A 115343-nucleotide genomic window follows, 5' to 3' on the forward strand; every position below is an offset into this window, starting at 1 on the left:
ATATTTGGAACACCATCGAAGACCTGATGATGGTAATGGAGCAAATTTCATAATTGAGAAATAGCTATTCAGGTGACTTTAAGTCACCAGCCCAAACCTATGGACTTTAAGTCCATAGTGGTTTAGTTGCCAAATCCAACAACACAGATGGGGTGGAAAATTTAGCAAAATCTAACCCTTCTTGAATACCAGAACCTGCAGCTAATGGAGCAGCCATACTTCGAGTTGCTGAAGGTATCTTGTCTAAGTTTGAAGCTAACATATTTTGCATAGCTTTTTGCATGATACCATAAACAGGTCGTTGCTCTGCTATATGGTTTAATACTTCTGGCTCTAGATCATCATCAATTTGATCTGCTGGTATGACATTTAATAATTTTTCTGCTGATTCAAAATGCGAACGGGCTGCATCAATTGTCTCTTGCGGCCAATAAGCCATTTCTTTTTCAGTTGGTCTTGGACACCATGCGCTCCACATAATACTACGTCCTCCAAAAAAAGGAACCATACCATGTTGGAATTGGATATTTCCTGGAGGTTGATTAGCGGTTTTTGAAGATAGTGTCCATGGAAAAGTTTCTGAAAGCCCTCCTAAGGTATGTTGATAAGGCAGCGGTAGATTTTGAAAATGTTCAGGTAAGAAAAAAGGACCTCTTTCCAGAATTAGTATTTTAGAAAAAGGCTCCTTACTCAATATTCTTTCAGCAAAAGCTAATGAGCAAAAACCGCTACCAATAACAATATAATCAAACGTATCCTGCTCTCTTGTATTTTTCCATTCTGTTTCAGAAAGGAAATAGATATGGTCCATCACTTTTTGAGGTGTAGGTGTTTGCGGGCCTGGTGTTGGATAACCATTTGCAAAATTCGGACTCGAAGAAAAGGTTTTACTCATGTTTTTAATTTTTAATTTCCTACTCGTATGGCTTTTCAGTGACGCCTCGTTTATTTAGTGGTTTCTGGTCTCCACGATTTTATCATTTAATTTTTTGATTGCTATTGTGTAGTTTTTAGTTTCAATTATGAGCAAGTTGTATTGGGTATCACCATAAATCTGCAAGTGCATACCAAGCTAAAAATTTCGAGAGCGTATTATAATAGGGATTATGCCAATTCTCATTTGAAATAACCGTAATAAAACACCCTTTTTCGCCTTCTACTTCAATAGAAAAAGAAACCGTAACTTAGGCTATGCTTTATTTTTATATTTTATATAAAGCAAAAAATCATTATTTTATTTTACAGTAATTCCAAACAAGAAATGGTATTAGAAACGATTACTTTATACTATCATTTTCTTATGAGATTGTGGGTTCTCATTGAAAACCAAAAGTCAAAGTCTAATGAAGTAAAGTTCTTTTCATAAGTAAATTTTAATTGTATCAAAAATGTATAAAGAACGTACGATTTAATTTTTGTATATTTTTACTTACGAATGTAGGAAATTTAAACTTAAGTTTAAAATTATATTTTTATGAGGAACAACCAATGACTTCCTAAAATAACCATTCTTTATCCTTTTAAAATAGTAAATTCTTTAAAAGCCTGTTCTTTTTTGTTTAAAAAGCATCTTAAGAAATCCCGACGGAGTAAACAGCATTATCCCTTAAGGTTTAATGACATTCAATGGCACTAGAAACATTATCTATAACGGGGGCTGGTGATATATAAGGTATACCAAGGCCTAAGCCTCGAATAATAAAAAGTAGTCCTATAAAAATGACAAAAACAGGAATTGCTTTTTGTATTTTTTGTCTAGCGGTTCCTTTTAAAAAGTTACTAAAATAAATAGCAGTGGTCATTAGGGGGATTGTGCCTAAACCAAAAACAGCCATATATAGGCTACCTTTAAATGTATCTCCTCCAGCAATAGCTCCAAATAATGCCATATAAACTAGTCCGCAAGGTAAAAAACCATTTAAGAAACCAATGGTTAAAAAGGTATCTGCAGTTTTCTTTTTTAAAGCACTCCCCAAAGCAGATTTTACTTTAGATATTAGTTTATATATAGGTTTTGAAACATTGTACTTGTTAAATATTTTTTGTGGAATCAAGACAATTAATATCATTAAAAGACCAGTTATAATGGAGAGTTGTTGTTGGAATCCAAAAATATACAAACTCTTTCCAATAAGTCCAAAGACCAACCCAATCATACTATAGGCTAGTAGTCTGCCAACATGATAAACAGTAATCTGAGATACTTTTTTATAAGCATTTGTTCGGTCTAAAGGAAGCATAAAGGCAATGGGACCACACATCCCCAGACAGTGGAAACTCCCTAAAAGCCCTAATACAAATGCAGAAATTAACATGTTTAATAATTGATAGATTCTTTAAATAAATAAGATTTTCCGTTATATTGCCAATCTATTTTAATGTTCCAACGACCATCTACCAAACGATTGTCAGGTATGAGCAAAGTGGGTTTAGATAATGAAATAGTAGTTTCAAAATCTAAGTGTTTGTTAGATGGTCTATATAGGAACACATTTCCAGTAATTTTTTTAAAATCAATATTATTTGGGAAACTAATTATAAGTCCCTCAACTGATTTTTTATATGTAATATTTTCGTTTAAATGTTTGGCATTTTTTAATTTATCAATGTCTTTTTGATATTCTAATTCTTCTGCATAATAATCTTCTGTCACTAAATCATAATCGTAAGCATCGTCCACATTCATTGTAATAATGAAATACATAATAAAACTTATAAAGCCTATGAATGCTATAACTATTCCTGTTCCCCAGTTTATTTTCATGATTTCTTATTTTTATCATTCTGAATCTGTTTCAGAATTTCATTTTTTTTAGTGTTAAAGCTTTTTCCATTACTTTATCATATCTTGAATCCATACAAACACTAATGTCTGTAGTTATAAATTTACCATTATAAAACAGACTAAAAATTGTCGCTGGACTTGGTGCATTTTGTGCCTCTTCTAAAGATTCTAACTTAATTAGTTTAAGTGGTAAATTTCTGTTTTTTGTCGTTTCTACTAAAGAATTTTTTGAATGAAACTCAGCAAAAGGACATCGATTTGAATAATAAACAACAACCCCATTTTTTTCAGAACATTCTCCACTTTTAACAGATTCATTAAAAGCAGGAGATGTTGCTTTTTGGTTTAATTTTTTTGCCAAAAGGCTAAAACCACTTGAAATTCTTTCCACTTCTTTAAAATCTTGATTAAGAAACCATTTTGTGTCACTCATAAAGTGAAATTTTTTAGTTCCAACAACGGTTACTAAACCATCTATACCTTGACTCTTTGCATCTTCAATAGCAGTTTCCAATAATACTTTCCCATAGCCATTACGCTTATATTTTCCGGACACCCAAAAGCAATTAATGTTTATATAGTTTTCAGCTTTAATAGGAATCCATGCATTTTCTGCTGGTCCATATTCTATAAATACTTTTGCTCTTTCATCAATTCTACGAAAAACATATCCGTTATTAAATTCTTTAGTTAACCAATCTTTTTTAGCCTGATAGCTGTCAATACATTTCTTATCGGATATGGCACAACAAATGTGTTCTTCTGAAATATTATCCGAATTTAGATTGATTAACTGTTTCATTTTAATATTAACTTACTTATAACTCCTTGGTCCTAAAAAATTGGCTGTTGTCGTCTCAATTAGTTTATCATTAGTGTATACGCCTATCTTTATTTTGTTTCTGTCGCCTGTTAAAGCAGCGTTATTAATTTCTATAAACAATGTGCCTTCTGTCATGCCCTGACTTGGTACAACAAAGCTATCATGTGTTGCGACTAGTTTTAATTCACCTTTGTGAGACATTAGTTTGAAGTAGACACTTTCAATATCTTTAGTCGTCTTATTAACTAACTTATAAGTGAAAACATTACTTATAATATTATTCTCTTTATGTTCGTATAATTGTCCTGGTAGTCTTAAAACATTGGCTTCAACATCATTTCTTAAAAAAAGCATACCAATTAGCAATCCAATCATTATGGAAAGAACAGCTATGTAGCCTTTCATTCTGACTGTTAATTTAAAAGGAGCCTTCTTTTCTATATTTTCTTCACTGGCATATCTAATTAACCCTTTTGGCAGATTAATATTCTCCATAATATGATCACATTCGTCAATACATGCAGTACAGTTTACACATTCCAGTTGCGTTCCATTTCTAATATCAATTCCTGTAGGACATACATTAACACATTGAAAACAATCAATACAATCACCATGTCCTAAAGCCTGTCTGTCTTCATTTTTTCTAAATTTCTTTCTACCGTTTTTAGCTTCGCCACGTTTGTGATCGTAAGCAACAACAATAGATTTTGTATCTAAAAGCGCACCTTGCAATCTTCCGTAAGGGCAAGCTATAATACACACTTGTTCTCTGAACCATGCAAAAACAAAATAAAATACTGCCGTAAAAATGATTAATGAAATAAGCGTACTTACATGACTAAAAGGACCTTCTGTTATATATTGAATGAGTTTATCACTTCCAATTAAATAGGCTAAAAACACATTAGCAATAATGAAAGAGATGATAAGAAATATGAATAATTTTAATCCCTTTTTTCTAATTTTTTCTGCGCTCCAAGGTTGTTTTGACAAACGAATTTGTTTTCCTCTATCGCCCTCAATCCAATATTCAATTCTACGAAAAACCATTTCCATGAAAATGGTTTGTGGACAAATCCATCCACAGAATATACGACCAAAAGCTACGGTAAAGAGTGTGATGAAAATAACACCAATAATCATTGAAACGACAAACAAATGAAAGTCTTGTGGCCAAAACGGGAATCCAAAAATATTAAAACGACGCTCTAATACATTGAACATTAAAAACTGGTTCCCATCTATTTTTATAAAAGGAGAAAGTAATAAAAAAGCAAGTAACCCATAACTTACCCATTTACGGTATTTATAAAATTTTCCGCTGGGTTTTTTTGGAAATACCCAGGCACGTTTACCTTCTTCGGTAATAGTGCCAATAGAATCTCTGAATATTTCGTTATCTGGGGTTTCCACTTTTGCTGCTTTTGTCTTAATTAACTAGTTTTATTTTAATCATTTTCAATATATTTTCGAGATCATTCTTAGTTTGTACCTCTAGCTGAATGGTTCTACCTTCCATATATTTTTTTGCGTCATACAAATTTTTCTTTATCGAATCTGGTAAGTCACTATTAAATATCAAATCAGTGGCTTTATCTCCAAATGTAAATGCTATTCGAAAATATTTATCACATGGAACAACAAATAGTACATTGCGATTTTTGGTAAACATTTTTAGAATCCAACCAGATTTCTTGTTATAAAATTTCCATTCAGGTCTAAAATTCCCGTAATTATTCTCTATGAAAGCACTTATTTTATCTAAATATATCTTTGTGCTAGCCAAATCATAAATTAGCATTTTATCATTAGGTTCAACCAACTTGTCATTGTAAATACTAGCAGACATATTTCTATACTTTAAAACAAGAGTTATATTTCTTTTTTTTATTGAGATTCTATTCAGTAGTTGCTTCAGGATTTTCATCTACTCATATATCATCTTCTGGTGCTTTTGGGTTTGTCGGCGTAGTGGGTTTTTAGACCTGTCAGGTTTTTAAAACCTGACAGGTCTTCCAACTTAGTTTAGTTTAGTTTAGTTTGTGTTGAATCTGTTATAATTTCCTGAATCGTTTCCGTTGATACTTCTACATTTTCATCCACCCAAATGTCGCCTTCTGGAGCTTTTGGGTTTGCTGGTGTTGTGCCTTGTAATGTTAAAACATAACTTGATACTTGTGCAATTTGTAAAGGCTTTAATTGTTGTTTCCATGCAATCATACCTTTACCAGAACGCCCACCTTCAGAAACGGTTTTAAAAACATTTTTAATACCACCACCTAAAATCCAGTTCGGATCTGTTAAGTTTGGACCAATACCACCGCCACCATCTGCCATATGACAAGCAACACAGGTGGTTTCAAAAATGTCTTTACCAGCTTTTAAATCGGCAGCTTCAGTAAGAACTGTAACAGTATTTATATCTACTAAATCTTTAGCAGTTTTTTTGTAAGCTTCAATAGCAGTTCTTGCTTCGGCTAATTCTGTTTCTAATTCATCAATTTGAGTATCTCCATTAAAAACGTGATATTTCAATAGATAAACGGCTGCAAAAACAATAGAGATATAAAAACCATATAGCCACCAAGGCGGAAGATTGTTATCCAGCTCTTTGATACCATCGTAATTGTGGTCTAAAATAATTTCACCTTCTTCTTCAAGAGGTTTTTGCCCAAGAAGTTTTGTGTAGGTGTTTTTTAACCAAGTAAATTGATATTGCTTTTCTTTTTCTTCTAAAAACCTTGCTTTGGCTTCTTCGTCTAATCTATGAAGCATCACATTTTCTAAAGCACCAACTATGGCTTCAATAGCGATTAAGATAAGAAGTACTAGCAATAAGAATAATGAAACGGTAGGGTATTCTATAAATGCAGGTTTATCTCCTGAATCTATAAAGAACTCAACAGCTCCGAAAATAATAAAGAATACTACAGGAACTCGTATCCAAGATGGGATTAATTTTTTCATTTGATGGTTTTTTTATTGTTTTTTAATGGACAAATGTAACCTCCGGTTCTATTCAGTTGTAAATTCATATTTTGAATAGCCGGTTTCATGATATATCATCGTTTTGGTTGTCTAATGGAATATTACTTACGGTTTTTATATAGTCTTTTTTAGCGGTAACGACCCACCAAAAAAGGGCTACGAAAAAGATGAAAAAGATGAGCAAAGAAATCATCGGATAAATCTCGATGCCTATAATACTCTCCATATGGTTTTTTACAAATTTTAACATGCTTGTTAGTTTTTGATGGTTATTGTTGTGCTGTTTCTACTTTAATATCGGTTCCTAAACGTTGTAGATAGGCTATAAGAGCTACAATTTCTCTATTTTTCATTTCGATAAAGTCTTCGCCATTATCGGAAGCATATTTCTTATCGGCTTCATAAGTTTTGGCAAAATCAGGATCTGTATAAAGATTTTGTTCTATTTGTGCACCCTGTGCTAGCATATCTTTCTGAGCATTGGTGATGTCTTCTTCTGTATAAGGAACTCCTAATGATACCATAGCTTCCATTTTAGCTTCTGTCATCGATTTATCCAATTTACTGCTGCTACCAGTTATCAACCAAGGATAACGAGGCATAATGGAGCCAGATGATGTACTTTGCGGATCGTACATATGGTTAAAGTGCCAATTATCTGAATATTTACCACCTATTCTATGTAAGTCTGGCCCAGTACGTTTACTTCCCCAAAGGAAAGGATGATCGTAAACAAATTCCCCTGCTTTTGAGTATTCGCCATAGCGTTCTACTTCACTTCTAAAAGGTCGAATCATTTGTGAATGACAACCCACACAACCCTCACGGATATAAATATCACGTCCTTCTAATTCTAAAGGTGTATATGGTTTTACACTGGCTATGGTTGGAATATTAGATTTTACCATAATGGTTGGTACAATTTGAATAATACCACCAATTAGAATAGCAACAGTCGCTAAAAGTGTTAATTGGACAGGTCTGCGTTCTAACCAAGTGTGCCATCCTTCATTAGCAGTACGTCTTTTAGTAACACGTTCTAGAGCTGGTGCTTCAGCTAACTCATTTTCAACTTTGCTACCTTGTCTAATAGTTACAATAACATTGTAAACCATAATTAACATACCTGTAAGGAATAGTGCTCCTCCAATAGCACGCATCCAATACATAGGCATTATTTCTGTTACGGTTTCTAAGAAGTTACCATAAACTAAAGTACCGTCTGGATTGAATTGTTTCCACATACTTGCTTGTGTAAATCCAGCAACATATAATGGTAAAGCATACATGATGATACCAAGTGTACCAATCCAAAAATGTAGATTGGCTAATCCGATTGAGAATAGTTTTGTTTTAAAAAGCCTAGGCACTAACCAGTATATCATACCAAAGGTTAGGAAACCGTTCCATGCTAGAGCACCTACGTGTACGTGTGCAATAATCCAATCCGTAAAGTGGGCAATCGCATTAACGTTTTTAAGTGATAGGGTAGGTCCTTCAAAGGTTGCCATACCATAACCAGTAATGGCTATTACCATAAATTTTAAAACAGGGTCTGTACGTACTTTGTCCCAAGCACCTCTAAGCGTTAAAAGCCCATTTATCATACCACCCCAAGATGGCATTAATAACATGACTGAAAATGCCACACCTAAGTTTTGTGCCCATTCTGGTAACGCTGTATATAATAGGTGATGAGGCCCTGCCCAGATGTATATAAAGATTAATGACCAAAAATGAACAATAGATAATCTATATGAATATACAGGTCGGTTAGCCGCTTTAGGTATAAAATAATACATGAGTCCTAAAAATGGTGTGGTTAAAAAGAATGCTACAGCATTATGTCCATACCACCATTGTACCAAGGCATCTTGTACACCTGCATACACCGAGTAACTTTTTAAAGCACTAACCGGTAATTCTAAACTATTAAAAATGTGAAGTACAGCTACAGTAACAAAAGTTGCTATATAGAACCAGATAGCAACATATAAATGGCGCTGTCTTCTTTTTAGAATTGTACCAATTAAATTCCATCCAAAAACAACCCAAATAAGTGCAATGGCAATATCAAACGGCCATTCCAATTCGGCATATTCTTTAGATGTTGTGTAACCTAAAGGCAATGTGATTGCTGCACCTACTATAATAAGTTGCCAACCCCAAAAGTTGATTTTACTTAAGGTGTCATTAAACATTCTAGCTTTTAACAGACGTTGTGTAGAATAATAAACTCCTGCAAAAATAGCATTACCAACAAAAGCAAAAATTACGGCATTGGTATGCAAAGGTCTTAATCTACCAAAACTAAGCCATGAAATACCATCGGTAAGATTAGGAAATAAAAACATAAATGCCAGTAGTAAGCCTACCAACATGCCCACAACGCCCCAAAGCATCGTGGCGTATATGAAATTTTTAACGATCTTATTATCGTAATGAAATTGCTGCATTTTCATAAGTTATTGTTTAATTGATTTTCATATATCTTATGCAATCGCCAAGTTGAGATAGTTTTTTTACCAGTTTTTGTGGTAGCGATTTCATAACTATAGTTTAATCCTTTTTGGTTAGTATTGTTTTATTGGAATTGTCTTTAACGAGTTCGTCTTCAAATAACATTCTTACAGAAGGTGTATAACTATCATCATACTGTCCTTTTTTTACAGCTACAATAAAGGCTATAAAGAAACCAACAGCTACAATAATGCTTATAGCTAATAAAATATAAATAACACTCATACCTACTTGAAGTTATGGTTCAAAATTACTGTCATACTTATTGTTAAAAAATGACATTTGTCATGTTTCATGTTCTTTATTATGTGTTTTGGAACCCTCTGAGTTTTTCTTTTGAAAAACTCACATCCCTTTTTAAAGGGAGAAACAAGTCCCATTTATATTTCTCAACACATCTCTTTTTATTTTTCAGTACATCTCCGCGAAAACTCAGTGAGCCTCTGCGTAACAATTTTTTTAATTCATTATTCTGAAAACATAACTATTTGTGTATTCTCTGCTAATTTTTATTTCAATTTCCTACCCACCATATTCGTTGCAACAGTTGTAAACACGACAATGCTAATGGAACTAAGTGGCATTAGTATAGCGGCTACAACAGGTGCTAACTGACCGGTTACGGCAAAATAAAGTCCAATACTATTGTATATGAATGAGAGTAAAAAACTCCATTTAATAATGTTTATAGCAGATTTGGATATTTTTATATAATTAAATAATTGGTTGAATTTTGAGGCATCTAAAATAGCATCACAGGCTGGAGAAAAGACATTCACATTTTCTGAAATAGCTATACCAACATTACTTTGTGCTAATGCGCCAGCATCGTTTAATCCATCACCGACCATGAGTACATTAGCGCCTTCATTTTGATGGTATTTGATGTATTCTAATTTGTCTTCTGGTTTCTGATTGAAAAGTAACTTCGTTTTAGTAGGAAGTAGCTTTGTTAGATTATCTCTTTCGCCGGCATTATCACCAGAAAGAATCACCAGATCATATTCTTTTTTAAGGGTATTAAATAATTGAGAAATTCCTTTTCTGTAGGCATTGTAGAATGTAAACTTACCCTTGTATTTATTATTTGTGCTTACGTGAACTGTGGTGTTCAATGTTGAAGTATCACTTCTATGACCAACAAAAGAGGCAGACCCTAATTTTATATTATGATTTTTGTGTTTTGCCTCGATCCCTTTTCCTGAAAATTCTTCATAGGTGTCTAAAGTGAGAATATCATGCTTGTTTAAGATGTTATATAAGGATCTGCTTAATGGATGGTTAGATCCTCGTAATGTGCTCTTTAATAGGGTTTCTTCATCTAAAGAAAGTTTAGAACCTTCATAATTTATAGCCGTTTCTTTATTAGCAGTTATAGTACCAGTTTTATCAAAAATGATAGTGTTTATTTTTGCCAATTGCTCAATGACACTGGCATTTTTTAAATAGAATTTTTTCTTTCCTAGAATTCGTAATATGTTTCCAAAAGTGAAAGGAGCCGATAGGGCAATGGCACACGGACATGCAATGATTAATACCGAAGTAAACACATTTAACGCTTTACTGGAGTCTGTCAATAACCAAAATGAAGTGGCTATTAATGCGATTAATAAAATGACAATTGTGAAGCGTTTACTAATACTATTGGTAATATTTGTAAACGATAGTTCTTTATCTTTTTTAAATACATCGTTACTCCAAAGCTGTGTTAGATAACTTTGCTCAACGGATTTTAATACATCAACTTCAATACTACCGTCTAACTGTTTGCCTCCTGCAAATAATTTATCGCCTGATTGTTTTGATACTGTTTTAGATTCACCTGTTACAAAGCTATAATCTATACGTGCGGTTCCTTTTATTAAAATACAGTCTACAGGAATGAGTTCCTCGTTTCTAATGAGTAATCGGTCACCTTTTTCGATATCATAGACTTGTATAGATTCTTCAGTACCTTCAGAGGTTATTTTTGTAATTCCGATAGGAAAGTACGATTTGTAATCGCGTTCAAAAGATAAAAAAGCATATGTTTTTTGTTGGAAAAACTTACCTAGCAATAAAAAAAAGATGAGCCCTGTTAAACTATCAAAAAAGCCAGAACCTGTATCGAAAATGATTTCAGCAGAACTTCTCACAAACAATACTAAAACGCCTAAGGCAATAGGAACATCAATATTTAAAATTTTAGATCGAAGCCCCTTAAATGCAGAAATAAAATAATCTTGAGCTGAATAAAAAACAACAGGAAGCGAAAAGAAAAACATGAGCCATCTAAATAGCTGCTTGTATTTTTCTATCCAAAAACCGTCTACTTGAAAATATTCAGGAAACGATAAAAACATGACATTTCCAAAAGCAAAGCCAGCAATTCCTAATTTATATATTAAGGATCTATCCACATGTTTTTTACCAACACTATAATCGTCTAAACTTATAAAGGGTTCGTAACCAATGCTACTTAATAATATTACGAGGTTTTTTAATGTAAGTGATTTGCTATTAAAAGTGACTCGTACATTTTTTTTACCAAAATTGACAATGGAGGTACTTATAGATAAATTTAGTTTGTTTAAGTTTTCTAAAATCCAAATACAGGAGCTACAATGAATATGTGGAATATATAGCGTAACTATTTGGGTGTTGTCGTTATTAAACTCCAGTAATTGTTCTACAATTTTTACATTATCTAAAAAATTGTATTTGCCTTCAACATCTTTGGGAGTTGCTCCAGGAGCTTGTTGTAAATCGTAGTAACAGGTTAAATCGTTTACAGAAAAAATTTCATAAACAGTTTTACAACCATTACAACAAAATGACTTATCGTCGAATACAATTGTAGAGGATGTAGCATCTAACCCACAATGAAAACATGTGTCGTTGCCCATTTTTATTTGCTCATTTATACCTAATGCAAAGGTTGTGACTTAATGATTATTTTAATATGATAATTGTCATGTTTTCTTTACTTTTACATACTTAGTTATTAATTATTATGGGCAAGTGCGAACAATGTATCATTAAACAGTTTAATTCTCTTAAGTCTTTGACTAAAGATGAGTTAGTGCGTATTTCTAATTGTAAAACCTCTCACACTATAAAAAAGGGGACTGTCATTTTTGAAGAAGGGGATGCTATAAATGGCGTTTATTGTATTAAAGATGGCATTTGTAAACTTTCTAAATTAAGTGAAAACGGTAAAGATCAAATAGTGAAAATGGTTGTTAAAGGCCAATTATTGGGGCAGCGTTCTCTTGTAAGTGACGAGAATTCAAATTTACAGGCAACAGCTTTAAATGATATGGAGGTTTGTTTTATTCCTAAAAGTGAAATCATTGCAGATCTTCAAAAGAACCCAAAATTTTCATTTGATATATTGAAAGATATGGCACATGATTTAAAGGAAGCCGATGATATTATAGTTAATATGGCTCAAAAATCAGTGAGGCAACGATTAGCAGAAGCTTTAATATATATCCACAATAGTTTTGGTGTTAATCCGGATGGTACACTTAGTGTTTTGTTATCTCGTGAAGATTTTGCCAATATAGTTGGTACTGCCACTGAATCGGCGATACGGGTTTTATCTCAATTTAAAAAAGAAGGTCTTATTTCTACTATTGGTAAGCAGATAAAGATTGAAAGTATAGAAGGTTTAAAACGTATTGAATAATTATTTATAAAGTTATACAAAAGAAGCTGTCTCAAAAGGTAAATAAAAATTTAATGCCTGGGAGCGCAATCGAAACCTCCTTATTTAACGAAGTATTTTAGTTCTCGACTGCGCTCGAACGGACAAAATTAGACTTTTCAGAGCGTTTTTATTTAACGTCAGTTCGATTTAATTTTTTTTATAAAAAATAATATTAAATCAATGATTTTCAAGTGTTTGTCATTTCGACAGAGCGAAGCATGAGTGACGAGAAATCTCATAAGGATGGGGTTCCTCCTCAATAGCTGCTACGCTATATACGTTCAAGTAAAATATATTTTACCCTCCGTAACGTTCGGAATGACATAGTTTCTTTATTAAAACAATTAAACAACTGATTGTTAAGTTTTAATATATCGAGCTCACGTTATTTAGCTTGCGTTTTCTACTTCTATTTCTTTTGCAGGAATTTCACCATCTATAGGAGCATTTTCTTTTTTAAGATAAGTGTCTAAAAATTTGAGAATGCTACTGTAAGCTTCAATTTGATTTTCTTTTTTCACAAAGCCATGACCTTCATCTTCGAATAAAACGTATTCTACAGGAATACCATTTTTACGAACACCAGCTACAATTTCATCAGATTCTACTTGTAAAACTCTAGGGTCTTTAGCACCTTGTAAAACAATCAAAGGTTTGGTTACTTTATCGGTATGGAATAGGGGAGATATTTTACGCAATCTTACTGAGTCTGCTGTATGCGGATTTCCCAATTCTTTGTAAAGAGCCTCTTTAAAAGATTCCCACCATGGCGGAATGCTTTTAAGTGTGCGTAGCCAGTTTGTAACCCCAAATATATTAACTCCTACAGCAAATTCCTCTGGCGTATAAGTCAATGCAGCCATCGTCATATATCCGCCATAAGACCCACCCATAATACCAATTTTACTAGTATCAATTTGTGGCTGTGAGGCTAACCAATTTTTACCTTCTACACAATCTTGTAAATCTTTTTCTCCATGATTGAGATCATCCATTTGGAAAAACGTTTTACCGTACCCACTACTTCCACGATTATTTACCGCTAGAACGGCATAACCATGATTAACAAGGTATTGTGTTAAAGAATTAAAATTTTGTCTGCTTTGCCCTCCAGGTCCACCATGCACTAAAACTAGGGCAGGAACTTTCTCTTCAGCCGATGCCTGATGTGGTAAATAATAAATCGCAGGAATTTCTACACCATCAAAAGACTTATATCTGATTACTTTAGCTGTTACTAAATGGTTGGCGTCAATGTCTTTATTGAGGACATCTGTAAGTTGATGTAGTTCTTTAGAGGCAAGGTTGTATGTGAATAAATTTGATGGACTATTGGAACCTCCAACATACATACGCATCATGGTTTCGTCTCTAGATATTCCCACACTGGTTATACTACCGTTTTGAAAATCGGGAAGCTCTAGGTTTTTGCCTGAAGCCATATCCATTATTTCTATGACGTTTTTAGCATCTTCGTTTATAAAGCTTACCATGTATTTTTCATTATGAGTAAAATAAATACCGCTTACATCCCAAGATTTTTCTAAAACTTTTTCCCTCTCACCTGTAGCAATATTATATTTCATAACATATGAAAACTCGGCGCCATCATCTGTCGTATAATAAAGTGTTTTGCTGTCTAAAGAGAAATCTTCAGCAGAATTACTACTTTGATTTTCGTTAACTTTAGTAAGCGATTTATCTGTTCTATTATAGATAAAAATATCACTATCGTTTGTGTTAATGGTTTTGCTTAGAGCCAAGAGATTTTTATCACTAGAAATAACATTAAAGCTATAGCCTTCATCATTTTGATAAATGAGTTCAGAAGACATGTTCTCAACGTTCATTTCATAAACATCCATATAACGCTTGTCTCTTTTATTAGAACCGTAAGTAAAGCTTTTTCCATCGTGAGACCACCCATAAAAAGAAGCTCTAGCGCCTTCATCTGGTGTTAGTTCTGTAATAGTGCCGTCAATGTCTCGTAAATATATATGATAAATTTCATCGCCATTACCATCGGCTCTATACAACATGCGCTCATCATTTGGAAAATAAGAAATGCCAAAAACAGATGAAGAATCTGATGCCGTTATAGGCGTAAAGTCACCACCACTAGATGGAACTGTGTACATGTTATAAATTCCAGATCGATTACTGGAAACTAATAATTTTGATTTGTCTGGAGAAAAACTTCCTCCACTTACAGCTTCATTATCCATGAACTGTTCAATCGTGTACTCTTTTAAATTAAGAGCGACTTCTTTTGTTTGTTTTTCTTTTTTACAAGAGATAAACAAAACCAAAAGGACTAAGGTTACCAGTTTATTCATAATTTAATTGATTTTAAATGATTTCACATCTTTGAAAGGAGAGAGTTTTATGTTTTCAATCGAATTTTTGTAGGTTTTCCAGTCTTCAATAAAAAAAGCATTTGTTTTATTAAGCCCAATTTTTAAAGCGTCTTTTGCATGTTTTATAAGTGTGGTTTCTGTTGTAGTTAATCCATTTTGTCTGGATCGAACATAACTATTTGCTGAATTAATACGCTGATTAATATTAACTTCCGGATTACGCGTTATACCTTGTCTTTTATCTTCTTTTCCTAAAAACAGATCAATAATATCGTCAATTTTTTTAGTAATATCTTTTGAAGCTTTTATTTGATCTTTATATAATTTTTCATCTAATTTTTTCAATTCAGATTGATATTTTTTAGCAATTTGTTTACTTTCTACTAGTTGTTTTACAGCATCAGCCATAGTTTGTATCATGCTTTCAATATCTTTTGAAGCATGATAGACCTCATTGATTGCGTTATCAGATTTATTTAAACGCGGATCACTCTTTACTGTAATCATTTCTTCTGAGGTTTGGTCTCCAAAAGTTAATACTATTTTATAAGTCCCAGGTTTTACTCTGGTGCCTCCTGGTTCATTTTTATTTTTATTAATTTTTCGAGAGGCCCTTTGTGGCCCTTTTTCATCCATGTACCAGGTCCATTTATGCAGCCCTGTTTCTTTAGGTGCTTTTCGTTTTAATGTTCTTATTAAACGCTCTCCATCATAAATTTTCATAGTTAGAGAATCCCACTTGACCTGAACTTGATTCAGGTTCTCATCAATTGTCTCATCCTCTTTTTCGCCATCTTCAACCTCGTTCTTCTTTTCATCAGACGACTCTTTTTTATCAATGGTTACGTAATAGGAAATTAATGCACCAGATTTTCTGTTTTTGCCATGATATATGGCATCTCCACCAAAGCGAGTTCCTGTTGGTTGTTGATAGGCTGCCAAGTATGCTGTAGAAGGTTGAAATAATTCTAGTTTTTGATCAAGGATTTTCTGGTTTTCAGCAATGGCCCGCAATGGACGTATATCGTCTAAAACCCATGCCGCACGACCAAAAGTTCCAATAATTAAATCATGTTCGCGAGGGTGGATAATTAAATCTTTTATAGGAACAGTAGGAAAGCCTTCCGTCCATTTTGTCCATATATTACCAGCATCAAGTGATATGTATAAACCATCATCTGTTCCTAAAAATAAAAGGTTTGGGTTTTCAATATCTTCTACAATTGATAATGTATAGCTTTTTACATCTTTATCATCTACAATGCGTTGCCACGTTTTTCCGTAGTTTTTAGTTCTGTAAGCGTAAGGGGTGTAGTTAAAGCGCCTGTAATCATTTGCTATTAAAAGCGCTTCACCTTTATTTTTATTGGATGCTTTTATTTGAGGAATCCAACTTCCAGAAGGTAAGTCCTTAATGTTTTTTGTAACATCTGTATACGTTTGTCCGCCATTTTGAGTAATATGCACACGACCATCATCTGTACCAATCCAAAGCATATCTTTTTCTAAAGGAGAAGGTTCAATAACTAAAATAGTACAGTGATTTTCTGCTCCAGTGGCATCTAAAGTTAGACCACCACTTTCGCTTTGTTTTTGTTTTTCGGGATCATTTGTTGTTAAATCTTCAGAGATAACGGTCCATGTTAAGCCTTTGTCGGTAGATTTATGAACAAATTGACTTCCAAAATACAAGGTACTGGAATCAAATTAAACCTAAGTTTTATTTCGGCATCAGGATGTGTCGGTTTTACAGTATAATTATTTCCGGTTTCAGAATCATATCTGCTTACATAACCTTGTTGACTCATAGACCAGCCAAAACGGGAATCCTCTTTGTCGGGAACTACATCAAAACCATCGCCAAAACTTATTTCCTGCCAGTAAGAATTTCTAATACCTTGCGAGCGCCATACATAAGCAGGACCTTTCCAGGATCCATTGTCTTGCATACCTCCATACACGTTATATGGTATGTCATTATCTACGTTAATATGATAAAATTGTGCTACAGGTAAGTTTCCAATGAATCGCCAGGTCTTACCACCATCTTTAGTGATATTTAATCCGCCATCATTACCATCTATCATAAAATTACCATTGGTAGGGTGTATCCACCAAGCATGATGATCTGGATGAATACCATTGTCTGCACCATAAGCAGGCATAAGCTGCGAGAAATTTTTTCCGCCGTCCTGACTAACGTTTACGTAAGTGTATATACTGAAAACACGATTTTCATTTTGAGGGTCTACGTAGATTTCAGAATAATAAAAAGGACGATTACCAATACCGCTTTTATCATTTACTTTTTTCCATTTAAATCCGCCGTCTTCACTTTTATATAACGCATTTTTTTTAGCTTCAACCAGCGCATAAATAATATTAGGTTTATTTGCAGCAATGGCAACACCTATACGCCCTAAGTTTCCTTTTGGTAAACCATCTTCATCAGTTAGTTTTTTCCAGGTTTCACCACCATCGTGCGTTATATGTAAACCAGAACCTTCACCACCAGAGTTGAAAAACCAAGGGTCACGTTTATGTTCCCACATCGCAGCAATGAGTTTATTAGGATTTGTAGGATCCATAACTAAATCTGCAGCTCCAGTTTTATTGTTAACAAACAATATTTTATTCCAGGTTTTGCCACCATCTGTTGTTTTATAAACCCCGCGTTCTGGATGCACGCCCCATGGCGAACCAATTGCAGCAACATAGACAGTATTAGGGCTCGTTGGATCTATAACGATACGATGTATATGGCGTGTCTCCTCTAAACCCATTGATTTCCAGTTTTTTCCGCCATCCAATGATTTGTATATACCATAGCCACCATTTAAACTATTTCTCGGATTACCTTCACCAGTTCCAGCCCAAATAACACTTGGATTAGATTGTTGAATGGCAATGGCTCCAATTGAAGCAGTAACTTCTTTATCGAAAATAGGTTGCCATTTAATGCCTCCCGACGTAGATTTCCATAAGCCACCCGAAGCGGTTCCTACATATATAATATCTGGATTAGAATTTACAACATCAATGGCTGTAACACGACCAGACATACCGCCAGGACCAATATTACGAGGTTGCATGCTTTTTAATAAATCCATTGATAATTCTTGGCTAAATAGAGGCGTTATTACTAGAAAAAGTAACAACAGAGGAAGTTTCTTCATTGTTTAAATTTTATTCGCTCTAAAATAGTGAAAACTTATCATAGCATTAATTAAATAAATGTTAATGCTTTTAACATATAACTTAATTGTAGTATTTTTATAAAGCTATGACAAATGATAAAAAATCAAGAAAAGGATTTGTATTTAAACGATATGAAACGCCTTATCGATCTCCTTTTGATAAAATTTTTGAAATCTTCAAAGAGCTTATTACATACACTTCGGGCGATTTTGATGAAGCTATTGACTGGTTAAGAGAATTAGATAAGGAGTATAAACTTACTACTAACGACTATTCTATCGATGATTTTATAGAAGACTTAAAAAAGAAAGGCTATATAAGAGAAGAAATAGATCCCGATGGTAATAACGGTGGTATGGCAATTACAGCAAAAACAGAACGTGCTATTCGTCAGCAAGCATTAGATCATATCTTTGGGAAGATTAAGCGTAGTGGACAAGGAAATCACAAAAGTAAGGGGATAGGAGCTGGAGATGAGCATACAGGAGATTTTAGAAATTATCAATTTGGTGATGCTTTAGATAAAGTATCTATGACCGAAAGTCTAAAAAATGCTCAGATTAATCATGGTATCGGAGATTTTAATTTATCTGAAGAAGATTTAGTAGTTGAAGAAACACTTCATAAATCACAAATGAGTACTGTGCTAATGATTGATATTAGCCACAGTATGATTCTTTATGGAGAAGATCGAATTACGCCTGCTAAAAGAGTCGCTATGGCATTGGCTGAATTGATTACGACACGTTATCCAAAAGACACTTTGGATATTTTAGTTTTTGGAAATGATGCGTGGCAGATAGAAATTAAAGATTTACCTTATTTAAATGTAGGACCATATCATACCAATACCGTTGCAGGTTTAGAACTCGCAATGGATTTACTCCGAAGAAAAAGAAATACTAATAAGCAAATTTTTATGATCACCGATGGAAAGCCAAGTTGCTTGCGTTTGCCAGATGGTGAGTATTACAAGAACAGTAATGGTTTAGATAAACATATTGTAAATAAATGTTATGCCATGGCACAACAAGCTAGACGTTTGCATATTCCTATTACAACATTTATGATTGCCCAAGACAATTATTTAATGCAATTTGTAAGAGAGTTTACTTATGCGAACCAAGGGAAAGCATTTTATACAGGATTGAAAGGATTGGGTGAAATGATTTTTGAAGATTACGAAACGAATAGAAAAAAACGTATTAAGGGGTAGTTAAAAATACAAATTGAACTTGTTCCTCACTTATTTTTTAAGGGAGGTGGATTCCGATTATTATCGGAATTCGGAGGGTTTAAAAGATATAATAATGAAACAAAAGATACATTCATTAAAACATTTAAAAGAAAAAAGATCAGAATTAAGGCAGTCTTTAACTCCAGCCGAAGCTTTTTTATGGAAACATTTAAAAGCAAGACAATTTGAGGGGAGAAGGTTTAATAGACAGCACAGCATAAAAAATTATATAGTTGATTTTTATTGTGCTAAAGAAAAATTAATAATAGAACTAGACGGTGAAGTTCATAATAATGAAATCGCTCAAGAAAAAGATAGAAAACGAACAAAAACTTTGGAAGAACTAGGGTATAATGTAATTAGGTTTGAAAATAAAATGGTGTTTGAAAATTTAGCATCTGTTTTTATGGAGATAAAAGCTAATTTTAAATAAAACTCCTCCTTCTTCCGATTTAAAAAATCGAAATTCATCTCCTCTTTAATTAAAGAGGAGAGTATTATAATTGAACTATAGAGTTGATAGGAAAAGCATATTAGATAGAGGCAGTTAAAAATACAAATTGAACTTCTTCCTCCCTTTCAAAAAGGGAGGTGGATTTTTCAAAGAAAATTAGGAAGGTTAAAAAACATGATACTAAAAACACACATATAAGTTTTAGTATTAAATAATAAGGATTGGAATAGAAATTAGATAAAATAATATAAAGGAAGTTAGAATATAGAACATAGAAAGTGGATATAGTAATTTAAGTCTATTTTCTATAATCTAAGATCTCATTTCTAAAAAAGAATGTATGAAAATAGAAAACATAAAAACACTAGGCGATTTAAAAAAAGCGGGGTATCAATCTAAATCTATTAAAGATGAATTGAGAGATAATCTAATTCAGAAAATAAAAAATAAAGAAACAACTTTTGAAGGAGTTCATGGTTATGAAAACACGGTAATTCCTGAGTTAGAACGTGCCATTTTATCACGTCATAATATTAATCTTTTAGGCTTAAGAGGACAGGCAAAAACACGTTTGGCTCGTTTAATGTTGAATTTATTGGACGAGTATATACCTTATGTTACAGGCTCTGAAATTAACGACGATCCGTTGCAACCAATTTCAAGATTTGCAATAGAATTGATAAAAGAAAAAGGAGATGATACACCGATTTCCTGGTTGCATAGAAGTGAACGTTTTGCAGAAAAATTGGCAACCCCAGATGTTACAGTAGCAGATATTATTGGTGATGTAGACCCTATTAAAGCTGCTAATTTAAAATTAAGTTATGCAGACGATAGAGTGATTCATTATGGGATGATACCTAGAGCAAATCGTTGTATTTTCGTAATTAACGAATTACCCGATTTACAGGCAAGAATTCAGGTAGCCCTATTCAATATTTTGCAAGAAGGAGATATTCAAATCAGAGGCTTTAAGCTACGTCTACCACTGGACATGCAATTTGTATTCACAGCTAACCCTGAAGATTATACTAACAGAGGAAGCATTGTAACGCCTTTAAAAGATAGAATAGGTTCTCAAATATTAACACATTACCCCGTAAATATTGAAACGGCTAGATTAATAACAGAACAAGAAGCTAAATTAGTGGAAGGGCAAAAACAAACCGTTTTAGTCCCAGATTTGGCCAGAGATTTATTAGAGCAAATTGTATTTGAAGCTCGCGAAAATGACTTTATTGATGCTAAAAGTGGCGTTAGTGCGCGATTGAGTATTACAGCCTTAGAGAACTTGCTAAGTACTGCCGAACGTAGAGCCCTGATATCGGGTGATAAAATCACGATGCTGCGCTTATCCGATTTTGTTGGTATTATTCCATCTATTACAGGAAAAGTGGAATTGGTTTACGAAGGTGAGCAGGAGGGAGCAGCTGTTGTTGCTTATAATTTAATAGGAGAAGCGGTTAAAAGTTTATTCAGCGAATTTTTTCCGAAGATTGAAAAGTTGAAAAAACAAGAAGATGAAAGCCCTTATGATGATATTGTATCTTGGTTTTTTAATCAGAAAAATGGTTTTGAGTTGTTAGATGATTTACGTGATAAAGAATATAGGAATTTATTAGATTCTATTATACCTTTAGATGATTTGTTAGGAGAATATCAACCTAATGTATCTAAACAAGACTGTTATTTTGTGAAAGAGTTTGTGCTTTGGGCATTAGTAGAATTTAAGCAGTTAAGTAAACAAAGATTTACTGAAGGCATTCAATTTAAAGACCCTTATGGGAGTTTTATAAGTGGGATTTAAAATAGAATTTATGACTCTATAAATCTATTTTATGGTTTAGTAACGTATATTCTAAACAAATACCTACTTATGAATAAACGTTATCCTACAATCGTTTACCTGTTACTTTTATTGATCAACTTTTCCAATGCTCAAATTTCCGAAGTGAATTTTTTGAATAGAGATTATGACTATGGCATACAGCCATCAAATATTCAAGCTAATGATTTATATGATGCCTATGTAGCATGGCGAAATGCTTTTGCAGTGCCATGTTCTAATGGAAGATATAGAATAAAATTTAGCACACCCACTGAAACAGTCTCAGAAGGAGTTGCATATGGTATGTTATTATCAGTTTATGCAAATGATAAAGAACTTTTTGATGGTCTATGGCTTTATTATCAAGATTTTTCAAATACCAATGGCGTTATGAATTGGAAAATTAATGGTTGTTCTAACGTTATTGGACAAAATGGTGCTACCGATGCAGAACTAGATGCAGCCATAGCCTTAATTGTTGCAGATAAACGTTGGGGGAACTCTGGTACTATAAATTATCAAGGTGATGCCCGGACTTTAATAAGTGCTATCAAAAATCATGAAGTAGAGGCTAACACGAATGTGTTAAAACCAGGGGATGCCTGGGGTGGAAGTGCTAATACAAATCCATCATACTTTGCAACAGGTTATTTTAGAGTATTTGGAGAATATACAAACGATATAATGTTTTGGAATGCCGTTGCCGATAAGTGTTATGATATTATTAATGCGAATTTGTCTAAAAATAATGCGATCCATAATTTAGTGTCAGATTGGTGCGAGGCAGATGGTGATTATTCTTCTATAGTCCCTTCGGCTCACGATCAAGGGAAATCATATTATTATGATGCAGCCAGAACACCATGGAGAATAGCGATAGATTATGTTTGGTATGGTAATTCTAAAGCATTAGATTATTCAGTATTATGTAATAATTTTGTTAACGCCATAGGTGGTTTTGATCAAATATATCCAGGGTATAATCAAGCTGGTGTAGCGATTAATATCAATTATAAAGATCCAGTGTTTACTGGTTCTTATGCTGTGGCAGGGATGTCTTCAAATACTCAAAGTTTTGTGAATAGTGGTTATACTGAATTAAAAGATCAATCTAAAAGTGATTATTTTAGTGCAACATTGAGGGCTATTTATATGTTCGCACTTTCGGGTAACACATACAATCCATTAGAAGAACCTGCTTTAGGTATTATTGAATTGGATGATATGCCTTTTGAAATATATCCTAACCCTGTTTCAGATCACTTATTTGTAAGTTTTAGAGTTCCAGAGCAGAGAACAATTAATCTGTTTTCAGTTAACGGAATTAAGTTGCTTGGTAAAACAGCTAATACTTCTGAAATAGAATTAGACATTTCTCACTTAAGTAGTGGCATTTATTTTTTAAATATAAATAAAGAAAGTTTTAAGATTGTTAAATTATAAATTTTCTAAATTAAGAACTCGTTTAAACTTTTTCTATTTCCTAAAAAATGGCCGAAATTTACCCATATTTTGTTACTTTTCTTATGCGTAGCTCTGCTATGCCTTGCAAAAAGTGCCTCATCTGAATAAATTTCATCTCATTTTCGGTTAAAAACAAAAAGTTTAAACGAGTTCTAATTCAACTTTTAATATTTTTAGCACATAGTTCAATAATTTGATCTATGCGTTTTTGTTTCTTCTCTTTTAGGTTTTATAAGTCTCCAAGCGCTTCTTGGTTGAATATTAAATTAACTCGACGTAAACTTTATTAAAAACTCTTATATAATCCAATGAAATACAACTGTTTGTCATGTCGACGGAGCAAAGCATGAGTGACGAGATGAGGCTGTCTAAAAAGTGTCATTCTGAATGGAATGAAGAATCTCTTTAAAATATATGACTCTGATTATGAGTGAAATAAGATTCTTCGCGTTGCTCTGACAAGATTAACCACTTTTCAGACAGCCTCTCCTCCTCGTTCCTCGTCCTGAATGATATGATTTCTTCTTTAAAATCTTTTAAATATTTGATTATCAATTTATAATATACCGAACTGACGTAAAATTATAATGTAACTAAACCAAATAGTGTTTTATAAAAGGGTTTATACTTTGAGCCTTAGTAGTGTTTAAGCAGTTAAGTATACAAAAGCTTACTAAGAGTATTCTGTTTAAAGATCCTTATAGAAATTCTATAAATGGCATATAAAACCAGGTTTATTACGAATTAAGATCTGATTAGTAGATCAATGACGTATATAAGATAACGAAAATAGCTCCACTATGAAAAAACGTTATCCTACTACCGTTTGTTTGTTACTATTACTTGTGAGTTTTTCCAGTGCTCAAATTTCAGAAGTAAACTTTTTAAACAGAGATTCAACATTTACAGGTGCTTATTCTACTATGGGTACGACTTCAAATACTAAAAGTTTTGTAGATAATAGTAATACTTATAATCCATTAAAAAAATCTTCTTTAAGTGTTACTGAATTGGAAGATGTCTCTTTTGAAACAGGTATTAATTCAGTTCAATATTACTTATTTATAAGTTTTAGAGTTAGCGAACAGAGAACAATTAATTTATTTTCAATAAACGGTAATAAGGTGCTAAGTAAAACAGTAAATACTTCTGAAATAGAATTAGATATTAGCCACTTAAGTAATGGTCTTTACTTTTTGAATATAGACAAGGAGAATTTTAAGATTATAAAACTATAGTTTTACCAATTCCCTCTATCTTTTATATTAGCTTCACATAGTCTAATAATTTCAACAATTCGTTTTTGCCTAGTTTCTTCTCTTTTGGCTTGATTTAACCAATACAAATAGTGTTTTTTGTAAGAAGGAGCAAAGTTGTTATAATTATTAAAGGCTGTTGGGTGTTTGTTAAATGCTAATTGTAGAGCTTCTGGAATAATACCTTTTTCAACAGCATCTAAAGCTGTCCAGCTACCATTTTTCTTTCCGATTTCAATAATTTTAAAACCACTTTCATGCATTAAATTATTGGCAGTTAGCTCTTTTACGTATCTTTTGTTTAATGCACTCCATATACTTTTTGGATTTCTTGGAGAAAAGCGTTGTCGACGTTTTCCATTACCCAAACTTTTTACAGTGGAATCAATCCAACCGTAGCAAAGAGCAACTTTTACAGCTTCTTCCCATCGCATGGAAGGTTCTTTATTCTCTACTTTATAAAAAATAAGATAAATACCTTTAGAAGTATCATGATTTTCGTGTAACCAATCCCGCCATTCGGTATCGGTTTTAAAATATAACTCGGCAACTTCCACTCTTATAGTTTTTTTACTTCAACATAAAAATCTTTATCCACTTCAAAAGATATGATTTTTAAATCGGATGATATCGTTTTCCAATCAGATTTCGGAAATAACCATTGGTTATTTCCATTAACGTTCACCTGAACAGGCATATCAAATTTATCAACAATATTTGCCCAACGATATTTTAATTCATTTTTTTCGATTGTATACTCAAGTGTTGGGACTTTTGTGGTTCTTAGATATTGATTGAAAAACGCCGTTAGATCAATCTCAGTTTTTTCACTCAAATAATCTTCAATTTGTTGTGTAGTAACCGTCTGATGAAAGAAATCTCTATTTAATCCGCGTAAAATTTGCCGCCATTTTTCATCATCTTCAATAAGTTGTCTAAGCGTGTGTAACATGTTTGCACCTTTAAAATACATGTCACCAGAACCTTTTTTATTAACATTATAATGTCCTATTAAAGGTCTATCATTTTGTATGTTTTTTCGCGTACCGATCACATACTCGGCTGATGCTTCTTTGCCATAATAGTAATCTAAAAACAAATTTTCAGAATAGCTTGTAAAGCTTTCATGTATCCACATGTCTGCTATGTCTTTATTGGTAATGTTATTTGCAAACCATTCATGTCCAGATTCATGCACAATAATAAAATCGAATTTTAGACCCCAACCTGTATCAGATAAATCACTACCTAAATACCCTTTTTTATAGCCATTTCCGTATGTAACAGAACTTTGATGCTCCATGCCTAAATAAGGTACTTCAACTAGCTTATAACTATCTGCATAAAACGGATACTGACCAAACCAATGCTCGAAGGCTTTCATCATTTTGGGAACATCTTTAAAATGTTCTTTGGCTTTTTCTAAATTATCTTTTAAAACATAATAGTTCAAGTCTAAATGACCTCCTTGTCCATTATAAACTTCAGAGAAATTAGTATAGTCACCAATATTTATATTGATTCCGTAATTATTTATTGGGCTTTTAACAAACCAACTATATGTTTTTGAATCGGTATATTGTTCAACACGCCTTAACCTACCATTAGAAACATTCATTAAGTTTTTAGGAACATTCACACTAATAAGCATACTGTCTACTTCATCGTACATATGATCTTTACAAGGCCACCACACACTAGCACCTAACCCCTGACAAGACGATGCAACAAAATGATTGCCATTTGGATCTCTTTTCCATGAAATACCGCCATCCCAAGGTGCTCTAACTGCCTCTCTTGGATAACCTTCATAATGAACTTCAATGAAATTTACGTTTCCTATTTCTTGTTTTTCAATAAGATTTATAAAATGCGCATTGCCGTCATGGGTTATTTTTAATTCTGTACCGTTCTGAATGGCTTTAGTAAGGTTTAGAGGTGTTTGCAAATCAATTTGCATAACAGAAAAATCCTTTAAAACGGTATATTGAATCGTATTTTTTCCCGAAATAAATTTTTTATCTGGGTCAACTTTAATATCTAAATGGTAATAGTTTAAATCCCACCAAGAACGTTCAGGAGTTATAGAACCTCGTAGAGTGTCTTGTCTGGTGAAATTATTTTTCTCTGAAAGTAATCCCTGAGCGTTTATGGAAACACATGAAATTACTAAGAGAATACATAATAAATATAAACGATAGGTCATAGTTTTATCTTTCTTCAAAATTAAATAAAAAGGTTCTTAAGGATTTGTTAATATTTATATGCAGCTTAATCTCTAAAGACTTTATTAGGAAATACAACAACGCTTTCAAAACCGTTTTCACCAACTGAAGCTATTCCGAAAAAATAATTATCAATAACAATACCATCTAATGTGAATTCCGAGACATCTCCAACATATCTACTATAATCCCAGGTAGGTGAGGTGGTATTTCTCCAGTAAATTTTGTAGCCTATAGCCCCATCAACTTTATCCCATTTAAATTTTACCGATGGTTCTACAATACCTCCAATAGCTACATTTTTTGGTGCTGGGGGAGCAGTAGCTAAACTGGCCATATTGATGGCATTCACTGCGGTGAGTTTTTTTGCATAACCAAAATTTACATACTCAATAACATCACCATATTTTATACCATTTTCTTCACGAATATCTTGATGTTGCTGTGTGTAGTTTTCATGAGCTTCCATAATACGAATACCTGCATATCCCAAATCATTAAAAGGACGGTGATGTCCACCACGACCAAACCTATCAAGCCTATAAACCATCATAGGATTCATCTCTGGCATATATATTTTTGTGGTTTTATAGACATAGCGTGCTAATTGACGAGAAATACCATCAACTTCTCCACCATAAAACCGACGTAGTGTTCTTTGACGTTCTGTTTCATTAGGAGGGACAGGTTCTGAAAATATTCTAAACGTTCTATTATCAATAACACCATCCACCCCTTTAATATTTCCGATCATATCATTATTAAAAACGCCGATAATATCCCAGGCTTTTTCCTGAGCATGTTTTGCTAATCCAGCACCACCAAAGAGTCCTTGTTCTTCACCAGATAGGCCTACGTAAATAATACTGCTCTCAAATTGATATTTAGATAAAACCCTAGCTGCTTCAATAGTTCCTGCCATACCCGAAGCATTATCATTAGCTCCAGGAGCATCGGTGGTAAAATCCATAGTATTGCTGGCTCGAGAATCAATATCACCACTCATAATGATATATCGATTGGAATATTTAGTCCCTTTTTGAATAGCGACTACATTAACCACCCATGCATCGTGTGGTACGCGATTGTTTCCCTTTTTAGTAACAAAGTCTTTTTGGTAAAAGACTTCTAGACAATTATTACAATCTTTTGAAATGGCTTCAAATTCTGATTTTATCCATCGCCTGGCAGCACCTATGCCTCTGGTGTTTGAAATAGTGTCGCTAAAGGTATTTCTTGTTCCAAAATTTACAAGTGTTTGAATGTCTCTCTCAATTCGTTTTTCAGATATACCGTCAATGATATCGTATAACTGTTGGTGCGTTTGTGCAATAATAGTTGAAGGAACTAATAATAAAAGTAATAAGAATGTTAGTTTCATTTCATGTCAAAAAAATTAATGTTTTAAAGATAATGAAAATAAACCCAGAGTTATGTTAAACTATTAGCTGTATTCTGTATTCAAGCATTACTGTTTGTTTCGAAAATTAAGTTATGAAAAGTAATACCTTATTTAAAGTGAGTTATATATATTAATAATTGACAATCAGTTGTTTATCTATTTTGATGAAGAAACTATGTCATTCCAAATGCTACGGAGGGTAAAATATATTTTACTTGAACGTATATAGCGTAGCTATTGAGGAGGAATCCCATCCTCATGAGATTTCTCGCCTCTCATACTTCGCTCTGTTGAAATGACAAATACTTGAAAATCATTGTTTTAATGTTGTTTTTATAAAAAAAATAAATCGAACTGATGTTATTTAGTGTAATTAAACTTAACAGTTTCTATAGAGCCATTTTTTTGTTTTATATCAACATATACATTCATTTCGTTATCATTTACTTTTTCAAAGGACATGCCTTCAAAAATCACTTTGTTTTCAGTTATTTCTTTAAGAGTAAAATCTACTGTTTCATCTTTAGTTTCCCACCCTTTTAAGTCGTTGTTAAAGTGTTTTAATTGAAGAATGAGTGTGTTTTCTATTTCACGAATTATTTCTATTTCGTAAAAAGAAACTTTTCCATTATTTATTAGTTTGAAAGTTGCCATCATGGAACCCCCAGAGGGTTTACTCCAATTTTCTTCAGTTTGACCTCCAAAGGCTTCTCCTTTCCAATTACCAGAAATCCATGAAATGTTTCCTAATTTCGGCGCTAATATTTTCTCAGCTTGTGTATGGCATGGTAAACTAAAAAGAGACGCTATTATTACTAATACAATTACAATAAAATCTTTCATAATCTTAAATTTTAATGAGTTTATTATTAAGACGTTTGTGACGTTTAAAAAGAAGACATATTTTCCAAGTTTAACATAGTAAAAAAAGAAAAACGCCTCGAAAAAAAAAATTCCGGAGCGTTTTTAGAATTGAGTTAGTCACAAATTATATTGTTTATACTAAAAACAGTATTTGTTTTCTTTAATCACTTTTTCAGCAATGATATGTCTTAATTCAATGATATTAGGCATATTAACATATTTAATATAGCGTTTTAAGCCCATAAGCATCATACGTTGTTCATCACCCGTAGAGAATGAAATAATGGAATGTTTACCAGCTGTTTCAATAACATCAATAGCATGGAATAAGTTTAGTTTGGCCATAGCTATTTGTTCTTTCACTTGATCTTCGCCTTCTTTTTTAGCCATTTTTTCTGCACGAAGAATGGCCGTTTCGGCTAAATAAATCTGGATTAATATATCTGATGCAGCCAACATTAATTGCTGTTGCTCTTCAATTTTCTCACCGTATTTCTGTAAAGCAGCTCCAGCCACCATTAAGAATAGTTTTTTAAGATTCTTTACGATATTTTTTTCTTCAGAAAATAATTCAGAATAATCAGGTACATCAAAAGATGGAATACCAACTAATTCATCTTTAACTGCCATAGCTGGTGTTAAAACATCTACATGACCTTTCATGGCTTTTTTGATAAGCATACCAATTGAAAGCATTCTGTTTATCTCATTAGTACCTTCATAGATTCTTGCTATACGTGCATCTCTCCATGCAGATTCAATAGGTGTTTCTTCAGAGAATCCCATACCTCCAAATATTTGAATGCCTTCATCAGTACATCTTTGAGTGTATTCTGAAACAGCTACTTTTAAGATAGAGCATTCTATAGCATATTCTTCAACACCTTTTAATTCGGCTTCCTGATGGGTGTCTTTTCCGTTATTTTTTCTTAGTTCAATACGATCCTCAATATTTTTTGCTGCTCTATAACTGGCAGCTTCTCCTACCCAGCAATTAGTTGCCATTTCTGCTATTTTTTGGCGAATGGCACCAAAACTAGAAATTGGTGTTTTAAATTGAATACGCTCGTTGGCATATTTCACAGATTCCGTTATAACACGACGTTGTGCATCTAAACATGCTGCTGCTAGTTTTATTCTACCCACATTAAGAGCGTTCATAGCTATTTTAAATCCATTGCCTCTTGTTGATAGCATATTTTCAATAGGAACTACGGTTTCATTAAAGAATACCTGGCGTGTAGAAGAGGCGCGAATCCCTAGTTTATGCTCTTCTTCACCCATGGTAATACCATTAGGGTTTTCAGGATCGTATTCTATGATAAATCCAGTAATATTTTTATCGTCTTCTATACGAGCAAAAACAATCATTAAACTACAAAAGCCCGCATTTGAAATCCACATTTTTTGCCCAGTAATACTATAACTTTTACCATCGGCAGAGAGTACTGCTTTTGTTTTACCTGAGTTAGCATCACTACCAGCACTTGGTTCGGTTAAGCAATATGAACCAAACCATTCACCAGAAGCCAATTTTGGTACATATTTTTTCTTTTGTTCTTCGGTTCCGTATAAAGTAATAGGCATGGTTCCAATTCCAGTATGCGCTCCAAAAGCTGTACTAAAAGAACCAGTAGCTCCAGAAATATAATCACAAACAAGCATCGTATCTACAAATCCCATACCCATGCCACCATATTCTTCTGGAACAGAAACACTCAAAAAACCAAGTTCACCAGCTTTTTGCATGCATGATTCTGTTAAGGCATAATCCTTTTTTTCAAATTGTGCTTTGTTTGCCCAAATTTCTCTATCAACAAACTCAGTCACAGCTTCTTTCATCATCAATTGATCTTCATTGAAATCTTCTGGAGTGAATATGTCTTCACAATTGGTGTCTTTTACTAAGAACTGTCCGCCACGTAAAATATCTTTTTCTTCCATTTTATTTGAGGTTTATAATAAGATTAAAGAAGAAAGAAAATAGACCTTAATTGAGGCTGTTTTGAAAGCCCATTGTCATTCTTTGGAATTCTTCTATTTTTCCTTCTAGTGTATTTAATATTATTTTGTTTATATATTTTCTATGATGTGCTACTAATAATTGTGTTCCTAATTCAAAAGATGAGCCTAAAGAGATATCTAAAAAATGACTAAAAGATTTGTCTGTTCTGGCTGAACCTTCAGCAATGTTGCTAGGTATTGAAACAGAGCATCTGCTTATTTGAGAACTTAAATCGAATCTTTCATGTTTTGGAAAATCTAACAAGATATCAGATACATTATTTGTAATCTCTAAGCCGAGTTTCCAAATTTTTAAATTTTTATAATTATGTCTTTGTTTAGCACACATTTTAAAATCTATTTTCTTTTATCTATATGCTCTTCTCTCTATGGTTTTATTATTAATTAAGAAACTCGAATATGCCACAAGCTCCTTGACCAGTACCAACGCACATGGTAACGGCTCCATATTTTCCTTTCATGTCGCGTTTACGCATTTCATCAAATAATTGCACGGATAACTTTGCTCCTGTACAACCTAAAGGATGTCCTAGTGCTATGGCTCCTCCATTTACATTTATAATATCAGGGTTGAGGTCTAATTCTCTAATCACAGCTAAAGATTGAGATGCAAATGCTTCGTTTAATTCGATGAGCTCTAAATCAGATTGTTTTAAACCAGCTTGTTTTAAAGCCTTTGGAATAGCTTTTACTGGGCCTATTCCCATGATACGAGGTTCAACGCCTGCTGCTGCATAGTTAACTAAACGTGCAATAGGTTCTAGGTGTAATTCTTTCACCATGTCTTCACTCATCACCATAACAAAGGCAGCTCCATCACTCATTTGAGACGAATTTCCAGCTGTCACACTGCCACCAGCAGCAAATACAGCTCGTAGTTTTGCTAAAGCTTCTTTACTGGTTCCAGCACGGGGCCCTTCGTCTTTTGTTACGGTATATGATTTAGTAGCTTTCTTTCCATTGGAATCAATATAAGTTTGTTCCACGTCAATAGGTACAATCTGATCTTGAAAACGATTTTCTGCTTGTGCTTTTAAAGCTTTCATATGTGAATTGTATGCAAATTCATCTTGATCTTCACGAGATACCTTAAACTGGTTAGCTACGGCTTCTGCTGTATTTCCCATACCCCAGTAATAATCTTCATGACCAGCTTTTACTATGTCGTAATTTAATTCAGGCTTAAATCCTGTCATAGGCACAGCACTCATACTTTCTGCACCTCCAGCAATAATACAGTCAGCCATTCCAGATTGTATTTTAGCAGTAGCAATACCAATGGTTTCGATACCAGATGAACAAAAACGATTTACAGTAACTCCAGGAACATCTACACTATTTAATCCCATTAAAGAGATTAAACGAGCCATATTTAATCCTTGAGATCCTTCTGGCATGGCATTACCAACAATAACGTCGTCTATGCGCGTTTTGTCTAATTGTGGTAATTCCTTCATCATATATTGAATGGTTTCTGCAGCCAATTCATCAGTTCTTTTAAAACGAAATACGCCTTTTGGAGCCTTTCCAACTGCTGTTCTGTATGCTTTTACGATGTAAGCGGTTTTGTTCATAGTTTATAAGTATTTTGACATATGATGATAAGACGAATGACTTAAGACTTTTGCAAGTTTTCCATGAATCGTGTTATCATTCCCTGAATCATTTGAATTTTTTTTTCTAAATGTTTAAAAGTGTTTTCGGAAATATATCCTATTTCAAAAGAGATTATTAATTGCGTTTCCCACTCGAAGGCTGAGCCTAAGGCTGTTTCCAAATATTGAATAAAGTGCTTATCTGTTCCTTTACTTGTACCTTCAGCAATGTTTGAAGGAATTGAAACAGAGCATCTTTGCATTTGATTTGAAAGTGCATAAACTTCTGACTTTGGAAACGTTTTGGTCGTGATGTAAGTTTCTTTTACTATTGAAATACCATCTTTCCAAATTGTTAATTTTCTAAAATTATGTCTTGCGGCCATTTTACTCTTATTTTTATTTTTGACTATGATATAAGACATTCTATTTCGTCTTTAAGTCCTATGTCAATTAGTCTTAAATCGTCATAAATACTTAGTTTCTCAACGGTTTCCCAGTCGTCAACATATGCTGTATACGTTCTAACGTTTTACGCTCTGTGCATAGGCTTAAAAATGCTTCACGTTCTAAATCCAATAAATATTGTTCAGTAACTAGGCTCGGCTCGGATAAATCACCTCCTGCCATGACATAAGCTAATTTGTTTGCTATTTTATGATCGTGCTCACTTATATAATTTGCAGCTTCCATAGAATCAGTTCCTACTAAAAACATACCTAAGGCTTGTTTTCCAAGTACTTTTACATCTTTGCGTTTTATAGGTTGTGTGTAGCCAGCTTCTGCCATTAATTTTGCGTGAGCTTTAGCTGTCGCTATTTGTCGGTCTTTATTAATAATTACAATATCTTTTCCTTTTTGGAGTACACCCATATCAAACGCCTCATAAGCAGACGTTGCAACTTTGGCCATACCGATAGTTAAAAAGTATTCTTGTAATATATTTAATTCCACATCACCTTTTCTAAATGTATCAGAAGCCCTTAAAGCCATTTCTTTAGAACCAGCACCTCCTGGAATAACACCAACACCAAACTCTACTAACCCAATGTAAGTTTCTGCTGCAGCGACTACTTTATCAGCATGCATAGATAATTCACAAGCACCTCCTAAAGACATGCCGTGTGGTGCTGAAATGGTTGGAATAGAGGAGTAGCGCATGCGCATCATCGTATCTTGAAAATACTTGATTGCTGCATTAAGCTCATCATATTCCTGCTCAACAGCCATCATAAATATCATACCAATATTGGCTCCAACTGAGAAATTGGCACCTTGGTTGCCAATAATTAACCCCTGATACTCTTTTTCAGCTAAATCAATTGCTTTATTGAGCCCCGCTAAAACATCACCACCAATAGTATTCATTTTAGATTGGAATTCGCAGTTTAATATACCGTCTCCCAAATCTTCAATAACAACACCAGAGTTTTTAAAGACTTCATTAGATTTTCTAATATTATCTAAGATGATAAATGCGTCCTGACCTGGTACTTTCTCTTGTGTTTTCTTCGGAATGTCGTAAGCATAAGTAGAACCTTCCTTAACAGAATAAAATGATTTACAACCAGATGCTAGCATATCATTTACCCAATCTGCAGGTACTAAACCTTCAGCTTCCATGATTTCTATACCTTTTTCTACACCAATAGCATCCCATATTTGAAAGGGACCATGTTCCCAACCAAAACCGGCTTTCATCGCGTCATCAATCTTATATAATTCGTCTGTTATTTCAGGAATGCGATTTGAAACGTAAGCAAATAAAGCAGCGAAACTTTTTCTATAAAACTCTCCTGCTTTATCCTTGCCGGATACGAGTACTTTAAACCGATCTACAACGTTATCTATAGTTTTAGTAAGCTCCAGAGTAGCGAATTTCGCTTTCTTAGCAGCACGATATTCTAAGGTGTTTAAATCCAATGACAAGATTTCTTTCTTACCTTTAGCAGACACTGTTTTTTTATAAAACCCTTGTTTTGTTTTACTTCCTAACCATTTGTTTTTCATCATCGTGTCGATGAAATTTGGTAATTTAAAAAGTTCTAGGCGTTCATCTTCTTTGCAGTTTTCTGCTATGCCGTTTGCTACATGAACTAATGTGTCCAAACCAACAACATCAACGGTTCTGAATGTAGCAGATTTTGGCCTGCCAATAACTGGACCTGATAATTTATCAACTTCTTCAATGGTTAATCCCATGTCTTTAACAGCATGGAATAAACTCATAATACTAAAGATACCGATACGGTTTCCTATAAAAGCAGGTGTGTCTTTAGCTACTACTGAGGTTTTTCCCAGGAATTGTTCACCATAACCATTAAGGAATTCTAAAACTGAAGCCTCTGTTTTAGGGCCAGGAATAATCTCGAATAATTTTAAGTAACGCGCAGGATTAAAAAAGTGTGTTCCACAGAAGTGTTTCTGAAAGTCTTCACTACGTCCTTCACTCATAAACTTAATAGGAATACCAGATGTATTACTTGTAATTAAAGTGCCAGGTGTTCTATGTTTTTCTAGTGATTCAAAAACTTGTTGTTTTATATCCAATCGTTCAACGACCACCTCCATAATCCAATCAACATCGGCTACTTTTGCAATATCGTCTTCCAGATTACCTGTTGTAATACGATTTGCAAACTTAGAATGATAAATTGGTGAAGGTTTCGATTTTAATGAGGCAGCAAGGGCATCGTTAACCAACCTGTTTCGTACTACTTTGTCTTCAAGTGTTAAACCTTTAGATTTTTCTTTGTCATTCAGTTCTCTTGGGACTATATCAAGTAATAAAACATCTACGCCAATATTAGCGAAATGGCATGCGATACCACTTCCCATAATACCGGAACCTATAATGGCTACCTTTTTTATTCTACGTTTACTCATTTTATATTACTAATCGTTTTGATTATATATTTTTTTGTTTGATACCATATCATTAATAACTTCAGCGACTTCATAAAAACTGTTTAGTTTTTCTTCTGAAACCTTACTTTTTATAGCTTCATTAAATGTTAAAACCTTTTCTCTTGAATAGGCTCTTTTTTCGAGACCAAAATCAGTGAGAGAAATGATAACACCTCGACCATCTTTAGGATTGGGTTTACGTTCAATAAGTCCTTTAGCTTCCATGGTTTTCAATATTCTGGATAAACTGGTAGCTTCCATTCCCATTTTTGGTCCTAAAGCAGTAGAAGGCGTGCCTTCTTCTCGATCTATACTTAACAGAGTAAAGCCTGTTGCCATAGTACTTTCAAATTTTGCAGCTTCTTCATTATACATTTTTTGCACAGCAAGCCATGTCGTTCTTAATATATAGTCAATAGTTTTGTCTTTCATATTATTTAGGTTGGTGACCAAATATATGAAAAATTTATTATGCACGCATAATAAATTGTGTAAAAATTAACACAACCTTGTTGAGAGAGTATTGAAAAGGTGTTTTGTGATCTTTTAAGTTATGATCTGTAGATTTTTTCTATTAAATCTACATACTTAGCCTTAATCACTTTTCTTTTCATTTTTAAAGTAGGTGTTAAATGGCCAGCATCAATTGACCAAACATCTGGGGTTATTTCGAATTTTTTAATTTGTTCCCACTTACCAAAACCTTTATTCGCAGTGTCAATTTCTTCTTGAATACGAGCTAATAATTTTGAATTGTTAATAAGATCATTTGATGACTTAAAAAGAATTTCATGTCGTCTTGCCCATTCTTCAACAAATTCAAAATTAACTTGAATTAAAGCGGCTGGCATTTTTTCACCATCACCAATAACCATGATTTGTTCTATAAAGCGGGATTGTTTAAATTGATTTTCAAGTAATGTAGGTGCTACATATTTTCCGCCCGAAGTTTTAAACATTTCTTTTTTACGATCGGTAATTTTTAAAAACCCCTCAGCATCAAATTCTCCAATATCACCTGTATGGAAATAATCTCCAGTCATGACTTCAGCTGTTTTTGCTTCATCTTTATAATATCCCATCATAACGTTGGGACCTTTACATAAAATTTCACCATCTTCGGCTATTTTAACTTCAACACCGTCTATAACCTTACCAACGTAACCTATTTTCCATTCGTTATTACGCTTGTCACTTGCAGAAATGCCAGGAGATGTTTCCGTTAAACCATAGCATTCCATAATAGGCATGTCTGCTGCTCCAAATATGCGTCCTAACTTAGCTTGTAATGCCGCACTTCCAGAAGCCATGAATACAATATTACCTCCTAAAGCTTGTTGCCATTTTTTAAATATAAGTTTGCGGGCTATAGCTAGTTTTAATTCATACCATGGGCCATTTTTTTTGTAGGGTTCAAATTTAACTCCAACTTCCACTGCCCAAAAAAACAGCATCTTTTTTATACCAGTTAATTCTGTGCCTTTCGCAATAATCTTGTCATATACCTTTTCTATTAACCTAGGAACTACGGTCATAGTGGCTGGTTTAATCTCTTTAGCATTATCGCCTATTTTATCCATAGATTCTGCAAAGTAAGTTTCAATGCTTCCAAATTGATACAAGTAGAGAAAAACACGTTCAAAAATGTGACATATAGGAAGAAAACTTAGTGCTCTTTCACCTTGTTTTAATGGGAATTTAAGCTGCGCTGAAAGGACATTAGAAACAATGTTATTATGAGATAACATAACACCTTTAGGTTTTCCAGTAGTACCAGACGTATAGATTATCGTAGCTAAGTCCATTGAACTGACATCTTCTTTTCTTTTTTCAACATCTTCTTGTGTGGATTCGTCCTCACCAAGTTTTAATAATTCTGAATAATGTTTACAACCTTTAATATGATTGAAACTATAAATTTCTTTTAATTTTGTTTTTGATTTTATTGCGTTTACTTTTTCCAATACATCTTCGTCTGAAACAAAGCAGTATATGGATTCACTATGGTTTAAGATATACTCGTAGTCATCTGCACCAATTGTTGGGTAAATAGGTATGTTTTGCGCTCCTATTTGAAGGATACCAATATCTATAATATTCCACTCAGTTCTGTTTGTTGTAGAAATAACAGCGATTTTGTCGTGTTTTTTTATATCAAGACTTAATAAAGCTCTACTAATTGCATTCGCCTTATCTATATATTCTTTAGTTGAGGTTTTTACCCATTTGCCATCGTACTTAGTAACTAATGCAGCATCTAAAGGATGGTTTTTTAATTGATAATAAGGAAAGTCAAAAAGTCTTGTAATTTTTTTCATGCGTTTTTTATAGAATCTAGATATGCAAAATATGAAATTAAAAAATGATTTTCAAATTGAGTTGTAAAATAGAATTTAATACATCAGCTTCTGGATATTTTGATGATTTTAAAACTTTTAATTTCAGGAGCTTATTCTTTATCGTTAAATAACTCAGATTCTTTAATTTTTTTTGAATTATTATGAAAATCATATCTAATTTAGGATAAAAAATAGTAAAATCTTATAAAAAAGATATTTTTATTGAATATTTAACATGTATAAAGGTTAAAAGTTTAAATATTTTTATGTTAAGATCATGTAGCTCAAACGTTTTCGTAAAAAATCTAATCAAAAATACTTGAGTTTACTGATAATTGTCAGTTTTATAATTAAGCCCAGTATTTATTTTTGGTATAGTAAAACAAGCATGATTTTTTAAAATATTAATAAAGATAAAACAATGGAAGTAAAACAATTTAACTACGGAGTTTGGACGGAAAAGGTCAATGTAAGGGATTTTGTTACTAATAACATTACTCCTTATCATGGGACGTCAGAGTTTTTGGTTGGACCAAGCGCAAAAACTCAAAAATTATGGGAGGTATGTAAAGAGGCTACTAAAGAAGAACGACAAAATAATGGTGTACGTTCTGTAGATACCGAAACAGTTTCTACAGTTAGTGCTTTTGATGCAGGGTACATTGATAGAGATAATGAAGTCATTGTAGGTTTACAAACTGACGAATTATTAAAACGAACTATGAAACCTTTTGGAGGTTTTAAAGTGGTGCAAAAAGCATTACAAGAACAAGGTGTAAAACCTAATAGTAACTTAACAGAATTATTTTCTAAGTATGTTAAAACACATAATGATGGTGTGTTTGATGCATATAATGCTGAAATAAAAAAATACCGTTCATTAGGTTTCTTGACAGGGTTACCAGATAACTATGCTCGTGGTAGAATAATTGGTGATTATCGTCGTGTAGCTTTATACGGAATAAACTTCTTAATTAAATCTAAACAAGAAGATTTATCAAATATAAAAGGTCCAATGAGCGATGCTGTTATTCGTTTGCGAGAAGAAGTTTCTGAGCAAATAAAAGCATTGAAAGAAATAATTGAATTAGGTGCTAAATATGATTTAGACTTAACGCGTCCTGCTGAAAATGCAAAAGAAGCGGTACAATGGACTTATATGGCTTACCTAGCTGCTGTAAAAGAGCAAGATGGAGCAGCCATGTCTTTAGGGAATGTATCTACATTTTTGGATATCTATATTGAGAATGATTTACAAGAAGGTCTTATTACTGAAGAAGAAGCTCAGGAATATATCGATCAGTTTGTTATGAAACTTCGTATGGTACGTCATTTAAGAATGAGTGCTTATGATGAAATTTTTGCTGGAGACCCAACCTGGGTGACCGAAGCTATAGGTGGTATGTTTGAAGATGGAAGAACTAAGGTCACTAAAACCTCTTTTCGTTTCTTAAATACTTTGTACAATTTAGGTCCTTCACCCGAACCAAATATGACCATTCTCTGGTCTAAAGATTTACCACAAAACTTTAAGGATTTTTGTGCTAAAGTATCTATCGATACATCATCAATTCAATTTGAAAATGATGAATTAATGAGAGAAAATAGAGGATCTGATGATTACGGAATAGCATGTTGTGTGTCTCATCAGGCGTTAGGGAAATCCATCCAGTTCTTTGGAGCACGGACTAACTTAGCTAAAACATTATTATTAGCTATTAATGGTGGGCGTTGTGAAATAACGGGAACTCAAATGGTAGATGGTATTGAACCTTGCGATTGTGAGTATTTAGATTTCGATAAAGTCATGGCTAACTTTAAAATAGCTATGAAAGAAGTAGCGCGTGTTTATAATGATTCCATGAACATTATTCACTATATGCATGATAAATATTATTACGAAAAAGCTCAAATGGCATTAATTGATACTAATCCAAGTATTAATATTGCTTATGGTATAGCTGGTTTATCAATTGTGGCAGATTCACTGTCAGCAATTAAATATGCAAAAGTTAAACCAATAAGAAATGAAGACGGATTAACTGTTGATTTCAAAATAGAAGGCGATTTCCCATATTATGGTAATGATGACGATAGAGTAGACGAATTAGCAGCAAAAGCCGTGGCAGATTTTAATGATGAATTAAAGCAATTAGCAGTTTACAAGGATGCAGAACCAACTATGTCTGTGTTAACTATTACATCTAATGTCGTTTATGGAAAGAAAACAGGAGCAACACCAGATGGTAGAGCAAAAGGAATTCCATTTGCGCCAGGAGCTAATCCAATGCATGGTCGCGATTCTCAAGGAGCAATTGCATCATTAAACTCAGTAGCAAAAATTAATTATAAAGATTCTCAGGATGGTATTTCAAATACGTTCTCAGTAGTACCAAAATCTTTGGGAGCTAATGAAGAAGATAGAATTGAAAATTTAGCAACTATTTTAGATGGCTATTTCTCCAGAAATGCACAACATGTCAATATTAATGTATTAGATAAGGAAACATTGATTGATGCTATGGATCATCCAGAGGAATACCCACAATTAACAATACGTGTTTCTGGTTATGCTGTTAATTTTGTAAGATTAACAAAAGAACAGCAATTAGAAGTTATCACACGTTCTTTCCACGAGTCCATGTAGTAGTTTTATTAATATTTTTAAGTATCTGCAAAAGGAGAGTCATGCTCCTTTTGTGGATACTAAATTTAAAAAGTTGTCTTATCAAAACAGAAGAAAACATATTAAGAGTACACTCTATTGAGTCCTTTGGAACACATGATGGTCCTGGAATTCGCATGGTTATATTTTTGCAGGGGTGTAAATTAAAATGTCTGTATTGTCACAATCCGGATACTATTGAAACGTCTGGTGGTAAGTTATACCATATTGAAGAATTGGTGAAAATGGCAGTAAAGGAGAAACCTTATTTTGGAAAAAAAGGAGGCGTTACGGTATCTGGAGGAGAGCCTTTATTACAATCTAAAGAATTAGTGCCTTTTTTTAAAAGATTAAAAGAAGAAGGTATTCATACCAATATTGATACTAACGGTAGAATACTAAATCATTTCACAGAGGAATTATTAGATACTTATGCAGATTTGGTCATGTTAGATATTAAACATATGACAGAGGAAGGTTATGAAGCTATAACTGGGATGCGTAATAAAGAAACCGCTTTTAATTTTGCCAAGCATAGAGAAGCGTCAGGGAAAAAAATGTGGTTGCGGTATGTATTGATACCCGAAATCACTAATAAACCTGAGCTTTTACACCAAATGGGAGCGTATTTTAAAGATTATAAAACTATTGAAAAGATTGAGTTGCAACCATATCATAAACTAGGTATTCATAAATGGGAAGCTTTAGGTTGGGATTACCAATTGAAAGATGCCCGTGAAAATACAGAGGAAGAGATAGATGCTGCAGTAGAGATTTTAAAGAATTATTTCAAAGAAGTTAAAGTAAATTAAAAAGTGTTGTTAGAATCAACACTCAAACTATAAATATTATGCAAACACAAAAACTTAAAAACCGTTGGTTAATAGCAGCTTCAGCAGTTGGAATTCATATTTCAATAGGGTCTGTTTATGCGTATTCGGTTATGACCAATCCGGTTAAAGATATTTTTGATGTTGATGGAAGTGTTATAAAATGGGCATTTAAAATTGCTATTTTATTATTAGGATTATCGGCAGCATTTTTAGGTAGATGGGTAGAAAAAGTAGGACCAAAAGTAAGTGGTACGACAGCAGGGGTATTTTATGGAATAGGTATTTTAGGTTCTGGACTTGCTGTACAATTTGAATCATTAATCCTATTTTATTTATGCTATGGCGTTATTGGAGGTATTGGTTTAGGCTTAGGATACATTACACCAGTAAGTACCTTGGTAAAATGGTTTCCAGACAGACGTGGTTTAGCAACAGGAATGGCTATTATGGGCTTTGGTTTTGCTGCTTTGGTTTTTGGACCTGTCATGCAATCGCTTTTTGACGCTGTTGGCGTATCCAATGCCTTTTACATTTTAGGAATTATATATATGGTATTAATATTGTCTTCTGCAAGATATATTGAAAGACCACCAGAAGGCTATATGCCAGCAGGCTTTAAACCAGGAGAAGGTAAAACTATAAAGGCAGATATAGCAAATATTGATGCAAATGCTTCTCTGAAAACGCCACGTTTTTATTACATCTGGATTATGATGTTCATTAATATTGCTTGTGGTATTGCCATTATATCGGCGGCAAGTCCGATGATGCAGGAAAAATTAAATTACACGCCTATGGAAGCAGCGGCAATAGTAGGTTTAATAGGAGTTTTTAATGGTTTAGGTAGAATTATGTGGTCCAGTCTTTCAGATTATTTAGGACGTGCAAATACTTATATTATATTCTTTGCTTTTCAAATTCTGGCATTCTTTTTCTTACCGAAAATTTCCATGGAAATAGCCTTCTTAGTCGTGCTGTTTACGGTTATTACCATGTATGGTGGCGGATTTGCAACCTTGCCAGCATTTTTAGGTGATTTATTCGGAACTAAACAATTAGGAGCGATTCACGGTATGGTATTAGCAGCTTGGGGATTAGCAGGTGTTGTAGGACCTACAATTTACGATGTTGTTAAAAATGCCACAGGATCATTAGATGCCACCTTAGAAGTCTTTGCTGGCTTATTCGTTATCGCATTGATTGTATCATTATTAATGAAACGTACAGTAAATAAAGCTTATAAAAAAATAGATGAAAAATTGAATTTTGCTTAAACAGCATCATTTTATTATGTCTTAGTCGAGAGAAGCACTTTCATTTAGTTGAAAGTGCTTTTTTCTTTATACTCATCTTAAATTTTCAATTTAAAAGATAAAAATGTGGTTAAAAAATTCATTTTTCATTAAATGAGTTTCAATACTAAAAAACATGCTATTTTCCAGTGTAAAAGACTTATAACATGACTTTTGTCATGGTAATTTCTCATTTAAAAATGTACTTTTAAAACACTTTTTTAAATGAGAAATTTAACAATAATAATTATGGAAATACTTGAAAATGTAAAGAATCGAGTTTTCAAATTTGGAAACAAAACAGCTGATGGAAATAGCAAAATGAGAAATCTCTTAGGAGGGAAAGGAGCAAATTTAGCAGAAATGAGTTTATTAGGAATACCAGTTCCACCAGGGTTTACTATTACAACTGAAGTTTGTACAGAATATAATTTATTAGGACAGGAAGCTTTAGTAGAAATGATTAAAGAAGAGGTAGAAGCTTCTATAGCCAGTATCGAAACTCAAATGGGAACTTCTTTTGGAGATAAAGAAAATCCGTTACTAGTATCCGTACGTTCTGGAGCCAGAGTATCTATGCCTGGTATGATGGACACCGTTCTTAATTTGGGCATGAACGATGAGGTGGTACTTGGATTAGCTAAAAAAACAAACAATGAACAATTTGCCTGGGATTCTTACCGTCGTTTTATTCAAATGTATGGAGGAGTCGTTCTGGGTATGAAGCCAGCTTCAAAGGAAGATATAGATCCTTTCGAGGAAATCATGGAGGATCTTAAAGAAAAAAGAAGTATTCAATTGGATACAGAGTTTACCGTACAGGATTTAAAAGACCTTGTTTACGATTTTAAGCGTGCGATTAAAAAAAGAACTGGATTAGATTTTCCAACAGATCCATGGGATCAACTGTGGGGAGCAATTATTGCAGTGTTTAATAGTTGGAATGGAGATAGAGCCATTTACTATAGAAATATGAATGGGTATCCTGCAGATTGGGGAACGGCCGTCAATGTACAAGCTATGGTTTATGGCAATATGGGTGATAATTCTGGAACTGGTGTATGTTTTACGCGTGATGCAGGAACAGGAGAAAATGTGTTTAATGGAGAATATTTAATTAATGCTCAGGGAGAAGACGTTGTAGCAGGTGTAAGAACGCCTCAGCAAATCACAAAATTAGGATCGCAACGTTGGGCAGAATTAGCAAAAATAGAAGAAACAGATAGAAAAGAAAATTATCCTTCACTGGAAGAATTAATGCCTTCTATTTTTGAAGAGTTGAATACGTATCAGGATATTCTGGAAAAACATTACCGTGATATGCAGGATATGGAATTTACAATGCAAGATGGTAAACTTTGGATTCTTCAAACAAGAAACGGAAAACGAACTGGAGCTGCTATGGTAAAAATAGCCATGGATTTGTTAAAAGAAGGAATGATTGATGAAAAAGAAACATTATTATTAATAGAACCAAATAAGTTGGATGAACTTTTGCACCCGGTTTTTGATCCAGAAGCACTTAAAAGAGCGAATGTTATTGCACAGGGATTACCCGCTTCGCCTGGTGCAGCAACTGGTAAAATTGTCTTTTTTGCAGATGAAGCAAATAAGTACAAAAGCAGTATTTTAGTTAGAATAGAAACGTCGCCTGAAGATTTAGAAGGGATGAATATTGCTAAAGGAATATTAACTGCTCGAGGCGGTATGACCTCACATGCGGCTGTTGTTGCCCGTGGCATGGGTAAATGTTGTATTTCTGGCGCAGGTGCTTTGAAGGTTAACTATAAAAAGAGAACCCTTACGGTTGATGGTCATGAATATCATGAAGGTGATTGGATTTCATTAAATGGCTCTACAGGTAATATCATAGAAGGAAAAGTAGCAACCAGAGAACCTGAGTTAGGGGGTGAGTTTGCTGAAATAATGAAACTTGCCGATAAATATGGGGTTGTTAAAGTTAGAACAAATGCCGATAGTCCAAAAGATACTAGAGTAGCTCGTAGTTTTGGAGCACAGGGGATAGGTTTAACAAGAACAGAACATATGTTTTTCGAACTTGATAGAATCAAGGCTATGCGAGAGATGATTTTAGCTGATACTGTAAAAGAAAGAAAACAAGCTTTAGAGGATTTGTTACCAATGCAGCGTGCTGATTTTGAAGGTATATTTGAGGCTATGGAAGGTCATGCTGTAACTATTAGATTACTAGATCCTCCATTACACGAATTTGTTCCCCATCAGTTAGCAACCCAAAAAGAACTTGCTGAAGATATGCATATTCCTTTACAGGCTGTAAAAAACAAAGTAGCAGAATTGGAAGAATTTAATCCCATGTTAGGGCATAGAGGCTGTCGATTGGGTAATACATATCCAGAAATTACAGAAATGCAAACACGTGCTATTATTGAAGCAGCACTTAATTTAAAAGAACGTGGTATTATTTGTAAGCCAGAAATCATGGTTCCTTTGGTAGGAACTGTTAAAGAGTTTGAAGCTCAAGAACAGATAATTAGAACTACGGCAACTACTATTTTTGAAGAGCGAAATGATACTGTAGAATATTTAGTAGGTACTATGATAGAAATACCCAGAGCGGCATTGATGGCAGATCAGATTGCAAAAAAAGCCGATTTCTTTTCTTTTGGAACGAATGATTTAACACAAATGACCTTTGGATATTCTCGTGATGATGCCAGTAAATTTTTACCAATTTATATCGAAAAAGGAATCTTAAAAGTAGATCCTTTTGAAGTTATAGATCAAGAAGGAGTAGGTCAATTAGTTAAAACTGGAACAGATCGAGGCCGAACAACCAAACCAAACTTAAAAGTTGGTATTTGTGGTGAGCATGGAGGAGAACCAAGTTCTATTGAATTTTTCTATAATATAGGTATGGACTATGTGAGTTGTTCGCCATATAGAGTGCCAATTGCCAGATTAGTTTCTGCACAAGCAGCTATAAAAGCAACTTTATAGTATTTAGTACTTAAATAATGTGAGTTCGACATATTAAAGACTAACAATCAATTGTTTAACTATTTTAATAGAGAAACTATGTCATTCCGAATGCTACGGAGGGTAAAATATATTTTACTTGAACGTATATAGTGTAGCTATTGAGGGTGAATCCCATGTCTTTGGCGAAAAAAGCCTTTTCGTTTAGTTGAAAAGGCTTTTTTACTATATACTAATTTGATTACTTAAAAATTTTGTTTTTAAAAGATAAGTTTGGCGTTATTATTTTATTCGCGATCTAATAAATTTGAATTGTCCATTATGGTTGGATTCATGCTCACAAACATGGAACCATTTACAATAGTTGTTTGTAGGCCCCCAAGGGAAATCATTATCGACAGACATTAACCATTCGTCATCACGGTTTGCGAATTCTTTCAAGGTGTTTTCTCTTACTTCTGAAAGATGATTTAAGTAATAATCAAAATTATTTCCCTTAATTTCCTTTCTTGCTTTTTCTCCCAAGCCAGAAGCTATAGTCCACTTATCAGCATCTTTTTTGGACCAGTCTCCCCATTTTTTATTTTCGAACGTATGAATTTGATAAAAGCGCTCTGTAGCTGCTAAATGCATAAGCATTGCTCCAATAGTATTCGCATTTTTGTCAATCAAAAAATCCAGATCTGAGGTACTCATATCTTTTACAGGCTCAAGAATAACCATTCGCATCCAGTTCATCATAGAGACTAACGTTCCAATATGAGGCGTATAGCCTTCTTTAGGTCCAACAATATTAATGTCACCTTCTTGGGAGGCATTACCGAGTGGTTTTAGATGCGGTGCTGCAAATAAGTTGCTGGTTCCAAGAGCTCCAATGGTTAGTAAAGAAGATGTCTTGATGAAATTTCTCCTGTTGACTGATTTTAATTTGTTTTCCATAATGAGATTTAATATCTCATAAATTTACTTATTTATTTCCAGAATCCACCTCTTAGCATTTACGAAAGCTTCTAACCATGGAGACACTTCATCTTTACGTCCATCAGGGTAGTTAGCCCAGTTCCATTGGAATGTAGAACGTTCTATATGTGGCATCGTTACTAAATGTCTTCCTGTTTTATCACTCATCATAGCGGTGTTAAAATCTGATCCATTTGGGTTATGAGGGTAGCCTTCATAACCATATTTAGCAACAATATGATATTTGTCTTCGGTGTATGGTAAATCAAATTTTCCTTCACCATGAGAAATCCAAACGCCTAAAGTGCTTCCTGCTAATGTTGAAAGCATTACCGAATTGTTTTCTTGAATTTTAACCGATGTAAATGAACTTTCGTGTTTGTGCGAATTGTTATGAACCATTTTTCCATGAATATCATGTTCTGGATTTATTAAATCTAATTCCATCCATAGCTGGCAGCCGTTACAAATACCAACAGATAAGGTGTCTTCTCTATCAAAGAAGTCTTTTATAACTTTATTCGCTTTTTCGTTGTACTTAATAGCTCCTGCCCATCCTTTAGCCGACCCTAAAACATCGGAGTTACTAAAACCTCCAACAGCTCCTAAAAACTGAATATCTTCAAGAGTTTCACGACCAGAGATTAAATCGGTCATATGTACATCCTTTACATCAAAACCAGCCAAATACATGGCATTTGCCATTTCGCGCTCTGAATTACTACCTTTTTCACGAAGTATGGCAGCTTTTGGCCTCTCGATACGATTCGTTTTGGACGAATCACTCGAAGTGACATTGGGTAGTTTTCCTGTAAACTGTTTTGGGAATATGTATTGTAAAGGTTGATTTTTATAATTATTGAATCTGTCTTCAGCTAAATTATTTGCTGTTTGTTTTTGATCTAATAAGAACGATGTTTTGTACCAAACATCACGTAATCTGGAAACCGTCATGGTGAATACTTCGGTATTATTAATAACACTTAGAGTATCGCTTTCCGTTACTTTTCCAATATTATGAAATTCAATATTAGCTTCTGTTAAAACAGATTCAATAGAAGTATCTTTAGCTTGAATTACAATCCCTGAATTTTCAGCAAATAATATTTTGAACGAATCTTTTTCGTTTAGAGAAGATAAGTCTAATTCTGCTCCTGTATTCACATCAGCAAAACAAAGTTCTAATAATGTTGTGATTAATCCACCAGAAGCAACATCATGTCCTGCAACGATTTGATCGTTTACGATTAAGCTTTGTACCGTATTAAATACATTTTTTACATAAGCTGCGTCTTTAACATTTGGAGCATCGTTTCCTATTTTGTTAAGGACTTGAGCAAAGGAACTTCCTCCTAATTTAAAATCATCCTGAGAGATATTGATATAGTAAATATCGCCGCCGTTTTTCTTGAAAACTGGCTCAACAATTTTATTTATATCGTTACAATTTGCTCCTGTCGAAATAATAACCGTACCAGGAGAAATCACTTCTTCATTCGGGTATTTTTGTTTCATTGAAAGCGAATCTTTTCCTGTCGGGACATTGATTCCTAAATCGATAGCAAACTCTGAAACCGCTTTTACAGCTTCATATAAACGAGCATCCTCACCTTCATTTTTACAAGGCCACATCCAGTTTGCAGATAATGATACGTTTTTTAAACCATCTTTTAAGGGGGCCCAAATAAGATTAGTTAAAGCCTCAGTGATTGAATTTCTACTACCAGCTACTGGATTAATCAATCCAGAAATAGGTGAGTGGCCAATAGAGGTTGCAATACCTTCTTTGCCTTTATAATCTAATGCCATAACTCCCACATTATTTAATGGTAATTGTAAAGACCCTACACATTGTTGTTTTGCAACTTTACCACCAACACAACGATCTACTTTGTTTGTTAACCAATCTTTACAAGCTACAGCTTCAAGTTGCAATACCTGGTCCAGGTAGTTGTGAAATTCATCAGAATTATAACTAACATCACTGTAGTTTCTTTCTAAGGTCTTATCTGTCATGATTGTTTTAGGTGAACTTCCAAACATATCTTCCATGGCTAAATCCATAGGTTTGTTGCCTTTGGTTTTAGATTGGAACGTAAATCGGCCATCTCCTGTAACATCGCCAACAGTGTACATTGGAGAACGTTCGCGATCTGCTATTTTATTAAGTGTGTCTATATGTTCTTCGGAAATCACTAAGCCCATACGTTCTTGTGACTCGTTCCCGATTATTTCTTTATCTGATAATGTTGGGTCACCAACAGGTAAAGCATCTAGATTTATTTTTCCACCTGTATCTTCAACTAATTCAGAGAGACAGTTTAGATGTCCACCAGCACCGTGATCGTGAATGGAAACGATAAAGTTTTCATCACTTTCTACCATACCACGAACGGCATTAGCAGCACGTTTTTGCATTTCCGGATTAGAACGTTGTACGGCGTTTAATTCGATTCCTGAAGCGAATTCTCCAGTATCTGCTGAAGACACAGCTGCACCGCCCATACCAATGCGGTAATTTTCACCACCAAGAATCACTATTTTATCACCCGTTTTTGGTGTGTCCTTTAAGGCTTGTTCTGCTTTGCTATAACCAATTCCACCAGCTTGCATAATGACTTTATCGAAACCAATTTTGCGAAGAGGCCCTTCGACTGCGTTCAGGGTGGCATCATTATTTTCATCGTATTCGAAAGTTAGAACAGATCCGCAAATAAGGGGTTGCCCGAACTTGTTACCAAAGTCTGAAGCTCCATTGGATGCTTTTATTAAAATATCCATTGGTGTCTGGTATAGCCAATCGCGTTCTTCAACACCTTTTTCCCAAGGTCTGTTTTCTTCTAAACGAGAATAAGACGTCATGTATACTGCGGTTCCTGCCAAAGGAATAGAACCTTTTCCACCAGCCAATCTATCTCTAATTTCTCCACCTGAACCCGTTGCAGCACCATTAAAAGGTTCAACTGTGGTTGGGAAGTTGTGTGTTTCCGCTTTAAGTGAAATAACAGATTCGAATTCTTCTGTAGTATAGTAGTCTGGAATATCTGCACGTTTTGGTGCAAATTGCTCCACTTTTGGACCTTTTACAAAAGCCACATTATCTTTATAAGCAGACACAATATCGTTAGGATTTGCTTCTGATGTTTGTCTGATCATTTTAAAAAGCGACGCAGGCTTTTCTTCTTCATCAATTACAAATGTTCCGTTAAATATTTTGTGTCGACAGTGTTCTGAGTTTACTTGTGAAAATCCAAAAACTTCAGAGTCAGTTAATGGTCTGCCTATTTTTTTAGAAACACCTTTTAAATATTTAACTTCTTCATCACTTAACGATAACCCTTCTTGTTGGTTGTAAGCTGCAATATCTTCAATATCTAGAATGGCCTCAGGTTGAATATCTATGGTAAAAGAGTTTTGATTTAATCCATTGAATTTCTCCGAAATCATTGGATCGAATGCTTTAAAACCTTCAGAAACAGCTTCGAATTCTTCAATTCTGATAATATCAGAAATCCCCATATTTTGAGTGATTTCTACAGCATTTGTACTCCAAGGTGTTATCATGGCTGCACGCGGACCAACAAAAAAAGCATCGAGAGATGCTTGTTGTATTTTTGGCTGGTTGCCAAATAACCACGTTAATTTTGAAGTGGTTTCAGTTGATAATTCTTTTGTTGTTTGAACAGCAAACACTTTGCTGGTTACGTTTCCAAAGAAATGAATCATTATGTCTTGATTTGTGTGTGTTTAAAGAAAGTGCAAATTTACTTCTTTTTAGTCGAATTTCATGCAAAAATATAGTGGTGAAAATGGAGAGTTATTCACGAGGTTTTAAACATAGGGAATTACCTTGTTTTATGAACAAAAAAATACAAACCATTTGGTTTGCGCTTATCTCATTATTATATGTTGTAGGTAATTATTTTTAAATCGGGAGTGATTTAATATTGCTCAATGTCTTTTTAGCTAATTCTATTTTTTCAGGGAACAATTCTTTGTCTTTAATATCTTTGGCAATACTAGATAGCCTCTCTTTTGTCGTTTTTGACATAGAAAGCACTTTTGTCGCTTTTAGTATTTGTTTTTTTCTTCCCATTTTTTCTAAATGTTATACAAATTTACTTCATTTTTTCTTAAAAACCAAAATGCCAACATATTCACTTTCAGATATGTATTGGGATAATGTAGCTTTTTTTTCATTTGTTAACCCTAAAAATGTATACTCTTTACTTAACTCAACGAAGTTTCTATTTAGATAGTATCTGTAAGTTTTAATTCTCCTGTTAAAATTTTTACATACATCTTCACAGTTCTTTTTGCAATTGGTTTTGCAAAGTTCTTTAAATTTATCAGCACTATCACTGCCCTGTACCCAAATAGCGGCATCTTCGTTTTCTTTAAAGAATTGAGGAATGGTATTTAGTACCGTACTAAATACTTTTCTCATATCTCCATTATTACTATTTGAATCATCAAAAATATTGCCATTTTCTTCATTGTAATCTCCAAAACCTAAATTATAGATAACTTTTCCATTTCTTTTGGCTACAGGGGTATATTCTATCGCTTTAATTATTGATTTATACCCTTTACTTTCGAATAAGTACTGAATTTTTCGTGTTTTAGATTTTAGGAGTTCGGTTTTATAAGCAGGTATGTTGTTCAATATCTGAGGCTTTTATATTCAAAGGTAATATTTTTTTTACGTTTTGTGAATTTGGTATGTTTGTGGTTTTGTCATTCCTGTGCGAAGACAGGAATGACAGAATCTAGAAATACTTTTTTAAAATAGATAACACAGAACCATAATAAGAATTACCAAATAAATTTAAATGTACTAATAAGTAATAGAGCTGATAGATTTCTATTCTTGCAGAGCTATGCTCGTCTGTTTCAAAATTAGAATAATAAGTGTCATAAAAACACACACTAAAACCACCAAATAGTTTAGTCATGGCAATATCCACTTCATGATGTCCGTAATAAACAGCAGGGTCGATGAGGTAAGGTGTGCCATTTTTTGAAATAAGAAAATTTCCATTCCATAAATCGCCATGTAATAAGGCTGGTTTTATACCTGCAAACAGTGGCTCTAAGGTTTCTTTTATTTTTTGTGAAGATGGATACTCATTTTTAGAAAGTAACTGTTTTTGTTTGGCTAGTTCTATTTGAGGTTGTAAACGTTCTGTTGTGTAAAAATCGACCCAAGTAGTATTTGGTTTATTACTTTGATGTAAACTGCCGATAAAATTATCTTGATCTAAACCAAAATTGTCAGAAGTGCATTGATGTAATTGAGCTAATTGATTTCCTAAGTTTTTATAATCTGAAGATGAAGCTGATTTACTATCAATAAACTCCATGAGTAGAAAAGCAACATTTTGAAAGGTATCACAGGCTAAAACTTTTGGCGTTTTTATGGTATTTGTTTTTCTAATGACTTGCAATCCGTAAGCTTCAATTTGAAACATGTTTGAAGCGTTTGATACATTATTGGATTTTAAAAAATAGGCGTTATTTGAGGTTTCAATTTTAAAAGCTTCTGAGATATCTCCACCACGAACTGGCGAAACTTTTGTGATTGATTCGTTTAGTATATTTGATAGAAGTGATTTTAAATCATTATTCATGATTTAAAAATAGTAAAGTTTATTTTTTTCGTTGATAATGACTTTGAACAATCTGATCTAAAAATACTTCCGTTTTAACATGATTGAACACTAGTGATTTTGGAAGGACATCAAATAATGGAATACCATCTCCTAGCAAAATTGGAATAGTGGTGAGTCTAAGCTCGTCAATTAAATCGGCTTTAAGAAAATTTTGAACTGTTTTTCCGCCATCTATATACAGGTTATTAAAACCCTTTTTGTGAATAGTGTCTAAAACATCACGTTCTTTTCCATGTAGGAAAGTTACTTGATCTTTAAGATTCTTTGGAACTTCTTTAAGCGAATGACTTAAAACAAATACGTGTTTTTTATAGGGCCAGTCAATATCAAAATCAATAACGGTTTTAAATGTTGTTTTTCCCATTATAATAGCATCTATTTCCTCCATTAAATCATAATAGCCCATACCATGTTGATCTGGGTTTGGTATCATATCTAACCAATCCAATTCGCCATTTTTTCCCGCGATGAAACCGTCTAAGCTTTTACCTATAAACACGATGTTTTTATATTCCATACTCAGTTTTAAATTTATTTAAAAAGAATATAAAAATAGAAGATTCAAAAAGTAAATACAGAATTATAAACAAAAAGTTATTAACTCTTTCTCTCTAAGAGCGCCATATAGAATCCGTCAAATCCAGAAGTATGAGCAAAAACATTTTTATCTTTTATTAAAGAGAAATCCGCGCCAGCTTCAGATTTTAAAAAGGTCTTTACTTGATTTTGGTTTTCAGACGGTAACACAGAACAGGTTGCATACACTAATTTACCTTCTGGTTTTACCATTCTGGAATATTGCTGTAATACGTCTTGTTGAGTGACTCTAATTCTATCTAAAAACTCAGGTTCTAATTTCCACTTAGCATCTGGATTTCTACGTAAAACACCTAATCCAGAACAAGGAGCATCAATTAAAACACGGTCTGCCTTATTATGTAGTTTTTTTATCGGTTTAGTAGAATCAATAACTTTCAATTCCACGTTATGGACACCATTACGTCTGGCTCTAACTTTTAATTTTTTGAGTTTACTTTCGTAAATATCCATGGCAATAATCTGACCTTTATTTTCCATCAATGAGGCAATGTGTAAGGTTTTACCACCAGCACCGGCACAAGTATCAACCACTTTCATACCTGGTTTTACATCTAGAAAATCGGCTACCAATTGTGATGATGCATCTTGAACTTCAAAAAGTCCGTTTTGAAAAGCATCTGTTACAAAAACGTTGGCACGTTCTATTAGTTTAAGTGCAGAATCATGACCTTTGATGAATTCGGTTTCAATACCTTGGTCATGCAAGATGTTTTGTAATTTTTCTTTAGTGGTTTTAAGTGTATTGGTTCTTAAAATAACGTCAGCTTGTTCATTTTGTTTTGCTATTTCTTTGGTCCACTTTGCTTCACCTAGTTCTTTTAAACCTACATTATCAATCCAATCAGGAATGGATTCTCTAAGTTTTCTGATTTTAGAAAGTTCGTCAAAACGTCCTTTGATTTTTCGGGTAGGTGTACTTTCAAAATATTTCCAATCGGGTAATTTTATCCCTTTCAAAGTGGCCCAAACAGCAAACATGCGCCATAAGTTGTCTCTATCAAAAGGTTCTTTTACTTCGGCAATTTCAGCATACAAACGTTTCCAACGTACAATATCATATGTAGTTTCAGCAACAAAAGCTCTATCTCGAGCTCCCCAACGTTTATCTCGTTTTAATAGTTGTTGAATTACTTTATCGGCATATTTACCTTCATTAAAAATTAAGGTTAATCCATCTATAACAGAAAAGCAAAGGTTTCTATGTAATCGCATTTTTCAGATCTCTGTGTTCAGTATTTAGTAAGCAATTATGGCCACTAAACTAAAACTGAACAAGTTTAAATTATTAAGGCTGCAAAGTTACGTTTAATTCAGCAATTAATTTCCTAATTTGCGCGTATTAAAAGACACATTTGACTGAGCAAAATTTTATTAATGATTTAAATGCAGGAAAACAATCTGCTTATAGTAAACTGATTGACGATTTTCAGGATAAAGTATTTGCTACTTGCATATCATTTGTGCCAAATAAAGAAGATGCCGAAGATATTGCTCAAGATGTTTTTGTAGAAGTTTTTAAGTCGATTGGTAAATTTAAAGGTAATTCTAAACTATCAACTTGGATCTATCGTATTGCAACTAATAAATGTTTAGAATTTATAAGGAAAAGGAATACTAAAAAACGTTTTGCCTTTTTACAATCTATAATGGGAAACGATTTGCCGATGGATAAAAGTAAATACTTTACGGAGATGAATCATCCTGGGATTATTTTGGAGAATAAGGAAAAAAGTGAAACGTTATTTCTTGCTATTAATCAATTGTCTGAAGAACAAAGAACCGTATTTACGCTTAGTAAGATTGATGGTATGAGTAATAAAGAGATAGGAAAAATTATTAATAAAAGTGTGTCTTCGGTGGAGTCCTTAATGTTTAGGGCGAAGAAAAATTTACAAGAATTATTAGAGAATTTTTATAAAAATGAAAACTAACGCAAGTTTTTAAAAGTTATTGCATCTAACAATATATAACATGGAAACAAATAAAAATATAACGAATAAGATTAAGGATACTTTAAATGCTATGGATGCTATTGAAGCCGTTAAAGTATCTCCATTTTTTAAAGATCAAACCATGCAAAGATTGTTTACTGAGAAAGAGGAAGAACAATTAATATGGCCTTGGTTTTCTTTTAAATTACAATTGGCAACCTTAGTCTGTGTTATTGTTTTAAATGTATTAGCATTTACACAATTAAACTCTAACGAATATGATAGTAATATTAACGAGTTTGCAGAAACTTATGGCTTGTCTTCAAGTTCGGATATATCATTATTTAATTAAATCATTATGAAAAAAAATGTACTCTTATATGTGCTATTAGTATTTTTAATAGTTGTTAATGGTCTTTTTCTATTTAATTATTTAGGGAATTCTGATGATACGGAAAACAAAGATAGGTCCAAAGGTCCTATTAGTTTTATTGTTAAAGAATTAGACTTTAATGATGAGCAAATGCTACAATTGGAAAAAATTAATAGAAAACATCATCATAGAATGATGCGTATTGGTGATGATATTAAACAATTAAAAGATGCTTTGTTTAATAAATTATCGGACGTTTCCTTTAATGAAAATTCAATAGATTCTATTACGACTTTAATAGGCAAAAGAGTAAAAGAACAAGATATAGAAGCTTTCTATCACTTCAAGGATATTCAAGAATTATGTAATGACCAACAAAAAGAAAAGTTTAAAAGCATAATTAATGATGCACTTCACAAAAGAGGTAGAAAAGAACAAAGGCCGCATTTAAGAAACGGTGAAGGGGAGCGTAGACTACCGCCACCAAGGCATTAATAAATCTGATTATATACTAAAGGCTTTCATGAAAATGAAAGCCTTTTTTTGTACAAATCATAAATATTTCTTAAAAAACAGATGGCCTCACAAGTTTTTTTAATTCATGACATCTAAAATATTAAACATAAAAATATTATAGATATGAAACCAAACACATTAAAAACAGCAGTATTATTTTTTGGAATGATATTATTTGTTTCAACCAATTTATTTGGTCAGGATAAGCATCAAAGACCTGAAAAGCCACCAACAATAGAAAAGTTATTTGAAGATCTTGATGAAAATGATGATGATAAACTTTCAAAGAAAGAAATTAAAGGACCGTTAAAAGATCATTTTTCAGTGGTAGATACAAATAAAGATGGTTTTTTGACTAAGGAAGAATTAGAAAAAGTTCCTAAACCAAAAGGAAGAAAACCTCAAGAAGAAAGGAATTAATCTAAAATCAAATATTATGAAAAATAAAAATAGTAAAATGTATAAATACCTTTTTAAAACCATTTTGTCAATAATCATTGTTGTGTTTGTTGTTGCTTGTAATAGTAATGATGATACGGCTGATGTTTTAGAAGAAACCGATGAAGTCATAGTTGATGATACCGATTTTGTTGCTACAGATTGGACAACAGAAACGCATACAAAAGATGTAGATCCAAATTTTGATGAAGTATTTGAGGACAATACAGTAAAAAGATTGGATATTGTAATTACAGCAGCGCGTTGGCAAAGTATGTTAGATGATATGACCACAACGTATGGTACTTTTGGTTCTGGCGGAGGACCAGGAGGTGGCTTGGTGGACTCAGACGATAACCCAATTTTTGTGCCTGCAGAAGTTTTTTATGAAGGGATAGAATGGTATCGCGTAGGGGTTCGGTTTAAAGGGAATTCCAGCTTACAATCAAGTTGGAGAAATGGTATTTTAAAATTGTCTTTTAAATTAGATTTTGATGAATTTGAAGATGATTATCCGCAAATAGATAACCAACGTTTTTATGGGTTTAAAAAATTAAGTCTTAAAAATAACTATGATGATAAATCTATGTTAAGAGAAAAGGTTGCTGGCGATGTATTTAGAAATGCAGGATTAGTAGGCTCTCATACTGCTTTTTATACACTTTATGTAGATCATGGCGATGGACCTATTTATTTTGGTTTGTATACTTTGGTTGAAGAGGTAGATGATACTGTTTTAGATACACAGTTTTCTAATGATGATGGTAATTTATATAAACCAGATGGCGATGCTGCAAGTTTTGCAGAGGGCTCTTTTGATGAAGATGAATATGTAAAGAAAACGAATGAAGATGATGCTGATTTTTCAGATGTTCAAAGTTTGCTTAGTATTTTGCACGATGATACCAGAACGACAGATGTAGCAACCTGGAGAGCAAATTTAGAAACTGTTTTTGATACAGATGTGTTTTTAAAATACCTAGCAGTTAATACAGTCATTCAAAATTGGGATACCTATGGGAAAATGACTCATAATTATTTTTTGTATAATAATCCTGATACAAATAAACTAACATGGATTCCCTGGGATAATAACGAAGCATTGCAAGATGGAAAACAAGGCGGCTCGTTATCCTTAGACTTTTCGGGATTAAATGCATCAAATTGGCCATTAATAGGTTACTTGTATAATGATGACGTATACAAAGCAAAATATAAAGCTTATGTTCAGGAAGTTGTAGATGGACCATTCAATACTGGAACAATAGATGCATTATATACAACGTATTCTTCTTTAATAGAACCTTATGCGACTTCTGAAGTTTCAGGTTATACTTTTTTAAATTCCAGTGGTGATTTTATAACAGCAGTAAATCAATTAAAAAGCCATGTTTCAGAAAGAGCATCAGCAGTGAATAATTATTTAGATTGAAAGTCGTGTTATAAGAGTTTTGATCCAGTTAGTTTTTGTTAAAAAGCTCCATGATTGTAGATTATGGAGCTTTTTTTGAAAAAAAGTAAAAATTTCTCGCAAGGTTTTAAAAAGAAACGCATCTAAAAATTCAAATCACAAAATAAATCAATGAAAATTCGAAGAAGAGCCTTGGTAATTAGTATTTCATTTTTAGTAATTTCTTTATTGGTACTAAACCTTATGGTTATTTATATGTCTTATTAAAAATGATAGATTATGAAAAATTTAAAAAACCTATTTATTTTACCTTTTTTAGTTGTTATTATTTTTATAGCATGCTCTAATGAGGACGATTCAGAAATCACAGCTGAAGAAGATGAAAACATACAGCCTGTGAATACAGATTATGACATAAGTAATATGCTTTCCAAATTTGAAGGAACTGGCTTATCATATGCTGTAAATGGAAATACAGTGACTTTTACAACTCAAGATTTACCCAATCATACAAGTCCGTATTGGCCAACTAGTAATCCTTTATATGAAGCTTATAATGGTACTAATTCTAATTGGCGTATCAATCCAAATACCATTAGTGAACAAAATATAGTTTTTACCATGTCGTTAAATCCATCTGAAGCTTCAAATAAACAAGCAACGGGTTTAGGTCCTATAGGAATAGCAAGAAATGGTGTGGTGTTTTTTAATCAATATGCAGGACCAGACCAACCATTAACTAATGAAATTGATTCATTTGACCAATGGTTAGGTCACCCACAACGTACGGGACAATATCATTATCATATCGAGCCGACTTATTTAACAAAGCAATTTGGAGAAGATGCTTTTTTAGGGCTTTTAGCTGATGGATTTCCTGTTTACGGACCCGTTGAAAATGGAGAAACGATCACTAATGATGATTTAGACGCTTATCACGGACATACATCTGCAACTGCAGATTTTCCAGATGGTATTTATCATTATCATATTACAAGTGAAGACCCTTATCTTAATGGGAACGGTTATTTTGGAACCCCTGGAAATATCTCTAACTAAGTGCTTAAATATTTAAAATATATAATCTTGTGTATTGGTGTATTTTATTCCTGTAAATCGGAAAAGAAGCATGCAATAGTTAATACTAAAGAACACTTAGAATTAATAAATGGGGTTATGTTTTTTAATGAAGTTCCTTTAACAGGAAATATATTGTCTTATTATGAAAACCATAAAATTAAGTCTGATATTCAGTATGATAATGGAAAAAAGCATGGGTATGAGAAGCATTGGTATGAGAATGGTTTAAAAAAAATAGAACGCAATTATTTTAAAGGTTTTAAAACAGCGTTGCATAAAGGATGGTGGCCAGATGGCAAACTAAAGTTTGAATACCATTTTAATAAAAAAGGGGAGTACGATGGCATGGTTAAGGAGTGGTACAAAACAGGACAATTATTTAGAGATTTTAATTATTTAGCAGGTAAGGAAGTTGGCAGTCAACGTCTTTGGAAAGCAAACGGTACTATTAAAGCTAATTATGAAGTGGTTAACGGAGAACGATTTGGTTTAATAGGTTTAAAAAAGTGCTATACCATAACAACCAATAGCAACGAAATAAAATGAGATATTCTATTATACTAGTATTAATTTTTACCATTATATCTTGTGAAAATAAACAAGTAGAAAGTAATAATATAGCTAAGTTACCTTATTTTAATAGTACAGATTTTACGCCTGAATGGGATAAAGCTACTCATAAAATTCCAGAGTTTTCTTTTACTAATCAAAATGGAGAAGTAGTTACCAATATAACTTATAAGAATAAGATTTATATAACTGATTTCTTCTTTACTAGTTGTCCGGGTATTTGCCCAAAACTTACCAAAAATATGGGAGATCTTCAGAAAACATACATAAATGATGAGGATATCATGTTGCTTTCGCATACAGTAATGCCTTGGAAAGATTCAGTTTCTGTTTTAAAAGATTATGCTAAAAAGTATCATGTAAATGCCACAAAGTGGCATTTAGTAACCGGAGATAAAGATGCATTATATAATATAGCTAGAACAGGCTATTTTGCAGATGAAGATTTTATAAAAACCCAAGATGAAAGTGATTTTATACACACTGAAAATTTTGTTTTAATAGATAAACAGGGTTATATAAGAGGTGTTTATAATGGAACTTTAGAAATAGACGTAGAACGTTTAAAACGACATATTGCTATTTTGAAATTAAGGGGATGATGATATTTGATTCATAATAAGTTTTATTGTGAAGCTCCGTGATTATTTACGGAGCTTTTTATTTTCAAAATTTATAGAATCTAATGCCATTATATTATCAACTACATCTTTGTGTTTTAACATGGCTTTCATAAAGTGGTGAGCAGGTTTAGCAATAACTCTACTCAAAGCAGGTTCAATAATAACGCAAGTTTTAGGACAGTTTTTACAATCGCTACATATATTCATGGCACAATTGATATATTTATCATTGTCTTTAATCCTATCTTTAATTTTTTTAATACATAAAACATCTAATTCTATTTTTCCATAAATATTTTTCACATCCTCAAAAGTAAATTTATGAGGAAGATAGATACTTATAAAACGTGTTTTATCTTTTGTCGAATCATCGCTTTGAGCCAGATAACTTAATTTATTTTTTATATATAAAGGAAACATTTCTGTGGCTGCAACTGCTGATATGATAGCAGACATTTCGCTGGATTCGTTAATCTTAAAGTCTTTGCAATTCGAAATATGATCCTTTAAATAGTATTTTATAAATAAGTCTTTATCATTTACAATGTTTACAAATACATCTTCTTTGTGTTTCATTTTAAAGACACTATCTGTTGTGTTTATTTTCTGTTCCATTTTATTTACTGCATTATATAATTTATAAGCAGAAAGTAGTCCTGAATTTTCATAAATACCCCCGTCGTTATATTGCCCTTTTCCTTCTATGGTTGCAGCTGGGCTTATTAATGGAAATCTGTTGGTGGTAGATACGGCATTATAGAAAGATAGTGTTTTATCTCTATTGGAGCCCAGTTCCAAGATATCATCGGCTCCCATATATAGAAGTGATTCTATGTCTTTATGTTTGCTGTCAACTTTAACCGAAACGGCCATACCTTGACTTCCTTTAATGTTCGTTGTATTTGCAATAAGTATTGGGAAAATAGAATCCTGTTTATACATGTTGTTTTTCCAATAGTTTCTGTAAGCAGTAGAATTAAATTGATCCATATCAAATCCAGAGTAGTCAGCATATACTTTCATAGCTGATGTAGAACGATCTTTTCCTTTTAAATCACAAACAGGAACGAAAAGGTGGCTAAAAAGGTCTCTGCCAAGAAGGTGTGTTAAATCCATAGCTAATATGTTTTCCGTAGCTATAGAATCAATAGTGCTATCAATATTATTTTCTTTATGGCTTAATGCCATTGTTGTATTTATTAACCCTATGGTGCCACCGGAAGCCCCAGAAAGACATACCGTATTTTTAATAAAATCAGGATTTGTACTTATAATTTCATTTAAAACCGTCATGGTCCACGCATTGGCTTTCATGCCACCTCCATAGCATCCTATATAGTATCTGGGCTTATGTTGATTAGAATCTTTGTTTAGTTTGCTCACATAGTCTTTAAGGCTTAATTCATCCGATGGTTTTCTTTCAATTTGTTCTAAATGGTATAAATGACTTTTTGTAGCATCAATGAATCTTGCTGTAATGTTTAGTACCAGTACAATTAAAACAGCAGCTGCAGACGAGAAAAAAAAGTGTTTTTTGTTTTGTTTGGCGTAAACATCACCAGATTTATTGTAATAAATAAAGTGCTTAATTAGTATAACGATAATACCATAAAACAAGTAGAAGTATGATAGAATAATTATTATAGCATTAATACCGAGGGCTTTTTCAGGAAATAAGTTAACGAATATTAAAAAGAATAAATTGATAAAACCACCATGAATTAAGATTTGAAGAAATATCACATTATTACTCATGGCTCCAAAACTTAATTGCCATAAGCGTATTTTGGAAAAGAACTTTAATAAAGGGTTGCCTTCAGTAAAATCATGGTTTTTAAAATAGTCTTTTATTTTATTTTTTCTTTCATTTATTGGTATCTGGACCTCTTCATCTTTTAGATTCATTAAAGTGAAGGCATAAAAAACAGAGGATACCTTAGAATTAAAAAACACATACCTGAAAATAGATCGATATGTTCTGTAATATACATAAGTAATGGCTTGAAATACGATGCATAACAGACTGATGATAACTGTTGTTTGATTATAAGGAGATTCAATATTGGTGTATGACAGTAATAATATTAATAAGACTAAATGAATAACAAGCGTGATAATTAGAAATATAGCGTGAACAAACATGGGTTTATTTATGCTATATAATTTGGGGTTCTCTTCTTCTTCATTAGTGAAATAGAAATCTGTAGTATCATCTTTTATGTCTCCAATATTTAAAAGGTCTTTATTGTAGAACTGCCATTTTTCTTTCTTCTTTTTCAAAACGTACAACCACCAGATAAGGGCTATTAGCAGTGGAAAAGATAAGTCGCTCACAGAAAAACCACAAACAAAATTAGTGTCAGCGGTATATGCAATCATATAAAATAGAGCGACATAAAAGAAAACTCCCAGAGTGCGTCTTAAAAAATTAATGTAGTTTTCATAGTTTTTATGGCTCTTGGGTTTGTTACTTCCTTGTTCAGGTTTTTTTATATACCAAATGGTACCAAATAACCAGAATCTCTTGGACATTCGCCAGTCTTTTTCAGGAATTTTATTACCATTTTTAAGAAGAAAATAATTAGGGTAGTGAGACAAAGCAACACAAAATATTGGAGCGAAAAGTCCTAGTAAGACGAAGACAAACTGAATAGGGTTTTCATATAAACGTACTACAATAGAATTGACCTGTGGTACTTTTGGTAAAGCAGATCCAATAATAAATAAGATAATCAGACTGATATATGAGGACTTAATAAAACCCCAAATTATAGTCAGCCTGTTTTGTATTGAATACTTCAGTACCACCAATAGAAGTATGATTAAAGAAAAAGCATAAAAAACTTCTTTTATTTGTGCGATAGTTTCTGGGTAAGACTTTTTTATTAAGTAACAGATATTTTCTACTACATCGAAAGTGTAGGCAGCAATAGCTACAATTAAAAATAACCAGAAAAACCATTTGTTAGATGTGTTTTTTTTAGCTTTAGTATATACATAGCATCCCATAACATATAAAAGCGAGATAGCCCATATAAAATCCGTATAGAAAAAAAGCTTATAAAAAAGCATTATTTTAGATGAAATTTCAAGTGCTTCGAACCAGTCGGTAAGAATAATTTTGTCTGAAAATTGAGGGTGGTCAATAAATCCATTAGTTTTAAAGATTCCAGCAAAAACGACCATAGCTATTGATAGTAGAATGAATATAAAAAGAGCGCGTTTAGAGATTCCGTTTCTTATAAAGTATTTGAAAGGGTTATACGTTAAATCTTTGTTTTTTAGCATAGTAAGTCGTGTTTGTATAAAATTACATATAATTATAAAAACTGAAATACGTACTTGTACGTATTTTTTTAACTAAAATGAAGGTGTTTTATGAATAAGATCACGTTGTTATTGACTTTTAACATTTTGGTACTTTTGAGTTGTAAGTCCAAAGAGACCTTTAAACCAAGGAATATTTCTAAAGTTGAAGTAGAAACTTTGGTGAAAGATTCTTTGTTAAATGTTAGGGCTTTGGAAGTTGTGAAAGGAAACGTTTTATTCGGGACTTCTAAAGGAGAAATATATGTTTATACGCCGTCTGAAAATTCAATAAATTTAATAACTTTTGAATGGATGGAAATGGATTCGATTAATCCTCCAAATTATAGAGCTATAGCATATGTAGAAAATAAAGTTTTTGGATTAGCCATTGAATCTCCAGCATTGTTATATATGAATGGAAAATTAGTTTATAAAGAAAATCACCCTAAAGTCTTTTACGATTCCATGGATTTTTGGAATGACCAAGAAGGTATCGCTATTGGAGATCCAACAGATGCTTGTATGAGTATAATTATTACTAGGGATGGCGGGGAAACATGGAATAAGTTACCTTGTGGCTCTTTACCAAAAGCTAAAGAAGGCGAAGCTGCTTTTGCTGCCAGTGATACCAATATTACTATTGTGGATGATCATACCTGGGTGGCGACCGGAGGAAAAGCAAGTAGAGTTTTATATTCTCCTAATAAAGGAAAAACCTGGGAGGTATTTGATACACCTATTATACAGGGAAAAGAAACTACGGGGATGTATTCTATAGATTTTTACGATGAACTTAACGGGTTTGCTATTGGAGGAGATTACACAAAACCAAATGATAATGTAGCGAATAAGATAAAAACGGTAGATGGTGGAAAGACCTGGGAACTTGTGGCCCAAAATGAGGAACCTAGCTATAGAAGTTGTGTGCAGTATATTCCAAATAGAGAAGGAAAGGAGCTGATCGCTATTGGATTTAAAGGTATTGACTATAGTAACGATTCTGGTAATTCATGGAAGCATCTTAACGATGAAGGTTTTTATACCATCCGATTTTTAAATGATTCAATTGCTTATGCTGCTGGTTCAGGAAGATTAGCTAGGTTGACTTTTAGAGAATAAAAGAGTGTAAGTTTTTAAACTTTTAACTTCTACTTTCAATTTCCTCTCTGATGTCCTTTATTTTTATAATGTTCTAACATTTTTCTTTTAAAATCATCTTCAGCTATTTTTAATAAAATTATTTTTTTAGGAGGAATAATTTTTAACAATTTAGATGATAATTCCATGCGTTGCTTATGAATCGAACTTTCGGCCTCATTTATCTTAGTAATTAATTCTTTAGCTCTTTCATCAGTTAGCGTACCAATATTTCTTCTTATCTCCCGACGGATGTTTCTAATATCTTCATGCCTTATTTTAGAAGTCACATTATCGTAGTTGTTATAAACTGGCCAAAATTTCTGAGCCTCTTGTTCTGTTAAGTCTAACTTTTCTGTGATAAAAGATACTTTAAGTGTTTTTATTCTTTCTCTATTATGTTGCGCTGAAATATTAAGCGAAAAGAGAAATAGTAATATGGAAAATATGATTTTTTTCATGTGAGTTGTGCTTTATTCTAGAATGATATCATCAATATCTAGATTATCTAATATATAGGTTTCTATAGTGTCTTCGTCCCCTTCTTTGTATTCTATAAAATGTTCTTCTAACAAATCTTCTTCAGTTAGTAGTGTTGCAATTTCATAGGAACCAATATTTTCATTCATTATATAGTTTTCAACTGTTTCAAAATCTAAAGAGTCAAAAGCTGGTTTTTTTTCAGGGAAAGAAATATAAAATAAAAGTAATACAGCCGCAGCAATCCCAGATAAATAAATGATGGTTTTTTTTCTAAACAAAGAGATTACTTTTGTAGGGGTCTTAGTTGAAACTTTGTCTATAATGGTATCTTCCAAATTATTAAAATAGTCCTCAGGTAATTTAAAACCGGAGTCCTTTGATACTTTCTTCAGCTTTATATCACTTAAAATAACATTTTCTAAAGTGTTAAAATAATCATCAGGGACTTTAAATCCTGTTTCTTTAATGTTATGTAGTTTTTTCTGTTTCATTATTTTATTATTAATAAGACTTATCTTTTTAATAAAGGTTTAATCTTTAGTTAAATACGCTTCAATTTTCTTAACAGCAATATGATATGATGCTTTTAAGGCACCTTCACTTGTTTCCAGAATATCAGCCATATCCTTGTACTTTATATCTTCAAAATATTTCATGTTAAAAACCAGTTGTTGCTTTTCTGGCAAAGTAGCAATAGCTTGTTGTAATTTTAGTTGAATGGTGTTCCCTTCAAAATAGACATCAGATGTTAGATTGTTTATTGCTAGTTGTTGTATTTCTTCACTTGTAATTTGTAATCGTTTGGCATTTTTATTAATAAATGTAATTGATTCGTTTGTAGCAATCCGGTATAACCATGAAAATAATTTACTATTACCCTTAAAGTTATGAATGTTTTTATAAACTTTTATAAAAGTATTTTGTAAGACGTCATCAGTGTCATCATGCGACTTTACTATATTACGAATGTGCCAATATAAACGTTCTTTATATAGCGTAATGAGTGTCCTAAAAGCTTTTTCCTTAAGGTTTTCTGACTTTAATTGTTCTAACAGTTGTGTTTCGTTGGTCACAAAAATTGTTTAGTCTTTAGACTAATAAATATACGGAAAGTTTAAATTTTATTTTTTATTTTATTCAATTTTCACAACATATTGATTAGTAGTATTTTATATGTTATTTTATCGATTAAGTGTATTAAAATAACGATTAAATGCGTTTTTTTTTGGTTGCAACCGTTTTTTGTTTTATGTTTGTATCAGAAACCTACTTATTGTTGATAGTCGTCCCCAAGTCTACCAATGAACAAAAAAAAGGATAGAAACCCAAATCTCTATCCTTTTTTTATTTTTTGTAAATAATTATATTATCCGAAACTTTGCATTTCTACTAGTTTGTAGTAAACCCCTTTCTTATTAATAAGGTCTTTATGCTTGCCTTGTTCGACAATTTCTCCTTTATTAAGAACTACAATTTCATCTGCATTTTGTATAGTAGATAGTCTGTGAGCTATAACAATAGATGTTCTGTTTTTCATCATATTTTCTAAAGCCACTTGTACAAGACGTTCACTTTCTGTATCAAGAGCTGAGGTTGCTTCATCTAAAACCATAACAGGAGGACTTTTAAGAACTGCACGAGCAATACTTAAACGTTGTTTTTGACCACCGGAAAGCTTATTTCCAGAATCTCCAATATTGGTATTTATGCCTTCTGATAAATCTTTAACAAATTCCCAGGCATTGGCAATTTTTAAGGCTTCAATTATTTGCTCATCTGTAGCTTCATCATTACCCAGTTTCAGATTGTTTTTAATACTATCATTAAAAAGAATAGCATCTTGAGTTACTATACCTAATTGAGCACGTAGCGAGCTAATCGTTAAGTCACGAATATCTAATCCATCAATTAATATTTTACCTTTATTAACATCATAAAAACGAGTAATTAAATTTGCAATGGTAGATTTTCCGCTTCCAGATTGTCCAACTAATGCTACTGTTTTTCCTTTAGGGATGTTTAGCGAAAAGTTTTTTAATACATAGTCTTTATCATATTTAAATGAGATATTATCAAATACGATGTTGGTGTCAAATCCTTTTTTATTAATAGCTCCTTCTTTATCTTTTAAAGGATTTTTGGTATCTATAATTTCCTGTATTCTTTCTGCTGCGGCTCCCCCTTTTTTAACAATATAAAGACCTCTCGAAATAGCTTTTGCAGGAGTTAATACATTATATGATAATCCCATATATACAAGAAACATGCTACTATCTAAATTAGAACTACCTGTTTGACTTAGTACTATATTTCCACCATACCATAAAATAACAGCAATAATGCATATGCCTAGGAATTCACTAACTGGAGAGGCTAGGTTTTGACGATTTATTAACTTATTAGAAAAATGATAAAAACGAGAAGTAGATTCCTGAAATTTATCATTGAATTTATCTTCTGCATTAAAACCTTTAATAATACGTAAACCAGTTAAAGTCTCTTCTAATGTAGATAAAAACAAGCCTTGTTCTTTTTGAACACGATCCGATTTTCTTTTTAAACTTTTACCAATTTTGGAAATAATAACTCCCATTACTGGAATAAAAATAAATACAAACAGAGTAAGTTCTGGGCTTATATAAAGCATTACCGATATGGTGAAAATAATTGTAAGAGGTTCTCTTATAATAAGTTCCAAAACTGACAAAAATGAGTATTGTAAATCTAAAACATCACTGGTTACTCTGGCTAAAATATCTCCTTTTCTTTTTTCAGAAAAATAAGAAAGTGGTAACTCAACTGTTTTTCTATAAACCTCATTTCTAAGATCTCTTATGACACCATTACGTAAGAATACCAGAAAATAATTTGCAAAATATCCAGAAATGTTTTTTAGTAAAAACATTGTGATTATCAGACCAACAACAAAGACAAGTGCTTTAGAATTATCACCATTTGTATAATAGTTCATTTGATATGCTAGGAAGTCTTCAATAAAGTCTCCCATGTCTGTAAATCCAGTCCATTCAGGTTTTACGCTAGCAACATTAGCTTCACCTTGTTTAAAAATGACATCTAACATGGGTTTTAAGGCAACAAATGATAAAGTCCCAAATAGTGCAAAAAAAATGTTACAGATTATGTGCCCAATAGCAAATCGTTTATACGGTTTTGCATACCGTAAGATATTTACAAAATGATTCATTAATTAAGTTTCATGTCTTTTAAAATAGCATCTATTTTAGATTCTAATTTCGCTTCTGTATCATTAAAAGCATCAACAGATTCTAAATTATCGTTAACACTAATGTAGAATTTTATTTTGGGCTCAGTTCCACTAGGCCTAAGTGCAATTTGACTTCCGTCTTCTGTATAATAAATCAATACATTGGATTTTGGAATATCAATGGTACTTTCTTCACCAGAAACCATATTTTTAGTAATTGATAATTGATAATCTTCAACTTTTACTACTTTAGATCCGTTAACTACGGTTAGAGGGTTTTCGCGAGCATCAATCATCATTTGCTTAATTTCTTCTGCTCCTTCAATGCCTTTTTTAGTTAGAGAAACTAGACGTTCTTTATAAAGCCCATGTTCTGCATATAGTTTGATAAGTTCGCTATAAAAAGAACTTCCAATTGATTTGGATAGAGAAGCTATTTCACAAGCTAAAAGTGTTGAGGTAACCGCATCTTTGTCTCTAACAAAATCACCGACCATAAAACCAAAACTTTCTTCACCACCACCAATAAAATCGAGTTCAGGAAAATCTTTTATTAATTTAGCGATCCATTTAAAACCTGTTAAAACAATTTTGCTATCTACTTTATAGGCTTCAGCAAGTTTATTCAACATGGATGTAGATACGATGGTTGAAGCTATAAATTCTTTGCCTTTAATTTTTCCTTCGGCTTTCCATTGCTTTAATAAGAAATCTGTCATCATCAACATGGTTTGATTTCCGTTAAGTAATTGTAATTTGTTTTCTGAATTGCGTACAGCCACACCTAATCTATCACAATCAGGGTCAGTTCCTATAACAATATCAGCATTTACTTTGTCGGCTAATTCTAATGCCATTTTTAGTGCTGCTGGTTCTTCTGGGTTTGGTGATGCTACTGTTGGGAAATCACCATTTGGCACTTCTTGCTCTTTTACAATATGAACATTTTTGTATCCAGCACGTTTTAAAGTTTCTGGAACTGCTGTAATAGAAGTACCATGAAGTGATGTAAAAACAATATTTAAATTGTCTTTTGCTTCTTGTGAAGCACCACAGCTACCATTTTCTACTGAAGCATCAATAAATACATCATCGACATCTTTTCCTATATAATGAATAAGGCTATCATTAGCGTCAAATTTTATGTTAGCATAATCAAGATTATTTATAGCCTGTATTAAAGCATCATCATGTGGTGGTACTAATTGTCCTCCATCTTGCCAATATACTTTATATCCGTTGTATTCTGGTGGGTTATGTGAAGCAGTTAAAACAATACCACAATGGCAGTTTAAATGTTTAACGGCAAAAGATAATTCTGGTGTAGCGCGTAAATCTTCAAATAAATAAACTTCAATACCATTGGCCGAAAACACATCAGCAACAACTTTTGCAAGTGTTTTACTATTGTGTCTACAATCGTAAGCAATGACCGCTTTTGGATTTTCATTTGGAAAAGATTCATGTAAATAGTCACTCAACCCCTGAGTGCTTTTTCCGAGTGTATATTTGTTTATACGATTGGTTCCAACACCCATAACACCACGCATACCACCTGTTCCAAACTCTAAGTCTTTATAAAAACTTTCCTGGATGTCTTTTGGGTTATTTGCAATGCTATCTTTAATGAAGGTTTGTGTGTCATCATCAAAAGTTGGTGTTAACCATGCGTTTATTCTATCTAAAATCTTTGGTTCTATATAAATCATATCTCAATTAAATAAGTGCAAAAATAATCAATTAGTCAGATAATGTCTTTGTTTTTTATACCGAACTGATATTTAATAACTCAAACGTTTTAGTATTTCTATAGGGGTATAGTTGGCTTTAATAACAAGTATAATTCTAGTCAAAGTTTAGCTCATTTTTAATGGAATAGCGCTTTTTCCCCTGTTTAGTTCGCAAAATAATTTCACCTAAAAAACCAGCAACAAAAAATTGTGTACCAATAATCATGGTTGAAAGTGTAATATAAAATTGAGGTCGCTGTGTAATAAGCCTTCCTGTAGGATTCAAAAATAATTTATCTATACCTAAATAGAATGAAAATCCTAAACCGATTGTAAACATAATAAATCCTAAGGCTCCGAATAAATGCATAGGACGTTTACCAAAACTAGAGAGGAACCAAATGGTAATTAAATCTAAAAACCCATGAACAAAACGGTTCATTCCGAATTTTGTTTCGCCATATTTTCTAGCTTGGTGCTGTACTACTTTTTCACCAATTTTTGTAAACCCAGCATTTTTAGATAATACAGGAATGTAGCGGTGCATTTCACCATTTACATCAATATTTTTAACGACGTTTAAACGATATGCTTTAAGCCCACAATTGAAATCATTTAGCTTTACTCCAGAAGTTTTTCTGGCTGCCCAATTAAATAGTTTTGAAGGTAAATTTTTGGAAATAACAGAATCGTAACGTTTTTTCTTCCACCCAGAAACCAGATCAAAACCATCATTTGTAATCATGTTATAGAGTTCCGGGATCTCATCAGGATTGTCTTGCAGATCGGCATCCATAGTAATCACCACATCTCCTTTTGCCTTTTCAAAGCCAGCATGTAGTGCCTGAGATTTACCAAAATTTTTAAAAAAACGAATCCCTTTTACATCATTGTTTTGAGATGCTATTTGAGAAATAATTTGCCAGGAATTATCTGTGCTGCCATCATCAATAAAAATAATTTCATATGAAAAATGATTGGATTGCATAACTTTTGCAATCCAATCATGTAATTCAGTTAATGAGTCTTGTTCGTTTAGTAGTGGTATAACTACAGATATATTCATTTAAATATTTTCTAAATTCAATATTCAAAAATAGCGAATTTATTCTGTGTCTGGATTACTTTTTTTCATTGCAGCAGCAACAATTAACCCGATGATACTAAAAAACACTAAGTACCCTGCTAATCCTTTAACAATGTTTCCCAACGAATATTGGTTTTGAGATTCAATTTGTTCAACAGATTTAGCAATAGCATCACTAGGTGTATTAAAGCCCTCAAGCATTTGCACTGTTTTTTCAATAGTTTTTTCTTTCAATACTTCTGCAGCATCCGTATCGATAAAATTAAATAGTATATAAGAAACAAAAGTACTTATTACTAAACCGATTAAAACAGTAAGGAAATAAGAAGTAAAAGCTTCTTTAAATGAAGCATATCCGTTTTGCAGTTGTTTCGTTTTTGCAACTGAAATAATTCCTAAGACTATTATAATTATTAAAATAAAAATACCATACCACATATTTGTCAGTAAATCTAGACTTACTGCGTATGCGACAACAGTGAAAAGAGCGAGTATTACTCCTAAATATAATCCATAATTTGAGGCTATAGATTTCAATGATTTTTCCATAATATTTTGTTTAAAATGTTAGTTGATTTGTTAGTGTTCAAAAATAACAAAACGTTACACCAAAAAGTTAAAATAAAAATAATAAAAAATATTGTGCGTTTATAAAAAATGCTTAAATTTGCAGCTCCAAAATTGTAAAGAATAATAAAGCATTTAGCGATGAGAAAAGGTATACATCCAGAAAATTATAGATTAGTAGCATTTAAAGATATGTCTAACGACGATGTGTTTTTAACAAAGTCTACTGCAGATACTAATGAAACTTTAGAGGTTGATGGTGTTGAGTATCCACTTGTTAAAATGGAGATATCAAGAACATCACACCCTTATTACACTGGTAAATCTAAATTAGTAGATACTGCTGGTCGTATTGACAAGTTCAAAACTAAATATGCTAAATTTAAGAAATAATTTAAGCGTATATCATAATATAATATTTATTAGCCTTTCAAAAATGAAAGGCTTTTTTATTTTATTTAATTGAATTACTTTTGAATACATAAATAATTACTTAATGTTAAAGTGTAAAAACTTGTAACTCCTAACATAACTCACAATTTTCACCTTTTATGAATTATATTCTTTTTGATGGGGCTTCTCGGAACAATTTATTACCATTTACATTCACCAGGCCAGTAGCTGATATTAGAACTGGAATCTTAACCATTCGTGAAAAATGGGAAATGTTTTTAAAAACGACGACGACGACAGTTACTGAAGACTATTTGTCTGGTAAATATCCGATGGTAGAAATGGAAGAGAATGTGATGATTAATGCATCGTATCTTCCAAATTTAGAGTTGGTTGAAAGAATAAAAGGTCTAGAAGAGAATCAGGCAATTTTTAGAGATGAAGATGTTATTGCATTTTTTGCTAAAGAAGGACAAGATGATATTGATTTTGATCGCTTTGAAACATTTGATTTTGAAGGTGGTATTATAAAGATTGAAAATACTTGGGATATTTTTTCTAAAAACGGAGACACGATTCAAGAAGATTTTAACTTAATCACAAAAGATAGAACATCACAACCTATTCCGCCTAGTAATAATATTATAGCCCCAGAAAATATTTTTATAGAAGAAGGAGCGACATTAGAATTTGTAACGCTTAACGCTAGTAATGGACCCATTTATATTGGTAAAAATACAGAAATAATGGAAGGGAGTGTTATAAGGGGACCTTTTGCTTTGTGTGAAAATGCGACAGTGAAAATGGCAGCAAAAATTTATGGACCAACAACAATAGGACCTAATAGTAAAGTAGGAGGAGAGGTTAACAACTCTGTATTATTTGCCAATTCCAATAAAGGCCATGAAGGTTTTTTAGGGAATTCTGTTTTAGGAGAATGGTGTAACATGGGAGCGGATACTAATACCTCTAATTTAAAAAATAACTATGCAGAAGTACGTTTATGGGATTATGAAACCGAAGGTTTTGCAAAAACTGGATTGCAATTTTGTGGTTTAATGATGGGGGATCACAGTAAATGTGGTATCAATACCATGTTTAATACAGGAACAGTCGTAGGAGTAAGCGCTAATATTTATGGCAGCGGTTTTCCAAGAAATTTTGTACCAAGTTTTAGTTGGGGTGGTAATGGTGGTTTCACTACTTATTTAACTAAGAAAGCATTTGAAGTTGCAAGTATTGTTATGTCCAGACGTAATGAGGAATTCACAGAACAAGATCGAGTTATTTTAGAGCATGTTTTTGAAGAAACTAAGAAATACAGAAGGGTATAATTAGAGGTTTCTCAATAATAAATTGTAAAATATTTAAATTCAAATGGTTATATTTACTTGTAGTGCACCATTTTATGTTAAAGTTTTTTTATTACATAATCTTTTTAATTGGACTAATAAGTTTTTCTCAAACTAAATATTTTAGTATTAAAAATTTAGAAATTAACACTGAATATCCACATTTTGGTTTGATGCAAATTAACAGATCAAGAGTTGTTTTTACATCATATTTATTAGATAAAAAGGGAAGGGTAAAGCGGTTTGAAGGCAATCCTATGTTAACGGTTTTTGAGGGTGATTTATCAGAAGATGGTAAAATCGTTAATGTGACTCCTATAAAAATAGATTCAAAACAAAACATATCTCATATTACTAGTGCTACGATATCTCCAAATGGGAAGCACATTTATTTGGCGACAAATTATACCAGAAAGAATATGCCAAAGGGCAATTTTAATGAGGCTAATTTTCATATTACAGTAGGTGAGTTTAAAACAGGAATAGGGTGGACTAATTTCAAAGTATTGCCCTTCTGTAAACTTAAATATTCTTATGCACATCCAGCTTTAGACAAGGATGGAAAAATATTATATTTTACAGCGAATATTAGGGGTGGAAAAAATACAACAAGGGGAGGTTCTGATATTTTTAAGGTAGATATTTTCGCAGATGGCACTTATAGTGACCCAAAAAATTTAGGCAGCAAAGTTAATTCTTATAGTCGGGAGATGTTTCCTTTTATGAGTGCTGATAATACGTTGTATTTCGCTTCAAATAGACCTAATGGGTTTGGTGGGTTCGATATTTATAAAAGTATTATGAATACAGATGGTACTTTTAAAAAAGCTGAAAAGTTACCACAACCAATTAATAGTAAGCAAGATGATTTTTGCCTTATCATAGATTCTAAAAACAAAACTGGTTATTTTTCATCAAAACGTTTAGAAGGTAAGGGAGATGACGATATTTATTATTTTAAACAAATCGATTGAATTTAATCGAAAAGAATTCTCCGAGGCTTAACCTCGGGTCCAATGTCATTAAGTTAAGGAAACTTATTCTGTTTTGTCATATTGAGCTCAGTCGAATTATAGCTCTATATATGCCTTTCTGTATAGGATTAGCATGTTTGATTCATTATTTATTGGAGAAAAAATGGAAAAAAGGAGCTGTTGTAAAAGATGAAATCATGATATTGGTAGAAATTTGAAGAGTGATTAATTGCCTTAAAAGTAAAATGGGAAGAAAATTAATTTGGCTTATTTTATTGAAATGTAATTTTTTTCTTATTTTGGTAAAGATTTACAACTTTAAAAGTATGTAGATTTTTTTATCATAGCCCTAAAAAGATAAACTGTGTTGCATATTTTTAAAAATGAAAGAAAAATCAGTATTCTTTTTTTTATCATTTTAACTATAGATATTTTAGTTAAACTAAATCTTGATCCCTTTCCATATAGATATATTTCTAAACCACCTTTAGTACTCCTTTTATCTTTGTATTACTATTATAATAATAATGAAAAACGAAAGAGAAAAAAACTATGGGTAATCTTGGCATTATGTAGTTTTTTATTAGGAGATATATTTGTTATAAACCATACTAATATTATTTTTTTAAGCGTCAGCCTGCTTCTTTTCGCTTTAGCAAAAGTCTTTTTAAGTTTGCGACTTTCTCATATATCGGATTTTAATGTTATTAAACTAATCCCTTTTTCTATAATACTATTTGTCTATACGGTTTTTATAGTGAGTTTTCTTTTTAATAGTTTAGGAGATTTTTTTGCACCAGCACTGCTAAGTTTTTTTATATCACTATTACTGATTCAATTTGCCTTTTTAAGGAGAGGAGTTGTTAATAGGGTTAGTTATTCCTATGTTTTTCTAGGTATTATTTTTTATAAGTTTTCTGAGGCTATGATGGCTATAAAAACATTTAAAATGGATTTACCAATGCAAGATATTTTAATTATGTTATTTTATGGCATATCTATATATCTCATTTTTTTTGGAATTGTAAAAGAACATAAAAATTAAAATGATATCAATTCTTTTTAACCCTTCTTAAGTCCAATAAATTAATAGGGTTTATTCCAAGACCGGAAACATTCTTTCTTGTAAAGCGAACCACTTCATCATAGTATAAAGGTACCATGATGGCATTTTCCATAACTATAGAATCCATGGTAGTATATAGATGTTTTCTTTCTTCAATATCAGTAATAGTGAAAGCTTTATTATATAAACTATCAAACTGAGTGTTTTTAAAGTGAAAATAATTTGAGCCATTAGGAGCGAAATTTTTACTATAGAATATCGATAAATAATTTTCTGCATCCAAATAATCTGCAACCCAGGAACTTCTAAACATATCAACTTTACCATTTGATCTAGCTGTTCTTAAGGTCGCTTCAGGCATAACATCGACTTTAATTACTAATCCGGTTTTATCGAGTTCACGTTGAATAAACTCACAAAAACTTAAGTAATTACTGGTCGTTGTTAAAGTGATTTGAGGTTTTGATATGCCGCTTTCTTTTATAAATTGTTCAACCAATTGTTTAGCCTTTTCAGGTTGGTAGCTAAAACCAATAGATTCATTATGTCCAGCTAACCCTTTAGGAATAAAACCACCATTAGCAGGATTGCCAATATCGTTTCGTAAATAAATCATCATTTTTTTTCTGTCAAAGCCATAATTTATGGCTTTGCGAATTAGTTCAGATTGTATTTCTGGTGTTTTAGAATCTAAATAAAACCCTAAGTATTCAGAGTTTAGGTAGGGGCCTTGAATCATATTTACAGATTCTTTGTAGGTGCTGCGAAGCTGGCCGTCTGCTGTTAAGAGCTCATCTTTATAAGAGGCATCTAAACTGTTTAAAAAATCTATATTGCCTTGTGCGAACTGTAAAAACTCACTTTGTTTATCAGGCAAAAAAGTAATGGATACGGCTTCTAAATAAGGTAGAGATACACCAGCACTATCTTTTTCAAAATAATGATTGTTTTTTCTAAAAACAAGTTTAATATTTTCTTCCCAACGTTTAAATTGAAAAGGACCGGTGCCAATGGGGTGCGATCTAAAATCACTGCCATAATGTTCGGCAATTTCTTTAGGAATAACCGAGCAATACTTCATAGACAATAGCCCTATAAAAGCAGGGAATGGTTGCGTTAATTTAATTTTAAAAAGCGTATCATTTATAGCTTCAAAATGATCTACTTTTTTTAAAACCCAATTTCCTGGTGCTGCAATTTTCTCATCCCTTAGTCGGTTAAAACTATATTTAAAATCTTCTGCAACTACCACTCTTGTAGAATCTTTTCCAAATAATTCATGCTTGTGAAAATACACATCATCACGTAGTGTAAATAAGTAGGAGAGACCATTGTTCGAGATTGTCCAGTTTTTAGCAATGCTTGGTAGAATATTTAAATCACTATCCAACTGTACTAAACCATTAAATAATTGGTTACTAACCCAAGTGTCTTGCAAGGTTCTTGAAAAAGCAGGGTCTAAAGTATTTATGTTTGCATGTTCATTATACTTGAAAACTAGATGGTCTTTGTTAACTAATCTATTATTTGCGCATGAGTTTAATAAGAAAGTAAAGTTTATTATAAATAAATAGACTGTTAAGTATTTTATATTTGTCGTCACTAGTTTCATTTAATAGTAGATAATTTAATAGTTTTTACCCTTCAGGAAGGCTTTCCAATTTTCTCCTACTAATCCATATACATCACCTTTGTGTACATTAATTGAAATAGGTCCTAGTTTAAAACGATTAGTACCATAGCTTTTAATAATATCTGAACCAGTTACAAGGGGCTTTTCTGTATTATTATCATCAATGGGAATTTTGGAGATTCTATTTAGAATTTCAAGGCTTCTTTTTATAAGTTTGCCTTCTTCATTTGGGTATTTTTCTTTCCAATCTGTAAGTGCTATAACGTCACTATAAATATCTAAGTTTTGTGTATCTATAGCACAATCCATAAGTTTTCGATATCCTAAGAAAGTATCTTTGTTTTCAAAAAAAGGAATAACTTCTTTAATTCGCGTTTCAGCTCTTGTCATTTGTTATTACAGATTATTAACTTTTAGTTCAAGTCTTCATACTTACATTGTATTACTTATAGCAATTGCGTAAATTTGCAGGCTTTTAAGTTAGAAGTCTTGTAAATATAAATACATTTTCCATCATAAAAGGAAATGAAAAAGAAAAAATGAAGAAAAAAGTCGCATTTTATACCTTAGGTTGCAAACTGAATTTCTCAGAGACATCAACCATTGCCAGAAATTTTACAGATGAAGGTTTTGATCGTGTGGATTTTTCTGAAAAGGCAGATATTTATGTGATTAATACTTGTTCGGTTACCGAGAATGCAGACAAACGTTTTAAAACAATAGTAAAGCAAGCACAGAAAGCCAATTCAGATGCATTTGTTGCAGCGGTGGGGTGTTATGCTCAGTTAAAGCCTCAAGAATTGGCAGATGTTAATGGTGTTGATTTAGTTTTAGGAGCCACAGAGAAATTCAAAATAACAGACTATCTAAACGATCTTTCTAAAAATGATTTTGGACAGGTACATTCTTGTGAGATAGAAGATGCCGATTTTTACGTAGGGAGTTATTCTATTGGAGACAGAACACGAGCGTTTTTAAAAGTTCAGGACGGTTGTGATTATAAATGTACTTACTGTACTATACCTTTAGCACGTGGTATTTCGCGGAGTGATACCATGGAAAACGTTTTAAAAAATGCTCGGGAGATTTCTGAGCAAAACATAAAAGAAATTGTTCTTACTGGGGTTAATATTGGTGATTATGGAAAAGGCGAGTTTGGTAATAAAAAACATGAGCATACGTTTTTAGATTTGGTTACCAAGCTAGATCATGTTGAAGGTATTGAGAGATTAAGGATTTCGTCTATAGAACCTAATCTTTTAAAAAAAGAAACCATTGATTTGGTATCTAAATCGAGAGCCTTTGTGCCTCATTTTCATATTCCATTACAATCTGGAAGTAACGAAATTCTTAAAAAAATGAAACGTCGTTATATGCGGGAATTGTATGTAGATCGTGTTTCTAAAATAAGAGAGGTTATGCCGCATGCTTGTATAGGTGTGGATGTTATTGTTGGATTTCCTGGAGAAACGGACGAACACTTTTTAGAAACTTATAATTTTTTGAATGTATTAGACATTTCATACTTACATGTGTTTACATACTCAGAGCGTGATAATACCGAAGCAGCAGAAATGGATAGTGTAGTGCCTAACAATATAAGAAGTAAGCGTAGTAAAATGTTACGAGGTTTATCAGTTAAAAAACGTCGTGCTTTTTATGAAAGCCAAATTGGGTCCAACAGGACTGTTTTGTTTGAAAGCGAAAATAAAGAAGGCTACATTCATGGGTTTACTGAAAACTACATTAAAGTAAAAACCCCTTGGAATCCTGAGTTGATTAATACATTACATCATGTAGAACTTACAAGAATTGATGATGATGGCTTAGTGAGATTTGAGTTTGCAAAAGTGGTTTCAAACTAAGAAACTATAGTAATCTTGCATATTAGCTAGAGTTTTGTTCACTTTGACTTATTTATTGTGCAAATAAAATAACACGCTATATTTTTATGCGAGTTAATCATGCCCCAAATATGAATAGGTTACTTTTTATTTTATGCTTCGCATTACTTATTACGAGTTGCTCAGGCGAGGATAATAATGATGCATCAATTGTTGGCAGATGGAAATTAACAGCTTGGGAAGTTGCAGATGGATTTGATATGAATAATGATGGTATTGTTAATACTAACATTTTAAACGAAATTGAATGCATAAGCAATGAAACTTTAATTTTTGAAACTGAAGGTGTTGTGTCTTCTAATAAAACCTTTAACCCAGATATTGATATTGCTTTACAGGAAGGAACTACAGATAAGTATGTATTTAAAGTAAGATGTGATGAGGAAGGTGTTATTGGTTTTGCAACAACATATTCTCTAAAAAACACAGATACGGTGATATTTAATGATAATGAGTCTGCTATCGTCGGTAATCAATTATTTCGCTTGATTAAAGAATCTATAAAAATATATAATAAAGATTTCACTGAGGTAGTTGCTACAAAGGATTTGACATTGGTGTATACCAAGCAATAATTAAGTAGCATTTTTACAGGAAAGAAAAAATCCGAAGTTACTTATTTAAACTTCGGATTTTTTTTATAATTATTTCTGTTTAAAAAATTAAATTCTTACTCCAACAGGAAGCATACGTTTATATTTCCTATTGCTTCTCACAAACTTAGCAATTTCAGGGCTTGTTGGTACAACGCTTAGATTGCGTTCTTGAATTTGTTCGAAAACAGCTTCTAAAAACTCTTTGCTAAATTCTTGGTCTTTAATGCCTTCTGGAATAATTAGTTTGGTTAGAAAAATTTTCCTTTCTTGTAAAGAATATTCAATTTTTGCTAAATGGTTATCAATTTTTATTTCAAATTGACGTAGAAAATCGTTATCAATTAGTTCTGCAGCTTCAACCATGGTAATTTTTGTTTTGTTTCTTAGAAATCTTAAATAGTGAGCACTATTTATATAACTTTGTTTTGCAAAAGTACAAAAAATAATTGTTATTTTAAAGATAAAAAAGGGTTAATACCTTATAAAATAAACCTTTAGAATTGGCTTTATTTGAATTTAGAAAACTTTTTTTGTTAAATTCTATTTTAGTATAAATGAACGAAGAAATAATACATGTTTATTTAATGCCGGGAATGGCTGCAAACCCTATAATTTTTGAACATATAAAATTACCGGAAAATCAATTCAAGATTCATTTGCTTGAGTGGATGTTACCAATTAATCATGAATCTATTAGTGATTATGCATTACGAATGACTAGCCATATAAAACATGAAAATATTGTGTTACTTGGTGTATCCTTTGGAGGTGTTTTGGTTCAAGAAATAAGTAAGCATATTCGTGTTAGAAAACTCATTATAGTTTCTAGTATTAAATCCATGCACGAATTACCTAAACACATGTTGCTAGCTAAGAAAACGAAAGCTTATGCATTAGTACCAACACAATTGGCTGGTAGTATTGATTTACTTGCAAAATATGCTTTTGATAGCAGTATTAAAAAACGCATGGATTTGTATAAGAAATATTTATCTGTTAATGATAGCAAATATTTAAGTTGGGCCATTAAGCAAATGGTCTGTTGGAATCAGGATAAAAGCCCACAAGATATTGTACATATTCATGGTGATAATGATGCCGTGTTTCCTATTAAAAATATAACAAACTGTATTACAATTAAAAATGGTACACATATCATGATTATTAATAAATATAAGTGGTTTAATGAGAATTTACCTCGTATAATTTTAGAAAACTAAATAAAAATTTTACCTTTAAACAAAACTTATTAAAAATGAAGATAGTACAGAAAGTATTAGCGTTTGTGGGATTATTAAGTTTATCGGCCTTATTTATTTATGCCCTACAAGATGCCCCAACAGATGAGAATTTCGAAAAAAAACTAATTAACGATTATAATGTTTATGCATTACAAGTTCCAGATGATTTAAATTTTGCTGGTGAGCCAATGCCACTTAAAAATCCTGATATTTTAGAGCGTATGGACCGAGAATTATTGGTTAATACATATTGGCAATCTAATGGACTGTTAATGTTTAAACGCGCCAAAAAATATTTTCCAATTATAGAGCCTATTTTAAAGAAGCATGGTATTCCAGATGATTTTAAATATTTGGCTGTAATAGAAAGTGGTTTAACAAATGCAGTATCTCCAGCAGGTGCCAGAGGTGTTTGGCAAATTATGAAAGTTACAGGTAGAGAAAATGGTTTAGAAGTAAATGATAATGTTGATGAACGTTATCATTTAGAAAAAGCAACAGAAGTAGCATGTAAATACTTATTAAGATCTAAAAGGAAATTAGGATCGTGGACCTTAGCCGCGGCTGCTTATAATGCTGGTGTTGCAGGCGTTTCCAGAAAATTGAAGGAACAAAATGTATCAAATTATTACGATTTGTTGCTTATTGAAGAAACTGGGCGCTATATTTTTAGAATCGTGGCGTTAAAAGAAATTTTATCTAATCCAGCCAAATATGGCTTTAATTTTAGGGATAAGGATTTGTATAACAATGTGCCTACTTATAAAGTAGCTGTTGATACAGCAATTACTAATTTTCCAAAATTTGCTGAAGGTTTTGGTATTAACTACAAAATATTAAAACTTCATAACCCTTGGTTACGAGAATCACATTTAAATAATAAATCAAAGAAGTTGTATACTATTGATATTCCTAAAAAGGGGTATTATGATGTACAATAAGAGAAGTATAATAAGTTTAATTCGGAGACAGAGGATAATTATTAATTATCCTCTTCTTTTTTGTGCTCTTATAGAACCACCGCTACCATAATGCTGATTAGGCATTTGAGAACGTTTCATATTTTGTTTCATCATTTTTATCTGATCGGTTAACATACCCTGTTTGTCTAATTTTTGAGCTTCAGATAATAGTTTTTGGGCTTCTTGCTTTCTACGCTTAGAAAAAGCAATACCAGATAAATTCAATTTAGCCATAGCTAAATCATGATCCATAGACAATCCTAAAGAAATAGCTTTTTTAAAATACTTTTCAGCTTCATTCATATTACTTTGAGAAACCATGATACCATGTAAATAATTATAATATCCTTGCTGCTTTTTTACTAAAGCAGATTCAGGTTTTTTAATTTTGTTAAGCCATTTTTTAGCGCCATCAAAATCTTGTTTACGTAATCTTAAAAAAGCTAATAAAATAAACTCATTTTTAAAATAAAGGAATACAAAAATTAAAGAAAGTAATATAAGCATAATACCATTACCTATATACCCTTCGGTAAATTGATAAACAGCATAAGCAATAATACCTGATGCTATAATAAGTTTAATAATTTTATTGTACATTTTAATAAGTTTATAATAAGGAAAAGACGTTTATTATATACTAAATAAAGGTCTCTTTTTGTTTTAGACTGCAAAGAAACTAAATTTTTATTAAAAGTGACTCATAGACATTTAACAAAAAAGGGCTTATTAAGCTAAATAGAGAAGGGTTTAATTAGAATATTTTAACTAAAAAAATAATTGAAAATATTTTTTCAAAAATGGTTTGCAAAGTAATAAAGGCTTTGTATATTTGCCCTCGGTTTTGGAGAAGGTCCAACACTTATAGAAAAATACAATTCAGATTTTAAAGATACAAGATAATGAGTAAAAGAACATTTCAGCCTTCTAAAAGAAAGAGGAGAAACAAACACGGTTTTAGAGAAAGAATGGCTTCTGCTAATGGTAGAAAGGTATTAGCTCGTAGAAGAGCTAAAGGAAGAAAAAGGTTATCTGTATCGTCTGAAACAAGACATAAGAAATAATGATTAACAATTGTTGATAATTTAAAGGTGTTACTTAAGTGTAACGCCTTTTTTTATATCTACTGAATATTATTTTTGTAACTAATTATATTATATCCACATAACAAGTAAAAAATGCCAAAAAATTCAAACTTAAAATCGATACTAATTATTGGATCAGGTCCTATAGTTATTGGACAAGCATGTGAATTTGATTACTCAGGGTCTCAGTCTTTAAGGTCACTTAGAGAAGATGGAATTGAAACGATTCTTATTAATTCCAATCCTGCAACTATCATGACAGATCCTTCCATGGCAGATCATGTTTATTTACTACCTCTTAATACAAAATCCATTATCAAAATATTGAAAGAGCATCCACAAATAGATGCCGTTTTACCTACTATGGGAGGTCAGACAGCTTTAAATTTGTGTATAGAGGCTGATGAAAAAGGAATTTGGAAAGATTTTGGAGTTGAATTGATTGGTGTTGATATTAATGCTATAAATATTACAGAAGACAGAGAGCAGTTTAGAGAATTAATGGGAAAGATAGGTGTTGGTATGGCGCCACAAGCTACGGCTACATCTTTCTTAAAAGGAAAAGAAATTGCCCAAGAGTTTGGATTCCCTCTTTGTATTAGAGCATCTTATACATTAGGAGGTGCTGGAGCTGCTATTGTCCATGAAGAAGAAGATTTTGATAAATTATTGCGCAGAGGATTAGAAATTTCTCCAATCCATGAAGTAATGATTGATAAAGCAATGATGGGGTGGAAAGAGTATGAATTAGAATTACTTCGTGATAAAAATGACAATGTTGTCATTATTTGTTCTATTGAGAATATGGACCCTATGGGTATTCATACAGGAGATTCTATTACAGTAGCACCAGCCATGACTTTAAGTGATAGAACCTATCAAAAGATGCGTGATATGGCCATTAAAATGATGCGCAGTATTGGTGATTTTGAAGGCGGATGTAATGTTCAATTTGCTGTAAGCCCAGATGAAAAAGAAGAGATTATTGCTATAGAAATAAATCCGCGTGTATCACGTTCTTCAGCATTAGCAAGTAAGGCAACTGGTTATCCGATTGCTAAAATTGCTACAAAACTTGCTATTGGTTATACTTTGGATGAATTAGATAATCAGATAACTAAATCTACTTCGGCTTTATTTGAACCCACTTTGGATTACGTTATTGTGAAAATTCCACGTTGGAATTTTGATAAATTTGAGGGCTCTGATAGAACTTTAGGCTTACAAATGAAGGCTGTTGGAGAAGTTATGGGAATTGGACGTTCTTTTCAGGAGGCTTTACACAAAGCTACCCAATCTTTAGAGATTAAAAGAAACGGTTTAGGAGCAGATGGAAAAGGTTATAAAGATTACAACCAAATCATTGACAAGCTCACCAACGCTTCTTGGGATCGTGTTTTTGTTATTTACGATGCGATCGCGATGGGAATTCCACTAAGCCAGATTTATGATATCACAAAAATTGATATGTGGTACTTAAAGCAATATGAAGAATTATTTCAATTAGAAAAAGAAATATCTACATATACCATTGATGCGCTTGATAGAGATTTATTATTAGAAGCAAAACAAAAAGGATATGGTGACCGTCAGATTGCACATATGTTAGGATGCTTAGAAAGTCAGGTATATAACAAGAGAGATGAGTTTAATATTCAGCGTGTATTTAAGTTAGTTGATACTTGTGCTGCTGAGTTTACAGCCAAAACACCATATTACTATTCTACATTTGAAAATGTGGTTGAGACTGCTTCTGGAGAAATATACACGCATAATGAAAGCATTGTAAGTGATAAAAAGAAAATTGTTGTACTAGGCTCTGGACCAAATAGAATAGGGCAAGGTATCGAGTTTGATTACTGTTGTGTTCATGGTGTTTTAGCGGCAGCAGAATGTGGTTATGAGACGATTATGATTAACTGTAACCCAGAAACGGTTTCTACAGATTTTGATACAGCTGATAAATTATATTTTGAACCTGTTTTCTGGGAACATATTTATGATATTATTCGTCATGAAAAACCAGAAGGAGTCATTGTCCAATTAGGAGGGCAAACGGCATTAAAATTGGCAGAGAAGTTAACCAAATATGGTATTAAAATTATAGGAACTAGTTTTGAATCTTTAGACTTAGCTGAAGATAGAGGAAGTTTTTCTAGCTTATTAAAAGAAAATAATATTCCTTATCCGGAGTTTGGAATTGCGGAAAATGCAGATGAAGCCTTAGAGTTAGCTGATAAATTAGATTTTCCAATTTTGGTTAGACCATCTTATGTTTTAGGAGGTCAGGGGATGAAAATTGTTATTAATAAAGAAGATTTGATTGAACATGTAGTCGATTTATTAAGAAGAATGCCTAATAATAAATTGTTGTTAGACCATTATTTAGATGGAGCAATTGAGGCTGAAGCAGATGCTATTTGTGATGCTGATGGGAATGTTTATATCATTGGAATTATGGAACACATAGAACCATGTGGTGTACATTCTGGAGATTCTAATGCAACTTTACCAGCATTTAATTTGGGAGATTTGGTAATGCAGCAAATCATCGATCATACTCATACTATTGCAAGAGCATTAAATACTGTAGGACTGATTAATATTCAGTTTGCTATTAAACATGACATTGTTTATATCATTGAAGCAAATCCTAGAGCTTCTAGAACAGTACCTTTTATTGCAAAAGCATATAAAGAACCTTATGTGAATTATGCAACAAAAGTGATGTTAGGAGCGAAAAAGGTAACTGATTTTGATTTTAAACCACAGTTAGATGGTTATGCCATTAAGCAACCTGTATTCTCTTTCAATAAGTTTCCAAACGTAGATAAGAGATTAGGACCAGAAATGAAAAGTACAGGAGAGAGTATCTTATTTATAGATAGTCTAAAAGATGATGAATTCTATGATCTATATTCCAGACGAAAAATGTACTTAAGTAAATAATAAAAAGAGGCTGTCTGAAAAGTGGTTAATCTTGTCATTCAGAGCAACGCGAAGAATCTTATTTCACTCATAATCAGAGTCATATATTTTAAAGAGATTCTTCATTCCATTCAGAATGACACTTTTTAGACAGCCTCTTTTTATTTCTTCTTTAATTGGAAATTAAACATAACCTCTATACTTTCGGCAATTTTATTCCTAACTACTTTAGGGATTTCAATATCATAGTCTGCTGGATTAGTGGTAAATGCTCCAGACATGACAATGTTATCTTGGTTATTTTTTGAAATTTTCAAAAGAATATTGTCTAATTGATTTGTTTTTCCGTGAAATGTTAATGTTCCATTAATTTTATGGACTTCGGAGGTTCCTGATAATTTGTTAAAAGAAAAATCGACGATTTTACCTTTAAAAATTGCTTTAGGATATGTGTCAGATTCAGCATAATTTTCATTAAAATGTTCTTCCATGAGCGCATTTTTAAATCGAAAACCTTTAACCAATACTAATGTAGCAAATTCCCCGTTTTCAGAATTTAAAATAGCAGTAACTGTATTATTGTTAGCTTTTACTTCTTCAAAAGCAGGCACTGAAGCTTCAAAATTCACCTGTCCAGTTTTGGTTAAGTATTTGTTTTGAGCAAAACAATTTAAACTTATAAAGGCAAAAAAATAGACTAGTTTTTTCATGTATTAAATTATTATTTTTATCAATGAGGCTGTCTGAAAAGTGGTTAATCTTGTCATTCAGAGCAACGCGAAGAATCTTATTTCACTTATAATCAGAGCTAATATATTTTAAAGAGATTCTTCATTCCATTCAGAATGACACTTTTTAGACAGCCTCAATATTATGATGTTTTATGAATCATTATCGTTTTAAGCCATAAAGAAACTAATTTTCTAAAAGCCCATCATCTTTCCATTGTTGAATAATATTTCTATTACTTGAAGACATTTGTCCAGTTGGGGGCATGGGGCTAGATGAGCTATTAATTCTAGGTATTATTGCATCAATTCTATTTTTGACTAGAGTAAAAGTTGTTAGAGAAAAAGGCGCACCATTTGCTGTTGGATTGCCATGACACTGTACACAATTACCACTAATAATGCTTTTTACATTTGCCTCATAAGTGATTTTTGCATTTGGGTCTGGATCTGGATCTGGAGTAAGGTCATCATTACTATTGCTAGAGCAATTAAAAATCATTCCAGAAATTGCTAAGGTGTAAATTATTTTTTTAAAATTCATAGCTTTTTTTTAATTTATTTATATAATTCTTTTTAAAATCTTCGACTTAAATTAAATCCAAAATAGATGTCTCCATCACTCCAATCTCCTCCTGCTTGTCCTAAAAAACCATTAGTATTCATAGCTTGAGAGTTCGAGAAGTGCATTTGAAATACATGACCTCCAGTTTCAATGTCTATGCCTATAGATAACGGGTTCTGGAAAGGAGAATTGTCAGTTCTGTTAAAATGTAAACCATAATCCGCATTAATAGACCATCGCTTGCTAAGTTTATATCGCCCACCAAGACCTAAAGCAATCTGACTATTGTCTTGTTCATCTATAGAGACATAATTATCATGAAAAAAGGTTGGGGCTAACTCTACCGAAAAGTTTTTATTAATTTTTCTCGATATTAATAATTGAGCAGTATATCCAAGACGATCACTAAATTCAATAGATGGTAGATCCTCTTCTTCTAATGCGGTATTGACTAAAATGGCATTATAACCAACAATTGTAAATGGGAAACCATTATCTTCTTGCCTAAGAAGTCTATATTTTACAGACGCTTGGTAAATTTTTAAAAAGGAACTTCTGGATACCCCTATATTAATTGCATCAGAAATACCGTAAACAAAATTTAATCGTGTTACAGCTTCATCCAACCCAAAAAAGGTATCAATACCATTTTTTAAACTACCAAAGCGGTGAGATACTATAAAAGAGAGTTCCTTTTTTGCGACCAACTTTGTAGATTCAAAATTCACAATTTTTAAACCTTTAAAAGCGGCTGTAACATGTTGTGAACCTGTAGATTTTGTATCTATTTCATCTAATAAGTCTTCTTGTGAAAACATAAGAAAAGGAAAACAAATAAGAATTAATAGTATCTTGTTCATATACATAAAATTTTTTGTGTTGGTTAGTTTTTAACGTTTTATAAAGCGTTTTACTTGATTGTTTATTTTTACTAAGTACAGGCCTTGATTGAAATTAGAAACATCAATTTCAAGAGCATTATTAAGAGGTAGTTTTTTGTTAAGAATAGTTTCACCTAAGACATTATAAATACTAAGCGTTCCGTCATTAATAACTTGTGGGAATTTTAAAGATAATATAGATGACGATGGATTGGGAGACAATGAAAAACTATTTACAGAGAAGTCGTTTACACTTAATGTGGTTCCCCAATTGGCAACACCATTTTCAGAACCAGTTCCGGTATATTCAAAAGGGGGCGATACCGATAGAAAAGTCCCTGTAACCCATATCCCAGCAGCATTAGCAACAGACTCACGTTGGTGACTTGCAGAACCCCATTGCAAATAATCTATCATATCATCAGTAAAACCAGAAGAGTTTGTTGTATATAGTCCGAATTCTGCATCCGCTGTGCCAAAATTTATAGAGCTGGTAATACTAACCTCTTCACCAGAAGCAAGGTTTGTTAATCCTGAATTAATAGCCATGCCACTTATTTGTGCATAAGAAGGAAAGTTGCAAAACCAATAAGAGGAAACATCTACAGTACTTCCCCCATAGTTACGGAGTATTACTGTGTTGTCTGAAGGATCTACCATTTTAATTCTAATCTGGGCATTTAAACTAAGTATTCCTAAGAAGGATAAAGCAAGTAATATTTTTTTCATCACAGTTTTTTTTAATTATTTTTTATTCAATTATACATTGGTCTAATTTGATTTGCTCAAGCAAATCGTCATAACCAATTACGCGTCCTTTGATTTTTATTTCGGACTCTATCTTTAGAGATTGTTTTATCACTTTGTTAAACTGGCAAAAGATTTTATCATTTATAGTCAAATCATTTTGATTGATTTCAGAAATAACACCAGAGACAATTATAGTTTTATTGAGGTATTTTTTTTCTGATTTTAAAGACCCTTTTGAAAATTCAGAACCAATCGAATTTGCTGTAACTACAAAAACTGGAGTTTCAGTTTCAATATTTCTGTGGTCTTTGTATATATAGAGATAAGCACTAGTACAGAGACCTATGAGGATTATTAAAATGATCCACTTTTTCATATTATGAGTTTAAATACTGCTTCAACCCTAGGGTTGAAGCAGTTTAGCTAGTAATCAAATGGTTTTATATAAAGCGCATTTGATCAATGAAATTTTTCTTTTTCATAAAAGTATTTCTACTAGCTTTTTTTTATTAATTACAACCGTTGTCATACCGTAGCCGATCATCTCCACCAACTCTTAAATCTATTTTGGTTTCGGTATATTTCGATATTTCATGTAATATCCAGTCGTTATTGCAATATGGTAGACCTGGGACATTTATTGTTACTGTAATACCATTTGCTATACCATTTGCTACCCAAGTACCGAATACAGTCGTACTAGCCCAGGAAACAGATAATGTACCATCTGTAGAAAAATTAAATGTATAACCAGCATATACATTGTCGAGGTTATTACTGTCACGTTCTAGCTTATCAACAGTCCAGTCACTACAAGTTGTTAAAACATTGGTTAATTGAATAGTGTCACAATCATCACAATCATCATCATTATAATCATAGTCATCATCTTCATCACAATCATTACTGTAAGTCTCAATAATAGTTTCTAATTCTACTAAATTATTAACGCTTAATTCGGTATCATCAAAAAGAACAACAGTAATAGGGAAATTGATTGTTAGATAATCGTTTGTACTTAAATTATTAACGAGCTCAAATAAACTATTATCAGAATTTGCCGTTATAACATCAATAAGTTCATTATTTGTATTAAAGACAGATGCTATTATAGGGTATTTAAAATCCAGACATTCGATGTCATCATCTTGTTCATTTTCACCCTTACAATTGTTTGAATAGCTTGACAGTTCGGTGGCATTGTTTATAGTAGCTTTAGAGTGATCTTTAAGACTTATGGTTATAGGGTAGGTAATATCAAGAGTATCAATATCATCATCTTCTTCATCAAAAATGTATTCAATAATTTTATAATCCTCTTTAGAAGTAATATTGATATTTTGGTTATTTGCGGTTACTGCCAAAGGTAAATTAATATTAAAGCAGTTAGATTTATCAATGATGTTATCATTAGACCCATCGTTACTTACAGTTTTTAACATCAGGTTTGCAATCTTTGAGTTTGCAACCAAAACTTCATCTTCGGGTGCTTCTATGAGTTCTCTTTCTTCAGTTCTGCAAGAATTTAATAGCATTATGACTGCGATTGAGAATATAACATGGATCTTAAATAGTTTGTTCATCAATTCTTTTTCTGTGCTTAAGTTATATCTATAACAACTTAAGTTTATAAACTCCTCATTTTTTTAAATAAATTTTTATATAACTTTAGCAGCGCAAAACAATATTTTGGAAAAAAACCTTAACGATTCAATTTGTAAAGAAGCAGTTTTTGAACGTATTTATAATAAATACTCTAAGGATTTATATGCTTATTTGTATTATAAATATGGAGAACAATTTAACCCCAATGATAAAACTCAAGATGCTTTTGTAAAACTATGGAGCAATTGTAAAAAAGTAACACTAAGTAAAGCGAAGTCTTTTTTATACACTGTGGCTAATAATATGATGCTTAATGAGATCAAACATCAAAAAGTAGTTTTAAAACATCAACAAACACAGCCTAAAGATTATACTTACGAAACTCCGGAATTTATTTTAGAAAAAGAACAGTTTTTAGAACGTTATAATAAGGTGTTGGCTCGTTTAAATGAAGAGCAACGTGTCGCTTTTTTGTTAAATAAAACAGAAGGAAAGAAGCATAGTGAAATTGCTGAGATGTTAGGAGTAACCCAAAAGGTTGTTGAATATAGAATTTATAGTGCTTTCAATATTCTGAAAAAAGAATTGAAAGGATTTAAAATAAAATAAGGAGAAATGGAAGTGAAGTTGTTATATATATAATGGACAAAGATTATTTACTTGAGAAATGGCTAAAAGGTGACTTAACTGATGCTGAAAAAGAAGCATTTAGTAAGTTAGATGATGCCCAGTTTAATCAATATATTATTGATGCTGCGCAACATTTCAAGGTTTCTAATTTTTCTGAAGTAGATAGTTTCCAGGATTTCAAGCAACGCTATAATTTGCATAGAACGCCTGTTAAAAAATTGAGTTGGTTGCACCCTTTATTAAAAATAGCTTGTGTTATTGTAGTAAGTTTAGGAATCTATTTTACATTTTTTTTCAATAGGCTTACGCATTTTGAAACTATGGCAAGTGAAAAAACGACTATAGAGCTTCCAGATCACTCAAAAGTTGAATTAAATGCCTTAACAGAGGTATGGTTTAATGCTGAAAATTGGAATAAAAAAAGAGCTCTTGAACTTGAAGGTGAAGCGTTTTTTAAAGTTGCAACAGGCAGTGTTTTTGATGTTAAAACACATGATGGTATAGTAACGGTGGTTGGTACGCAATTTAATGTGAAACAACGTGATCACTATTTTGAAGTTAAATGTTTTGAGGGGATCGTTAAAGTAACATCAGATACTATTACAAGACAACTATATGCAGGAGATGTTTTTCGGATTTTGCATGGAACGTTTTCCGAAACAAAGACTACAGTGCCATCTCCAAAATGGACTCATAATATAAGTAACTTTGAAGCCGTCCCATTTAAAGAAATTTTAGCAGAATTGGAGCGACAATATAATATAGAAGTTACTTTTAAAGGGATTGATGCGAACCGATTATTCACGGGAGGGTTTGTGCATGACAAACTTGAAAACGCATTAATTTCTATCACGCAGCCAATGAATTTGACTTTTGAATTACGATCTTCAAACCTGGTAATAATTCATGGAAAAGAGAATTAAAAAAATAGCTATTTTTTTTAGCCTCTTGTTTTTTATTACTAATTGTGTTTTCGCTCAAGATACTGATGGTTCAAGAACCTTATCTCAAATAATTACAACACTTCAAGAAGTATATAATGTTCAATTTAACTATGCAGAAGATGTTATTGAAGGTGTTTCGTTAAAATCTCCAACTAAAAATTTATCTCTGGAGGAAGTTTTAACTTATTTGGAGAATAATACAACTTTATCGTTTACTTTAATGGGAGATCGTTTTGTTCTTATTAAACCAACAACAGATATTATATTATGTGGATACCTTAAAAGGAAAGATAATTTAGAGGTATTGTCTTCTGCAACAGTTCAAACTTCAGACAGTTTTACTACCAGTGATAAAAATGGTTTTTTTCAAATTAAAGTTAAAAATCCATTGCAGTTAATAACGATACGGTATTTAGGGTATAAAACAATTATGAAACCGTATAATCAATTTGAAGTATCTGGTTGTAAGGATGTGTATTTACAATCAAATTTTCAACTATTGTCTCAAGTTATCATCTCAAACTATATAACAAGTGGTATTAATAAAATAGATAATGGTTCATTTCAGATAGATTTTTCTAATTTAGAGATTCTTCCAGGATTGATTGACCATGATGTTTTGCAATCTGTTCAAGCATTTCCGGGCATTCAAAGTGTCAATGAAACAGTTTCAAATATTAATATAAGAGGCGGAACTCACGATCAGAATTTAATTCTCTGGGATGATATAAAGATGTACCAATCTGGACATTTTTTTGGTTTAATTTCTATGTATAACCCTCATATTACTCAAAAAGTTTCTTTAAGAAAAAGTGGGAGTGATGTTAGTTATACAGATGGTGTTTCAGGAACTATAGAAATGCAAACCAATCATGAAGTAAATAGAACATTTAAAGGTGTAATTGGAGTAAATTTAACAGATGCTAATAGCTTTGCAGATATTCCAGTTAATGAATCATCTTCCATACAAGTGGCAGCAAGAAAATCTATTAGTGATTTTTTTGAAACGCCGACATATACCGCTTTTTTTGATAGAATTTCACAAAATACAGAAGTAGCATCGAATGCTACAACTATAACAAATACCGATAAAACTTTTGATTTTTATGATACGTCACTCAGATGGATTTATAATATAAGTGATAAAGACAAATTGAGAGTTAATTTTATTAATGTTCATAATCAGCTTCGGTTTAATGAAAATGCCATTATAAATCAAGAAGAAGAGTCCCGTGATAGTAAATTAACTCAGAATAGCATTGCTGGTGCTTTGCATTACAATAGAGTATGGAATGATAAGTTGAAAACAGATTTTGAAGTTTATGAAACAGATTATAAGCTTAGAGCTGTAAATGCTAATATACTTGATTCACAACGTTTTTTACAAGAAAATATAGTATCGGAAACCAGTACGAAACTTAAAGTGAATTATAAATTAAGTAATAGGCTAGAACTTTTAAATGGTTATCATTTTGTTGAGACTGAAGTTACCAATTTAGATGATGTAGATAACCCATTATTTAGATTTTTAGTTTCAGAAGTCGTAAGAACACATGGTGTTTTTTCTCAAGTTGGCTATAAAGCTTTAAATAATAAAACGAACTTAAATTTAGGGCTTAGATACAACTATATTAGTAAATTTAATAAATCTATTTGGGAACCTCGATTAAGTTTTAGCCACCAATTTTTTAAGCATTTTGCTCTTGAAATTCTTGGAGAATATAAACATCAAAATACATCACAGGTCATTAATTTTCAAAATGACTTTTTAGGAATTGAGAAACGTAGGTGGCAATTATCAAATGATAAAGAGATTCCAGTTATTACAAGTAAACAAATTTCTATGGGATTAAACTATAATTATAGTGGATGGCTAGTTGATATAGATGGTTTTTATAAAATTGTTGATGGTATTACGACCCAAAGTCAGGGATTTCAAAATCAATATGAATTTGTTAAAAGCCATGGTCGTTATGATGTTAAAGGAGTAGATGTATTATTTAGAAAATATATTGAAAAATTCAGTACTTGGTTAAGTTATTCGTATATGAACAATCGTTATCTTTTTAAAGACTTAGAAACGAATTATTTCCCTAGTAATTATAATATTTCACATACTGCTACTTTAGGAATGACCTATGCATTAAATAACTTAAAATTTTCTGCGGGTTTAAATTGGCACTCTGGAAAGCCTACTACACAACCTGTTTTTGAGAATCAAATTATTGATAAGCAAGTGAATTATGAAACGACTAATGCCTCAAATTTAGATGATTACTTGCGATTAGATATTTCTGCAATTTATAATTTTAAATTAAGCGATAAAACAAGAGCTCATTTAGGTGTCTCGATTTGGAATGTTTTAGATAAAGAAAATGAAATTAATAATTTTTATCGTGTAAAAGATGAAACTATTATGGAAACAGTGCAAAAATCTTTGGGGCTTACACCTAATGCTGTTTTTAGAGTTTATTTTTAGTCTAGATTATAGCTCAACTTTAGCATTATGATCTTTTAAAATTTCTATATAATCCTCCATTTTAAATTCTGAAGCTTTAAAACTATTAGATCTTTTCTTTGCTTGTGCTTGTCTGGCAATACTTCTTGAAAAACGACGAATACTTTGTTCAGAATCTAATATAATACCAGGTACAGGCACATTTTTTCCAGCTTCATCTTTGGCGACCATGGTGAAATAAGAAGAGTTACAATGCTTTTTATTGCCTGTTTGAATATTTTCAGATTCTACGCGAACACCAATAACCATTGAAGTTCTACCTGTATAATTAACGGATGCTTTTAGTGTTACTAACTCACCAACATCAATAGGGTTTAAAAAATCTACTTTATTTACAGATGCCGTAACACAATAGTTTCTGGAATGTTTTGATGCGCAGGCAAATGCTATTTGATCCATGAGATTTAGAATATAGCCACCATGAATTTTTCCGCTAAAATTTGAGTGCGATGGTAACATTAATTCCGAGATGGTAATTTGGGATTCTTTTATGCTTTTAAACATATGTTTAAGTTAGTACAGAGTATATAATACCTGTGGTTATTGCTATTCCAAAACTAATTAAAGTGCCTATTAAAATATATTCTGTAAGTTGTCTGTCTTTTAAGTCTCCAAATCTGAAAACTGACTTTGCTGTAATTAAAAAACCTACAGCTTCCCAATGCCCTGCAATTATAAATATAAACACTAAAATACGCTCTAAAATACCAATATATTTACCAGCGTCCTTAAGGGAATCATTATTTTTAGTAAGTTCTGAAATATTCCACTTTAAAAAAATGGTTTTCATAATTATTGATACAGGAATTGTTAAAAACAAGAAACAGATTAGTAACAAAATGTTGTTTTCGGTTATAAAAGATTCTAGATTAAATGTATTATCTAAATAGAAAAAAGAACATCCAATTATGATTAAAATATGAAGTAATTGATCTATAAAAAATAGCAATCGTTTTGTTTTTTCAGTTTGAAAGACAAGCTTTAAACCATCAATTAGTAGGTGAGAAATACCTATTGTTAATATAATAGGCCACAGTGATATATCCCAAAGTAATAGTATCACCAGTGCAATATGAATTAGTATATGTAAATACAGTTTTGGCGATTTTAATTTTTTCTTTTCTTTTTCCAGAACCCATTTTTGAGGTTGTAGAAAAAAATCACCAATTAAATGAGCTAATAAAAGTTTAAGTAGTATCATATTAAAGTATTTATTTTTTGTCTGTACATAAGGTCTAGTTCCATAATTTCGTCTAGATGCGCTCTTTTTTGCCTAGTACTTACTGCATTTTGATTTATACCTATAAGTTGCCCCAGTTCGCTTTGTAATGCATCTGGTTTTTCTATACTTAGCTTAACAATTTCTGCTAGATTTACGGTCCAACTATCCATAGATATGAGGGCTAACTTAAAATATAAGTTTAAAGCTTCGTCTATTTCAAAACTGTTAGTTTTTATTCGTAAATTCTGTTTTTCTTTTTTCAAGGTTTCCAGAGTTTCTCCTGAATATATAAAGGCTTCTCCATTAGATTCTGTCACACTTTCGCCTTCATAGGTTTTATTACCAATACCAATGGCTAACCGAACATCTAAGCCATGAATAGATTTTATACAGGCTTTTATATATAGTGCAGCTATAAAGCAGGAATGGACATCTTTAATTTCTATTTGAAAGCTATCACCACGGTATATTTCCCAGTATGTCTTATCTGTACTTAAAAAAGATAATGCATCCTTTAGTACTTTTATCCATGTTTCTGGAGTTACCTGAGTTCTAGACTTAATAATGTCGCCTGTTATAACACTTGTTATGGTGTTTGATATCATATATCACGTTTTTATGTGATAAACAAATATATCACATTATTGTGTGATAAACAAATATATCACACTTTTATGTGATAATTTAACATATCGCATTATTGTGTGATAAATGACAATATCACATTTTTATGTGATATTTTAGTATGCCAAGTTTTGTGTGATGTAATGCTAATGTTCTTCTTCAGCTCGCTTTATAATAGCTTCAGGCAAGGCTTTTTTAGCTTTGGCCCCCATTTTTTTAAGTTTTTCGACACTTGTAACTAGATTACCTTTACCTTCAACTAACTTGTTCATAGCAGCAGAGTAATCAGTTTTAGCAGCATCAATTTTTTTACCAACACCCGTTAAATCTTTTACTAAACCTTCAAATTTATCGTATAAGGCACCTGCTTGCCTAGCTATTTCTATAGCGTTTCGTTGTTGTTTTTCGTTATTCCACATGGTGTCAATCGTGCGAAGTGTAGCTAGTAGGGTCGAAGGTGTTACAATAACAATATTTTTCTCGAAAGCTTTATTATATATAGAGTTGTCTTCGTTTACTACAATAGCAAATGCGGGTTCTATAGGGATAAACATAAGTACAAAATCTGGTGATTCTATATCATATAAGTCTTGATAATTTTTTTCTGAAAGTTGATCGACATGTTTTCTAATAGAGTTAACATGTGCTTTTAAGAATGGTATTTTATCATCATCTTCTGCATTTACCAAACGTTCGTAATCTGTTAATGAGACTTTGGAATCGATGATCATTTTTTTGCTGTCAGGAAGATGTAAAACGACATCGGGTAAGACTCTGGAGCCATCATCTAAAGTAAAACTTTGTTGTACAAAATATTCTCTGTCTTTTTCTAACCCAGATTTTTCAAGAACACGCTCTAAAACTAATTCACCCCAATTCCCCTGCATTTTACTATCTCCTTTTAAGGCTCTAGTTAAGTTGGTCGCTTCTTTAGTCATTTGTTGATTAAGATCTTTTAAACCCAACAATTGTTCCTTTAAAGCAGAATGCATGCTGATACTTTCTTTTTGAGATGCTTCCACTTTTTTTTCAAAACCTTGTATCTTTTCTTGTAAGGGACTTAAAATATTTTTGATGTTTTCTTTGTTCTGAAGTGTGAATTTTTCAGACTTTTCATCTAATATTTTAGTAGCTAATAATTCGAAATCTTTACGTAATTGTTCTTGGCGTTCTTCTATCTCTTTATCACGTTTTAAATTTAATTGTTGAAGGTTTTCGTACTCGGTATTTTTTCTGGTTAACTCAGCATTTAAAAACTCTTTCTCTCTTCTTATCTCTTCACGCTCATTTTCAATTTTACTTAGGTTTTGCTTTAACTCATCAATCGTCAAATTCATCTGATTTTGGCGCTCTTCTAAGATGCTTTTTTCACTTTTACTTTTTAGTCTAGTGAATAAAATACCTAAATAACCACCAATTGCTGCAGAAATGAGTATAGAAATTATAAGAATAAGATTGTCGTTCATGTATTTGAAAATATATACCCAAAGATAATTTTTTAGTTGGAAGATTAAAGAATGAAATAAGAAGAATTAAAACGAGTTCTGTAAAATTTTAATATCTTCAATAATACGATTGATATCTTCAATACTTGTACCATCATAGATGCCTCTAATTTGCTTTTTCTTGTCGACTAATATAAAGTTTGGTGTATGTATAAAGTCTTGGAGTCCTCCATCTCCTTGTTCTACAACTGCAAAATAACTTTTTCTGGCTAATTCATAAATATGTTTTTTATCGCCTGTAGTGACATGCCATTTGGAATCTATAACCCCTTTATTGGTTGCATACTCTCTTAAAACTGGCACATTGTCTATGTCTGGTGTGACTGATAAAGAGAGAAACAGAACATCTTCATTATTTAAGAATTCTTGTTGGAGCATTGCCATATTATTTGTCATAATAGGGCAAATAGTTCCGCATTTAGTGAAAAAAAAATCGGCGACATAAATTTTATCCTGATAATCAACTTGAGTAATGGTCTTTCCATTCTGGTTAATCAAACTAAAATCTGTTACCGTATGATTTTTAGTTGTATTCTGTAGACTTTTGTCAACTAATTCCGGATTGAAATTTGAAGGATTATAAATGGGTAAAACTCCTTTTGTTATGTTGTTACATGAAACAATTAACATAATAAAGAAAAGGTGTCTTAAAAATTTTAATGGCATATTTTAAATCACTTCATTTTTCTTAATAAATACTTTTGCTTCATCAATCTCAGGTCTCTTGCTATCATTATTTCCTGTTAATGCTAAGAGTTGATTGAAATAGACAGCTGCTTGATTTAGGTTTCCAGATTGTTTAGCAGCAATAGCTGCACCGTAAATGCCATTAAACCTATTGGGATGTGTTTTTAAATTATCTTCATAAGCCACTAATGCTTCTTTTGGTTTTTTTAATTCTAAAAGCATGTCTCCTAATAATTCTATAGCTGGGAGTACATCTCCTGGAGTAATAGGGTGTTTGCTTGTTTGTCTTTCTATATCAACAGCTTTTTGCATTAATGTGAGTCCTTTTTCCTTATAACCATTTCTAAAATTCATCCAGGCTTGAGACGTTTTAATTTGAATTTCAACCTGCTTGATTTGAATAGATTTTGTACGATCGTTTTGGGCTACTAAATTCTGATGAAGTTGTTTCAAAACTTCAATTTCTTGTTTGCTTTTTTCAAAGTCTTTTATTTGTGATGCTCCCATGGCTCTTGCAAAATGGTGTATGGCAGCCTGCCAAGGAAATTGTTTCCAATCTAAATCTATTTTTTGTAATTCTAAATTTGCAGCCTGCTCCCAATTTCTATTTTCCAGAGCTAGTCTTGCAGGTATTGCTGCTAATGGATAAATTGCTGCTATTACATTGGTAGGGTAGAAGGCTTTTAGAGTTTTTATTTGATCATATTGTTTTTCTGCATTTAAATTGTCTCCTTGTTGAAGGTAGGCATACACTAAATAATCGGTTGCATGTAATTCTTCAAAATATGAGCCATCTAATGCAGCAGATTCTGTAAAACACCTGGAACTTTCAGCAGATAATAAGTTAGACTGAATAGATTCTTCCCAGATACCCAATCTTGTAAAAATATGAGAAGGCATGTGTTGTGCATGAGACGAAGAAGGTGCTATTTTAGCATAGCGTCTGGCAGTTTCTAAACCTTTATGAGCCAAAACAGGATTATCGTAATTATGAATAATATAATGGGCAATACCTGGATGATTAGGATTTGTATTAAATAGAGATTCTAGAATTTTCCCTGCTTTTCTTTCATTTTTATAATCTTTTCCAACCCTATCTCTGGTAGAATATAATGCTAAGGAGTAGAATATAGCAGCTTCTACATCATCAGGATATTTTGTGTGTATTGCTTCCATTTTTGATTCAAACCTTTTAGCTCTTGTTTTATGATCTACTCTTTCCCAATTAATGTAAAAAGCATCAATGGCATTTATGTAATCCTTTTGTTTTTCATCCATTGATAATTTTTTTGCCGCGTTTAATATTTTCGACCCCTTGATTAGCTCTTTTTCTGAAGGAGGAAACCAGGCAGCATGGTATATGCTCATAGCAACGCCCCAATAAGCCATAGGACAATTCGGATCTGCATCAAGTACTTTTACAAATGCTTTTTCGGCTTCTGAATATTGAAAAGAGTGCAACAAAGCAATGGCTAAGTCAAAGGTTTCTCTTGTTTCGTAATTGCAAGCCAATGAAAATTTTAGTTCTCCAAACTGTCCATCACCACATAGAAGTAATTCGCCTCTTAAAAAATCTATAGAGGCTAATTCTGGGTTAGGCTTAGGTGATTTGTTCTTGCAACTAGAAAATAACAATAGCCCCAAAACTAAGGCAATGAGTTTTAATGAATTCATTAGAATATATTTTAAAATTATATATTGAAAATGATTGATAAATTGGGAGAGAAGTGCTAAAAACTTTATTTTCAATAAAGTAAAGGTACTTAAATTTGAATGGAAATAGATATTTATCTATTTTTTTACTCTAAAACTCCCCGTTTTACTATCAAAAACAATCAAATCTTTGGGAAACAAATCATTAAAGGTTCCTTTTTCTATAAGGTTACATGGCTGATCTGTAATAACCGAATCCTTAGTCATTACAATTAAAGTATCACATAATTGAATCGCTAAATCTATTTCATGAGAAGAAAATAGAATGGTTTTATTGGTGTCTTTAGCTAGTTTTTGAAGTAATTTCAAAATATAGGCTTTGTGGTACATATCTAAATGTGTGGTAGGTTCATCTAGTATAATCAAGTCGGTATCTTGTGCTAAAGCACGAGCGATCATAACTTTTTGTAGTTGTCCATCACTAAGTTCGTAACATTTTTTATGTTTTAAATCTTCAATATTAGTTTGAAGTAAGCATTGATTTATGATTTGATAATCAGCTTCATTTAAATTTCCAACCCAATTGGTATAGGGTTGACGACCTAAAGCCACTAATTCAAAAACGGTGAGGTTTTTTGACCCCAAAGATTCTGTAAGGACTAAACTTAGTACTTTCGCTAAATTAATATTTGAATAGTTTTCTAAATCCGTATTATTAATGGTGATACCACCACTTAGTTTTTGCTGAACGTTAGTAAGTGTTCGTAGCAATGTAGATTTACCAATACCATTTGCTCCAATAAGCCCTACAAGCTCTCCTTTGTGTAATTCAATGTTTATATTGGAAGCAATAATTGATTTTTCTTTTTTAGAACTATAACCAATAGTTAAATCTTGAGTCTTTAAAACGATATGTGACTTGTTTTTTGTCATAAATTCCAATAGGAAAACTTCAAATTCTAAATAATTGTAGTATTAGTCTTTTGTCTTACGTCTTTCATCTTTTGTCTATTTCAAAACACCATTTTTCGTTTTCTAACCAATAACCAAATAATTACAGGAGCTCCAATTAAAGACGTCATGGCGTTAATTGGTAAAGTAAGATCGCTTGATGGTAATTGAGCAATACTATCACAAATAAGCATCACAATGGCACCAAATAAAAAAACTGCGGGTAATAATATTTTATGATTTGACGTATTAAAAACTTGTCGTGTCATGTGCGGAATGGCTAAGCCAATAAATACAATAGGACCAGCAAAAGCAGTAATAGTCCCTGCTAATAGACTGGTTGCAATAATTATTAATAGACGGCTTTTTTTTAGATTTAGTCCTAAGCTTTTTGCATAATTTTCTCCCAATAATAGTGTGTTTAATGCTTTTATAGAGGTTAAACTTATTATAATACCTAAGGCATAAATTATAAAGAAAATAAATAACTCATCCCATCTGAGATTCCCAATACTACCAAGTCCCCAAAATATATATTGTTTTAATTCTTCAGCAGAACTGAAATAAGAGAGCACATTAACCGTTGCAGAGGTAATACTCGCGAACATTAAGCCAATAATTAATATCGCCATGGTATCTCTAATCTTATTAGATATTATGAGAACAAATAGCAGTACAATAAAACTACCTAAACTGGCAGCAATTACAATACTCCATTTAGAAACAAATATGCCAGCAAATGCACCACCAAAAAGAGATGCTCCCATAATAACTAAAGCAACTCCTAAACTAGAACCAGATGTGATTCCTAGAACAAAAGGACCAGCGAGTGGGTTTCTAAATAGTGTTTGCATGAGCAACCCAGAAACTCCTAAACCAGACCCTACAATGATGGCTGTAAAAGCTTTTGGTAATCTGTATTCGTGAATTATATGTTGCCAGGATTCATTCTCTGTGGGATTTCCAATTAAACCATTAAAAACATCTTGAAAAGGAATAAAAACGGAGCCTAAACTAATGTTTGCACAAAAACATAGAAGAAGTACTAAGGTTAATACTATAAAAGGTAGTTTATATGTTTTCGTATCTGGCAACTATTCTAAACGTTTAAAAAAGAAAAGTTCATAATCATTTAATAATTTGGGGTGAGCAATTTTTATAAGATCTTTTAAAATTAAATCAGGTCGTAAAGTTCCCAACTCGTAATAAAGCAAGCCGTCTTTTGCTCCCTTTCTTTTTGTATAAGTGTATATTTGGTTATTTTTATATGCATTAAAAAACGCATACCCTTTATGTCCGTCTAACATATCTTCTTTTGCATCAAAGTTACCAGCACCTATCCAAAATTCTGCATTTTGAGCTTTCTCTAATACATTTTCAAAATTCAATTGTAAACTTCCATTGTTATCATTTTCTTTCCAAAGATAATCGGTATTGGCATCTTCTAAATATTTTGCAATAAAACTTTTACCACCAGGAATACTCCATACATCTTTAAAAGTAGAACCAGACATCACCGTTGGTTTTCTAGTTATAGTTTTAGCTATTTCTTTTGCTTTTAAATAATTGCTTTCTATATTTTTAAAAATGGAATCAGCTTCTTTTCCTTTGTTATAAAATGCAGCTACGAATTTTATCCATTCTGCTCTCCCTAAAGGATGTTGTTCTGTCCAGGCACCATCAAGGACAACTGGAACACCCAATTGTTCTATTTGATCTAATTTTTTGTTAACCCCATTAACCGAAAAACCGAGTACCATGTCTGGGTTTAATTCTAAAAGTAATTCAATGTTGATTTCTAAATCGTTACCTAATTCCTTAATGTCTCCGCTATCTACCCGTTCTCTAACTTTTTCAGAACAAATGTATTTTGTATTAGGAAAACCAATTAAACTATTATCTACTCCTAAGTATTCTAAAGTTGGTATATTGGTTGTTGAAACAGCTACAAGAGTGTTAATGGGTATTTCTATTATTTTAGTACCTATTTCATGATTTGGAGGCGTTGTACCTTTATTTACTAATAAATAAGTAAAGGTTTCATTGCTATTAGGCCATGCAGAATTAACAATTACTTTTTTGTAATTTTTATAATTAGTAATAGAAAAACCTTTTGCGTAACTAATATTTTTTTTGGTTCCTTCTGGTTTATTTATAGAAATTGCTGCTTGTTGTTTTTCTTCTTTACAGGATGTAAGAAGTACAGAGCATGTTATAAAAAGAATTAAAAAACGCATGGAATAGTAATTAAGGTCTAAAGGTCTTTATTTTTTTTGTAAAACTATAGCCTTATAGTAATTAAACCTATTTTTGATGCTTTAAAATTAATTAAGGATCATTTCTCACCTGTAATTTTTATTTTAAAAACTACAAATTTTGAACTTTGTCATTCCTGCCTTCGTAGGAATGACAAAGTATTAACAATATTAGTAAATAAAATAAATTACTTAAATCGAATTTATGTTAGTTCTACTTTAGAAAGAAGATTCCATGAGTCACCTTCTTTTCTGAGATGAAAAACATCACCATATTGAATTTTAATATTAAAAGATTTTTCTAAAGGAATATTTAAAATAGATGAAAGAAAGGTTCTTATTGGACCAGCGTGGCTGACTATTATCAAATCTTTCTCATCATGTGATTTTATAAAGTCTTCAAAGAAAGCATTTACTCTTGATGCCAACTCAACATAAGATTCTCCATTAGGAACTCTAACATTTACAAAGTCTTTCATCCATGGATTTAATGTTTCTTCAGAAATATTATTCCATGCTTTCATTTCCCAATCTCCAAAATCAAGTTCTTTTAAACGATCATCTAAAAGAACATGAGGTTCTAGATGATTTGCTAATAATACACATCGTTTTAATGGACTACTTTTTATATGATAGGTACCATCAGGAATTTGTTGTTTGACCGTTTTAAATTCTTTAGGAAAGGTGCCTGCTAAGTCTAAATCGGTTTGTCCATAACAAATTCCTTTTTCAATGTCCGGTGTTGTATGTCTGATTATATAAATTTCCATAAGGTTATGACACTTAAATAAAACACAACTTCACATAGTTGTTGAACAGCTCCTGCGCAATCTCCTGTTTGTCCACCCAACCACTTCTTAAATTTACGACCTAGATAGGCTTTGGCTAAATAACATGGAATAATGGCTATAAAAATTAAAGGTTTATTAAAAAATAATAAAGGAGCTAATCCAAAAACTGAACTAATAAGAAGCATATTTATAGTAATACTTTTAGCGGCAGGTTTTGCTTTACTATCATCAGTATCTCGAACATAAGGGTGTGTGTAAATTAATGAAGTTGCTATAAACCTACTTAAGCTATGCCCAGCAATGATGGTTATTGGAATAAAATGAAGAGAAACCTCCCTTAGTATTGAGAATTTAATAGCAAGTATTAAAATTAACCCAGAGACACCATAAGTTCCTAAACGAGAATCCTTCATGATAAGGAGAATTTTTTCCTTGGTCCATCCTCCTCCAAAACCGTCACAAACATCTGCAAAACCGTCTTCATGAAATGCCCCTGTTGTGTATATGGTCGCAACCATGCTAAGTAAAAGGGCAATTTCTGTAGAAAAAATAAACGAAAATCCATAAAAAACCAAAGCGCCTATGCTACCAACAATTATACCAACTAACGAAAAGTATTTAGCACTTTTAGAAAGGTATTCGGGATTATGATCGACCCATTTTGGGCAAGGTATCCTTGTGAAGAACATGATGGCCGTTAAGAAAATTTGAAGTTCTTTTTTCATTTGTTTGTGTTTGTTGGTCTTAAATATACTTAAGACTATTGATGTTGATGTATTTTACTCTGCGTTGTCTAAAAACTTTTGACACGAATTCAGTATTATGATCGAACCATTTTATGGCCAAGTATTTCACTAAGAGTACTTTCAATCTACTAAACCAAAGGATCTTTAGTTTCTCCGCTTACACCAGCATCATCAAAACTAGCCATATCATTTAAAAAATTCACTGATGCTATTAATAATGGTATTGCTAATGCGGCACCCGTACCTTCACCTAACCTTAAACCTAAAGATAATAGGGGTTTTGCATTTAAAAAATCTAACATTTTTACATGCCCTTTTTCATTTGAGTTATGAGCAAATACACAATAGTCTAAAACATTTTTATCTATAGCTTGCGCAGCTAGTACGGCAGCAGTTACTATAAATCCGTCAATGACTATAATCATTTTTAGTTCTGATGCCTTTAAAATAGCACCGCAAAGCATGGCTATTTCAAAACCTCCAAAAATGGAAAGTGCTTCGATGGCATTTTGAGGATTGTATTTTTTATAAACTTCAGACAAGATTTGTCGCTTCTTACTAATTTCTTCATTATTTAATCCAGTACCTGCACCCACACATTCTGTAATAGGTGTTTCTGTAAAATAAGCCATTAGTAATGCAGCAGATGATGTATTACTAATACCCATTTCTCCAAAACCAATGGTGTTTGTACCTTCACTTTTAAGTTTAGCAATAATATTACCACTTCGATTGAAAGCCTTTTCACATTGTTTTAATGTCATGGCAGGTTCTTCTTGGTAGTTTTTAGTACCAAAATCGATTTTAGCATTAATAATACCAAGAGTTTCTGGAAATGTATGATTTACTCCAGCATCAACTATTTTTAAGTTGAGATTATTGGTATTACTAAAAATATTTATGGCAGCGCCACCATTAACAAAATTATAAACCATTTGAGCCGTTACTTCTTGTGGAAAAGGATTTACTTCCCCTTTGGTGGCAATACCATGATCGCCTGCAAAAACAACGATAGTGGGGTTTGAAATTTTTGGATTTAATGTATCTTGAATGCATCCGATTTTTAAAGCTAAATCCTCCAAAAGCCCTAATGCCCCTAAAGGTTTCGTTTTAAGGTCAATTTTTTTTTGAAGCTCAAGTTTTAATTCAGAATTATTTATAGAAGACATATTGTGTATCATTATTTTAAAGTTAAAGGGATTCCAGATACCATCATAGTTGCTTTATCTGCATGTTTAGCAATGTGTTGATTCATCCAACCTTGAAGTTCTGTAAATTTTCTACCTATTTCTGTTTGTGCGTGTACACCCATACCTATTTCATTCGAAATAATAATGATTGTAGCATCTAAAGGGAGTAATTTGTCAAATTCAATCTTAGCTAGTTCTAAGCTTTTTTCGATATTATTTTTTGTGTCTACAAAGAAATTTGTGAGCCATAGTGTGACACAATCTATGACCACGACATCTTTCGGGGTTATCATTTTAGAAAGGATTTTTTCTTCTTCAACAGACACCCACCTTTCATCTCTATCTGCAATATGTCTATCAATTCGTTTTCTATGATCATCATCCCAAATTCGTGATGTAGCAATATATTTAGGTGTGTTTGAAAGAGATAGCGCTAAGTTTTGTGCATAACTACTTTTACCTGAGCGTTCGCCTCCTGTTATATAAAAAATCATATTCAAAAGAATTATTTAATGTTTGCAAAGATTAAATATTTTATATGAATAAAGTGAGAAGTGTACTCTTAATTCTAAAATGGATTAGTATATTTGCAGCGAATTTTGGTTCTATTCAGTTTTAAATTGAATGGATTAAAAGGGAATCAGGTGCAATGATTATTCATTAATTCCTGGACTGTTCCCGCAACTGTAAGTTTATGCCGAATTTATTTCGGCACCTCAATGGAGGATGTTATTAACTTCAAAACCACTGGCTTTGCGCTGGGAAGGTGAAATAACATAAAAACAAGTCAGGAGACCTGCCATTTTCAAAACAAAATAAATTAAGCTTTCGGGATAAAAGTTAATTATGAGGAAAATTCTAACTGTATCGATATTTTGCATAGTTTGTTTTAAAGGCATCGCCCAAAACGATAGTTTACTAAATCGTTTAGAGGAGGTAGTTATACAGGCTGATAAAAAATTGAAAAAATATTCGGTAGGTTATAAAGTTACTACCTTAAATGATTCTGTAATAGTTAGAAATACAGAGTCTTTCACATCGCTATTACGTTTTAACTCCCCTTTGTATTTAAGAGAATATGGGGCGGGAGGAACCAGTTCTGCTAGTTTTAGAGGTACTAGTTCATCTAACACTGCTGTGATTTGGAACGGCATTAATATTAATTCCATTAATAACGGTCAAACAGGATTTAACTCATTAACAGTAAGTTTATTTGATGCTATAGACATAAGAAGTGGAGGAGGAAGTTTAGAATATGGATCTGGAGCTGTTGGAGGTACGATACACTTAAATGATTATTTACAATTTACAAACACTAAGCAAATTAAAAATCAATTAGTTGCTTCTCTTGGTAGTTTTGAAACTTACAGAGGTTTATATAAATTTAAATTCTCAAATTCTAAACTAGCTATCAACGCTGGTGTTTCTTATAATCAATCTGAAAACGATTATAAATTTTTAAATACAGATTTTAAAAATACAAATGGTGCTTACGAAAACTTTGGATTCAATGTAAGTGCTGCGTATTTGCTAACAAATTTTTCTAAATTAAAATTTTACAGTGCTAATTATTTAGGTGAGAGGTTCTTTTCCGGTGAATTACCAAACCCATTAGCGGCAAATGATAAGTATCAGGATTTTAGTCATAGAAACTTATTGATTTATACACATGAAAAATCAAGGTTAAGCCATGAAGCTAAACTTGCTTTTTTAACTCAGGAATACCGATATTTTGAAGATAAAACTTCAAGCACATTTAACTTTGGGAAGTCTAAACGTTACCTTGTTAATTATGATATTTCTTATAGTTTTCCAAAGTTAAAAGCAATTGTAACGTCTCATTCGGAGTATGAATCTGTTTTTGGGAAAACAGATCAAATCTCAGAGAGAAACCGAAGACAATTTTCTCAATCTATTATTTATAATCAAAATATCAATAGCTCAGTGTCTTTTAATACTAAGCTTAGAAAAGATTTTAATTCGGATTATGATGTTCCATTTACTTATGCTTTAGGAGTAAAAGTAAAACCATTCAGGAACTTGTTTTTTAGAGCTAATGGCTCTAAAAATTATCGAGTACCCACTTACAATGATTTGTTTTGGCCGGGACAAGGAAATTTGGATTTAATACCCGAAACAGCTGTACAAGGAGAATTTGGAATTGGTTATAAAAACAATCAATTTTTAATAGATATAGGAATATTCTACATAAACGCTAAAGATAAGATAGTTTGGACACCTGGAGGAGATCCTGACAGACCTGGTATTTGGGTGCCAATAAATCTATCAGAAGTAAATAATAAAGGTTTAGAAGTGTCTTTAACATTTAATAAAACTTTTAATGAACATGCTATAAAGCTTAATATGAACTATAGTTATATTATAGCAACTGATAAAGCTACAGATAACCAGCTAATTTTTGTGCCTAAGCATTTATTTAACAGTAATCTGGTATATACTCATAAACGATTTAGTTTTTTTTATCAGCAGTTGCTTAATGGAAAAGTGTATACCACAGAAAGTAATTCTAACGATTTTGTGATACCACATTACTTTGTGGCTAATACAGGATTGGAATATAAACTTATAAACCTTCAACAAAAGCAATTAACAATAGGTCTTAAAGTCAATAATGTATTTAATAAATATTATGAAGTACAGCCAAGAAGACCTATGCCTAACAGAAATTTAAAATTTAATATAAACTATAAATTCTAATCAATGAAAATCAGTAAATTAATATCTAAAGCCTTTATTTTAAGTGCATTATTTTTAGCATCTTGTAGTGATGATGATTCTCCGCAACAGCCAAAGGGAGATTATGAAAATGGTGTTTTAATTATAGGAGAAGGAAGTGGAGCAGGAACAGGCTCTGTATCTTTTATTTCAAATGATTTAACGACAACCGAAAACCTTATTTATAAAAAAGTAAATGCTACCGAATTAGGTCTTTATTTGCAATCTATAACTTTTGATAATGATAGAGCTTTTATTGTTGTAGACAATGCTAATACAATTACTGTTGTAGATAGGTATACTTTTGAAGATGATGCTACTATTACAACAGGGTTAGAAACTCCAAGATATATGGCGATTGTTGGTAACAAAGGTTATGTGACCAATTGGGGATCAACATCAGATGAAACAGACGATTTTATTGCTATTGTAGATTTAAACACTTTTTCGGTAGATAATACGATATCAGTAGGGAATGGTCCTGAGAGAATTGTTGCCAAAGATGGCAAATTATATGTGTCTCATAAAGGAGGGTTTACAAATAATAATGTTATTTCTGTAATAGATATTGCATCTGAAAACGTACAAGAGGTTACCGTAAAAGATAAGCCAGATGAATTACTTTTTAATAGTTCTGGAAACTTAGTTGTTTTATCTGAAGGAAGAACATTATACGATGCAAATTGGAATGTTACAGGTAATACTTTAGGAAGTATTTCAACAATTAATACAAGCTCATTGACAGTATCTACAGAACTAAATTTTGCAGATGGTGAACACCCCTCATTAATGGTATTAGACAATGCTACACTGTACTATGAATTAGGAGGAAAGGTATATTCAATTGCAGAAGATGCCTCTGCATTATCTTCTACACCAATTGTAGAGTCTCAAGGGTATTTATATGGAATGGAAGTGGAGAACGATAAAATATATTTATTAGATGCCAGTTTTACAGATTTAAGTGAACTGAACATTTATGATTTAATAACTAAAAATAAGATAGATACAAAATCTGTGGCTTTAGGAGCTTCTAAAATTTATTTTAATTAAGGGATTTATCTACCTTAAATTCATATCTACTTTATTAAATGCTGCTTTTTAGCGGCATTTTTTATTTAAGTTTCTGTTTTTACAAAAAGAAGTTCAACACAGGCACGGGAATGATAATTTTAATGGAAACCTAATTATAAAATAACTAGGAACTTTTTGAAATTAAATCACAATACCACACACCATATTTATCAGATTTACAGATGGAGTCATCTGTTTTTGGAGTGTTATATTCCCGATATACTTTTTCACCTATAGTAAACTCAATGGCTTTATTGAAGATAGGGCCATCAAAACAAAAGGTATGAAATTCACCATTTTCCCCACACGGATCTACGCCTTCTGGTAAGTTATCAATAAAATGTTTGTCTATAACTGTACCCACAAAATCTTCGCTAAAATATTTAGAATTCGCACAAACAATAATCGTTTTAAAGCCTAAATCTAAAAATTCATGAATGAGTTCTTTGGTATTTCGTTTCCAAATAGGAAATACAGCCTTTAAACCTATTTCTGCTAATTGGTTTTCACGATAAGTTTTTAAATCTTCAAGAAAAATATCACCAAAGGCACTGTGTGTAAAACCATCATCTTTTAATCGCGTAACAATATCTGTCATTTTTTGCTCATAGATCTCCATATTAGGCATTTCGGGCAATTCAATAAGACTTGATTTTATATTTAAAGCATTGGTTTGTGCTAGTAATAATTCTTTTCTAAGCCCATGCATAGACACTCGATTATAATGACTATTTATAGTAGTAATTAGTTCTTCAACAGAATAGCGGTCATCTTGCAATAAATGATAAAGTGCCAATGCAGAGTCTTTTCCAGAGCTCCAATTAAAATAGGTTTTTGTTTTATTCAAATTATAGTCCTGCAGGAAGTTTTTTGTCTGTGTACATGTTTTTTGCAAATGGAAGTAAATCTTTACTGTCCTCTAAGAAATCAACAGACCTAGTTTTTTTATTGATTGAACGTCCAGTACCAGTTATTTTAGCTATTGCAGCAGCAAGGAGTGGTTCACTAATATTACCTAAAACACCCAAATTATTTATGTCTTCCGGTAAGACATTCCCCGTTTCTGGTGAAAGACCATCAAAATAATCGGTTACACCATCAATATTTAAAGATTTAAATATTAATGGTTGCATGGCATATGTATGACTTGGGTTAGCTCCATTACGTCTAAAGTTAGGAGAATCATATAATGTTGTTGATGCTTGATATTTGCCAGATGTTGTTGTTCCAATTTGTACGACATCAATATAAGGGTCTAAAGAATTAATAACCAGTTCGCTGGCAGAAGCACTGCTACGACTGGTTAATATGTAAACCTTATTAAGATTTAAGCTATTTAAAGGTGTACCTTCATTATTATTTATAAACCGATTGATCAGTGCCTCTGGGTCTTCACTTTCAAAAGCTTGTTGTAATTCATCATTCCATTGTTCGGTACTAAAAACATCTCCATTAAATTGTCCAGTAATTAAACTGGATAACATAATAGCTGTATAGACAGATCCGCCAGGGTTATAACGTAAATCAAGAACTAGCTCTGTTGCATTAGCATTTTTAAATACACCAAAAGTATCATTTAATTCGGCGTTAAATTGTTCGGTTCCTGTAAAGCCGTTATACATTAAATAAGCAACTTTTGTTCCAGCAACATCTAATACGTTGTTAATAAAAATCGGGTTTTCTGTATATTGAGATTTTGATAACGAAACACTTTGAGAACTTTCGGTTATAGAATCGTCGTTTATGTTATCGGGAGTGTTATTATCATTGTAATTTCCTAGATTAACAATATAGTTGTTCTGGTCTAAAAGAGATCTATAATTAGTAGTCGTAAGTTGTGTGCCATTAATTCCATAAAAAATATCACCTCGCGTTACACCTTTTGCAGCCGCATCAGTATTAGGTAGAACGTAGGTTACATATCCATAAATATTAGTGTCTGTTGAGGAAAATCGAAACGTTTTATACTCCATACCATTACTGGTTGATATACCGCTAAAAAATTGCTCCAAAGCAATATAGTCATCAACAATCCAACTAAACCTATCTACGGTTTGTCTTTGATATATTAAACTTTCAAATAGATTTTCAGGTTTAGAAAAACTATTCAAATAACTATTATAATCATTATCACTAGAAAATCTGTTATTAGCAAGATCTGGCGTATTCTCTTTATAAAGATAAAAAGTGTTCATCCCTTTCCAAACAAAATCATTTATGTCACTTGTAGAAATAGGGGTGTCATCGTCATCTTCAAAACAACTTATTGTTAAAAAGGCAAGCGTAAGTATTAGAATTAGGGCTTTAAAATATTTCATTGCGGTTTTTTTTATAAACGTTTAGTCTTTAAAACCCTAAATTTACTTACATTATTATGTAATTAAAAATATTTTGTAACAAAAAAGAAAGTAAGTCGTCGTAATATCAAATAGCAGAAATAGAGCAACTTCCCCTTTTTTGGGAAATGTATTAAAGACAAAGGAGCTAACTAAACCAAACCATCAATGACTCAAGTAGAGTTTTTAAATATTGTAATGCCTTTTAAAGATAAAGTCTTTCGTTTAGCAAAACGATTGCTAGTGTCTACAGAGGAAGCCGAAGATGCCACCCAAGAGGTTTTGTTGAAGCTATGGAACAATAAAAAGAAGATGCATGAGTATAAAAATGTTGAGGCTTTTTCTATGACAATGACTAAGAATTTTTGTTTTGATAAATTAAAATCTAAGCAAGCTCAGAATTTAAAAATTGTACATAGTAATTATGAAGATGGAAATACGCCGTTACAAAAACAAGTTGAATTAAATGATAGTGTAGATTGGGTTTCAAAAATTATTGAGGAATTGCCCGAACAGCAAAGAATGATTATTCAATTACGAGATATAGAAGAATACGATTTTGATGAGATTGCAAAAATGCTGGATATGAATAATACAGCAGTACGCGTAAACTTATCGAGAGCAAGAAAAACAATAAGAGAAAAATTAACTAATACACATAATTATGGTATTAAATAATATAGAAGACTTACTCGAAAAATACGAGAACGGTGAAACAACACTAAAAGAAGAGCAGCAGTTAAAACACTATTTTTCGCAAGAAACTTTAGAGCCACATTTAGAAATGTATAAACCCATGTTTACGTATTTTTTGGGAAACCAACAAGAACAATTTACTAAGGACTTACCATTAAAAACTACACGTACTTTTAATTACAAATGGATTTCTGTCGCTGCAGTAGCTGTTCTTATGTTAGGGTTTTATTTAAAAGAACCAATAGTTGCTTCGTATGAAGAATACGCATACGGGACTTTTAATAAACCTGAAAAAGCTCTTGACGAGGTAACAAAGTCGCTAGCTATGATTTCAAGTCATTTTAATAAGGGAACGTCTACTGTAAATTACCTAAGTGAAGTAAAAAAAGGTACAGCTACACTTGATTACCTTAATGAAATTGAAAACACCACAAGTATAATTTTTAAAAATTAAAAACGAAAAAAATGAAAACAATAATAAATTTAAAAAAAGAAAAAATGAATAAGAAAGCAATTGTATTTATACTGGCATTAATGCTATTACCAATAGTAGGGATGGCACAAAATATTTTTGATAAGTATAGCGATAACTCTAATGTGACTTATGTGTCCATTAAGCCTAAAATGTTTCAAATGATTGCAAAAGCAGGTATTGATACAAGCGATCCAGAAGCTAAAGCGTTTATGGATATGATAAAAAGTATTACTAGTTTTAAAACTATAGTAACAGATAAAAAAGAAATATCTGCAGATATTCAAAAATGGGTTAGGTCTCGCTCAAGTTCTTTAGAAGAATTAATGGAGGTTAAGGATGATGGAACCGAAGTGAAATTTTATGTTAAAGAAGGTAAAGATGCAGACCATGTAAAAGAACTTTTAATCTTCGTAAACGGCATAGATAAAGCTATGAAAGGAAAAGGCGTTGAGATTAACGGAGAAAACAGAAAAATTGAAACGGTTGTAGTATCACTTACAGGAGATATAGATTTAAATGAAATCTCTAAGCTTACAGATAAAATGAATATACCAGGAGGTAAACATTTAGAAAAAAAGAAATAAAGAACAATCATCAATCATGTAATTCACCTACCTAAGATCTCATATTTACTAAGATCTTAGGTAGTTAAATTACATCTGGAAAATCAATCATATATAATAAATAAACAGATGAAACGAACAATCAAATATACATTTTACATTTTATTTGCTGCAGTTCTTTTGGTAAGCTGTGCTAGTAGCGGAAGCTTGCAAAGTTATTTTGTAGACAATCAGGAAGCATCAAATTTTATTTCACAAGACTTCCCTTTATCAATGGTGAAATTGGATAAATCTAATTTTACAGAAGAACAAAATGAGGCATATAACTCTGTAAGTAAATTAAACTTCTTAGGTTATAAAGCCAATGGAAATAATGACTTGACTTTAAAAGCAGAAATAAAAAAAGTGAAAGCTATTTTAAGTGACTCTAAGTATAACGATCTTATGGAGTTTAGTGATAAAGGAAGAAAAGTTATTGTAAAGTATATTGGTACTGATGATGAAGCTGATGAAGTTATTGTTTTTGGAAGTGCGAAAGAGCTAGGTTTTGGTATTATTCGCATCCTAGGTGATGATATGAGTCCTGATAAAATGTCGACTCTGTTTGTTGCATTACAAAAAGCAAAGGTTGATGAAAGTCAACTACAAGATATTATGAACTTCTTTAAATAAATTATAGTCATGTTAATTAAAAAAAATCTTTGGGATTTGTCTCGGGATTTTGATTCCTTTTAAAGATTTTCACTCTCGTAAATACGAGAAAACAAAAAGAGGTTGTCTAAAAAGTATCATTCTGAATGATAAAAAAATAGCACTTTTTAAACAGCCTCTTCTTTATTTTGATTTTCCAGTTCTTCTTTCGGATTCAATTTTGAATAAAATAAATTAATAACAATCATTAAAAATATGATTGTAAGAATGGTTAAAACAATAAAATTTTTTAAGACATCTAATATACCAGCAACCAAAAGACCACCAACCATAAGACCACAGAGTAATAGAGATTGTTTATCGGTTAGCATACTCATAATTTAAATTCCTGTATAATTACTAGGTGTAATACGTTTTAATTCTTCTTTTATTGTATCTGAAACCTCTAAAGTATCAATGAAATTAGAAATAGAATCTTGATTAATCTTGGTGTTAGTTCTCGTTAAGCCCTTTAAAGCTTCGTATGGATTTGGATAAGCTTCACGACGAAGAATGGTTTGAATAGCTTCTGCAACCACAGCCCAATTATTTTCTAAATCTTCAGCAAACTTAGCCTTATTTAAAAGCAATTTATCAAGACCTTTTAAAGTAGATTTAAAACCAATAAGCGTATGAGCAAAAGGAACCCCAACATTACGTAAAACCGTGCTGTCTGTTAAATCGCGTTGTAATCTGGAAATAGGAAGCTTCGCTGATAAATGTTCAAAAACAGCATTGGCAATACCTAAATTACCCTCACTATTTTCAAAATCAATAGGATTTACTTTATGTGGCATTGCAGAACTACCAACTTCTCCTGCCTTAATTTTTTGCTTGAAATAATCCATTGAAACATAGGTCCAAATATCCCGATCTAAGTCAATTAAAATAGTGTTTATACGTTTTAAAGTATCAAACAACGCAGCCATGTGATCGTAATGCTCAATTTGAGTAGTTGGAAAAGAATGCTGT

General features: G+C 32.2%; 103 protein-coding genes, 1 pseudogene and 1 riboswitch (1 of these 105 running past the window's edge). Of the genes and pseudogenes, 38 read left to right on the plus strand and 66 right to left on the minus strand.

All coding sequences use genetic code 11. The features are described 5' to 3' along the window. Positions 1–106: 106 nt before the first annotated feature. From EM932_RS09415 to EM932_RS09465, 11 genes are all read right to left on the minus strand, one after another. The gene (locus tag EM932_RS09415) at positions 107–895 is read right to left on the minus strand and encodes a GMC family oxidoreductase N-terminal domain-containing protein (RefSeq protein WP_135876938.1); all 789 of its coding nucleotides are present in this window, start codon (positions 893–895) and stop codon (positions 107–109) included. Positions 896–1613: 718 nt separating this feature from the next. Further along, positions 1614–2315: a sulfite exporter TauE/SafE family protein gene (locus EM932_RS09420; protein WP_135876939.1), complete on the minus strand. Its 702-nt coding sequence runs from the start codon at positions 2313–2315 to the stop codon at positions 1614–1616. Positions 2316–2317: 2 nt separating this feature from the next. Further along, entirely contained in the window at positions 2318–2764 is a 447-nt protein-coding gene (locus tag EM932_RS09425; RefSeq protein ID WP_135876940.1) for a FixH family protein, read from the minus strand. Between the two features lie 31 nt (positions 2765–2795). Continuing rightward, complete coding sequence (locus EM932_RS09430) at positions 2796–3587, minus strand: N-acetyltransferase (protein WP_135876941.1); 792 nt, start codon at positions 3585–3587, stop codon at positions 2796–2798. Between the two features lie 12 nt (positions 3588–3599). After that, positions 3600–5024, minus strand: coding sequence for a cytochrome c oxidase accessory protein CcoG (gene ccoG, locus EM932_RS09435; protein ID WP_135876942.1), 1425 nt, complete (start codon positions 5022–5024; stop codon positions 3600–3602). Positions 5025–5040: 16 nt separating this feature from the next. Then, complete coding sequence (locus tag EM932_RS09440) at positions 5041–5460, minus strand: DUF3788 family protein (RefSeq protein WP_170179765.1); 420 nt, start codon at positions 5458–5460, stop codon at positions 5041–5043. Between the two features lie 176 nt (positions 5461–5636). Beyond that, on the minus strand, positions 5637–6578 hold the full coding sequence (locus EM932_RS09445) for a cbb3-type cytochrome c oxidase N-terminal domain-containing protein (protein WP_135876944.1): 942 nt from the start codon (positions 6576–6578) through the stop codon (positions 5637–5639). Positions 6579–6663: 85 nt separating this feature from the next. Further along, a complete protein-coding gene (locus EM932_RS09450) occupies positions 6664–6849 on the minus strand; it encodes a CcoQ/FixQ family Cbb3-type cytochrome c oxidase assembly chaperone (RefSeq protein ID WP_135876945.1) in 186 nt (61 codons plus the stop codon). Between the two features lie 19 nt (positions 6850–6868). Continuing rightward, the gene (ccoN, locus tag EM932_RS09455; RefSeq protein ID WP_135876946.1) at positions 6869–9061 is read right to left on the minus strand and encodes a cytochrome-c oxidase, cbb3-type subunit I; all 2193 of its coding nucleotides are present in this window, start codon (positions 9059–9061) and stop codon (positions 6869–6871) included. Between the two features lie 97 nt (positions 9062–9158). Then, entirely contained in the window at positions 9159–9344 is a 186-nt protein-coding gene (ccoS, locus tag EM932_RS09460) for a cbb3-type cytochrome oxidase assembly protein CcoS (RefSeq protein ID WP_135876947.1), read from the minus strand. 284 nt (positions 9345–9628) lie between these two features. Further along, positions 9629–12004 carry a heavy metal translocating P-type ATPase gene (locus tag EM932_RS09465; RefSeq protein ID WP_135876948.1) on the minus strand — a complete coding sequence of 792 codons (2376 nt, stop codon included), beginning with the start codon at positions 12002–12004 and terminating at the stop codon, positions 9629–9631. A gap of 107 nt (positions 12005–12111) precedes the next feature. On the opposite strand from EM932_RS09465, the gene EM932_RS09470 reads away from it, so the two are divergent. After that, positions 12112–12789: a Crp/Fnr family transcriptional regulator gene (locus tag EM932_RS09470; RefSeq protein WP_135876949.1), complete on the plus strand. Its 678-nt coding sequence runs from the start codon at positions 12112–12114 to the stop codon at positions 12787–12789. Positions 12790–13199: 410 nt separating this feature from the next. Here EM932_RS09470 and EM932_RS09475 read toward each other — a convergent pair whose 3' ends face one another. Both EM932_RS09475 and EM932_RS09480 read right to left on the minus strand, forming a co-directional pair. Further along, positions 13200–15146 carry a S9 family peptidase gene (locus EM932_RS09475; RefSeq protein ID WP_135876950.1) on the minus strand — a complete coding sequence of 649 codons (1947 nt, stop codon included), beginning with the start codon at positions 15144–15146 and terminating at the stop codon, positions 13200–13202. Positions 15147–15149: 3 nt separating this feature from the next. Further along, positions 15150–18343, minus strand: a pseudogene (locus tag EM932_RS09480) (VPS10 domain-containing protein). Positions 18344–18450: 107 nt separating this feature from the next. Between EM932_RS09480 and EM932_RS09485 the strand changes: the two are divergent. From EM932_RS09485 to EM932_RS09505, 5 genes are all read left to right on the plus strand, one after another. Further along, positions 18451–19581 carry a vWA domain-containing protein gene (locus EM932_RS09485; RefSeq protein ID WP_135876951.1) on the plus strand — a complete coding sequence of 377 codons (1131 nt, stop codon included), beginning with the start codon at positions 18451–18453 and terminating at the stop codon, positions 19579–19581. 94 nt (positions 19582–19675) lie between these two features. Continuing rightward, a complete protein-coding gene (locus tag EM932_RS09490) occupies positions 19676–20035 on the plus strand; it encodes an endonuclease domain-containing protein (protein WP_135876952.1) in 360 nt (119 codons plus the stop codon). A 361-nt stretch (positions 20036–20396) separates the two neighbouring features. Continuing rightward, the gene (locus tag EM932_RS09495) at positions 20397–21863 is read left to right on the plus strand and encodes a magnesium chelatase (protein WP_135876953.1); all 1467 of its coding nucleotides are present in this window, start codon (positions 20397–20399) and stop codon (positions 21861–21863) included. A gap of 69 nt (positions 21864–21932) precedes the next feature. Continuing rightward, entirely contained in the window at positions 21933–23327 is a 1395-nt protein-coding gene (locus EM932_RS09500) for a glycosyl hydrolase family 8 (protein ID WP_246040995.1), read from the plus strand. Positions 23328–24148: 821 nt separating this feature from the next. Continuing rightward, complete coding sequence (locus EM932_RS09505; RefSeq protein ID WP_135876954.1) at positions 24149–24586, plus strand: T9SS type A sorting domain-containing protein; 438 nt, start codon at positions 24149–24151, stop codon at positions 24584–24586. A gap of 2 nt (positions 24587–24588) precedes the next feature. On the opposite strand, the gene EM932_RS09510 is transcribed toward EM932_RS09505, so the two are convergent. The 11 genes from EM932_RS09510 to EM932_RS09560 form a co-directional block, all read right to left on the minus strand. Then, the gene (locus EM932_RS09510; RefSeq protein ID WP_135876955.1) at positions 24589–25161 is read right to left on the minus strand and encodes a YdeI/OmpD-associated family protein; all 573 of its coding nucleotides are present in this window, start codon (positions 25159–25161) and stop codon (positions 24589–24591) included. A 2-nt stretch (positions 25162–25163) separates the two neighbouring features. Further along, a complete protein-coding gene (locus tag EM932_RS09515; RefSeq protein ID WP_135877057.1) occupies positions 25164–26810 on the minus strand; it encodes a M1 family metallopeptidase in 1647 nt (548 codons plus the stop codon). 65 nt (positions 26811–26875) lie between these two features. Further along, positions 26876–28210, minus strand: coding sequence for a M28 family peptidase (locus EM932_RS09520; RefSeq protein ID WP_135876956.1), 1335 nt, complete (start codon positions 28208–28210; stop codon positions 26876–26878). A gap of 381 nt (positions 28211–28591) precedes the next feature. After that, complete coding sequence (locus EM932_RS09525) at positions 28592–29074, minus strand: DUF6265 family protein (RefSeq protein ID WP_135876957.1); 483 nt, start codon at positions 29072–29074, stop codon at positions 28592–28594. A gap of 159 nt (positions 29075–29233) precedes the next feature. Next, positions 29234–31039 (minus strand): acyl-CoA dehydrogenase family protein, encoded by a 1806-nt coding sequence (locus EM932_RS09530; RefSeq protein ID WP_135876958.1) that lies wholly within the window; start codon positions 31037–31039, stop codon positions 29234–29236. Between the two features lie 46 nt (positions 31040–31085). Then, entirely contained in the window at positions 31086–31448 is a 363-nt protein-coding gene (locus EM932_RS09535) for a four helix bundle protein (RefSeq protein WP_135876959.1), read from the minus strand. Positions 31449–31500: 52 nt separating this feature from the next. Beyond that, positions 31501–32694, minus strand: a complete 1194-nt coding sequence (locus EM932_RS09540) for an acetyl-CoA C-acyltransferase (protein ID WP_135876960.1) — start codon at positions 32692–32694, stop codon at positions 31501–31503. 41 nt (positions 32695–32735) lie between these two features. Further along, on the minus strand, positions 32736–33140 hold the full coding sequence (locus tag EM932_RS09545; RefSeq protein ID WP_246040997.1) for a four helix bundle protein: 405 nt from the start codon (positions 33138–33140) through the stop codon (positions 32736–32738). 52 nt (positions 33141–33192) lie between these two features. Continuing rightward, positions 33193–35601 (minus strand): 3-hydroxyacyl-CoA dehydrogenase/enoyl-CoA hydratase family protein, encoded by a 2409-nt coding sequence (locus tag EM932_RS09550; protein WP_135876961.1) that lies wholly within the window; start codon positions 35599–35601, stop codon positions 33193–33195. Between the two features lie 9 nt (positions 35602–35610). Further along, positions 35611–36054, minus strand: a complete 444-nt coding sequence (locus EM932_RS09555; protein ID WP_135876962.1) for a MarR family winged helix-turn-helix transcriptional regulator — start codon at positions 36052–36054, stop codon at positions 35611–35613. 119 nt (positions 36055–36173) lie between these two features. Continuing rightward, a complete protein-coding gene (locus EM932_RS09560; RefSeq protein WP_135876963.1) occupies positions 36174–37940 on the minus strand; it encodes an AMP-dependent synthetase/ligase in 1767 nt (588 codons plus the stop codon). Between the two features lie 442 nt (positions 37941–38382). Between EM932_RS09560 and pflB the strand changes: the two genes are divergently transcribed. From pflB to ppdK, 4 genes are all read left to right on the plus strand, one after another. Beyond that, positions 38383–40608, plus strand: a complete 2226-nt coding sequence (gene pflB, locus EM932_RS09565; RefSeq protein ID WP_135876964.1) for a formate C-acetyltransferase — start codon at positions 38383–38385, stop codon at positions 40606–40608. 41 nt (positions 40609–40649) lie between these two features. Beyond that, on the plus strand, positions 40650–41438 hold the full coding sequence (gene pflA / locus EM932_RS09570; protein WP_135876965.1) for a pyruvate formate-lyase-activating protein: 789 nt from the start codon (positions 40650–40652) through the stop codon (positions 41436–41438). Between the two features lie 38 nt (positions 41439–41476). Beyond that, positions 41477–42733 carry an L-lactate MFS transporter gene (locus EM932_RS09575; RefSeq protein WP_135876966.1) on the plus strand — a complete coding sequence of 419 codons (1257 nt, stop codon included), beginning with the start codon at positions 41477–41479 and terminating at the stop codon, positions 42731–42733. A gap of 267 nt (positions 42734–43000) precedes the next feature. Next, the gene (ppdK, locus tag EM932_RS09580) at positions 43001–45730 is read left to right on the plus strand and encodes a pyruvate, phosphate dikinase (protein WP_135876967.1); all 2730 of its coding nucleotides are present in this window, start codon (positions 43001–43003) and stop codon (positions 45728–45730) included. Positions 45731–45991: 261 nt separating this feature from the next. On the opposite strand, the gene EM932_RS09585 is transcribed toward ppdK, so the two are convergent. The 7 genes from EM932_RS09585 to EM932_RS09610 form a co-directional block, all read right to left on the minus strand. Continuing rightward, positions 45992–46648 (minus strand): DinB family protein, encoded by a 657-nt coding sequence (locus tag EM932_RS09585; protein ID WP_135876968.1) that lies wholly within the window; start codon positions 46646–46648, stop codon positions 45992–45994. A 24-nt stretch (positions 46649–46672) separates the two neighbouring features. Next, positions 46673–50395, minus strand: a complete 3723-nt coding sequence (purL, locus tag EM932_RS09590) for a phosphoribosylformylglycinamidine synthase (RefSeq protein ID WP_135876969.1) — start codon at positions 50393–50395, stop codon at positions 46673–46675. A gap of 199 nt (positions 50396–50594) precedes the next feature. Continuing rightward, positions 50595–50765: a hypothetical protein gene (locus EM932_RS20880; protein ID WP_170179766.1), complete on the minus strand. Its 171-nt coding sequence runs from the start codon at positions 50763–50765 to the stop codon at positions 50595–50597. A 27-nt stretch (positions 50766–50792) separates the two neighbouring features. Beyond that, positions 50793–51335, minus strand: coding sequence for a DUF6934 family protein (locus EM932_RS09595; protein WP_135876970.1), 543 nt, complete (start codon positions 51333–51335; stop codon positions 50793–50795). Between the two features lie 103 nt (positions 51336–51438). Continuing rightward, positions 51439–52299, minus strand: coding sequence for a fructosamine kinase family protein (locus EM932_RS09600; RefSeq protein WP_135876971.1), 861 nt, complete (start codon positions 52297–52299; stop codon positions 51439–51441). Between the two features lie 19 nt (positions 52300–52318). After that, positions 52319–52858 (minus strand): dihydrofolate reductase family protein, encoded by a 540-nt coding sequence (locus tag EM932_RS09605; protein ID WP_135876972.1) that lies wholly within the window; start codon positions 52856–52858, stop codon positions 52319–52321. Positions 52859–52938: 80 nt separating this feature from the next. Further along, on the minus strand, positions 52939–54153 hold the full coding sequence (locus tag EM932_RS09610) for an RsmB/NOP family class I SAM-dependent RNA methyltransferase (RefSeq protein ID WP_135876973.1): 1215 nt from the start codon (positions 54151–54153) through the stop codon (positions 52939–52941). 140 nt (positions 54154–54293) lie between these two features. Here EM932_RS09610 and EM932_RS09615 point away from each other — a divergent pair, with 140 nt between their 5' ends. From EM932_RS09615 to EM932_RS09650, 8 genes are all read left to right on the plus strand, one after another. After that, positions 54294–54872, plus strand: coding sequence for an RNA polymerase sigma factor (locus EM932_RS09615; protein ID WP_135876974.1), 579 nt, complete (start codon positions 54294–54296; stop codon positions 54870–54872). Between the two features lie 40 nt (positions 54873–54912). Then, positions 54913–55224 carry a hypothetical protein gene (locus tag EM932_RS09620; RefSeq protein ID WP_135876975.1) on the plus strand — a complete coding sequence of 104 codons (312 nt, stop codon included), beginning with the start codon at positions 54913–54915 and terminating at the stop codon, positions 55222–55224. 6 nt (positions 55225–55230) lie between these two features. Continuing rightward, positions 55231–55740, plus strand: a complete 510-nt coding sequence (locus EM932_RS09625; RefSeq protein ID WP_135876976.1) for a Spy/CpxP family protein refolding chaperone — start codon at positions 55231–55233, stop codon at positions 55738–55740. A 144-nt stretch (positions 55741–55884) separates the two neighbouring features. Then, complete coding sequence (locus tag EM932_RS09630; RefSeq protein ID WP_135876977.1) at positions 55885–56181, plus strand: EF-hand domain-containing protein; 297 nt, start codon at positions 55885–55887, stop codon at positions 56179–56181. Positions 56182–56197: 16 nt separating this feature from the next. Beyond that, on the plus strand, positions 56198–57631 hold the full coding sequence (locus tag EM932_RS09635) for a CotH kinase family protein (RefSeq protein ID WP_246040999.1): 1434 nt from the start codon (positions 56198–56200) through the stop codon (positions 57629–57631). A gap of 258 nt (positions 57632–57889) precedes the next feature. After that, positions 57890–58669, plus strand: a complete 780-nt coding sequence (locus tag EM932_RS09640) for a YHYH protein (RefSeq protein WP_135876978.1) — start codon at positions 57890–57892, stop codon at positions 58667–58669. Between the two features lie 27 nt (positions 58670–58696). Beyond that, complete coding sequence (locus EM932_RS09645) at positions 58697–59236, plus strand: toxin-antitoxin system YwqK family antitoxin (RefSeq protein ID WP_246041001.1); 540 nt, start codon at positions 58697–58699, stop codon at positions 59234–59236. Continuing rightward, a complete protein-coding gene (locus EM932_RS09650) occupies positions 59233–59862 on the plus strand; it encodes an SCO family protein (protein ID WP_135876979.1) in 630 nt (209 codons plus the stop codon). The genes EM932_RS09645 and EM932_RS09650 overlap by 4 nt, the downstream gene beginning before the upstream one ends. Positions 59863–59904: 42 nt before the next feature. On the opposite strand, the gene EM932_RS09655 is transcribed toward EM932_RS09650, so the two are convergent. Continuing rightward, positions 59905–63171, minus strand: coding sequence for a hypothetical protein (locus EM932_RS09655; RefSeq protein ID WP_135876980.1), 3267 nt, complete (start codon positions 63169–63171; stop codon positions 59905–59907). Between the two features lie 90 nt (positions 63172–63261). On the opposite strand from EM932_RS09655, the gene EM932_RS09660 reads away from it, so the two are divergent. Beyond that, on the plus strand, positions 63262–64311 hold the full coding sequence (locus EM932_RS09660; protein ID WP_135876981.1) for a WD40/YVTN/BNR-like repeat-containing protein: 1050 nt from the start codon (positions 63262–63264) through the stop codon (positions 64309–64311). Between the two features lie 35 nt (positions 64312–64346). Here the strand turns inward: EM932_RS09660 and EM932_RS09665 are convergent, their stop codons facing one another. The 7 genes from EM932_RS09665 to EM932_RS09695 all read right to left on the minus strand — a co-directional run bounded on the left by EM932_RS09665 (position 64347) and on the right by EM932_RS09695 (position 71404). Then, positions 64347–64790 carry a sensor of ECF-type sigma factor gene (locus EM932_RS09665; RefSeq protein WP_135876982.1) on the minus strand — a complete coding sequence of 148 codons (444 nt, stop codon included), beginning with the start codon at positions 64788–64790 and terminating at the stop codon, positions 64347–64349. Positions 64791–64802: 12 nt separating this feature from the next. Next, the gene (locus EM932_RS09670) at positions 64803–65303 is read right to left on the minus strand and encodes a hypothetical protein (RefSeq protein ID WP_135876983.1); all 501 of its coding nucleotides are present in this window, start codon (positions 65301–65303) and stop codon (positions 64803–64805) included. 39 nt (positions 65304–65342) lie between these two features. After that, complete coding sequence (locus EM932_RS09675; RefSeq protein ID WP_135876984.1) at positions 65343–65885, minus strand: RNA polymerase sigma factor; 543 nt, start codon at positions 65883–65885, stop codon at positions 65343–65345. A gap of 293 nt (positions 65886–66178) precedes the next feature. Continuing rightward, positions 66179–68017 (minus strand): ABC transporter ATP-binding protein, encoded by a 1839-nt coding sequence (locus tag EM932_RS09680; protein WP_135876985.1) that lies wholly within the window; start codon positions 68015–68017, stop codon positions 66179–66181. Beyond that, positions 68017–69747, minus strand: coding sequence for a phospho-sugar mutase (locus EM932_RS09685; RefSeq protein ID WP_211344276.1), 1731 nt, complete (start codon positions 69745–69747; stop codon positions 68017–68019). Before EM932_RS09685 ends, EM932_RS09680 begins: the two co-directional genes overlap by 1 nt. Before the next feature lie 136 nt (positions 69748–69883). Beyond that, positions 69884–70834 (minus strand): glycosyltransferase family 2 protein, encoded by a 951-nt coding sequence (locus EM932_RS09690; RefSeq protein WP_135876986.1) that lies wholly within the window; start codon positions 70832–70834, stop codon positions 69884–69886. Between the two features lie 39 nt (positions 70835–70873). Further along, positions 70874–71404 (minus strand): DUF4199 domain-containing protein, encoded by a 531-nt coding sequence (locus tag EM932_RS09695; protein ID WP_135876987.1) that lies wholly within the window; start codon positions 71402–71404, stop codon positions 70874–70876. Between the two features lie 159 nt (positions 71405–71563). Between EM932_RS09695 and EM932_RS09700 the strand changes: the two genes are divergently transcribed. From EM932_RS09700 to EM932_RS09715, 4 genes are all read left to right on the plus strand, one after another. After that, on the plus strand, positions 71564–71815 hold the full coding sequence (locus tag EM932_RS09700) for a type B 50S ribosomal protein L31 (RefSeq protein WP_135876988.1): 252 nt from the start codon (positions 71564–71566) through the stop codon (positions 71813–71815). A gap of 158 nt (positions 71816–71973) precedes the next feature. Beyond that, a complete protein-coding gene (locus EM932_RS09705; protein WP_135876989.1) occupies positions 71974–73149 on the plus strand; it encodes a GlmU family protein in 1176 nt (391 codons plus the stop codon). Positions 73150–73340: 191 nt separating this feature from the next. After that, entirely contained in the window at positions 73341–74141 is an 801-nt protein-coding gene (locus EM932_RS09710; RefSeq protein WP_170179767.1) for a TolB-like translocation protein, read from the plus strand. Between the two features lie 364 nt (positions 74142–74505). Beyond that, positions 74506–75186 (plus strand): lysoplasmalogenase family protein, encoded by a 681-nt coding sequence (locus tag EM932_RS09715; RefSeq protein WP_135876991.1) that lies wholly within the window; start codon positions 74506–74508, stop codon positions 75184–75186. Between the two features lie 7 nt (positions 75187–75193). Here EM932_RS09715 and EM932_RS09720 read toward each other — a convergent pair whose 3' ends face one another. Together EM932_RS09720 and EM932_RS09725 are read right to left on the minus strand one after the other, a co-directional pair. Beyond that, positions 75194–76819, minus strand: a complete 1626-nt coding sequence (locus tag EM932_RS09720) for an ABC transporter substrate-binding protein (protein ID WP_135876992.1) — start codon at positions 76817–76819, stop codon at positions 75194–75196. A 15-nt stretch (positions 76820–76834) separates the two neighbouring features. Then, entirely contained in the window at positions 76835–77230 is a 396-nt protein-coding gene (locus EM932_RS09725; protein ID WP_135876993.1) for a hypothetical protein, read from the minus strand. A 149-nt stretch (positions 77231–77379) separates the two neighbouring features. Here EM932_RS09725 and mtaB point away from each other — a divergent pair, with 149 nt between their 5' ends. After that, the gene (gene mtaB, locus EM932_RS09730; protein ID WP_135876994.1) at positions 77380–78705 is read left to right on the plus strand and encodes a tRNA (N(6)-L-threonylcarbamoyladenosine(37)-C(2))-methylthiotransferase MtaB; all 1326 of its coding nucleotides are present in this window, start codon (positions 77380–77382) and stop codon (positions 78703–78705) included. Positions 78706–78815: 110 nt separating this feature from the next. Next, positions 78816–79319, plus strand: coding sequence for a hypothetical protein (locus EM932_RS09735; RefSeq protein WP_135876995.1), 504 nt, complete (start codon positions 78816–78818; stop codon positions 79317–79319). An 87-nt stretch (positions 79320–79406) separates the two neighbouring features. On the opposite strand, the gene EM932_RS09740 is transcribed toward EM932_RS09735, so the two are convergent. Further along, positions 79407–79703 (minus strand): N-acetyltransferase, encoded by a 297-nt coding sequence (locus tag EM932_RS09740; protein ID WP_135876996.1) that lies wholly within the window; start codon positions 79701–79703, stop codon positions 79407–79409. Positions 79704–79894: 191 nt separating this feature from the next. On the opposite strand from EM932_RS09740, the gene EM932_RS09745 reads away from it, so the two are divergent. After that, the gene (locus tag EM932_RS09745; protein ID WP_135876997.1) at positions 79895–80560 is read left to right on the plus strand and encodes an alpha/beta hydrolase family protein; all 666 of its coding nucleotides are present in this window, start codon (positions 79895–79897) and stop codon (positions 80558–80560) included. A gap of 35 nt (positions 80561–80595) precedes the next feature. Beyond that, positions 80596–81522 carry a lytic transglycosylase domain-containing protein gene (locus tag EM932_RS09750; protein WP_135876998.1) on the plus strand — a complete coding sequence of 309 codons (927 nt, stop codon included), beginning with the start codon at positions 80596–80598 and terminating at the stop codon, positions 81520–81522. Between the two features lie 45 nt (positions 81523–81567). Here EM932_RS09750 and EM932_RS09755 read toward each other — a convergent pair whose 3' ends face one another. Further along, the gene (locus EM932_RS09755; protein WP_135876999.1) at positions 81568–82143 is read right to left on the minus strand and encodes a tetratricopeptide repeat protein; all 576 of its coding nucleotides are present in this window, start codon (positions 82141–82143) and stop codon (positions 81568–81570) included. A 302-nt stretch (positions 82144–82445) separates the two neighbouring features. Between EM932_RS09755 and rpmH the strand changes: the two genes are divergently transcribed. Together rpmH and carB are read left to right on the plus strand one after the other, a co-directional pair. After that, positions 82446–82607, plus strand: a complete 162-nt coding sequence (gene rpmH / locus EM932_RS09760; RefSeq protein ID WP_042244185.1) for a 50S ribosomal protein L34 — start codon at positions 82446–82448, stop codon at positions 82605–82607. A gap of 114 nt (positions 82608–82721) precedes the next feature. Beyond that, complete coding sequence (gene carB / locus EM932_RS09765) at positions 82722–85577, plus strand: carbamoyl-phosphate synthase large subunit (protein ID WP_135877000.1); 2856 nt, start codon at positions 82722–82724, stop codon at positions 85575–85577. A gap of 140 nt (positions 85578–85717) precedes the next feature. On the opposite strand, the gene EM932_RS09770 is transcribed toward carB, so the two are convergent. The 6 genes from EM932_RS09770 to EM932_RS09795 form a co-directional block, all read right to left on the minus strand. Beyond that, positions 85718–86266: a YceI family protein gene (locus EM932_RS09770; RefSeq protein WP_135877001.1), complete on the minus strand. Its 549-nt coding sequence runs from the start codon at positions 86264–86266 to the stop codon at positions 85718–85720. Positions 86267–86471: 205 nt separating this feature from the next. Next, positions 86472–86828, minus strand: a complete 357-nt coding sequence (locus tag EM932_RS09775) for a hypothetical protein (RefSeq protein ID WP_135877002.1) — start codon at positions 86826–86828, stop codon at positions 86472–86474. Between the two features lie 32 nt (positions 86829–86860). Beyond that, positions 86861–87709 carry a DUF5777 family beta-barrel protein gene (locus tag EM932_RS09780; RefSeq protein ID WP_135877003.1) on the minus strand — a complete coding sequence of 283 codons (849 nt, stop codon included), beginning with the start codon at positions 87707–87709 and terminating at the stop codon, positions 86861–86863. A 30-nt stretch (positions 87710–87739) separates the two neighbouring features. Beyond that, positions 87740–88459, minus strand: coding sequence for a T9SS type A sorting domain-containing protein (locus tag EM932_RS09785; protein WP_135877004.1), 720 nt, complete (start codon positions 88457–88459; stop codon positions 87740–87742). Positions 88460–88481: 22 nt separating this feature from the next. After that, positions 88482–88856, minus strand: coding sequence for an OB-fold protein (locus EM932_RS09790; RefSeq protein ID WP_135877005.1), 375 nt, complete (start codon positions 88854–88856; stop codon positions 88482–88484). Between the two features lie 133 nt (positions 88857–88989). Next, on the minus strand, positions 88990–90015 hold the full coding sequence (locus tag EM932_RS09795) for a hypothetical protein (protein ID WP_246041003.1): 1026 nt from the start codon (positions 90013–90015) through the stop codon (positions 88990–88992). A 154-nt stretch (positions 90016–90169) separates the two neighbouring features. Between EM932_RS09795 and EM932_RS09800 the strand changes: the two genes are divergently transcribed. The 3 genes from EM932_RS09800 to EM932_RS09810 are packed head-to-tail and all read left to right on the plus strand — an operon-like array spanning position 90170 to position 94138. Continuing rightward, the gene (locus EM932_RS09800) at positions 90170–90694 is read left to right on the plus strand and encodes an RNA polymerase sigma factor (protein ID WP_135877007.1); all 525 of its coding nucleotides are present in this window, start codon (positions 90170–90172) and stop codon (positions 90692–90694) included. Positions 90695–90726: 32 nt separating this feature from the next. Continuing rightward, positions 90727–91638, plus strand: a complete 912-nt coding sequence (locus EM932_RS09805; protein ID WP_135877008.1) for a FecR family protein — start codon at positions 90727–90729, stop codon at positions 91636–91638. Further along, entirely contained in the window at positions 91622–94138 is a 2517-nt protein-coding gene (locus EM932_RS09810) for a TonB-dependent receptor plug domain-containing protein (RefSeq protein ID WP_135877009.1), read from the plus strand. The genes EM932_RS09805 and EM932_RS09810 overlap by 17 nt, the downstream gene beginning before the upstream one ends. Positions 94139–94144: 6 nt before the next feature. Here the strand turns inward: EM932_RS09810 and EM932_RS09815 are convergent, their stop codons facing one another. The 13 genes from EM932_RS09815 to EM932_RS09875 form a co-directional block, all read right to left on the minus strand. Continuing rightward, a complete protein-coding gene (locus EM932_RS09815) occupies positions 94145–94681 on the minus strand; it encodes an acyl-CoA thioesterase (protein WP_135877010.1) in 537 nt (178 codons plus the stop codon). A gap of 4 nt (positions 94682–94685) precedes the next feature. Beyond that, on the minus strand, positions 94686–95378 hold the full coding sequence (locus EM932_RS09820) for a DUF3307 domain-containing protein (RefSeq protein WP_135877011.1): 693 nt from the start codon (positions 95376–95378) through the stop codon (positions 94686–94688). After that, positions 95375–96004 (minus strand): transcriptional regulator, encoded by a 630-nt coding sequence (locus EM932_RS09825; protein ID WP_246041005.1) that lies wholly within the window; start codon positions 96002–96004, stop codon positions 95375–95377. Before EM932_RS09825 ends, EM932_RS09820 begins: the two co-directional genes overlap by 4 nt. 165 nt (positions 96005–96169) lie before the next feature. Next, positions 96170–97489: a DNA recombination protein RmuC gene (locus tag EM932_RS09830; RefSeq protein WP_135877012.1), complete on the minus strand. Its 1320-nt coding sequence runs from the start codon at positions 97487–97489 to the stop codon at positions 96170–96172. Positions 97490–97555: 66 nt separating this feature from the next. Next, positions 97556–98158, minus strand: a complete 603-nt coding sequence (locus tag EM932_RS09835) for an SCO family protein (RefSeq protein WP_246041012.1) — start codon at positions 98156–98158, stop codon at positions 97556–97558. A gap of 39 nt (positions 98159–98197) precedes the next feature. Further along, positions 98198–99889 carry a tetratricopeptide repeat protein gene (locus EM932_RS09840; RefSeq protein WP_135877014.1) on the minus strand — a complete coding sequence of 564 codons (1692 nt, stop codon included), beginning with the start codon at positions 99887–99889 and terminating at the stop codon, positions 98198–98200. Positions 99890–100006: 117 nt separating this feature from the next. Continuing rightward, a complete protein-coding gene (locus EM932_RS09845) occupies positions 100007–100801 on the minus strand; it encodes an ABC transporter ATP-binding protein (RefSeq protein WP_135877015.1) in 795 nt (264 codons plus the stop codon). Between the two features lie 80 nt (positions 100802–100881). Continuing rightward, positions 100882–101913, minus strand: a complete 1032-nt coding sequence (locus tag EM932_RS09850) for a FecCD family ABC transporter permease (protein WP_135877016.1) — start codon at positions 101911–101913, stop codon at positions 100882–100884. Continuing rightward, the gene (locus EM932_RS09855) at positions 101914–103056 is read right to left on the minus strand and encodes an ABC transporter substrate-binding protein (protein ID WP_135877017.1); all 1143 of its coding nucleotides are present in this window, start codon (positions 103054–103056) and stop codon (positions 101914–101916) included. Positions 103057–103277: 221 nt separating this feature from the next. Beyond that, the gene (gene cobC, locus EM932_RS09860; RefSeq protein WP_135877018.1) at positions 103278–103844 is read right to left on the minus strand and encodes an alpha-ribazole phosphatase; all 567 of its coding nucleotides are present in this window, start codon (positions 103842–103844) and stop codon (positions 103278–103280) included. Beyond that, the gene (locus EM932_RS09865; protein WP_135877019.1) at positions 103829–104590 is read right to left on the minus strand and encodes an adenosylcobinamide-GDP ribazoletransferase; all 762 of its coding nucleotides are present in this window, start codon (positions 104588–104590) and stop codon (positions 103829–103831) included. The genes cobC and EM932_RS09865 overlap by 16 nt, the downstream gene beginning before the upstream one ends. Positions 104591–104739: 149 nt before the next feature. Continuing rightward, positions 104740–105792: a nicotinate-nucleotide--dimethylbenzimidazole phosphoribosyltransferase gene (gene cobT / locus EM932_RS09870; RefSeq protein WP_246041006.1), complete on the minus strand. Its 1053-nt coding sequence runs from the start codon at positions 105790–105792 to the stop codon at positions 104740–104742. Next, on the minus strand, positions 105792–106295 hold the full coding sequence (locus EM932_RS09875; RefSeq protein WP_135877020.1) for a bifunctional adenosylcobinamide kinase/adenosylcobinamide-phosphate guanylyltransferase: 504 nt from the start codon (positions 106293–106295) through the stop codon (positions 105792–105794). Before EM932_RS09875 ends, cobT begins: the two co-directional genes overlap by 1 nt. 89 nt (positions 106296–106384) lie before the next feature. Continuing rightward, positions 106385–106619: riboswitch (cobalamin riboswitch) on the plus strand. Positions 106620–106647: 28 nt separating this feature from the next. Between EM932_RS09875 and EM932_RS09880 the strand changes: the two genes are divergently transcribed. Beyond that, positions 106648–108519, plus strand: coding sequence for a TonB-dependent receptor domain-containing protein (locus tag EM932_RS09880; protein WP_135877021.1), 1872 nt, complete (start codon positions 106648–106650; stop codon positions 108517–108519). Positions 108520–108522: 3 nt separating this feature from the next. Continuing rightward, positions 108523–109590 (plus strand): YncE family protein, encoded by a 1068-nt coding sequence (locus EM932_RS09885; RefSeq protein WP_135877022.1) that lies wholly within the window; start codon positions 108523–108525, stop codon positions 109588–109590. A 145-nt stretch (positions 109591–109735) separates the two neighbouring features. Here EM932_RS09885 and EM932_RS09890 read toward each other — a convergent pair whose 3' ends face one another. Together EM932_RS09890 and EM932_RS09895 are read right to left on the minus strand one after the other, a co-directional pair. Beyond that, the gene (locus EM932_RS09890; protein WP_135877023.1) at positions 109736–110458 is read right to left on the minus strand and encodes a Dph6-related ATP pyrophosphatase; all 723 of its coding nucleotides are present in this window, start codon (positions 110456–110458) and stop codon (positions 109736–109738) included. A 1-nt stretch (position 110459) separates the two neighbouring features. Then, complete coding sequence (locus EM932_RS09895; protein WP_135877024.1) at positions 110460–111929, minus strand: S41 family peptidase; 1470 nt, start codon at positions 111927–111929, stop codon at positions 110460–110462. 186 nt (positions 111930–112115) lie between these two features. Here EM932_RS09895 and EM932_RS09900 point away from each other — a divergent pair, with 186 nt between their 5' ends. The 4 genes from EM932_RS09900 to EM932_RS09915 all read left to right on the plus strand — a co-directional run bounded on the left by EM932_RS09900 (position 112116) and on the right by EM932_RS09915 (position 114353). Then, a complete protein-coding gene (locus tag EM932_RS09900; RefSeq protein WP_135877025.1) occupies positions 112116–112625 on the plus strand; it encodes an RNA polymerase sigma factor in 510 nt (169 codons plus the stop codon). Beyond that, positions 112612–113097, plus strand: a complete 486-nt coding sequence (locus EM932_RS09905; protein WP_135877026.1) for a hypothetical protein — start codon at positions 112612–112614, stop codon at positions 113095–113097. Before EM932_RS09900 ends, EM932_RS09905 begins: the two co-directional genes overlap by 14 nt. Before the next feature lie 11 nt (positions 113098–113108). Continuing rightward, positions 113109–113702, plus strand: coding sequence for a DUF4252 domain-containing protein (locus EM932_RS09910; RefSeq protein ID WP_246041009.1), 594 nt, complete (start codon positions 113109–113111; stop codon positions 113700–113702). 108 nt (positions 113703–113810) lie between these two features. After that, on the plus strand, positions 113811–114353 hold the full coding sequence (locus tag EM932_RS09915) for a DUF4252 domain-containing protein (RefSeq protein WP_135877027.1): 543 nt from the start codon (positions 113811–113813) through the stop codon (positions 114351–114353). Positions 114354–114499: 146 nt separating this feature from the next. Here the strand turns inward: EM932_RS09915 and EM932_RS09920 are convergent, their stop codons facing one another. Both EM932_RS09920 and purB read right to left on the minus strand, forming a co-directional pair. Beyond that, complete coding sequence (locus EM932_RS09920) at positions 114500–114709, minus strand: hypothetical protein (protein ID WP_145988297.1); 210 nt, start codon at positions 114707–114709, stop codon at positions 114500–114502. 3 nt (positions 114710–114712) lie between these two features. Further along, positions 114713–115343: the 3' end of an adenylosuccinate lyase gene (gene purB, locus EM932_RS09925; protein ID WP_135877029.1), read on the minus strand. The gene runs 713 nt beyond the window's last position; 631 of the gene's 1344 nt are visible here — the last part of the coding sequence; the start codon falls outside the window, past its right edge; its stop codon occupies positions 114713–114715.

The sequence above is a fragment of the Flavivirga rizhaonensis genome (genome assembly GCF_004791695.1).
Taxonomy (GTDB): Bacteria; Bacteroidota; Bacteroidia; order Flavobacteriales; family Flavobacteriaceae; genus Flavivirga; species Flavivirga rizhaonensis.

Excerpts from the sequence above, each read along its gene's own strand:
- EM932_RS09415 (WP_135876938.1), bottom strand. The coding sequence starts at position 895 with ATGAGTAAAACCTTTTCTTCGAGTCCGAATTTTGCAAATGGTTATCCA.
- EM932_RS09420 (WP_135876939.1), bottom strand. The coding sequence starts at position 2,315 with ATGTTAATTTCTGCATTTGTATTAGGGCTTTTAGGGAGTTTCCACTGT.
- EM932_RS09425 (WP_135876940.1), bottom strand. The coding sequence starts at position 2,764 with ATGAAAATAAACTGGGGAACAGGAATAGTTATAGCATTCATAGGCTTT.
- EM932_RS09430 (WP_135876941.1), bottom strand. The coding sequence starts at position 3,587 with ATGAAACAGTTAATCAATCTAAATTCGGATAATATTTCAGAAGAACAC.
- EM932_RS09440 (WP_170179765.1), bottom strand. The coding sequence starts at position 5,460 with ATGTCTGCTAGTATTTACAATGACAAGTTGGTTGAACCTAATGATAAA.
- EM932_RS09445 (WP_135876944.1), bottom strand. The coding sequence starts at position 6,578 with ATGAAAAAATTAATCCCATCTTGGATACGAGTTCCTGTAGTATTCTTT.
- EM932_RS09450 (WP_135876945.1), bottom strand. The coding sequence starts at position 6,849 with ATGTTAAAATTTGTAAAAAACCATATGGAGAGTATTATAGGCATCGAG.
- ccoN (WP_135876946.1), bottom strand. The coding sequence starts at position 9,061 with ATGAAAATGCAGCAATTTCATTACGATAATAAGATCGTTAAAAATTTC.
- ccoS (WP_135876947.1), bottom strand. The coding sequence starts at position 9,344 with ATGAGTGTTATTTATATTTTATTAGCTATAAGCATTATTGTAGCTGTT.
- EM932_RS09465 (WP_135876948.1), bottom strand. The coding sequence starts at position 12,004 with ATGGGCAACGACACATGTTTTCATTGTGGGTTAGATGCTACATCCTCT.
- EM932_RS09470 (WP_135876949.1), top strand. The coding sequence starts at position 12,112 with ATGGGCAAGTGCGAACAATGTATCATTAAACAGTTTAATTCTCTTAAG.
- EM932_RS09475 (WP_135876950.1), bottom strand. The coding sequence starts at position 15,146 with ATGAATAAACTGGTAACCTTAGTCCTTTTGGTTTTGTTTATCTCTTGT.
- EM932_RS09485 (WP_135876951.1), top strand. The coding sequence starts at position 18,451 with ATGACAAATGATAAAAAATCAAGAAAAGGATTTGTATTTAAACGATAT.
- EM932_RS09490 (WP_135876952.1), top strand. The coding sequence starts at position 19,676 with ATGAAACAAAAGATACATTCATTAAAACATTTAAAAGAAAAAAGATCA.
- EM932_RS09495 (WP_135876953.1), top strand. The coding sequence starts at position 20,397 with ATGAAAATAGAAAACATAAAAACACTAGGCGATTTAAAAAAAGCGGGG.
- EM932_RS09500 (WP_246040995.1), top strand. The coding sequence starts at position 21,933 with ATGAATAAACGTTATCCTACAATCGTTTACCTGTTACTTTTATTGATC.
- EM932_RS09505 (WP_135876954.1), top strand. The coding sequence starts at position 24,149 with ATGAAAAAACGTTATCCTACTACCGTTTGTTTGTTACTATTACTTGTG.
- EM932_RS09515 (WP_135877057.1), bottom strand. The coding sequence starts at position 26,810 with ATGACCTATCGTTTATATTTATTATGTATTCTCTTAGTAATTTCATGT.
- EM932_RS09520 (WP_135876956.1), bottom strand. The coding sequence starts at position 28,210 with ATGAAACTAACATTCTTATTACTTTTATTATTAGTTCCTTCAACTATT.
- EM932_RS09525 (WP_135876957.1), bottom strand. The coding sequence starts at position 29,074 with ATGAAAGATTTTATTGTAATTGTATTAGTAATAATAGCGTCTCTTTTT.
- EM932_RS09530 (WP_135876958.1), bottom strand. The coding sequence starts at position 31,039 with ATGGAAGAAAAAGATATTTTACGTGGCGGACAGTTCTTAGTAAAAGAC.
- EM932_RS09535 (WP_135876959.1), bottom strand. The coding sequence starts at position 31,448 with ATGTGTGCTAAACAAAGACATAATTATAAAAATTTAAAAATTTGGAAA.
- EM932_RS09540 (WP_135876960.1), bottom strand. The coding sequence starts at position 32,694 with ATGAACAAAACCGCTTACATCGTAAAAGCATACAGAACAGCAGTTGGA.
- EM932_RS09545 (WP_246040997.1), bottom strand. The coding sequence starts at position 33,140 with ATGTCTTATATCATAGTCAAAAATAAAAATAAGAGTAAAATGGCCGCA.
- EM932_RS09550 (WP_135876961.1), bottom strand. The coding sequence starts at position 35,601 with ATGAGTAAACGTAGAATAAAAAAGGTAGCCATTATAGGTTCCGGTATT.
- EM932_RS09555 (WP_135876962.1), bottom strand. The coding sequence starts at position 36,054 with ATGAAAGACAAAACTATTGACTATATATTAAGAACGACATGGCTTGCT.
- EM932_RS09560 (WP_135876963.1), bottom strand. The coding sequence starts at position 37,940 with ATGAAAAAAATTACAAGACTTTTTGACTTTCCTTATTATCAATTAAAA.
- pflB (WP_135876964.1), top strand. The coding sequence starts at position 38,383 with ATGGAAGTAAAACAATTTAACTACGGAGTTTGGACGGAAAAGGTCAAT.
- pflA (WP_135876965.1), top strand. The coding sequence starts at position 40,650 with ATGCTCCTTTTGTGGATACTAAATTTAAAAAGTTGTCTTATCAAAACA.
- EM932_RS09575 (WP_135876966.1), top strand. The coding sequence starts at position 41,477 with ATGCAAACACAAAAACTTAAAAACCGTTGGTTAATAGCAGCTTCAGCA.
- ppdK (WP_135876967.1), top strand. The coding sequence starts at position 43,001 with ATGGAAATACTTGAAAATGTAAAGAATCGAGTTTTCAAATTTGGAAAC.
- EM932_RS09585 (WP_135876968.1), bottom strand. The coding sequence starts at position 46,648 with ATGGAAAACAAATTAAAATCAGTCAACAGGAGAAATTTCATCAAGACA.
- purL (WP_135876969.1), bottom strand. The coding sequence starts at position 50,395 with ATGATTCATTTCTTTGGAAACGTAACCAGCAAAGTGTTTGCTGTTCAA.
- EM932_RS20880 (WP_170179766.1), bottom strand. The coding sequence starts at position 50,765 with ATGGGAAGAAAAAAACAAATACTAAAAGCGACAAAAGTGCTTTCTATG.
- EM932_RS09600 (WP_135876971.1), bottom strand. The coding sequence starts at position 52,299 with ATGAATAATGATTTAAAATCACTTCTATCAAATATACTAAACGAATCA.
- EM932_RS09605 (WP_135876972.1), bottom strand. The coding sequence starts at position 52,858 with ATGGAATATAAAAACATCGTGTTTATAGGTAAAAGCTTAGACGGTTTC.
- EM932_RS09610 (WP_135876973.1), bottom strand. The coding sequence starts at position 54,153 with ATGCGATTACATAGAAACCTTTGCTTTTCTGTTATAGATGGATTAACC.
- EM932_RS09620 (WP_135876975.1), top strand. The coding sequence starts at position 54,913 with ATGGAAACAAATAAAAATATAACGAATAAGATTAAGGATACTTTAAAT.
- EM932_RS09625 (WP_135876976.1), top strand. The coding sequence starts at position 55,231 with ATGAAAAAAAATGTACTCTTATATGTGCTATTAGTATTTTTAATAGTT.
- EM932_RS09630 (WP_135876977.1), top strand. The coding sequence starts at position 55,885 with ATGAAACCAAACACATTAAAAACAGCAGTATTATTTTTTGGAATGATA.
- EM932_RS09635 (WP_246040999.1), top strand. The coding sequence starts at position 56,198 with ATGAAAAATAAAAATAGTAAAATGTATAAATACCTTTTTAAAACCATT.
- EM932_RS09640 (WP_135876978.1), top strand. The coding sequence starts at position 57,890 with ATGAAAAATTTAAAAAACCTATTTATTTTACCTTTTTTAGTTGTTATT.
- EM932_RS09650 (WP_135876979.1), top strand. The coding sequence starts at position 59,233 with ATGAGATATTCTATTATACTAGTATTAATTTTTACCATTATATCTTGT.
- EM932_RS09655 (WP_135876980.1), bottom strand. The coding sequence starts at position 63,171 with ATGCTAAAAAACAAAGATTTAACGTATAACCCTTTCAAATACTTTATA.
- EM932_RS09660 (WP_135876981.1), top strand. The coding sequence starts at position 63,262 with ATGAATAAGATCACGTTGTTATTGACTTTTAACATTTTGGTACTTTTG.
- EM932_RS09665 (WP_135876982.1), bottom strand. The coding sequence starts at position 64,790 with ATGAAAAAAATCATATTTTCCATATTACTATTTCTCTTTTCGCTTAAT.
- EM932_RS09670 (WP_135876983.1), bottom strand. The coding sequence starts at position 65,303 with ATGAAACAGAAAAAACTACATAACATTAAAGAAACAGGATTTAAAGTC.
- EM932_RS09680 (WP_135876985.1), bottom strand. The coding sequence starts at position 68,017 with ATGAATCATTTTGTAAATATCTTACGGTATGCAAAACCGTATAAACGA.
- EM932_RS09685 (WP_211344276.1), bottom strand. The coding sequence starts at position 69,747 with ATGATTTATATAGAACCAAAGATTTTAGATAGAATAAACGCATGGTTA.
- EM932_RS09690 (WP_135876986.1), bottom strand. The coding sequence starts at position 70,834 with ATGAATATATCTGTAGTTATACCACTACTAAACGAACAAGACTCATTA.
- EM932_RS09695 (WP_135876987.1), bottom strand. The coding sequence starts at position 71,404 with ATGGAAAAATCATTGAAATCTATAGCCTCAAATTATGGATTATATTTA.
- EM932_RS09700 (WP_135876988.1), top strand. The coding sequence starts at position 71,564 with ATGAGAAAAGGTATACATCCAGAAAATTATAGATTAGTAGCATTTAAA.
- EM932_RS09705 (WP_135876989.1), top strand. The coding sequence starts at position 71,974 with ATGAATTATATTCTTTTTGATGGGGCTTCTCGGAACAATTTATTACCA.
- EM932_RS09710 (WP_170179767.1), top strand. The coding sequence starts at position 73,341 with ATGCAAATTAACAGATCAAGAGTTGTTTTTACATCATATTTATTAGAT.
- EM932_RS09720 (WP_135876992.1), bottom strand. The coding sequence starts at position 76,819 with ATGAAACTAGTGACGACAAATATAAAATACTTAACAGTCTATTTATTT.
- EM932_RS09725 (WP_135876993.1), bottom strand. The coding sequence starts at position 77,230 with ATGACAAGAGCTGAAACGCGAATTAAAGAAGTTATTCCTTTTTTTGAA.
- mtaB (WP_135876994.1), top strand. The coding sequence starts at position 77,380 with ATGAAGAAAAAAGTCGCATTTTATACCTTAGGTTGCAAACTGAATTTC.
- EM932_RS09735 (WP_135876995.1), top strand. The coding sequence starts at position 78,816 with ATGAATAGGTTACTTTTTATTTTATGCTTCGCATTACTTATTACGAGT.
- EM932_RS09740 (WP_135876996.1), bottom strand. The coding sequence starts at position 79,703 with ATGGTTGAAGCTGCAGAACTAATTGATAACGATTTTCTACGTCAATTT.
- EM932_RS09745 (WP_135876997.1), top strand. The coding sequence starts at position 79,895 with ATGAACGAAGAAATAATACATGTTTATTTAATGCCGGGAATGGCTGCA.
- EM932_RS09750 (WP_135876998.1), top strand. The coding sequence starts at position 80,596 with ATGAAGATAGTACAGAAAGTATTAGCGTTTGTGGGATTATTAAGTTTA.
- EM932_RS09755 (WP_135876999.1), bottom strand. The coding sequence starts at position 82,143 with ATGTACAATAAAATTATTAAACTTATTATAGCATCAGGTATTATTGCT.
- rpmH (WP_042244185.1), top strand. The coding sequence starts at position 82,446 with ATGAGTAAAAGAACATTTCAGCCTTCTAAAAGAAAGAGGAGAAACAAA.
- carB (WP_135877000.1), top strand. The coding sequence starts at position 82,722 with ATGCCAAAAAATTCAAACTTAAAATCGATACTAATTATTGGATCAGGT.
- EM932_RS09770 (WP_135877001.1), bottom strand. The coding sequence starts at position 86,266 with ATGAAAAAACTAGTCTATTTTTTTGCCTTTATAAGTTTAAATTGTTTT.
- EM932_RS09775 (WP_135877002.1), bottom strand. The coding sequence starts at position 86,828 with ATGAATTTTAAAAAAATAATTTACACCTTAGCAATTTCTGGAATGATT.
- EM932_RS09780 (WP_135877003.1), bottom strand. The coding sequence starts at position 87,709 with ATGAACAAGATACTATTAATTCTTATTTGTTTTCCTTTTCTTATGTTT.
- EM932_RS09785 (WP_135877004.1), bottom strand. The coding sequence starts at position 88,459 with ATGAAAAAAATATTACTTGCTTTATCCTTCTTAGGAATACTTAGTTTA.
- EM932_RS09790 (WP_135877005.1), bottom strand. The coding sequence starts at position 88,856 with ATGAAAAAGTGGATCATTTTAATAATCCTCATAGGTCTCTGTACTAGT.
- EM932_RS09795 (WP_246041003.1), bottom strand. The coding sequence starts at position 90,015 with ATGCTATTAAATTCTTGCAGAACTGAAGAAAGAGAACTCATAGAAGCA.
- EM932_RS09805 (WP_135877008.1), top strand. The coding sequence starts at position 90,727 with ATGGACAAAGATTATTTACTTGAGAAATGGCTAAAAGGTGACTTAACT.
- EM932_RS09810 (WP_135877009.1), top strand. The coding sequence starts at position 91,622 with ATGGAAAAGAGAATTAAAAAAATAGCTATTTTTTTTAGCCTCTTGTTT.
- EM932_RS09815 (WP_135877010.1), bottom strand. The coding sequence starts at position 94,681 with ATGTTTAAAAGCATAAAAGAATCCCAAATTACCATCTCGGAATTAATG.
- EM932_RS09820 (WP_135877011.1), bottom strand. The coding sequence starts at position 95,378 with ATGATACTACTTAAACTTTTATTAGCTCATTTAATTGGTGATTTTTTT.
- EM932_RS09825 (WP_246041005.1), bottom strand. The coding sequence starts at position 96,004 with ATGATATCAAACACCATAACAAGTGTTATAACAGGCGACATTATTAAG.
- EM932_RS09830 (WP_135877012.1), bottom strand. The coding sequence starts at position 97,489 with ATGAACGACAATCTTATTCTTATAATTTCTATACTCATTTCTGCAGCA.
- EM932_RS09835 (WP_246041012.1), bottom strand. The coding sequence starts at position 98,158 with ATGTTAATTGTTTCATGTAACAACATAACAAAAGGAGTTTTACCCATT.
- EM932_RS09840 (WP_135877014.1), bottom strand. The coding sequence starts at position 99,889 with ATGAATTCATTAAAACTCATTGCCTTAGTTTTGGGGCTATTGTTATTT.
- EM932_RS09845 (WP_135877015.1), bottom strand. The coding sequence starts at position 100,801 with ATGACAAAAAACAAGTCACATATCGTTTTAAAGACTCAAGATTTAACT.
- EM932_RS09855 (WP_135877017.1), bottom strand. The coding sequence starts at position 103,056 with ATGCGTTTTTTAATTCTTTTTATAACATGCTCTGTACTTCTTACATCC.
- cobC (WP_135877018.1), bottom strand. The coding sequence starts at position 103,844 with ATGGAAATTTATATAATCAGACATACAACACCGGACATTGAAAAAGGA.
- EM932_RS09865 (WP_135877019.1), bottom strand. The coding sequence starts at position 104,590 with ATGAAAAAAGAACTTCAAATTTTCTTAACGGCCATCATGTTCTTCACA.
- cobT (WP_246041006.1), bottom strand. The coding sequence starts at position 105,792 with ATGATACACAATATGTCTTCTATAAATAATTCTGAATTAAAACTTGAG.
- EM932_RS09875 (WP_135877020.1), bottom strand. The coding sequence starts at position 106,295 with ATGATTTTTTATATAACAGGAGGCGAACGCTCAGGTAAAAGTAGTTAT.
- EM932_RS09880 (WP_135877021.1), top strand. The coding sequence starts at position 106,648 with ATGAGGAAAATTCTAACTGTATCGATATTTTGCATAGTTTGTTTTAAA.
- EM932_RS09885 (WP_135877022.1), top strand. The coding sequence starts at position 108,523 with ATGAAAATCAGTAAATTAATATCTAAAGCCTTTATTTTAAGTGCATTA.
- EM932_RS09895 (WP_135877024.1), bottom strand. The coding sequence starts at position 111,929 with ATGAAATATTTTAAAGCCCTAATTCTAATACTTACGCTTGCCTTTTTA.
- EM932_RS09900 (WP_135877025.1), top strand. The coding sequence starts at position 112,116 with ATGACTCAAGTAGAGTTTTTAAATATTGTAATGCCTTTTAAAGATAAA.
- EM932_RS09905 (WP_135877026.1), top strand. The coding sequence starts at position 112,612 with ATGGTATTAAATAATATAGAAGACTTACTCGAAAAATACGAGAACGGT.
- EM932_RS09910 (WP_246041009.1), top strand. The coding sequence starts at position 113,109 with ATGAAAACAATAATAAATTTAAAAAAAGAAAAAATGAATAAGAAAGCA.
- EM932_RS09915 (WP_135877027.1), top strand. The coding sequence starts at position 113,811 with ATGAAACGAACAATCAAATATACATTTTACATTTTATTTGCTGCAGTT.
- EM932_RS09920 (WP_145988297.1), bottom strand. The coding sequence starts at position 114,709 with ATGAGTATGCTAACCGATAAACAATCTCTATTACTCTGTGGTCTTATG.